Annotated in this window: 93 protein-coding genes and 1 riboswitch; of the genes, 41 read left to right on the forward strand and 52 right to left on the reverse strand. The window is 71.9% G+C overall.

Annotated elements, in window-relative coordinates:
• On the forward strand, positions 1–512 hold a 512-nt coding region (locus ACZ7HQ_RS35875), incomplete at its 5' end, for an acyl-CoA carboxylase biotin carboxyl carrier protein subunit (protein WP_470999191.1).
• A 192-nt stretch (positions 513–704) separates the two neighbouring features.
• Here ACZ7HQ_RS35875 and ACZ7HQ_RS35880 read toward each other — a convergent pair.
• Positions 705–1,598: a DeoR/GlpR family DNA-binding transcription regulator gene (locus tag ACZ7HQ_RS35880; RefSeq protein ID WP_470999193.1), complete on the reverse strand. Its 894-nt coding sequence runs from the start codon at positions 1,596–1,598 to the stop codon at positions 705–707.
• Between the two features lie 202 nt (positions 1,599–1,800).
• Entirely contained in the window at positions 1,801–3,249 is a 1,449-nt protein-coding gene (locus ACZ7HQ_RS35885; RefSeq protein ID WP_470999195.1) for an NAD(P)H-quinone dehydrogenase, read from the reverse strand.
• 96 nt (positions 3,250–3,345) lie between these two features.
• On the opposite strand from ACZ7HQ_RS35885, the gene ACZ7HQ_RS35890 reads away from it, so the two are divergent.
• From ACZ7HQ_RS35890 to ACZ7HQ_RS35900, 3 genes are all read left to right on the forward strand, one after another.
• Positions 3,346–3,783 carry a gamma-glutamylcyclotransferase family protein gene (locus ACZ7HQ_RS35890; protein ID WP_470999197.1) on the forward strand — a complete coding sequence of 146 codons (438 nt, stop codon included), beginning with the start codon at positions 3,346–3,348 and terminating at the stop codon, positions 3,781–3,783.
• 112 nt (positions 3,784–3,895) lie between these two features.
• Entirely contained in the window at positions 3,896–4,720 is an 825-nt protein-coding gene (locus ACZ7HQ_RS35895; protein ID WP_470999199.1) for a purine-nucleoside phosphorylase, read from the forward strand.
• 143 nt (positions 4,721–4,863) lie between these two features.
• Positions 4,864–6,495, forward strand: a complete 1,632-nt coding sequence (locus ACZ7HQ_RS35900) for a phospho-sugar mutase (protein WP_470999201.1) — start codon at positions 4,864–4,866, stop codon at positions 6,493–6,495.
• A 351-nt stretch (positions 6,496–6,846) separates the two neighbouring features.
• Here the strand turns inward: ACZ7HQ_RS35900 and ACZ7HQ_RS35905 are convergent, their stop codons facing one another.
• On the reverse strand, positions 6,847–7,536 hold the full coding sequence (locus ACZ7HQ_RS35905) for a PH domain-containing protein (RefSeq protein ID WP_470999203.1): 690 nt from the start codon (positions 7,534–7,536) through the stop codon (positions 6,847–6,849).
• Positions 7,537–7,673: 137 nt separating this feature from the next.
• Between ACZ7HQ_RS35905 and deoC the strand changes: the two genes are divergently transcribed.
• The 3 genes from deoC to ACZ7HQ_RS35920 are packed head-to-tail and all read left to right on the forward strand — an operon-like array spanning position 7,674 to position 10,952.
• Positions 7,674–8,633: a deoxyribose-phosphate aldolase gene (gene deoC, locus ACZ7HQ_RS35910; protein WP_470999413.1), complete on the forward strand. Its 960-nt coding sequence runs from the start codon at positions 7,674–7,676 to the stop codon at positions 8,631–8,633.
• 5 nt (positions 8,634–8,638) lie between these two features.
• Positions 8,639–10,075, forward strand: a complete 1,437-nt coding sequence (locus ACZ7HQ_RS35915; RefSeq protein ID WP_470999205.1) for an aldehyde dehydrogenase family protein — start codon at positions 8,639–8,641, stop codon at positions 10,073–10,075.
• Positions 10,068–10,952 carry an aldehyde dehydrogenase family protein gene (locus tag ACZ7HQ_RS35920; protein WP_470999207.1) on the forward strand — a complete coding sequence of 295 codons (885 nt, stop codon included), beginning with the start codon at positions 10,068–10,070 and terminating at the stop codon, positions 10,950–10,952. The genes ACZ7HQ_RS35915 and ACZ7HQ_RS35920 overlap by 8 nt, the downstream gene beginning before the upstream one ends.
• Positions 10,953–11,040: 88 nt before the next feature.
• Here the strand turns inward: ACZ7HQ_RS35920 and ACZ7HQ_RS35925 are convergent, their stop codons facing one another.
• On the reverse strand, positions 11,041–11,421 hold the full coding sequence (locus tag ACZ7HQ_RS35925) for a hypothetical protein (RefSeq protein ID WP_470999209.1): 381 nt from the start codon (positions 11,419–11,421) through the stop codon (positions 11,041–11,043).
• Positions 11,422–11,547: 126 nt separating this feature from the next.
• Between ACZ7HQ_RS35925 and ACZ7HQ_RS35930 the strand changes: the two genes are divergently transcribed.
• Positions 11,548–12,183, forward strand: coding sequence for a uridine kinase family protein (locus ACZ7HQ_RS35930; protein ID WP_470999211.1), 636 nt, complete (start codon positions 11,548–11,550; stop codon positions 12,181–12,183).
• Between the two features lie 178 nt (positions 12,184–12,361).
• On the opposite strand, the gene ACZ7HQ_RS35935 is transcribed toward ACZ7HQ_RS35930, so the two are convergent.
• Positions 12,362–13,102 (reverse strand): SigE family RNA polymerase sigma factor, encoded by a 741-nt coding sequence (locus ACZ7HQ_RS35935; RefSeq protein WP_470999213.1) that lies wholly within the window; start codon positions 13,100–13,102, stop codon positions 12,362–12,364.
• A gap of 240 nt (positions 13,103–13,342) precedes the next feature.
• Here ACZ7HQ_RS35935 and afsQ1 point away from each other — a divergent pair, with 240 nt between their 5' ends.
• From afsQ1 to ACZ7HQ_RS35960, 5 genes are all read left to right on the forward strand, one after another.
• The gene (afsQ1, locus tag ACZ7HQ_RS35940) at positions 13,343–14,020 is read left to right on the forward strand and encodes a two-component system response regulator AfsQ1 (protein ID WP_159050378.1); all 678 of its coding nucleotides are present in this window, start codon (positions 13,343–13,345) and stop codon (positions 14,018–14,020) included.
• Positions 14,017–15,609, forward strand: a complete 1,593-nt coding sequence (locus ACZ7HQ_RS35945) for an ATP-binding protein (protein ID WP_470999215.1) — start codon at positions 14,017–14,019, stop codon at positions 15,607–15,609. The genes afsQ1 and ACZ7HQ_RS35945 overlap by 4 nt, the downstream gene beginning before the upstream one ends.
• Positions 15,606–16,214: a hypothetical protein gene (locus ACZ7HQ_RS35950; protein WP_470999217.1), complete on the forward strand. Its 609-nt coding sequence runs from the start codon at positions 15,606–15,608 to the stop codon at positions 16,212–16,214. Before ACZ7HQ_RS35945 ends, ACZ7HQ_RS35950 begins: the two co-directional genes overlap by 4 nt.
• A gap of 141 nt (positions 16,215–16,355) precedes the next feature.
• Positions 16,356–16,916: a VanZ family protein gene (locus ACZ7HQ_RS35955; protein ID WP_470999219.1), complete on the forward strand. Its 561-nt coding sequence runs from the start codon at positions 16,356–16,358 to the stop codon at positions 16,914–16,916.
• 78 nt (positions 16,917–16,994) lie between these two features.
• Entirely contained in the window at positions 16,995–17,195 is a 201-nt protein-coding gene (locus tag ACZ7HQ_RS35960) for a PspC domain-containing protein (protein WP_470999221.1), read from the forward strand.
• A gap of 76 nt (positions 17,196–17,271) precedes the next feature.
• Here ACZ7HQ_RS35960 and ACZ7HQ_RS35965 read toward each other — a convergent pair whose 3' ends face one another.
• Together ACZ7HQ_RS35965 and ACZ7HQ_RS35970 are read right to left on the reverse strand one after the other, a co-directional pair.
• On the reverse strand, positions 17,272–17,625 hold the full coding sequence (locus ACZ7HQ_RS35965) for an ATP-binding protein (protein WP_470999223.1): 354 nt from the start codon (positions 17,623–17,625) through the stop codon (positions 17,272–17,274).
• A 148-nt stretch (positions 17,626–17,773) separates the two neighbouring features.
• Positions 17,774–18,937, reverse strand: coding sequence for an adenosine deaminase (locus ACZ7HQ_RS35970; protein WP_470999225.1), 1,164 nt, complete (start codon positions 18,935–18,937; stop codon positions 17,774–17,776).
• 123 nt (positions 18,938–19,060) lie between these two features.
• On the opposite strand from ACZ7HQ_RS35970, the gene ACZ7HQ_RS35975 reads away from it, so the two are divergent.
• Positions 19,061–19,822 (forward strand): alpha/beta hydrolase family protein, encoded by a 762-nt coding sequence (locus ACZ7HQ_RS35975; protein ID WP_470999227.1) that lies wholly within the window; start codon positions 19,061–19,063, stop codon positions 19,820–19,822.
• Positions 19,823–19,845: 23 nt separating this feature from the next.
• Here the strand turns inward: ACZ7HQ_RS35975 and ACZ7HQ_RS35980 are convergent, their stop codons facing one another.
• Positions 19,846–20,808, reverse strand: a complete 963-nt coding sequence (locus ACZ7HQ_RS35980; RefSeq protein WP_470999229.1) for a LysR family transcriptional regulator — start codon at positions 20,806–20,808, stop codon at positions 19,846–19,848.
• Between the two features lie 63 nt (positions 20,809–20,871).
• On the opposite strand from ACZ7HQ_RS35980, the gene ACZ7HQ_RS35985 reads away from it, so the two are divergent.
• Together ACZ7HQ_RS35985 and ACZ7HQ_RS35990 are read left to right on the forward strand one after the other, a co-directional pair.
• Entirely contained in the window at positions 20,872–22,155 is a 1,284-nt protein-coding gene (locus ACZ7HQ_RS35985) for an MFS transporter (RefSeq protein WP_470999231.1), read from the forward strand.
• A 139-nt stretch (positions 22,156–22,294) separates the two neighbouring features.
• On the forward strand, positions 22,295–23,308 hold the full coding sequence (locus tag ACZ7HQ_RS35990; RefSeq protein WP_470999233.1) for a sigma-70 family RNA polymerase sigma factor: 1,014 nt from the start codon (positions 22,295–22,297) through the stop codon (positions 23,306–23,308).
• On the opposite strand, the gene ACZ7HQ_RS35995 is transcribed toward ACZ7HQ_RS35990, so the two are convergent.
• Positions 23,192–23,578 carry an STAS domain-containing protein gene (locus tag ACZ7HQ_RS35995; RefSeq protein WP_470999235.1) on the reverse strand — a complete coding sequence of 129 codons (387 nt, stop codon included), beginning with the start codon at positions 23,576–23,578 and terminating at the stop codon, positions 23,192–23,194. The two genes, ACZ7HQ_RS35990 and ACZ7HQ_RS35995, sit on opposite strands and share 117 nt — an antisense overlap.
• Before the next feature lie 77 nt (positions 23,579–23,655).
• On the opposite strand from ACZ7HQ_RS35995, the gene ACZ7HQ_RS36000 reads away from it, so the two are divergent.
• A complete protein-coding gene (locus ACZ7HQ_RS36000) occupies positions 23,656–24,576 on the forward strand; it encodes an AEC family transporter (RefSeq protein WP_470999237.1) in 921 nt (306 codons plus the stop codon).
• Between the two features lie 7 nt (positions 24,577–24,583).
• Here ACZ7HQ_RS36000 and ACZ7HQ_RS36005 read toward each other — a convergent pair whose 3' ends face one another.
• The 8 genes from ACZ7HQ_RS36005 to ACZ7HQ_RS36040 all read right to left on the reverse strand — a co-directional run bounded on the left by ACZ7HQ_RS36005 (position 24,584) and on the right by ACZ7HQ_RS36040 (position 33,830).
• Positions 24,584–25,168 (reverse strand): Uma2 family endonuclease, encoded by a 585-nt coding sequence (locus ACZ7HQ_RS36005; RefSeq protein WP_470999239.1) that lies wholly within the window; start codon positions 25,166–25,168, stop codon positions 24,584–24,586.
• Between the two features lie 96 nt (positions 25,169–25,264).
• Positions 25,265–26,542 (reverse strand): thymidine phosphorylase, encoded by a 1,278-nt coding sequence (locus ACZ7HQ_RS36010; protein ID WP_470999415.1) that lies wholly within the window; start codon positions 26,540–26,542, stop codon positions 25,265–25,267.
• Positions 26,543–26,621: 79 nt separating this feature from the next.
• The gene (locus ACZ7HQ_RS36015; protein WP_470999241.1) at positions 26,622–27,026 is read right to left on the reverse strand and encodes a cytidine deaminase; all 405 of its coding nucleotides are present in this window, start codon (positions 27,024–27,026) and stop codon (positions 26,622–26,624) included.
• Positions 27,023–28,309 carry an ABC transporter permease gene (locus ACZ7HQ_RS36020; RefSeq protein WP_470999243.1) on the reverse strand — a complete coding sequence of 429 codons (1,287 nt, stop codon included), beginning with the start codon at positions 28,307–28,309 and terminating at the stop codon, positions 27,023–27,025. Before ACZ7HQ_RS36020 ends, ACZ7HQ_RS36015 begins: the two co-directional genes overlap by 4 nt.
• Positions 28,309–29,433, reverse strand: coding sequence for an ABC transporter permease (locus tag ACZ7HQ_RS36025; RefSeq protein WP_470999245.1), 1,125 nt, complete (start codon positions 29,431–29,433; stop codon positions 28,309–28,311). Before ACZ7HQ_RS36025 ends, ACZ7HQ_RS36020 begins: the two co-directional genes overlap by 1 nt.
• On the reverse strand, positions 29,430–30,956 hold the full coding sequence (locus ACZ7HQ_RS36030; RefSeq protein WP_470999417.1) for an ABC transporter ATP-binding protein: 1,527 nt from the start codon (positions 30,954–30,956) through the stop codon (positions 29,430–29,432). The genes ACZ7HQ_RS36025 and ACZ7HQ_RS36030 overlap by 4 nt, the downstream gene beginning before the upstream one ends.
• Before the next feature lie 228 nt (positions 30,957–31,184).
• On the reverse strand, positions 31,185–32,246 hold the full coding sequence (locus tag ACZ7HQ_RS36035) for a BMP family lipoprotein (RefSeq protein ID WP_470999247.1): 1,062 nt from the start codon (positions 32,244–32,246) through the stop codon (positions 31,185–31,187).
• Between the two features lie 348 nt (positions 32,247–32,594).
• On the reverse strand, positions 32,595–33,830 hold the full coding sequence (locus ACZ7HQ_RS36040) for a M20 family metallopeptidase (RefSeq protein WP_470999249.1): 1,236 nt from the start codon (positions 33,828–33,830) through the stop codon (positions 32,595–32,597).
• A gap of 495 nt (positions 33,831–34,325) precedes the next feature.
• Between ACZ7HQ_RS36040 and ACZ7HQ_RS36045 the strand changes: the two genes are divergently transcribed.
• The gene (locus tag ACZ7HQ_RS36045) at positions 34,326–34,778 is read left to right on the forward strand and encodes an iron chaperone (protein WP_470999251.1); all 453 of its coding nucleotides are present in this window, start codon (positions 34,326–34,328) and stop codon (positions 34,776–34,778) included.
• 15 nt (positions 34,779–34,793) lie between these two features.
• On the opposite strand, the gene ACZ7HQ_RS36050 is transcribed toward ACZ7HQ_RS36045, so the two are convergent.
• The 4 genes from ACZ7HQ_RS36050 to ACZ7HQ_RS36065 are packed head-to-tail and all read right to left on the reverse strand — an operon-like array spanning position 34,794 to position 39,646.
• Positions 34,794–35,963, reverse strand: a complete 1,170-nt coding sequence (locus ACZ7HQ_RS36050) for a polysialyltransferase family glycosyltransferase (RefSeq protein WP_470999253.1) — start codon at positions 35,961–35,963, stop codon at positions 34,794–34,796.
• A gap of 44 nt (positions 35,964–36,007) precedes the next feature.
• Positions 36,008–36,946 carry an N-acetylneuraminate synthase family protein gene (locus tag ACZ7HQ_RS36055; protein ID WP_470999255.1) on the reverse strand — a complete coding sequence of 313 codons (939 nt, stop codon included), beginning with the start codon at positions 36,944–36,946 and terminating at the stop codon, positions 36,008–36,010.
• 13 nt (positions 36,947–36,959) lie between these two features.
• Complete coding sequence (locus ACZ7HQ_RS36060) at positions 36,960–38,291, reverse strand: cytidylyltransferase domain-containing protein (protein WP_470999257.1); 1,332 nt, start codon at positions 38,289–38,291, stop codon at positions 36,960–36,962.
• A 41-nt stretch (positions 38,292–38,332) separates the two neighbouring features.
• Positions 38,333–39,646 (reverse strand): DUF6716 putative glycosyltransferase, encoded by a 1,314-nt coding sequence (locus ACZ7HQ_RS36065; protein WP_470999259.1) that lies wholly within the window; start codon positions 39,644–39,646, stop codon positions 38,333–38,335.
• A 198-nt stretch (positions 39,647–39,844) separates the two neighbouring features.
• Here ACZ7HQ_RS36065 and ACZ7HQ_RS36070 point away from each other — a divergent pair, with 198 nt between their 5' ends.
• The 3 genes from ACZ7HQ_RS36070 to ACZ7HQ_RS36080 all read left to right on the forward strand — a co-directional run bounded on the left by ACZ7HQ_RS36070 (position 39,845) and on the right by ACZ7HQ_RS36080 (position 43,370).
• Positions 39,845–40,822 carry a glycosyltransferase family 2 protein gene (locus tag ACZ7HQ_RS36070; RefSeq protein WP_470999419.1) on the forward strand — a complete coding sequence of 326 codons (978 nt, stop codon included), beginning with the start codon at positions 39,845–39,847 and terminating at the stop codon, positions 40,820–40,822.
• Positions 40,819–42,153, forward strand: a complete 1,335-nt coding sequence (locus ACZ7HQ_RS36075; RefSeq protein ID WP_470999261.1) for an alpha-2,8-polysialyltransferase family protein — start codon at positions 40,819–40,821, stop codon at positions 42,151–42,153. The genes ACZ7HQ_RS36070 and ACZ7HQ_RS36075 overlap by 4 nt, the downstream gene beginning before the upstream one ends.
• 80 nt (positions 42,154–42,233) lie before the next feature.
• Entirely contained in the window at positions 42,234–43,370 is a 1,137-nt protein-coding gene (locus ACZ7HQ_RS36080) for an acyltransferase family protein (protein ID WP_470999263.1), read from the forward strand.
• Here ACZ7HQ_RS36080 and ACZ7HQ_RS36085 read toward each other — a convergent pair.
• Positions 43,342–44,013 (reverse strand): TetR/AcrR family transcriptional regulator C-terminal domain-containing protein, encoded by a 672-nt coding sequence (locus ACZ7HQ_RS36085; protein WP_470999265.1) that lies wholly within the window; start codon positions 44,011–44,013, stop codon positions 43,342–43,344. The genes ACZ7HQ_RS36080 and ACZ7HQ_RS36085 overlap by 29 nt on opposite strands.
• A 64-nt stretch (positions 44,014–44,077) precedes the next feature.
• On the opposite strand from ACZ7HQ_RS36085, the gene ACZ7HQ_RS36090 reads away from it, so the two are divergent.
• Positions 44,078–45,454: an FAD-dependent monooxygenase gene (locus ACZ7HQ_RS36090; RefSeq protein WP_470999421.1), complete on the forward strand. Its 1,377-nt coding sequence runs from the start codon at positions 44,078–44,080 to the stop codon at positions 45,452–45,454.
• A 5-nt stretch (positions 45,455–45,459) separates the two neighbouring features.
• Here the strand turns inward: ACZ7HQ_RS36090 and leuE are convergent, their stop codons facing one another.
• Positions 45,460–46,110, reverse strand: a complete 651-nt coding sequence (gene leuE, locus ACZ7HQ_RS36095) for a leucine efflux protein LeuE (protein WP_470999267.1) — start codon at positions 46,108–46,110, stop codon at positions 45,460–45,462.
• Between the two features lie 44 nt (positions 46,111–46,154).
• The gene (locus ACZ7HQ_RS36100; protein WP_470999269.1) at positions 46,155–47,735 is read right to left on the reverse strand and encodes an acyl-CoA mutase large subunit family protein; all 1,581 of its coding nucleotides are present in this window, start codon (positions 47,733–47,735) and stop codon (positions 46,155–46,157) included.
• 80 nt (positions 47,736–47,815) lie between these two features.
• On the opposite strand from ACZ7HQ_RS36100, the gene ACZ7HQ_RS36105 reads away from it, so the two are divergent.
• Positions 47,816–48,721, forward strand: coding sequence for a L,D-transpeptidase family protein (locus ACZ7HQ_RS36105; RefSeq protein ID WP_470999271.1), 906 nt, complete (start codon positions 47,816–47,818; stop codon positions 48,719–48,721).
• Between the two features lie 234 nt (positions 48,722–48,955).
• On the opposite strand, the gene ACZ7HQ_RS36110 is transcribed toward ACZ7HQ_RS36105, so the two are convergent.
• The 8 genes from ACZ7HQ_RS36110 to ACZ7HQ_RS36145 form a co-directional block, all read right to left on the reverse strand.
• Positions 48,956–50,026: a serine/threonine-protein kinase gene (locus ACZ7HQ_RS36110; RefSeq protein ID WP_470999273.1), complete on the reverse strand. Its 1,071-nt coding sequence runs from the start codon at positions 50,024–50,026 to the stop codon at positions 48,956–48,958.
• Positions 50,026–50,688: an RNA polymerase sigma factor gene (locus ACZ7HQ_RS36115; RefSeq protein ID WP_470999275.1), complete on the reverse strand. Its 663-nt coding sequence runs from the start codon at positions 50,686–50,688 to the stop codon at positions 50,026–50,028. The genes ACZ7HQ_RS36110 and ACZ7HQ_RS36115 overlap by 1 nt, the downstream gene beginning before the upstream one ends.
• A gap of 307 nt (positions 50,689–50,995) precedes the next feature.
• Complete coding sequence (locus ACZ7HQ_RS36120; protein WP_470999277.1) at positions 50,996–51,787, reverse strand: hypothetical protein; 792 nt, start codon at positions 51,785–51,787, stop codon at positions 50,996–50,998.
• 111 nt (positions 51,788–51,898) lie between these two features.
• Positions 51,899–52,531, reverse strand: a complete 633-nt coding sequence (locus ACZ7HQ_RS36125; protein ID WP_470999423.1) for an RNA polymerase sigma factor — start codon at positions 52,529–52,531, stop codon at positions 51,899–51,901.
• A 22-nt stretch (positions 52,532–52,553) separates the two neighbouring features.
• Positions 52,554–53,828, reverse strand: coding sequence for a hypothetical protein (locus ACZ7HQ_RS36130; RefSeq protein ID WP_470999279.1), 1,275 nt, complete (start codon positions 53,826–53,828; stop codon positions 52,554–52,556).
• 45 nt (positions 53,829–53,873) lie between these two features.
• A complete protein-coding gene (locus ACZ7HQ_RS36135; protein WP_470999281.1) occupies positions 53,874–54,260 on the reverse strand; it encodes a hypothetical protein in 387 nt (128 codons plus the stop codon).
• Between the two features lie 136 nt (positions 54,261–54,396).
• Complete coding sequence (locus ACZ7HQ_RS36140; protein ID WP_470999283.1) at positions 54,397–54,954, reverse strand: hypothetical protein; 558 nt, start codon at positions 54,952–54,954, stop codon at positions 54,397–54,399.
• A 92-nt stretch (positions 54,955–55,046) separates the two neighbouring features.
• The gene (locus tag ACZ7HQ_RS36145; RefSeq protein WP_470999285.1) at positions 55,047–56,708 is read right to left on the reverse strand and encodes a beta-N-acetylhexosaminidase; all 1,662 of its coding nucleotides are present in this window, start codon (positions 56,706–56,708) and stop codon (positions 55,047–55,049) included.
• Positions 56,709–56,862: 154 nt separating this feature from the next.
• Between ACZ7HQ_RS36145 and ACZ7HQ_RS36150 the strand changes: the two genes are divergently transcribed.
• The 9 genes from ACZ7HQ_RS36150 to ACZ7HQ_RS36190 all read left to right on the forward strand — a co-directional run bounded on the left by ACZ7HQ_RS36150 (position 56,863) and on the right by ACZ7HQ_RS36190 (position 63,372).
• Positions 56,863–57,411: a 2-oxo-4-hydroxy-4-carboxy-5-ureidoimidazoline decarboxylase gene (locus ACZ7HQ_RS36150; RefSeq protein ID WP_470999287.1), complete on the forward strand. Its 549-nt coding sequence runs from the start codon at positions 56,863–56,865 to the stop codon at positions 57,409–57,411.
• A 192-nt stretch (positions 57,412–57,603) separates the two neighbouring features.
• Positions 57,604–57,984 carry a succinate dehydrogenase, cytochrome b556 subunit gene (gene sdhC, locus ACZ7HQ_RS36155; RefSeq protein WP_043195476.1) on the forward strand — a complete coding sequence of 127 codons (381 nt, stop codon included), beginning with the start codon at positions 57,604–57,606 and terminating at the stop codon, positions 57,982–57,984.
• Between the two features lie 5 nt (positions 57,985–57,989).
• Positions 57,990–58,469 (forward strand): succinate dehydrogenase hydrophobic membrane anchor subunit, encoded by a 480-nt coding sequence (locus ACZ7HQ_RS36160; protein ID WP_470999289.1) that lies wholly within the window; start codon positions 57,990–57,992, stop codon positions 58,467–58,469.
• A gap of 19 nt (positions 58,470–58,488) precedes the next feature.
• Entirely contained in the window at positions 58,489–60,243 is a 1,755-nt protein-coding gene (sdhA, locus tag ACZ7HQ_RS36165) for a succinate dehydrogenase flavoprotein subunit (RefSeq protein ID WP_470999291.1), read from the forward strand.
• Positions 60,243–61,022: a succinate dehydrogenase iron-sulfur subunit gene (locus ACZ7HQ_RS36170; protein WP_470999293.1), complete on the forward strand. Its 780-nt coding sequence runs from the start codon at positions 60,243–60,245 to the stop codon at positions 61,020–61,022. The genes sdhA and ACZ7HQ_RS36170 overlap by 1 nt, the downstream gene beginning before the upstream one ends.
• Positions 61,023–61,133: 111 nt before the next feature.
• Positions 61,134–61,544, forward strand: a complete 411-nt coding sequence (locus tag ACZ7HQ_RS36175; protein ID WP_470999295.1) for a VOC family protein — start codon at positions 61,134–61,136, stop codon at positions 61,542–61,544.
• Positions 61,545–61,649: 105 nt separating this feature from the next.
• The gene (locus ACZ7HQ_RS36180; protein ID WP_470999297.1) at positions 61,650–62,057 is read left to right on the forward strand and encodes a hypothetical protein; all 408 of its coding nucleotides are present in this window, start codon (positions 61,650–61,652) and stop codon (positions 62,055–62,057) included.
• Positions 62,054–62,599, forward strand: a complete 546-nt coding sequence (locus ACZ7HQ_RS36185; RefSeq protein WP_470999299.1) for a thiol-disulfide oxidoreductase DCC family protein — start codon at positions 62,054–62,056, stop codon at positions 62,597–62,599. Before ACZ7HQ_RS36180 ends, ACZ7HQ_RS36185 begins: the two co-directional genes overlap by 4 nt.
• Before the next feature lie 11 nt (positions 62,600–62,610).
• Complete coding sequence (locus tag ACZ7HQ_RS36190; RefSeq protein ID WP_470999301.1) at positions 62,611–63,372, forward strand: TetR/AcrR family transcriptional regulator; 762 nt, start codon at positions 62,611–62,613, stop codon at positions 63,370–63,372.
• Here ACZ7HQ_RS36190 and ACZ7HQ_RS36195 read toward each other — a convergent pair whose 3' ends face one another.
• Both ACZ7HQ_RS36195 and ACZ7HQ_RS36200 read right to left on the reverse strand, forming a co-directional pair.
• On the reverse strand, positions 63,373–64,932 hold the full coding sequence (locus ACZ7HQ_RS36195; RefSeq protein ID WP_470999303.1) for an ABC transporter substrate-binding protein: 1,560 nt from the start codon (positions 64,930–64,932) through the stop codon (positions 63,373–63,375).
• Positions 64,933–65,130: 198 nt separating this feature from the next.
• The gene (locus ACZ7HQ_RS36200; protein WP_470999305.1) at positions 65,131–65,370 is read right to left on the reverse strand and encodes an SCO4848 family membrane protein; all 240 of its coding nucleotides are present in this window, start codon (positions 65,368–65,370) and stop codon (positions 65,131–65,133) included.
• A 91-nt stretch (positions 65,371–65,461) separates the two neighbouring features.
• Here ACZ7HQ_RS36200 and ACZ7HQ_RS36205 point away from each other — a divergent pair, with 91 nt between their 5' ends.
• Complete coding sequence (locus ACZ7HQ_RS36205; RefSeq protein WP_470999307.1) at positions 65,462–66,691, forward strand: D-alanyl-D-alanine carboxypeptidase family protein; 1,230 nt, start codon at positions 65,462–65,464, stop codon at positions 66,689–66,691.
• Here the strand turns inward: ACZ7HQ_RS36205 and ACZ7HQ_RS36210 are convergent.
• Complete coding sequence (locus ACZ7HQ_RS36210) at positions 66,639–67,559, reverse strand: YihY/virulence factor BrkB family protein (protein ID WP_470999309.1); 921 nt, start codon at positions 67,557–67,559, stop codon at positions 66,639–66,641. The genes ACZ7HQ_RS36205 and ACZ7HQ_RS36210 overlap by 53 nt on opposite strands.
• Before the next feature lie 116 nt (positions 67,560–67,675).
• Between ACZ7HQ_RS36210 and ACZ7HQ_RS36215 the strand changes: the two genes are divergently transcribed.
• Both ACZ7HQ_RS36215 and ACZ7HQ_RS36220 read left to right on the forward strand, forming a co-directional pair.
• Positions 67,676–68,980 carry an FAD-binding oxidoreductase gene (locus tag ACZ7HQ_RS36215; protein WP_470999311.1) on the forward strand — a complete coding sequence of 435 codons (1,305 nt, stop codon included), beginning with the start codon at positions 67,676–67,678 and terminating at the stop codon, positions 68,978–68,980.
• A 16-nt stretch (positions 68,981–68,996) separates the two neighbouring features.
• Positions 68,997–69,731, forward strand: coding sequence for an SDR family NAD(P)-dependent oxidoreductase (locus ACZ7HQ_RS36220; RefSeq protein WP_470999313.1), 735 nt, complete (start codon positions 68,997–68,999; stop codon positions 69,729–69,731).
• 6 nt (positions 69,732–69,737) lie between these two features.
• Here ACZ7HQ_RS36220 and ACZ7HQ_RS36225 read toward each other — a convergent pair whose 3' ends face one another.
• The 3 genes from ACZ7HQ_RS36225 to ACZ7HQ_RS36235 form a co-directional block, all read right to left on the reverse strand.
• Complete coding sequence (locus ACZ7HQ_RS36225; RefSeq protein WP_470999315.1) at positions 69,738–70,319, reverse strand: 2'-5' RNA ligase family protein; 582 nt, start codon at positions 70,317–70,319, stop codon at positions 69,738–69,740.
• A 136-nt stretch (positions 70,320–70,455) separates the two neighbouring features.
• The gene (gene trpS, locus ACZ7HQ_RS36230) at positions 70,456–71,472 is read right to left on the reverse strand and encodes a tryptophan--tRNA ligase (protein WP_470999317.1); all 1,017 of its coding nucleotides are present in this window, start codon (positions 71,470–71,472) and stop codon (positions 70,456–70,458) included.
• A 124-nt stretch (positions 71,473–71,596) separates the two neighbouring features.
• Positions 71,597–73,048, reverse strand: a complete 1,452-nt coding sequence (locus tag ACZ7HQ_RS36235) for a glycine hydroxymethyltransferase (RefSeq protein ID WP_470999318.1) — start codon at positions 73,046–73,048, stop codon at positions 71,597–71,599.
• Positions 73,049–73,080: 32 nt separating this feature from the next.
• A riboswitch (ZMP/ZTP riboswitch) is annotated at positions 73,081–73,169 on the reverse strand.
• 114 nt (positions 73,170–73,283) lie between these two features.
• Here ACZ7HQ_RS36235 and rocD point away from each other — a divergent pair.
• On the forward strand, positions 73,284–74,510 hold the full coding sequence (rocD, locus tag ACZ7HQ_RS36240; RefSeq protein ID WP_470999320.1) for an ornithine--oxo-acid transaminase: 1,227 nt from the start codon (positions 73,284–73,286) through the stop codon (positions 74,508–74,510).
• Here rocD and ACZ7HQ_RS36245 read toward each other — a convergent pair.
• Together ACZ7HQ_RS36245 and ACZ7HQ_RS36250 are read right to left on the reverse strand one after the other, a co-directional pair.
• Positions 74,507–75,694, reverse strand: coding sequence for a glutathionylspermidine synthase family protein (locus ACZ7HQ_RS36245; protein WP_470999322.1), 1,188 nt, complete (start codon positions 75,692–75,694; stop codon positions 74,507–74,509). The genes rocD and ACZ7HQ_RS36245 overlap by 4 nt on opposite strands.
• Before the next feature lie 12 nt (positions 75,695–75,706).
• Complete coding sequence (locus ACZ7HQ_RS36250) at positions 75,707–76,048, reverse strand: hypothetical protein (RefSeq protein ID WP_470999324.1); 342 nt, start codon at positions 76,046–76,048, stop codon at positions 75,707–75,709.
• 123 nt (positions 76,049–76,171) lie between these two features.
• Here ACZ7HQ_RS36250 and ACZ7HQ_RS36255 point away from each other — a divergent pair, with 123 nt between their 5' ends.
• Positions 76,172–77,002, forward strand: a complete 831-nt coding sequence (locus ACZ7HQ_RS36255) for a DMT family transporter (protein ID WP_470999425.1) — start codon at positions 76,172–76,174, stop codon at positions 77,000–77,002.
• A gap of 33 nt (positions 77,003–77,035) precedes the next feature.
• On the opposite strand, the gene pdxR is transcribed toward ACZ7HQ_RS36255, so the two are convergent.
• On the reverse strand, positions 77,036–78,424 hold the full coding sequence (pdxR, locus tag ACZ7HQ_RS36260; protein ID WP_470999326.1) for a MocR-like pyridoxine biosynthesis transcription factor PdxR: 1,389 nt from the start codon (positions 78,422–78,424) through the stop codon (positions 77,036–77,038).
• Between the two features lie 46 nt (positions 78,425–78,470).
• Between pdxR and ACZ7HQ_RS36265 the strand changes: the two genes are divergently transcribed.
• From ACZ7HQ_RS36265 to ACZ7HQ_RS36275, 3 genes are read left to right on the forward strand one after another with little or no spacing between them, the layout of a single operon-like run.
• Positions 78,471–78,971 carry a carboxymuconolactone decarboxylase family protein gene (locus tag ACZ7HQ_RS36265; protein ID WP_470999328.1) on the forward strand — a complete coding sequence of 167 codons (501 nt, stop codon included), beginning with the start codon at positions 78,471–78,473 and terminating at the stop codon, positions 78,969–78,971.
• Entirely contained in the window at positions 78,968–79,420 is a 453-nt protein-coding gene (locus ACZ7HQ_RS36270; protein WP_470999330.1) for a carboxymuconolactone decarboxylase family protein, read from the forward strand. The genes ACZ7HQ_RS36265 and ACZ7HQ_RS36270 overlap by 4 nt, the downstream gene beginning before the upstream one ends.
• Positions 79,417–80,136 carry an isocitrate lyase/PEP mutase family protein gene (locus tag ACZ7HQ_RS36275; RefSeq protein WP_470999332.1) on the forward strand — a complete coding sequence of 240 codons (720 nt, stop codon included), beginning with the start codon at positions 79,417–79,419 and terminating at the stop codon, positions 80,134–80,136. The genes ACZ7HQ_RS36270 and ACZ7HQ_RS36275 overlap by 4 nt, the downstream gene beginning before the upstream one ends.
• Before the next feature lie 9 nt (positions 80,137–80,145).
• Here ACZ7HQ_RS36275 and ACZ7HQ_RS36280 read toward each other — a convergent pair whose 3' ends face one another.
• The 9 genes from ACZ7HQ_RS36280 to ACZ7HQ_RS36320 all read right to left on the reverse strand — a co-directional run bounded on the left by ACZ7HQ_RS36280 (position 80,146) and on the right by ACZ7HQ_RS36320 (position 91,781).
• Complete coding sequence (locus ACZ7HQ_RS36280) at positions 80,146–81,102, reverse strand: ABC transporter substrate-binding protein (protein ID WP_470999334.1); 957 nt, start codon at positions 81,100–81,102, stop codon at positions 80,146–80,148.
• A gap of 1 nt (position 81,103) precedes the next feature.
• Positions 81,104–83,041 carry an ABC transporter permease gene (locus tag ACZ7HQ_RS36285; protein ID WP_470999336.1) on the reverse strand — a complete coding sequence of 646 codons (1,938 nt, stop codon included), beginning with the start codon at positions 83,039–83,041 and terminating at the stop codon, positions 81,104–81,106.
• Positions 83,041–84,258, reverse strand: coding sequence for a quaternary amine ABC transporter ATP-binding protein (locus tag ACZ7HQ_RS36290; protein ID WP_470999338.1), 1,218 nt, complete (start codon positions 84,256–84,258; stop codon positions 83,041–83,043). Before ACZ7HQ_RS36290 ends, ACZ7HQ_RS36285 begins: the two co-directional genes overlap by 1 nt.
• Positions 84,258–85,787, reverse strand: coding sequence for a GMC family oxidoreductase (locus ACZ7HQ_RS36295; protein WP_470999340.1), 1,530 nt, complete (start codon positions 85,785–85,787; stop codon positions 84,258–84,260). Before ACZ7HQ_RS36295 ends, ACZ7HQ_RS36290 begins: the two co-directional genes overlap by 1 nt.
• Positions 85,788–85,829: 42 nt before the next feature.
• Positions 85,830–87,350, reverse strand: a complete 1,521-nt coding sequence (locus ACZ7HQ_RS36300; RefSeq protein WP_470999342.1) for an aldehyde dehydrogenase family protein — start codon at positions 87,348–87,350, stop codon at positions 85,830–85,832.
• A gap of 180 nt (positions 87,351–87,530) precedes the next feature.
• The gene (locus ACZ7HQ_RS36305) at positions 87,531–88,640 is read right to left on the reverse strand and encodes a hypothetical protein (RefSeq protein WP_470999343.1); all 1,110 of its coding nucleotides are present in this window, start codon (positions 88,638–88,640) and stop codon (positions 87,531–87,533) included.
• Positions 88,641–88,650: 10 nt separating this feature from the next.
• Positions 88,651–89,004 (reverse strand): hypothetical protein, encoded by a 354-nt coding sequence (locus ACZ7HQ_RS36310; RefSeq protein WP_470999344.1) that lies wholly within the window; start codon positions 89,002–89,004, stop codon positions 88,651–88,653.
• The gene (locus tag ACZ7HQ_RS36315; RefSeq protein ID WP_470999345.1) at positions 88,991–90,754 is read right to left on the reverse strand and encodes a hypothetical protein; all 1,764 of its coding nucleotides are present in this window, start codon (positions 90,752–90,754) and stop codon (positions 88,991–88,993) included. The genes ACZ7HQ_RS36310 and ACZ7HQ_RS36315 overlap by 14 nt, the downstream gene beginning before the upstream one ends.
• A gap of 100 nt (positions 90,755–90,854) precedes the next feature.
• Positions 90,855–91,781 carry a LysR family transcriptional regulator gene (locus tag ACZ7HQ_RS36320; protein ID WP_470999346.1) on the reverse strand — a complete coding sequence of 309 codons (927 nt, stop codon included), beginning with the start codon at positions 91,779–91,781 and terminating at the stop codon, positions 90,855–90,857.
• Between the two features lie 125 nt (positions 91,782–91,906).
• Here ACZ7HQ_RS36320 and ACZ7HQ_RS36325 point away from each other — a divergent pair, with 125 nt between their 5' ends.
• Entirely contained in the window at positions 91,907–93,325 is a 1,419-nt protein-coding gene (locus tag ACZ7HQ_RS36325) for an MFS transporter (protein WP_470999348.1), read from the forward strand.
• A gap of 12 nt (positions 93,326–93,337) precedes the next feature.
• Here ACZ7HQ_RS36325 and ACZ7HQ_RS36330 read toward each other — a convergent pair whose 3' ends face one another.
• Both ACZ7HQ_RS36330 and ACZ7HQ_RS36335 read right to left on the reverse strand, forming a co-directional pair.
• Positions 93,338–94,327, reverse strand: coding sequence for a malate dehydrogenase (locus ACZ7HQ_RS36330; RefSeq protein WP_470999350.1), 990 nt, complete (start codon positions 94,325–94,327; stop codon positions 93,338–93,340).
• 305 nt (positions 94,328–94,632) lie between these two features.
• On the reverse strand, positions 94,633–95,103 hold the full coding sequence (locus tag ACZ7HQ_RS36335) for a DUF2690 domain-containing protein (RefSeq protein WP_470999351.1): 471 nt from the start codon (positions 95,101–95,103) through the stop codon (positions 94,633–94,635).
• Positions 95,104–95,420 lie beyond the last annotated feature (317 nt).

Below are 95,420 nucleotides of genomic sequence, written 5' to 3' on the forward strand. Positions count from 1 at the left end.
CGGTCGTCAGGGACCCGGCGTTCGCCCCCGAACTCACCGACTCCACCGACCCCTTCACGGTCCACACCCGCTGGATCGAGACCGAGTTCACCAACGAGATCAAGCCCTTCGCCGCCCCGGCTGACACAGAGGCGGAGGAAGAGCTCGGCCGCGAGACGGTCGTCGTCGAGGTCGGCGGCAAGCGCCTCGAGGTCTCCCTGCCCTCGTCCCTGGGCATGTCCCTGGCCCGTACCGGCCTCGCGGCCGGTGCCAAGCCGAAGCGCCGCGCCGCCAAGAAGTCCGGCCCCGTGGCGTCCGGCGACACCCTCGCCTCCCCGATGCAGGGCACGATCGTCAAGGTCGCGGTCGAGGAGGGCCAGGAGGTCAAGGAGGGCGACCTGGTCGTCGTCCTGGAGGCCATGAAGATGGAACAGCCGCTGAACGCCCACAAGGCGGGCACCATCAAGGGCCTGACCGCCGAGGTCGGCGCCTCCCTCACGTCCGGTGCGGCGATCTGCGAGATCAAGGACTGACGACCGATTCACAGCGACGCCCGGTGGACCGACCGCTTCGGTCCACCGGGCGTCACTTTTCGAGGAGGCGAGGGGCAGCCGGCCCGGGGGCGCGGGAGACCGCGCGACGAGCCAGGGGGAACCCGCACCCGCCCGCCCCGCCATCCGAGGCCCCAGGGCGATCAGGCCCTGAAGGCAGACCGGGCCTGCCGGCTACCGCCGCCGCAAATCAGCAACACGCCCGCGCTCAGCCGGCGTCGGCTCCCCGAACCCCGCTCCCGACCGGAGCGCCATCCCCCTGCGCGGCCCCGGCAGTGGCGCACGCCGCGCCGGGGCCTGCTCACCCCCCGGAGGGGCTCCGTTCGCCCCGGCCACGGCGATCTGCACCCCCTGGTCGGCCAGGGCCTGCAACTCGGTGGCGGCGCGGTCGTCGTGGACGGGCGGCTCGTCGGTGACCAGGCGGGTGATGACGTCGGTCGGCACGGTCTGGAACATCGTGTCCGTGCCGAGCTTGGTGTGGTCGGCGAGCACCACCACCTCCGCGGCGGCCTGCACCAGCGCCCGGTCGACGGACGCCGAGAGCATGTTGGACGTGGACAGCCCGCGCTCGGCGGTGAGCCCACTCCCGGACAGGAAGGCCTTGGACACGCGCAGCCCCTGCAGGGACTGCTCCGCGCCGGAGCCGACGAGGGCGTAGTTGGAGCCGCGCAGGGTGCCACCGGTCATCACGACCTCCACCCGGTTGGCATGGGCCAACGCCTGGGCCACCAGCAGCGAGTTGGTGACGACGGTCAGCCCGGGCACCCGCGCGAGCCGGCGGGCCAGCTCCTGCGTGGTGGTACCCGCGCCGACCACGATGGCCTCGCCCTCTTCGACGAGGCCCGCCGCGAGGTCGGCGATGGCCGTCTTCTCGGCGGTCGCGAGATGGGACTTCTGCGGAAAGCCGGACTCTCGCGTGAACCCGCCCGGCAGTACCGCACCGCCGTGCCGGCGGTCGAGGAGTCCTTCTGCCTCCAGTGCGCGCACGTCCCGCCGTACGGTCACTTCGGAGGTCTGGACGACGCGGGCGAGCTCACGGAGCGACACGGCACCGTTCGCTCGCACCATTTCGAGGATCAATTGGCGACGTTCAGCAGCGAACACGAAACTGACAGTAACCCCAGCGACCGTCTGGTTTCAGCAGTTTGCGCCGAATAACAGAAGTTGTTCGTACGGCAGGGGCGGAAGTGGTATAGGACCTGGCCGCCCCGACTATGCCGTACGCACTCGCGGCAACTCCCCGTGACCAGCGGGAAGTCGGATCCGGCCGTCAGGCCTCCACGCCGGCCTTGCGGGTGTGGAGCTGTCGTGCCACCTCGGCGATCGACCCCGAAAGGGAGGGGTACACCGTGAACGCGTTCGCGATCTGTTCGACCGTCAGATTGTTGTCGACGGCGATCGAGATGGGGTGGATCAGTTCCGAGGCGCGGGGCGCGACGACCACACCGCCGACGACGATGCCCGTACCCGGCCGGCAGAAGATCTTCACGAAGCCGTCCCGGATGCCCTGCATCTTCGCGCGCGGGTTGCGCAGCAGGGGCAGCTTGACGACCCGGGCGTCGATCTTGCCCGCGTCCACGTCCGCCTGCGAGTAGCCGACGGTGGCGATCTCGGGGTCGGTGAAGACGTTCGAGGAGACGGTCTTGAGGTTCAGCGGGGCCACCGCGTCGCCGAGGAAGTGGTACATGGCGATACGTCCCTGCATGGCGGCGACGGACGCGAGGGCGAAGACACCCGTCACGTCACCGGCCGCATAGACACCAGGAGCGGTCGTCCTGGACACCTTGTCGGTCCAGATGTGCCCCGAGTCGCGCAGCTTGACGCCGGCCTCCTCCAGGCCGAGCCCCGCGCTGTTGGGGATGGCACCGACGGCCATCAGACAGTGCGAGCCGCTGATGACCCGGCCGTCGGCCAGGGTCACCTCGACCCGGTCGCCGACGCGCTTGGCGGACTGCGCGCGGGAGCGGGCCATGACGTTCATGCCGCGGCGCCGGAAGACGTCCTCCAGGACGGCGGCGGCGTCCGGGTCCTCGCCCGGCAGCACGCGGTCGCGGGACGACACGAGCGTGACCTTCGACCCCAGGGCCTGGTAGGCGCCGGCGAACTCGGCACCGGTCACACCGGAGCCGACCACGATCAGCTCTTCCGGCAGCTCGGTGAGGTCGTAGACCTGGGTCCAGTTCAGGATGCGCTCGCCGTCGGGCTGGGCGTCGGGCAGCTCGCGGGGGTGACCGCCGGTGGCGATGAGGACGGCGTCGGCGGTGAGGGTCTCCTCGGTGCCGTCGGCGGCGGTGACGACGACCTTGCGGGACCCGTCGAGGGACTGCATGCCGTCCAGCCGGCCGCGCCCGCGCATGACCCGGGCGCCCGCGCGCGTGACCGAGGCGGTGATGTCGTGGGACTGGGCGAGAGCCAGCCGCTTCACACGGCGGTTGACCTTACCGAGGTCCACCCCGACCACCCGGGCCGCCTGCTCCAGCGGCGGGGTGTCGTCGGCGACGATGATCCCCAGCTCTTCGTACGACGAATCGAAGGTGGTCATCACCTCGGCCGTAGCGATGAGCGTCTTCGACGGCACGCAGTCGGTCAGCACCGACGCCCCGCCCAGACCGTCGCAGTCGACGACGGTCACCTCCGCACCGAGCTGGGCGGCCACCAGGGCCGCCTCGTATCCGCCGGGTCCGCCACCGATGATCACGATCCGAGTCACGTACTCCATTGTCCCGCACCCTTCAAGGTGCTACTGCCCGGGGGCGCACAGAAGCTTCGGCTGGGGCAGAAGTGCCTCGCGTTCCCCCTGCCGTACCCTCTCTCCATGTCGCTCTATGCCGCGTACGCCGGCAACCTCGACGCGGGCCTGATGTCCTTCCGCGCCCCGCACTCCCCGCTGCGCGCCACGGGCTGGCTGAACGGCTGGCGGCTGACGTTCGGCGGCGAGCAGCTGGGCTGGGAGGGCGCGCTGGCGACGATCGTGGAGGACCCGCTCGCGCAGGTCTTCGTCGGCCTGTACGACATCGCCCCGATGGACGAGGAGTCCCTTGACCACTGGGAGGGCGTGGGGGACGACCTCTACCGCCGGATGCGGGTGCGCGTGCACACCCTCGACGGCGAGGAGACGGCGTGGACGTACGTCCTGAACGGCTACGAGGGCGGCCTGCCGTCGGCGCGCTACCTGGGTGAGATCGCCGACGCGGCGGAGTCCGCGGGCGCGCCGCACGACTATGTGATGGAACTCCGCAAGCGCCCCTGCTGACCCGGCGGTCCCGCGGTGCCGCGGCCTTCGTCGGAAACGACAAGACAACGATCGCGATCCCGTGACGTCTGTCATCTACGCGCGTAGGCGAAGAGCGGCTACCCTCGACCACGTGAACGCATCTCTTCTTCCGGACGACATCCAGGGCGACCCCTACGCCGCCGCCGACGCCGCCGCCGCGCGCCTGCGCGCCCTCACCGGCGCAGAGACCCACGACGTCGCCCTCGTGATGGGCTCCGGCTGGGCTCCGGCCGTCGACGCCCTGGGCGCGCCCGACGCCGAGTTCCAGGTCACCGAGCTGCCCGGCTTCCCGCCGCCGGCCGTCGAGGGGCACGGCGGCAGGGTCCGCTCGTACTCCTTCGGTGACAAGCGCGCGCTGGTCTTCCTGGGCCGCACGCACTACTACGAGGGCCGTGGCGTCGCCGCCGTGGCGCACGGCGTCCGCACCGCCGTGGCCGCCGGCTGCAAGACCATCGTCCTGACCAACGGCTGCGGCGGCCTGCGCGAGGGCATGCGCCCCGGCCAGCCGGTCCTCATCAGCGACCACATCAACCTCACCGCCACCTCCCCGATCGTCGGCGCCAACTTCGTCGACCTGACCGACCTGTACTCCCCCCGCCTGCGCGCGCTGTGCAAGGAGATCGACCCCTCCCTGGAGGAGGGCGTCTACGCGCAGTTCCCCGGCCCGCACTACGAGACCCCGGCCGAGATCCGCATGGCCCGCGTCATCGGCGCGGACCTGGTCGGCATGTCCACGGTCCTCGAGGCCATCGCCGCGCGCGAGGCGGGTGCCGAGGTGCTGGGCATCTCCCTGGTCACCAACCTGGCGGCCGGCATGACCGGCGAACCCCTCAACCACGAGGAGGTCCTCCAGGCCGGCCGCGACTCGGCGGCACGGATGGGGCAGCTGCTGACCCAGGTGCTGGGCAAGCTGTAAGCGGACGCAGGCGCTGAGGCGCCGGTGACGGGGCTCCCGTGCGCTCACCTCTCGGCCGGCCGTTCCCGGTCGGGGGTGGGGAACGGGGGTCTGGGGGCGAGGCCCCCGGTGGACCACGCAGATACGGAGAGGTTGATCCCAAGGTGCACGACGATCTGATGGCCAGGGCCCGCGCATGGCTCGCCGAGGACCCCGACCAGGAGACCCGTAACGAACTGGCCAAGCTGATCGACGCCGGTGACGCGGCGGAGCTGTCCGCCCGCTTCGGCGGCACGCTGCAGTTCGGCACCGCCGGCCTGCGAGGCGAGCTGGGCGCCGGCCCGATGCGCATGAACCGCTCGGTCGTCATCCGCGCCGCGGCCGGTCTCGCCGCGTACCTGAAGAAGAACGGCCAGAGCGGCGGACTCGTCGTCATCGGCTACGACGCCCGCCACAAGTCCGCCGACTTCGCCCGGGACACCGCCGCCGTGATGACCGGCGCCGGCCTGCGTGCCGCCGTGCTCCCCCGCCCGCTGCCCACCCCCGTCCTGGCCTTCGCCATAAGGCACCTCGGCGCGGTCGCGGGTGTCGAGGTCACCGCCAGCCACAACCCGCCCCGGGACAACGGCTACAAGGTCTACCTCGGCGACGGCTCCCAGATCGTGCCGCCCGCTGACGCGGAGATCGCCGCCGAGATCGACGCGATCGCCTCCCTGAACGACGTACCCCGCCCGGAGAGCGGCTGGGAGATCCTGGACGACTCGGTCCTGGACGCCTACCTGGCCCGTACGGACGCGGTCCTGGCCCCCGGCTCCCCCCGCACGGCCCGCACGGTCTACACGGCGATGCACGGCGTCGGCAAGGACGTCCTGCTGGCCGCCTTCGCCCGCGCCGGCTTCCCCGAGCCCGTCCTGGTCGCCGAACAGGCCGACCCGGACCCCGACTTCCCGACGGTGGCGTTCCCCAACCCGGAGGAGCCGGGCGCGATGGACCTCGCCTTCGCCCGGGCCCGCGCGACCGACCCGGACCTGATCATCGCCAACGACCCCGACGCCGACCGCTGCGCCGCGGCCGTCAGGGACGGGGACGACTGGCGCATGCTGCGCGGCGACGAGGTCGGCGCCCTGCTCGGCGCCCACCTGGTCCGGTCCGGCGCGCAGGGCACCTTCGCGGAGTCGATCGTCTCCTCGTCCCTCCTCGGCCGTATCGCCGAGAAGGCGGGCCTCCCCTACGAGGAGACCCTGACCGGCTTCAAGTGGATCGCCCGCGTCGACGGACTGCGCTACGGCTACGAGGAGGCCCTCGGCTACTGCGTGGACCCCGAGGGCGTCCGCGACAAGGACGGCATCACGGCGGCGCTGCTGATCACCGAACTGGCGTCGGTGCTCAAGGAGGAGGGCCGCACCCTCCTCGACCTGCTGGACGACCTGGCGGTGGAGCACGGCCTGCACGCCACCGACCAGCTCTCGGTCCGTGTCCAGGACCTCTCCCTCATCGCCGACGCGATGCGCCGCCTGCGCGAGCAGCCGCCGACCGAGCTGGCGGGCCTGGCCATCACCCGGGCCGAGGACCTCACCCGGGGCACGGACAGGCTGCCGCCGACCGACGGCCTGCGCTACACCCTCGACGGCGCCCGCGTGATCGTCCGCCCGAGCGGCACCGAGCCGAAGCTGAAGTGCTACCTGGAGGTCGTCGTACCGGTCGCGGACCACACCGCGCTGCCGGCCGCCCGAACCCGCGCGACCGACCTCCTGACCGCGATCAAGCGGGACCTGTCGACAGCGGCCGGCATCTGAGCCACCGCCCCGCCGGGCACCTCCGGCGACGTGCGGGCCGCCCGTTCACCCACTGGGGCGGGTGGCCCGCCGGCCCGGGACAGCGATGGGCAGGTTTGTGCCACCCCACAGCTCCCCCCACCCGCCCGGCCTCCCTCTTCGCCCCGCACCCCTGGCCCACATCTGCCAGTCACCGCTCCGACGGGACCAGGGGACCGCTGGGACAGTTGGGGGCGCCCCTCGCCTCTCCGTCGCGCTGGAGCGCCCTTGGCGCGGACCGTGGAAGCCCGGCACCGGCCGGGAGGCGAGCGGCCCGGCGGTCACTTCACGACGTCCGCCGGCGTCCGTACGCCCCGTCTCGCCCCCCGCCCCTCACCCCACAGCCAGCAGGATCGCCAGAACGACCGCCCCCGCCAGCGCCGGTCCGAGCACCTCGTAGGCCCAGCGGACGGTCGTCTCGCCGTGCGCCGTGTCCGGGCCCTCGTGCCGTTCCTGGAGGCCGCGCAGGTCGTCCATCCACTGGTCGGTCTCGGCCCGCGTCGGACCGGAGCCCCCCATACCGGACGCCCCTCGGCCGAAGCCGCCGAGCCGGGACAGCGTGGCGCCCCGGACGTCCTCCGGACCCGTGCCGGCCCCCGCCCGCGCCTTGCGTGCCGCCGCCTTCTTCCGGCCCCGTAGCGAGACCGGGATGGCCCACAGCTGGTACTTGGTGCCGGACTTCGCGACGACCTCGTTCGAGTAGCCGGAGCGCAGGGCGGCGACCTCGCCCCAGGGCAGGGTGATCACGCGGAAGGGGTTACGGATCCGCAGCCGGTCGTCGTTGGCGAACACGGCCGGGCGCAGGGTGAAGGCGATCACCAGCGGCACGACGAGGATCATCCCGGCGAGCGCGAGCCACGGGGTCCGGCCGTGGCCGCGGAACAGCGCGTCGAAGCCCAGCCAGCCGATCAGGCCGAGCAGCAGCACACCGCTCGGGATGGCCAGGGGCGAGCGGTAGATCCGGTCCTTGAACACGGGATCCGGAGGCTGTGCCGCGGGTGACTGGTGGTCCGGGGTCGTCATGGCCCCGATTCTGCACGACGCGGCTCCGGATGGCCGCCGCCTGCCCTGATACCGCCGCTCATCCGTGATCCACAAAGGAGAGATGAGCGCCGGGGCTGTACAGCTGCTACGCGCGTAGATATGCTCGTCTGGTGACCATGCCCACTACCGCACCCACAGCTCACGCTCTCTCGGACGTCACCGCGTCCGACAGCACGCTGCGCCGCTTCCTGCACGGGCTGCCCGGCGTCGACGCGGTCGGCCTGGAGGCGCGCGCCGCGTCTCTCGGCACCCGTTCCATCAAGACCACCGCGAAGGCGTACGCCATCGACCTCGCCATCTCGATGGTCGACCTGACGACGCTGGAAGGCGCGGACACCCCGGGCAAGGTCCGGGCGCTCGGCGCCAAGGCGGTCCACCCCGACCCCACGGACCGTACGGCCCCGGCCACGGCCGCGGTCTGCGTCTACCCCGACATGGTGGCCGTGGCCAAGGAAGCCGTGGCCGGCTCCGGCGTGAAGGTCGCCTCGGTCGCCACCGCCTTCCCGGCCGGCCGCGCCGCCCTCGACGTCAAGCTGGCCGACGTCCGTGACGCCGTCGCCGCGGGCGCCGACGAGATCGACATGGTCATCGACCGGGGCGCGTTCCTCGCGGGCAGGTACGTGAAGGTGTACGACGAGATCGTCGCCGTGAAGGAGGCCTGCGGCGACAGCGCCCGCCTGAAGGTCATCTTCGAGACCGGCGAGCTGTCGACGTACGACAACATCCGCCGCGCCTCCTGGCTCGGCATGCTCGCCGGCGCCGACTTCATCAAGACCTCGACCGGCAAGGTCGCGGTCAACGCCACCCCCGCCAACACGCTGCTCATGCTGGAGGCCGTACGGGACTTCCGTGCGCAGACCGGCATCCAGGTCGGCGTGAAGCCGGCCGGCGGCATCCGCACCTCCAAGGACGCCATCAAGTTCCTCGTCCTCGTCAACGAGACGGCCGGCGAGGACTGGCTGGACAACCACTGGTTCCGCTTCGGCGCCTCCTCGCTCCTGAACGACCTGCTGATGCAGCGTCAGAAGCTGGCCACCGGCCGCTACTCCGGCCCCGACTACGTGACGGTGGACTGATCCCCATGGCATCCGCATTCGAGTACGCACCCGCGCCCGAGTCCCGCTCGGTCGTCGACATCGCCCCCTCCTACGGCCTGTTCATCGACGGCGAGTTCACGGAGGCCGCCGACGGCAAGGTCTTCAAGACCGTCTCGCCGTCGACCGAGGAGGTCCTCTCCGAGGTCGCCCAGGCCGGTTCCGAGGACGTCGACCGCGCGGTCAGGGCCGCCCGCAAGGCGTTCGAGATGTGGTCGGCGCTGCCGGGCTCCGAGCGCGCCAAGTACCTGTTCCGCATCGCCCGGATCATCCAGGAGCGCAGCCGCGAGCTGGCGGTCCTGGAGACGCTGGACAACGGCAAGCCGATCAAGGAGACCCGCGACGCGGACCTCCCCCTGGTCGCGGCGCACTTCTTCTACTACGCGGGCTGGGCCGACAAGCTCGACCACGCCGGCTTCGGAGCGAACCCGCGGCCGCTGGGCGTGGCCGGCCAGGTCATCCCCTGGAACTTCCCGCTCCTCATGCTGGCGTGGAAGATCGCCCCGGCGCTCGCGACCGGCAACACGGTCGTCCTGAAGCCGGCGGAGACGACCCCGCTCTCCGCCCTGTTCTTCGCGGACATCTGCCGCCAGGCCGGCCTGCCCAAGGGTGTCGTCAACATCCTCCCGGGCTACGGCGACGCGGGCGCCGCGCTCGTCGCGCACCCGGACGTGAACAAGGTCGCCTTCACCGGCTCCACGGCCGTCGGCAAGGAGATCGCCCGGACCGTCGCGGGCACGAGGAAGAAGCTCACCCTCGAACTGGGCGGCAAGGGCGCCAACATCGTCTTCGACGACGCCCCGATCGACCAGGCCGTCGAGGGCATCGTGAGCGGCATCTTCTTCAACCAGGGCCAGGTCTGCTGCGCGGGCAGCCGCCTGCTGGTCCAGGAGTCGATCGCGGAGGAGCTGCTGGAGTCCCTGAAGCGCAGGCTCTCCACCCTGCGCCTCGGCGACCCGCTGGACAAGAACACCGACATCGGTGCGATCAACTCCGCCGAGCAGCTGGCCCGGATCACCGCGCTGGCCGAGCAGGGCGAGGCGGAGGGTGCCGAGCGCTGGTCCCCGGCCTGCGAACTGCCGGCCTCCGGCTACTGGTTCGCCCCGACGCTCTTCACGAACGTCACCCAGGCGCACACCATCGCCCGCGACGAGATCTTCGGCCCCGTGCTGTCGGTGCTCACCTTCCGCACCCCGGACGAGGCGGTCGCCAAGGCGAACAACACGCAGTACGGCCTGTCGGCGGGCATCTGGACCGAGAAGGGCTCGCGGATCCTGGCGGTGGCGAGCAAGCTCCGCGCGGGCGTGATCTGGTCCAACACGTTCAACAAGTTCGACCCGACCTCGCCGTTCGGCGGCTACAAGGAGTCGGGCTTCGGCCGCGAGGGCGGCCGCCACGGCCTGGAGGCGTACCTCGATGTCTGACCGTTTGAGCGTCCTGAAGACCTACAAGCTGTACGTCGGCGGGAAGTTCCCGCGTTCCGAGAGCGGCCGGGTGTACGAGGTGACGGACTCCAAGGGCAACTGGCTGGCCAACGCGCCCCTCTCCTCCCGCAAGGACGCCCGGGACGCGGTCGTGGCCGCGCGCAAGGCGTTCGGCGGCTGGTCCGGGGCGACGGCGTACAACCGCGGCCAGGTCCTCTACCGCGTCGCCGAGATGCTGGAGGGCCGCCGGGACCAGTTCGTGCGCGAGGTCGCGGACGCCGAGGGCCTGTCGAAGCCGAAGGCGGCCGCGGTCGTGGACGCGACGATCGACCGCTGGGTCTGGTACGCGGGCTGGACGGACAAGATCGCCCAGGTGGTCGGCGGCGCCAACCCGGTCGCGGGCCCGTTCTTCAACCTGTCCTCCCCGGAGCCGGCCGGCGTGGTCGCCGTGCTTGCCCCGCAGGAGTCGTCCTTCCTGGGCCTGGTCTCCGTGGTCGCCCCGGTGATCGCGACCGGCAACACCGCCGTCGTCGTGGCCTCCGAGAAGGCCCCGCTGCCGGCCCTCTCCCTGGCCGAGGTGCTGGCCACCTCCGACGTCCCCGGCGGCGTGGTGAACGTCCTGTCCGGGCGTACGGCCGAGATCGCGGCGCCGCTGGCCGCGCACCAGGACGTCAACGCGATCGACCTCGCGGGCGCCGACGAGACGCTGGCCAGGGAGCTGGAGATCGCGGCGGCGGACAACCTGAAGCGCACGCTGCGTCCACAGCCTGTGGACTACTTCGAGACGCCGGGCACCGACCGGATGACGGCGTTCCTGGAGACCAAGACGGTCTGGCACCCGACGGGTTCGCTGGGCGCCTCCGGCTCGTCGTACTGAGCGCGGCGCCCTGGCCCCGCACGACCGAGAGCCGCGTCCTCCCTCCGTCCGGGGAGGACGCGGCTCTCTCGTGCGGCACCGGACGGGCTCAGGCCCCGCCGCCGAGCAGGCCGCCCACGGTCCGCTCCACCGCCGGGACGACACCGACGGTGCCGGTCTCGACGAGCGGGCCGGTGTACCCGGAGACGTCACCGTCGTCCGACGGGGCGGCGGCGGTCCCGGCGACCGGGGTGTACCGCAGGGCCTGCACGGGGACGGTGGCGTACCGCAGCCCGCCGGTCGTGCCCTGCAGGGCGGCCTGCGGTGCCATCGTCCCGAAGGTGGTAGCGGGCCGCCAGGGCACCTCCGCGAGGCCGGCGGCGTCCGCGGACGCCGCCGCCGCGCCCACGCCCATCGCTGCCGAGGCGGTCGCGAGGACGATCAGGGCGCGCTTCGCGGTGTGGTTGAGGGGGAAAGCGTGTCGTGCCATCCAGGAGCCACCTTCTGATGCGGAGGGTAACGCGTTCGACACGAAGAGTAGTTGAGGTGGGAGTCACGCTCAAAAGCCGACCCGCGGGGTCGGCAGGCGGCTCCCCATGCCTCAAACTGGTGTTCCGTGAGCCTTCATCTCCCGTCCCCCGCCCGTGTCGTGCTGCTGTGCGGCCCCTCGGGCTCGGGCAAGTCCCTCGTCGCCGCCCGCTCCGGGCTTCCCGTGCTGCGTCTCGACGACTTCTACAAGGAGGGCGACGACCCGACCCTGCCGCTGGTGGAGGGCAGTTCGGACATCGACTGGGACCACCCGGAGTCGTGGGACGCGGACGTCGCCGTCGAAGCCATCGCCCGGCTGTGCGCCACGGGGACCACGCCGGTACCGGTGTACGACCTCGCGCGCAGTGCCCGTACGGGCGAGGAGACGCTGCACATCGGCCGTACCCCGCTGTTCATCGCGGAGGGCATCTTCGCCGCGGAGATCGTCGAGCGCTGCCGCGAACGGGGTGTGCTGGCGGACGCGCTGTGCCTGACCCGGGGATCCGTCACGACGTTCCGCCGCCGCTTCCTGCGCGACCTGAAGGAGGGCCGCAAGTCGGTGCCGTTCCTGCTGCGCCGCGGCTGGCGGCTGATGCGCGCGGAACGGTCGATCGTCAGCCGCCAGGTGTCCCTGGGCGCGCATCCCTGCGACCGGGACGAGGCCCTCGGCAGGCTCGCGGCGGCGGCCGCGGGACGGCAGGTGCGCCGGCAGGCGGTGGCGTGACCGGCGTACGGACGGCCCGCGCGGCGTACGCAACGCGAAACGGGACTGGTCGGACCCCCCGGCCCACCAGTCCCGCTCCCCTTGCTCCCCCGTTTTCCCTGCCCCCGTGTCCCTCCCCAGTGGTTCCCCCGTGTCCCCCGTGTCCCCCCTCGGGTCACCCCCCAGTGACCCCTGACCTTCAGGCGACGAGTTCGCCGAAGGCGTCCTCCTGGTCACGGCCGAAGCTGAGGACCTCGTCCTCGCGCAGCCGGCGCAGCGACCGCCAGATGCTGGACTTCACCGTGCCCACACTGATGTCGAGGATCTCCGCGATCTCCGGGTCCGTGCGGCCCTCGTAGTAGCGCAGGACGAGCATGGTGCGCTGGAGTTCGGGCAGCCGGGCCAGCGCCTGCCACAGGACCGCGCGCAGTTCTGTGCCGCGCATCGCGTCCGTGTCGGAGGGCGTCTCCGGCAGTTCCTCGGTCGGGTACTCGTTGAGCTTGCGGCGCCGCCAGGCGCTGATGTGCAGGTTGGTCATGGTGCGGCGGAGGTATCCGCCGACCGCCGCCTTGTCGCTGATCCGGTCCCACGCCTTGTACGTCGAGAACAGCGCGCTCTGCAGCAGGTCCTCGGCCTCGAAGCGGTCGCCGGTCAGGTGGTAGGCGGTGGCGTACAGGGAGGCGCGGCGCTCCTGGACGTAGGCGGTGAACTCCGCCTCCGACAGGGAACGGCGCTGCTCCCCCGAGTCCTCCCTGTATGCGGTTCCCCCGTGCGTTTCCCCCGTGTTCGCGTCAACCACCGTCATGAACGCGGTGTGCTGACGCCCGGTGCCGCGAGCGCACCCCCGCCCGCTCACGGCACCGGACTTCTCGTAACCCCGGTGCACGTCGTGCAGACGCGTGACTACGGCGCTGGTGCTGATGCTGTGCAGCGTGTTCATCTCGCGCTCCCCGTCGTGGACTTGCGGTGGTTCGGCCTTGCCGGGCCGGTTGTGGCTCCCCCGTCCGGCCCGTGTCCAAAAGACTGCCGGGGTGACTTCATGGCCGTGTCCGCCGACTGTCACAGACCTGTCACAGGGGTCAGGCCAGGTCCGTCACAGGGCGTGCACAGTGGGTGGCGGCAGGGAGAGCCTGGTGCGCGCAGGTCGTACGACACCCCGTCCATGGGCCAGAATGAGCCCGTGCCTTCCCTGTTGCTGATCGAGGACGACGACGCCATCCGTACGGCCCTGGAGCTCTCCCTGACGCGCCAGGGACACCGGGTGGCGACCGCTGCCAGCGGTGAGGACGGTCTGAAGCTGCTGCGCGAGCAGCGGCCCGACCTGATCGTGCTGGACGTGATGCTGCCCGGCATCGACGGCTTCGAGGTGTGCCGCCGTATCCGGCGCACCGACCAGCTGCCGATCATCCTGCTGACCGCGCGCAACGACGACATCGACGTCGTGGTCGGGCTGGAGTCCGGCGCCGACGACTACGTCGTCAAGCCGGTCCAGGGCCGGGTGCTGGACGCCCGGATCCGGGCCGTGCTGCGGCGCGGGGAGCGCGAGTCCAGCGACTCGGCGACCTTCGGCAGCCTCGTCATCGACCGGTCGGCGATGACCGTGACGAAGAACGGCGAGGACCTGCAGCTGACCCCGACCGAGCTCAGGCTGCTGCTGGAGCTGAGCCGGCGGCCCGGTCAGGCCCTGTCGCGGCAGCAGTTGCTGCGGCTGGTGTGGGAGCACGACTACCTGGGCGACTCCCGCCTGGTGGACGCGTGTGTGCAGCGGCTGCGCGCCAAGGTGGAGGACGTGCCGTCGTCCCCGACCCTGATCCGCACCGTCCGTGGTGTCGGCTACCGCCTGGACACTCCTCAGTGACCGACACGCAAGGGGGGCTGCGCGGCTGGGCCGCGGGGCGCAGGGGAAATCTGTCGCGGCTCAGGTTCACCAGCCTCAGGCTGCGCCTGGTGGTGGTCTTCGCGCTGGTCGCGCTCACCGCGGCGGTGTCGGCGTCCGGCATCGCCTACTGGCTGAACCGGGAGGCGGTGCTCACCCGTGCCCAGGACGCGGTGCTGCGCGACTTCCGGCAGGAGATGCAGAACCGGGCGGGCGCACTGCCGGAGCACCCCACGCAGGACCAACTCCAGCGCGTGGCGGGCCAGATGGCGGCGAGCAGCCAGCACTTCAGCGTGCTGCTGGTCGCCCAGGACACCGACGGCAAGACGGTGTACGGCAACTCGGGAGGCATCAACGGCTTCGCGCTGGAGGACGTACCGGGATCGCTGCGCGCCGCCGTGAACAAGCAGCAGAAGGTGACCGACTCCAACAAGGAGCCGTACCACCTGTACTGGCAGCGGGTCACGGAGCACGGCACGCCGTACCTGGTGGCCGGCACGCGGGTGATCGGCGGCGGTCCGACCGGCTACATGGCGAAGTCCCTGGAGCCGGAGGCCAAGGATCTCAACTCGCTCGCCTGGTCGCTGGGCATCGCCACCGGGCTCGCGCTGATCGGCGCCGCGCTGCTCGCACAGGCCGCCGCCACGACCGTGCTGAAGCCGGTGCACCGGCTCGGCGTGGCCGCCCGGCGGCTCGGCGAGGGCAAGCTGGACACGCGGCTGCGGGTGTCCGGGACCGATGAGCTCGCCGACCTCTCCCGGACGTTCAACAACGCGGCCGAGGCGCTGGAGCAGCGCGTCGCGGAGATGGCCGCGCGGGACGACGCCTCGCGGCGGTTCGTCGCCGACATGAGCCATGAGCTGCGGACGCCGCTGACCGCCATCACCGCCGTGACGGAGGTGCTGGAGGAGGAGCTGGAGTTCGAGTCGGGGAGCATCGACCCGATGATCGAGCCGGCGGTCCGGCTGGTGGTCAGCGAGACCCGCCGGCTGAACGACCTGGTCGAGAACCTGATGGAGGTCACCCGCTTCGACGCGGGCACCGCCCGACTGGTCCTGGACGACGTCGACGTCGCCGACCAGATCACCGCCTGCATCGACGCCCGGGCCTGGCTGGACGCGGTCGAGCTGGACGCCGAACGCGGCATCCACGCCCGCCTCGATCCGCGCCGGCTGGACGTGATCCTCGCCAACCTGGTCGGCAACGCGCTCAAGCACGGCGGATCGCCGGTGCGGGTGTCGGTGCGGGCGTCGGACGACTCGGTGCTGATCCAGGTCCGCGACCACGGCCCCGGCATCCCCGAGGACGTCCTGCCGCACGTCTTCGACCGCTTCTACAAGGCGAGCGCCTCCCGGCCCCGCTCCGAGGGCAGCGGCCTGGGCCTGTCCATCGCCATGGAGAACGCCCACATCCACGGCGGCGAGATCACCGCCGCCAACTCACCCGACGGCGGCGCGGTGTTCACCCTCACGCTGCCCCGGGACTCCTCCCGGCTCACGGAGGAGCCGGACGGCGGCGCACCAGACAACAAGCAGGATGCCGACGACAGTTCAGGAAAGGAGGGGTCATGACCACGCGGACCGTGAGACGACGCATACTGGCGGTGCCCCTTCTGGGTCTGCTGCTCACCGGCTGCGGCATCCGGGCCACCCAGGTGCCGACGGACTTCGGCGCGGCACCCTCGCGCGTGCCGTGCTCGCTGGCCGGGCCGAGCCCGGCCACGCAGTCCGCGCAGGGGGTGCCCGTGCAGGTCTTCCTGCTGTGCGGGGCCTCCCTGGTGACCGTGGACCGGACGGTACGCGTCCCCGAGGGCACCCCGGACGCGCGGCGCCGGGTGATCGTGGCGCAGGGGCTGCTGGACCAGCTCGCCGCGTCGCCCTCCGCCGCGGAGCGCTCCGCGGGCTACGCGACGTACGTGCCGGGCGCCCTCAGCGTGCGCGGTCCCGGCCCCAGGGAGCCCGAGGACACGCTCCACCTGAGCACGGCGCCCTCGCGTCTCACCTCCTACGCCCTGGCCCAGCTGGTGTGCACGCTGTCGGACTCGGCGGCGACGGAGGGCGACGGCTCGGTCGTCCTGGGCGGCCCGCGCCCCGCCGCACTGCGCCGCTACGAGTGCACGGGCGAGGTCCGCGACCGCCCGGGAAGCGTGCAGCCGCCCTCCAGCGAGGTCAGGTAGCCGGTTCGGCGGCCGGGCCACGACCGCCGGCGACGGCGTGTCCGCTCCGGCGAGCGGTCCCACGCCCGGCCGGGCACGGCCGCCCGCAACGGAAAGTTGCGGCGCGGAACCGTTCGTACCCGGTGCTGCGTCTTGGGTGGCGTGCAGCGTCAAGGCTCCATCGGCGGCAGCGCCGCGATCCGCATCCGGGTGACGGGGGGTGTCCTCCTCGTCGCCCACCTCGCCCTCGTGGCCTGGCTGATGCTGCGGCCGCTGGACGTGCCCTGGGTGACACCTCCCAACCTGCACCCGCTCGCCGGTGTCCGGGCCGATCTGGCCCTGGGCTGGCCGCGGGCCGCGAGACCCCTCGGTGAGGGGCTGGCGCTGCTCGCCCCGCTGGGCGTCCTGCTGCCGATGGCGCACGGCCGGGTCACCGTCTCGCCGCTCGCCTCCCTGGTCCGCACGGCCACCGCGGGCGCCCTGGTCTCCCTCGGCATCGCCCTGCTGCAGACCGGTGTCCCCGGCAGGGTCGTGGACGTCGACTCGCTGCTGCTGAACACCGCGGGTGTGATCCTCGCCCATCTGCTCGTCGTGCCCGCGGGCCGCGCCCGGCTGCGCAGGCGGGAGACCCGCGAGCAGGGCGGGACCGGGCCCGTCACCGTCCAGGAGGAGCTGTCTCAGGGGCGCACCCCGACGATTCCCAGGGTCGGAATGGCCCCGTAGAGTGACGCTTCGCCCGCTTCGTCTCCGTACGGTCGAAGACAGCTGACCACAGCGATCCGACGACACTCAGGAGCCGACATGACCGCCCTTGCCCGTCCCACCCACGGCCGCGTGATCGGCGGAGTGTGCGCAGCGCTGGCCCGGCGCTTCGGCACCTCCGCGACGACGATGCGCGTGATCTTCCTGCTCTCCTGCCTGCTGCCCGGCCCGCAGTTCCTGGTCTACATAGCGCTGTGGATCCTGCTGCCCTCGGAGGACAGGACGCGTACGGCCTGGTGACCGCCGTGGGCGAAACGCCGTCGGGGGGCTCCCGGCCTGACCGGGGCGCCCCGACGGCGTCGTACGGCGGTCGGCGTCAGCCGAGCGAGACGCCGTTGACCGGCAGGCCGTGGGTGGGCAGGCCCTGCACGGGCAGTCCGCCGAGGCGGCTGTTGACCGGCCCGGCCGCTCCCTGCTTCAGCGCGCTCTCGACGGCCGGCTGCGCGGCGGCCATCCCGGCACCCAGGGCGTCCTGCCCCCGGGTGAGGGCGTCGGTGGCACCCGGCTGCGCCGAGCCGACGTTCTCGGCCGGCAGCGTCCGGGTGACGGCGTCCAGCCCCGGGGCGGCGTCCGGCACGGCCGGGGCCGCGTGGGCCGCGCCCGCGCCGACGGCGGCGAAGGCGGCTCCGAGAGCGGCGACACCGAGGGTCCTGGCAGCAGAGTGCTTCATGGGAAATGCGTCCTTGCCATGAGGGGACGGAGAACAAAAACGATGAACGGTCCACGACCGTAAACACGCCCGATCGTCCGCCGCAAACACCGAAATGCGGACGGGTTGTGAACCCCTGTTCACAACCCGCGTCCCCAGCCGGCCGCCCTTATCCCGGCGAACCGGCAGAACCCCTGGTGGAGGCCGTTTGCTGAAACAGCCATTCGGATTTCAGTTCCGCATATCCGGGCTTGATGACGTCATTGATCATCGCCAGGCGTTCATCGAAAGGAATGAACGCCGATTTCATCGAATTGACCGAGAACCACTGCAGGTCGTCGAGGGTGTAACCGAACGCCTCGACGAGGCGCTCGAATTCCTGACTCATACTCGTGTGCGACATCAGCCGGTTGTCGGTGTTCACGGTGGCCCGGAAGTGCAGCCTGCGCAGCAGCCCGATCGGATGCTCGGCGTAGGAGGGCGCGGCACCGGTCTGCAGATTGGAGCTGGGGCACAGTTCCAGCGGGATCCGCTTGTCCCGGACGTACGACGCCAGCCGTCCGAGCCGCACCGAGCCGTCCTCGCGGACCTCGATGTCGTCGATGATCCGCACGCCGTGCCCGAGCCGGTCGGCGCCGCACCACTGCAGCGCCTGCCAGATGGAGGGCAGCCCGAAGGCCTCGCCGGCGTGGATGGTGAAGTGGTTGTTCTCGCGCTTGAGGTACTCGAACGCGTCGAGGTGCCGGGTGGGCGGATAGCCGGCCTCGGCACCGGCGATGTCGAAGCCGACCACGCCCGAGTCCCGGTAGCGGTTGGCGAGTTCGGCGATCTCCAGGGAGCGGGCCGCGTGCCGCATGGCGGTCAGCAGGGCTCCGACCCGAATGCGCCGGCCGCTCTCCCAGGCGATCCGCTCACCCTGCCGGAACCCCTCGTTGACGGCCTCGACGACCTCCTCCAGGGTCAGCCCGCCGTCCAGGTGCTGCTCGGGGGCGTACCGCACCTCGGCGTAGACGACCCCGTCCTCGGCGAGGTCCTCGGCGCACTCGCGGGCGACCCGGATGAGCGCCTCCCGGGTCTGCATCACGCCGACGGTGTGCCGGAAGGTCTCCAGATACCGTTCCAGCGAGCCGGAGTCGGCGGCTTCGTGGAACCAGAGGCCCAGCTTGTCCGGATCGGTCTCGGGAAGGTGCGCGTAGCCGGCCTCGTGGGCGAGTTCGACGACGGTGCCCGGGCGGAGCCCGCCGTCGAGATGATCGTGCAGCAGAACCTTGGGCGCCCGGCGGATCTGGTCCGGTGTCGGGAGGGTCCCGTTCGGTGCAGTCTGGCTCGTCATTTCCGCACTGTAACGCCTACGCGCGTAGAGCACCCGGGAGCGGCGACGTCACTTTTCCGTCGATACGCAACGGTGACCGCACGTACGGGTTTCGTCCATCGCCTCTTCTGACACTGTTCTGTCATGGGACAGCAAGCGACGCCGGTCCGAACGGCCGGGCTGGGAAAGGCAGTCGGCCCGGAGCCGACGGGGGTGAGCGGAGCGGTGCTGCTGCTCCCCGGCGGGGAGGAGGTCTCCGCCCGCCGGCCGTCCCCCGTCCGGGCGACGCTGGCGCTGCGTTCGCTCGGCCGGCGCATCGCGCGGGCGGGACGACCCGAGGGGCTGGCCGTGCACACCGTGCGCTATCGCTACCGGGGCTGGAACGGGAGCGAGGCCCACCTGGCGGCGGACGCCGAGTGGGCCGCCGACGAGGTCGTACGGCGGTACGGGGACGTTCCCGTGTGCCTGGTCGGAATGGACATGGGCGGGCGGGCGGCGCTGCGAGCCGGCGGGCACGAGGCCGTCAACTCCGTCGTCGCACTGGCCCCTTGGCTGCCCGAGGAGGATGTGGCCGCGCCCGCCGAGCCGGTGAAGCAGCTCGTGGGGCGGCGCGTGCTGATCGTGCACGGCACGAACGACGAACGCACCGACCCGGAGCTGTCGTTCCGGTACGCGACGCGGGCGAAGAAGGCGAACCGGGAGGTGTGCCGGTTCGAAGTGCACTCGGACGGGCACGGGTTGCACGGGCACCGGGACGAGGTTGCCCATCTGGCCGTCGACTTCACGCTGGGGGCGCTGTTCGGGCACCCGGTGTCACGCCCCGTCGAGGACGCGCTGGCCGCTCCGCCGCCCATCGGTCTGCGGATGCCGTTGGCCGCGGGGTTCGGCAGGTCCTTGAGCCGGTAGGGCCGGGGACTGGGTGGCGTCCGTCAGGCGGGCAGCAGGTTGCCCCTCCTCGACAGCAGGAACTTCTTGAACGCCGCGACCGGCGGGGTGTCGGGGCGGTCCGCCATCCATGCGACGCCGATCTCCCGTAGCGCTCTGGGAGCCGTCACCGTCAGTTCCACGACACCCGGCCTGGGCACCGTGGGCGGAGGCAGCAGAGCCACCCCCAGCCCGGCCGCCACCAGACCCCGCAGGGTTTCCGCCTCCTCGCCCTCGAAGGCGACTCTCGGGCGGAAGCCGGCCTCCTGGCACAGGGCGTCGAAGATGCGGCGCAGGCCGTAGCCGGGTTCCAGGGTGACGAACGTTTCCTCGGCGGCCTCGGCGAGCCGGATGCGGCGGCGAGCGGCGAGGCGGTGGTCGGCGGGGACGACCAGGCGGAGTTTCTGCTCGTCCAGGCGGCGGGCGACCAGGTCGGGGGCGTCGGGAACGGGTGAGGTGAGGCAGAGGTCCAGCTCGCCGGCGCGCAGGCGTTCCAGCATGGCCTCGCCGTAGTTCTGGACCAGGCTGAAGCGGACGCGCGGGTGGTCCTCGCGAAAGGCGTGGAGGAGGCCGGGCACGGTCTCTGCGCCCATGGTGTGCAGGAAGCCGAAGGCGACCTTGCCGGTGGCCGGGTCGGCGTCGGCGCGCACCTCTTCGGCGGCGCGCTCGACCTCGGCGAGGGCGCGTTCCACGGCGGTGAGGAAGGTCCGGCCGGCGGGGGTGAGGGAGACGGTTCGCCCGTGGCGGGCGAACAGGTCGACGCCCAGGTCCTGCTCCAGGCGGGCCATCGCGCGCGAGAGGGTGGACTGGGGAACGTTCATCTCGTGGGCGGCCCGGGTGACGTGCTCGGTGCGGGCCACACCGGCGAAGTACGCGAGGCGGGGCGCGAGCACCCGCGACATCTCAGACGTGTCTTCTGTGTCACTGTTGCGTGACAGGCGGACTTGTGAGCTCTGCTGATGCGCCATGGGAACGATTATGGCGATTCCATGCATTGGACGGATGAGATGGGCCGTCCTTACGGTCGAGGCATGTCTCCCGCCAGTACCGGGGCGTCCGCCACCGTGGACGCCACCACGCCCGCCCCCTCCGTCGACCCCACCGGTTCCGACTCCCGTATGACCCCGGGCGGCCCCGGCTACCGCCGGATGAGTCTCGCCCTCTTCCTCGCCGGAGTCGCGACCTTCGCCCTCCTCTACTCGACGCAGGCCCTGCTGCCGCTGATCTCCGGCGAGTTCGGGGTGGCGGCGGGCGAGGCGAGCTGGACGGTGGCGGCCGCGACCGGCGGACTGGCGCTGTTCGTGCTGCCCATGAGCGCCCTGTCGGAGCGCTTCGGACGGCGTACGGTGATGACGGCCTCGCTGGCCGTCGCGGTCACGGTCGGCATGCTGGTGCCGTTCGCGCCGTCGATCGGCGCGCTGGTGGTGCTGCGGGCGGTGCAGGGCGCCGCGCTGGCCGGTCTGCCGGCCTCCGCGCAGGCCTATCTCGCCGAGGAGGTCCGGCCGAAGGCGCTGGTCACGGCGATCGGCCTGTTCGTCGCGGGCAACAGCGTCGGCGGCATGAGCGGCCGGGTCATCACCGGCTGGGTGGCCCAGGAGTGGGGCTGGCGGGTCTCGGTCGGCGTGATCGGCGCGATCGCGGTGGCGTGCGCGGTGGCGTTCCGGCTGCTGTTGCCGGCGCCGAAGCACTTCAGGGCCGGCTCGCTGCGGCCCCGCGTCCTGTTCGGCACGGTCCGCGGCCATCTGTCGAACCCGCTGCTGCGGCGCCTGTACGCGATCGGCGCGCTGTTCATGACGGTGTTCGGCGGTGTCTACACGGTGATCGGCTACCGGCTCACCGAGGAGCCGTTCGGGCTGCCGCAGGGCATCGTCGGCTCGATCTTCCTGGTCTACCTGGTGGGTACGGTGTCGGCGTCCACGGCGGGCCGTCTGGTGGGCCGGCTCGGCCGCCGGGGCGCGCTGTACCTGGCGGGCGGTACGACGGCCGCGGGCCTGCTGCTCTCGGTGGCGCCGTCGCTGCCGCTGGTCCTGCTGGGCCTGGTGCTGATCACGGCGGGCTTCTTCGCGGGCCACGCGGTGGCCTCTTCCGCGGTCAGCAAGACGGCCACCCACGGCCGGGCCCAGGCTTCGGCCCTGTACCAGTCGGCGTACTACATCGGCTCCAGCGTCGGCAGCACGGTCGGCGCGCTGGCGTTCCACGCGGACGGCTGGTCCGGGACGGTGGGGGTCGGCCTGCTGGCGGTCGCCGGGGTCGTCACCATCACGGTGCTCGGCACGCGCGCGGCCCGGCGCTCGGTGGTGGCCGCCGCGCACTGAGGCAAGCCGTGAGGCGCGCCGGGAACTGCTCTGCGACCTGCGCCTTTTCCCACTCGGGGGGCCGTTGTCAGTCCCCTGCGGTAGCTTCCCAAGTGGCGCGAAGATGCGCCCCGGGAACGGCCACAGGGGTGGGTGGACGATGAGCAATGGCACGGCGACGACAGACCTCGACGTCGCACTGGAGAAACACCGGACCGAGCTGACCGGGTACTGCTACCGGATGCTCGGCTCCTCCTTCGAGGCCGAGGACGCGGTGCAGGACACCCTGGTGCGGGCCTGGCGGAGCTACGACAGGTTCGAGGGCCGCTCCTCGCTCCGCTCGTGGCTGTACCGGATCGCGACGAACGTGTGCCTGGACATGCTGACGGCGGGCAACAAGCGGGCGCGGCCGATGGACCTCACCGAGTCGACCCCGCTCGCCCAGGCGGCCCTGTCCCCACGGCCGGACCACACATGGCTGGAGCCGGTGCCGGACGCCCGGGTGCTGCCCACGGTGGACGACCCGGCGGAGGCCGCCGTCGCGAAGGAGTCGGTCCGGCTGGCCTTCATGGCGGCCCTGCAGCAACTGCCGCCCAAGCAGCGGGCGGTGCTGATCCTGCGCGAGGTGCTGGCCTGGCGGGCGAGCGAGGTCGCCGAGCTTTTGGACACCACGGTCGCCTCGGTCAACAGCGCGCTGCAGCGGGCGCGGGCCACCCTCGCCGAGCGCGCGGACGCGAGCCCCGAGGGCGCGGTCTCGGACCCCCTCGACGAGGAGCAGCAAAAGCTCCTGGAGCGCTATGTGAAGGCCTTCGAGGGGTACGACATGACGGCGCTGACGGCGCTGCTCCACGAGGACGCCGTCATGACGATGCCGCCGTTCGACCTGTGGCTGCGCGGGCCGGCCGACATCACCGGCTTCATGACCACCCTGGGCGCCTCCTGCGCGGGCTCTCGTCTGCTGCCGGTGCAGGTCAACGGCCTGCCCGGGTTCGCGCACTACAAACCGGACCCGGACGACGGCGGGTTCAGCCCGTGGGCGGTGCAGGTGCTGGAGCTGTCAGAGGGCCGGATCACCGGTTTCCACTGCTTCCTCGACACCAAGCGCTGGTTCCCGCTCTTCGACCTGCCCCTCCACCTGGAAGCGGAGTCCGACGAGGTCGAGCAGGGCGGGTAGCGCGGGATCGGGGTCCCGCAGCCGGATCCGCCCGCCGGCTCGGCGGGCGGCCAGCTCCAGCCGTGCCAGCAGGTCCACGACGGCCAGCCCCGGGGGTCCGAGACCGCCCACGTCGCACACGACGACGCGGGCCGCGCCGGCCGCCAGCAGCTCCTGCACCTGCGCGCACAGCCCCGCCGCCTCGGCCCGGGTGACGGGGCCGAGCAGCGTGAGCACGGCGGGTTCCTGGGCGTCCACGTGCGGTAGACCGGCGGTCGGGGCGGAACTCATCGGGCCCGGCGGACCCGGACCGGACCGGACGGAGATCACATTGACCGGTTGCTCCTCCCCGCCGGAGGGTTGGCCCTGTGGCGGGGGTGCTGAGCGGGTTCGCGGTGATCGCGGTTGTCATCGGGGTGGGTTATGTGCTCGGGCGGCGGGGGACGCTCGGCGCGCAGGGCGGTGAGGTGCTGACGAGGCTGGCCTTCACGGTGGCCGGCCCCGCGCTCCTCTTCACGACCCTCGCGCGCGCCGACCTCTCGGTCCTCTTCTCCGCCCGGCTGCTCGTGACGGCGCTCAGTACGGCCGCCGTCTGCGGGATCTTCGTGGCGGCCGGCGTGCTGCGACGCTGGAGCGTGGGCCGTACGACGATCGGTGCCCTGTGCTCCGGTTACGTCAACTCGGGCAACCTCGGCATCCCGATCGCGGCGTACGTCCTGGGCGACGCGTCCCTGGTGGCCCCGGTGCTGCTGTTCCAGGTCGTCCTGGTGACCCCCGTCGCGCTCACGGTCCTGGACCTCTCCGGCATGGGCGAGAAGGGCACGCTGTGGCGGCGCCTGCTGACGCCGTTGCGCAATCCGATAGCCGTGGGCTCGCTGTCCGGGGTGGTGGTGTCGGCGGCGGGCTGGCACGTCCCCGGCCCGCTGCTGAACCCCCTCACCTTGATCGGCAACATGTCCGTCCCTGCGGCGCTGCTGGCCTTCGGCATGTCACTGCACGGAAGTTCGGCTCCCGGCCGGGGACGGGACCGCCAACTGGTCCTGCTGTCGGTGGCGTTGAAGTCGCTGGGCCAGCCCGCCGTGGCGTGGGCCCTGGCGAGGTACGTCTTCGGCCTGCACGGCGCGCCCCTGCTGGACGTGGTGGTCACCTCGGCCCTTCCGGCCGCCCAGAACCTCTTCACCTACGCCAGCCGCTACCGCGTGGCCGAGGGCCTGGCCCGCGAGTCGATCCTGCTGTCGACGGTGGTGTCGGTGCCGGTTCTGGTGGGGGTGGCGGCGGTACTGGGCTGATACCTGGTCAGTCGACGGGGAATTCGCCGGTGTCGATCGTCAGGTCGAACGGCGCCGGGAGCTTGATGGGATCGCCGAATTTCACCGCGCTGAGGACCCGGTAGACGTCACCCTTCGGTTCGCCGTAGAGGGTCGCGGTCGGGCCTCCCGGCGCCCAGCGGTCGATGAGGAGGTAGAGCGGGATACCGGCGGTGGCGTAGGCGGCGGCCTTGCTGACGCGGTCGTGGCGGGCGTTGGCCCTGGAGGTCACCTCGACGACGAGTTCGGCGAGGGCGGCGGGGAGATAGGAGTCCGTCTCCGGGGGCCCTGGCACCGGTGCCACCAGCAGGTCCGGGATGAGCATGCCCAGCCGTGACGGTACGGCGATCGACTGGGTCTGGAAGACCTCCCAGTCCTCAGAGATCACGGAGTAGAGGCGACGCTGGATGCGGGCCGCGATCACGTTGTGGCGGAACGCGGGAGAAGGTGACACGGTGATGATCCCCTCGATGATCTCCACCTTGCTGCCCTCGGGCCATTCCATCTCCTCCCAGTACCGGACGAGGTCGTCCCAGTTCTGGTCAGGGTCCTGGCTCACGGTGAGTGCGCTCATGGCGGTCTCCTCTTCGGTGCGTCACCGATCCCAGCATGCCGAACGGGACCGGCGGCGGTCCACCGGTCCCGTTCACTCCAAAGAGAAATCCCCTGGTCAGGCGATACGTTCCAGCACCACCGGCGTCGCCGTGAAGTCCGTGCCCTGCGCCGCGATGTCGTAGGAACCCTCCACCGCCTGCAGCGCGTACTCGAAGCGCTCGGGGGTGTCGGTGTGCAGGGTCAGCAGCGGCTGGCCCTCGGTCACCGTGTCGCCCGGCTTGGCGTGCATCTCGACGCCGGCGCCCGCCTGCACCGGGTCCTCCTTGCGGGCGCGGCCGGCGCCCAGGCGCCAGGCGGCGACGCCGATGTCGTATGCGTCGAGGCGGGTCAGGACGCCCGACGACGGGGCCTTGATCACGTGCTGTTCCTTCGACGTGGGCAGCGCGGCGTCCGGGTCGCCGCCCTGCGCCGCGATCATCCGGCGCCAGACGTCCATCGCCGAGCCGTCGGCGAGGGCCTTCGCCGGGTCGGCGTCCTTGATGCCGGCGGCGTCGAGCATCTCGCGGGCCAGGGCGATCGTCAGCTCGACCACGTCCGCCGGGCCGCCGCCCGCCAGGACCTCGACCGACTCGCGGACCTCGAGCGCGTTGCCCGCCGTCAGGCCGAGCGGGGTCGACATGTCCGTCAGGAGCGCGACCGTCCTCACGCCGTGGTCGGTGCCGAGGCCCACCATCGTGGACGCCAGCTCACGCGCGTCCTCGATCGTCTTCATGAAGGCGCCCGTGCCCACCTTCACGTCCAGGACGAGCGAACCCGTGCCCTCCGCGATCTTCTTCGACATGATCGAGGACGCGATCAGCGGGATCGCCTCCACCGTGCCGGTGACGTCGCGCAGGGCGTACAGCTTCTTGTCCGCGGGGGCCAGCCCGTCGCCCGCCGCGCAGATCACCGCGCCCGTCGTGTCCAGGACGTGCAGCATCTCCTCGTTCGAGAGCAGGGCGCGCCAGCCGGGGATCGACTCCAGCTTGTCCAGGGTGCCGCCGGTGTGGCCGAGGCCCCGGCCGGAGAGCTGGGGAACCGCCGCGCCGCAGGCCGCGACGAGGGGGGCCAGGGGCAGGGTGATCTTGTCGCCGACGCCGCCCGTGGAGTGCTTGTCGGCCGTCGGGCGGGACAGGGCGGAGAAGTCCATGCGCTCGCCGGAGGCGATCATGGCCGCCGTCCAGCGGGCGATCTCACGGCGGTTCATGCCGTTGAGGAGGATCGCCATGGCGAGCGCGGACATCTGCTCGTCGGCGACCTCGCCGCGGGTGTAGGCGTCGATGACCCAGTCGATCTGTTCGTCGGTCAGCTCGCCGCGGTCCCGCTTGGTGCGGATGACGGAGATGGCGTCCATGGCCATGGCTGGTGGCTTCCTTCCGGGAGGTGCGAAGTGCACGGCCCCCCTGCGAGCGGGGCAGGGGGGCCGTACGGCGTTACTTGGTGAGATGGTCCGGGCCGAAGGCCTGGGGCAGCATCTCGGACAGCGTCAGGACGCCCGCGGGGGTGTCCAGGAGGAGCTCCGGGCCGCCGAACTCGTACAGCAGCTGGCGGCAGCGGCCACAGGGCACCAGCAGGGCGCCCTCGCCGTCCACGCAGGTGAAGTGGGTCAGCCGGCCGCCGCCGGTGCGCTGCAGGTCCGAGACCAGGCCGCACTCGGCGCACAGCCCGAGACCGTAGGAGGCGTTCTCCACGTTGCAGCCGGTGACCGTGCGGCCGTCGTCGGTCCGGGCCGCCGCGCCGACCGAGAAGCCGGAGTAGGGGGCGTACGCGTGGGTCATCGCCTCCCGCGCCACCTCCCGCAGCGCCTCCCAGTCGAACCCGGCGGCTTGCTCCGTCACTTGCCCTGGCCCTTCCGGTACCGCATGCCGTCCGCCTTCGGCATCCGCAGCCGCTGCGCCGACAGGGACAGCACCAGCAGGGTGACGACGTACGGGGTCGCGCCGACGAAGTCGCTCGGGACCGTGTCGGTGAGCAGGTACCAGACCAGCACCAGCGCGGCCACGAGGAGGCTGATCCCGCCCTGCCACAGCGAGGTGCGGTACAGCTTCCAGCCGGCCATGAGGACGAGCAGGACGACCAGCACCAGCAGCAGCGCGTGGACGGTCGTGCCGCCGTTGCGCAGCTGGAGCGCGTCGGAGTAGCCGAACAGTCCGGCGCCCATCGCCAGGCCGCCCGGGCGCCAGTTACCGAAGATCATCGCCGCGAGGCCGATGTAGCCGCGGCCACCGGTCTGGCCCTCCAGGTAGCTGTGCGAGGTGACCAGGGCCAGGAAGGCACCGCCGAGGCCGGCGAGGCCGCCGGAGACGGCGACGGCCGCGTACTTGTAGGTGTAGACGTTGACGCCGAGCGACTCGGCGGCGGTCGGGTTCTCACCGCAGGAGCGCAGCCGCAGACCGAACGGGGTGCGCCACAGGATCCACCAGCTGCCGACGAAGAGCACCGCGGCCAGGACCGTGATCACGGACAGGTGGGTGATCAGGCCGCCGAGGATGCCGGCGAGGTCGGAGACCAGGAACCAGTGGTGGTTCTCGATCGAGTGCAGGCCGTCGGAGAGGCCGGGCACGGTGACGTCGGGCAGCGGGTCCACCGGCGGGGACTGCTTGGGGTTGCCGCCCGCGTTCGCCGCGGCGCCGCCGGCGAAGAACAGCTTGGCGAGGTACTGGGTGGCGCCGAGCGCCAGCAGGTTGATCGCGACACCGGAGACGATGTGGTCGACACCGAAGGTGACGGTGGCGACGGCGTGCAGCAGGCCGCCGAGGACGCCGAAGCCGATGCCGGCCAGCAGGCCGAGCCAGGGGCTGGACTGCCAGCCGACCCAGCCGGCGCCGAAGGTGCCGAGGATCATCATGCCCTCGAGGCCGATGTTGACCACGCCGGCGCGCTCGGACCACAGGCCGGCGAGACCGGCGAGACCGATCGGCACGGCGAGGCCGAGGGCGGCACTGACCTGCCCGGCGGAGTCGAGGTCCTGCGAGCCGGTGATCATACGGATCGCGGCCAGGAGCAGCAGCGCACCCGCGACGAGCAGGAGAACCTGGCCCCAGGAGCGGCCCGAGCGCTGCGGCGCGCCCGCCGCCTTGGGCGCCGCGGGCGGCGGCGCGTCGGTCATCGTGGCAGTCATCACGCCACCTCCTGCTTCTTCGTCGTGGCGGCCTGGGCGGCGAGTTCGGCGCCGACCTTCTGCTGCTGGCGCTTGAGGCCGTAGCGGCGTACGACCTCGTAGGCGATGACGACGCACAGGACGATGACGCCCTGGATGACGCCGAGGATCTCCTTGTCGTAGCCCTGGAACTCCAGGTGGTTGGTGGTGCGCTCCAGGAAGCCCCACAGCAGGGCGCCGAGTGCGATGCCGACCGGGTTGTTGCGGCCGAGCAGCGCGATGGCGATGCCGGTGAAGCCGATGCCCGCCGGGAAGTCGCTGCTGAACTGGTAGCTGTCGTTGAGCAGGGTCGGCATACCGATCAGGCCGGCCACCGCACCCGAGATGATCATGCTGGTGACGACCATCTTCTTCACCGACACACCGCTCGCGGTGGCCGCGCTCTCGGACTGGCCGACCGTGCGCAGGTCGTAGCCGAACCGGGTGCGGCCGAGAACGAACCAGTACGCGATGCCGACGAACACGGCGATGAAGATGAAGCCCCACAGCACGCCGGCCGGGCCGGTGTCGATGGTGAAGAAGTGCGAGGCCGACGGCAGCGGCTTGGTGGCGACGACGGTGCCGCCCTGCTGGAGCTGGGCCAGCTTTCCGGGCTGCAGCAGGTAGGCGATGATCGCGGTGGCGATCGAGTTCAGCATGATCGTCGAGATGACCTCGCTGACGCCGCGGGTCACCTTGAGCACGCCGGCGATGGCCGCCCACAGGGCGCCGGTCGCCATCGCGCAGAGGAGGATCAGCAGGATGGAGAGCCAGCCGGGCAGGGTCAGCGCACCGCCGAGGACCGCGGCGAAGAACGCGGCGAGCCGGTACTGGCCGTCGACGCCGATGTTGAACAGGTTCATCCGGAAGCCGATGGCCACCGAGACGCCCGCGAGGTAGTACGTGGTCGCCTTGTTGAGGATGTAGACCTGGCTGTCGCTGGCGAAGCCGTAGGTCAGCATGTCGTTGAAGGCGGGACCGGGGTTCTTGCCGGTTCCGAGGATCACCAGGGCGGTGACGACGAGCGCGGCGACGACCGCCAGCACCGGCGCGGCGATGCCGAGGAAAAGCCGCTCCTTGTCGATCCGTGAGGTCAGCTTGTTCATCGCTCGTCGTCCTCTGTGTGCTCCAGGTGGCCGGTGGCCGCACCCGTCATGGCGGAGCCCAGCTCTTCGGGGGTGATGGTGGCGGGGTCGGCGTCGGCGACCAGGCGGCCGCGGTACATCACCCGCAGGGTGTCGGAGAGGCCGATCAGCTCGTCCAGGTCGGCGGAGATCAGCAGCACGGCCAGACCCTCGCGGCGGGCCTCACGGATGTAGTCCCAGATGGCCGCCTGCGCACCGACGTCCACACCGCGGGTGGGGTGGGCGGCGATGAGCAGCTTGGGGTTGTGGCTCATCTCGCGGCCGACGATCAGCTTCTGCTGGTTGCCGCCGGACAGCGAGGCCGCGGTCACGTCGATGCCGGGGGTGCGGACGTCGTAGGCCTGCACGATCCGCTCGGTGTCGGCGCGGGCGGCCTTGATGTCGATCAGTCCGCCGCGCGAGTTGGGCTTCTCGGTGACGTGGCCGAGGATGCGGTTCTCCCACAGCGGCGCCTCGAGGAGCAGGCCGTGGCGGTGGCGGTCCTCGGGGATGTAGCCGATACCGGCCTCGCGGCGGTCACGGGTGGGGGCGTGGGAGATGTCGGTGCCGTCGAGGGTGATCACGCCGACGTCGGGGTGGCGCATGCCCATGATCGCCTCGACCAGTTCGGACTGGCCGTTGCCCTCCACGCCGGCGATGCCGAGGACCTCGCCCTTGTGGATGGTGAGGGAGATCTGGTCCAGGATGATCCGCTCGATGCCCTCCAGGTCGGTCTGCGCGAGGTGCAGGCCTTCGACCTTCAGCATCGGGACGTCCGTGACGGTGGACTCCGAGGTCTCCGGGGTGGGCAGTTCGCTGCCGACCATCATCTCGGCGAGCTGCCTGGGGGTGGTGCGGGACGGCTCGGCGGTGCCGACCGTGGTGCCGCGCCGGATGACGGTGATCTCGTCGGCGACGGAGAGCACCTCGCCCAGCTTGTGGGAGATGAAGATGACGGTGAGGCCCTCGGACTTCAGCTCGCGCAGGTTGTCGAAGAGGGCGTCGACCTCCTGCGGCACGAGCACGGCGGTCGGCTCGTCCAGGATGAGGGTCTTGGCACCGCGGTAGAGGACCTTGAGGATCTCCACGCGCTGGCGGTCGGCGACGCCCAGCTCCTCCACGAGGACGTCGGGGCGGACGTTCAGGTGGTACGCGTCGGAGATCTCCTTGATCTTCGCGCGGGCCTTGCCGCCGATGCCGTGCAGCTTCTCCGCGCCGAGGACGACGTTCTCCAGCACGGTGAGGTTGTCGGCGAGCATGAAGTGCTGGTGCACCATGCCGATGCCGCGGGCGATGGCGTCGCCGGGGTTGTGGAAGACGACCTGCTCGCCGTTGACGGTGATCGTGCCCTCGTCCGGCTGCTGCATGCCGTAGAGGATCTTCATCAGGGTGGACTTGCCGGCGCCGTTCTCACCGCACAGGGCGTGGACGGTGCCCGTGTGGACCGTGATGTCGATGTCGCGGTTGGCGACGACGCCGGGGAAACGCTTGGTGATGCCGCGCAGTTCGACGGCAGCGGGAGGGCTGGACGCGTTGATGGCGCACTCTCCTCGGGGAAAGGGGCTGCATAGGGGAGGTGGCAGGCGTCGGCGACGCTAGCGCGGCAACTCCGCGCTACACGCGTAGAGTTGACACATTGTTATGGCTCGGCGAGGCGTCGCGGGGACGACGTTCCCTCGCCGAGCCGAGGTCCGACGGGCCGGCCGGTCCGTCAGGCGAACCGGCCGGATCCGTCAGGGTCGCGGGTTCGTCTTGACCTTGATCTTGCCGTCGACGATCTTCTTCTTCGCGGCGTCCAGCTTGGGCTGGATGTCCTTGATGAAGCCGCCGCTCGTGGCGAGCGAGACACCGCCCTTGGCGAGCGAGTAGACGTTGTTGCCGGTCAGCGGCTTGCCGTCCTTGACGGACTTGATGAAGTCGTACACACCGACGTCGACGTTCTTGACCATGGAGGTCAGGAACGAGCTCTTGTACTGGGCCAGACCCGGGATGTTGTACTGGTCCGAGTCCACGCCGATGCCCCAGGCGCCCTTGACGCCGTGCACGGCCTCGATCGCGCCGTTGCCGGAGGAGCCGGCCGCGGTGTAGATGACGTCGGCACCCTTGTCCAGCATGCCCTGCGCGGCCTGCTGACCCTTGTCCGGGCTGGAGAAGCCGGAGAAGTCCTGGCCGTGGGACAGGTACTGGACGTCGACCTTGACCTTGGGGTTGGTGTCGTGCACGCCCTGGACGTAGCCCGCCTCGAACTTCTGGATCAGCGGGTTGTCGACACCGCCGATGAAGCCGACGTGGTCCTTCTTGGTCTTCAGCGCGGCGGCGACACCGGCCAGGTAGGAGCCCTGCTCCTCGGTGAACGTGATGCTGTTGACGTTCTTGCCGTCCACGACCGAGTCGACGATGCCGAAGCTGGTCTTCGGGTACTTCGCGGCGATCTTGGTCACGGCGGGGGCGTAGGAGAAGCCGACGGCGACGATCGGGTTGTAGCCCGCGTCCGCCAGGTCCGACAGACGCTGCTCACGGTCGGCCTCGGTGTCCGAGGTCTTCGCGGTCAGCTCCTTGACGGAACCGTCGAAGTCCTTCACGGCCTTGTCGGCACCGCGCGCGGCGGAGTCGTTGAAGGAACGGTCACCACGGCCGCCGACGTCGTAGGCGAGACCGATCTTGACACCCTTGCCGCCGCCGGAGGGGGACGACCCGGTGGTGTTGTCGGAGGAGGTGCTGCCACAGGCTGTGGCAGTCAGGGCGAGAGCTGCGGTGGCGATACACGCAGCGGAAAGCTTGGCTACCCGGCGCACGGGAAGGCTCCTTCACCTGACCTGAGCGCCGTGTCGGCGCTTGATGTGAGCACCATGCCAGTGCTCGGGCCGGAACGCCCCGTCGGCGTCGGCTTCGCGGCATCGTAACGCGCGTAGATGTCGCAAAAAACCCCCTCTCGAAGCCGTTATCGATTCGAGGCAAACAGCATCTGAACTCGGGCTCTCAGCCCTCTCACGCCGTTGTTGCGCACCGTGCACGAATGGCTTACGAGCGTGTTGCGCCGGTCAGGGGAAGGGCCCCCGGGCCTCGGCGCACGCCCCCCGGGGGCCTGTTTTCAGCCCCGTGTCCCGCTCGGCTCGCTCAGCCGTGTGCCCCGTCCGGCCCGCTCAGCCCTGTACTCCGTTCGGCTCCAGGAAGGCGGCCGCCGTGAACATCTCCACGCCGACCGTGATCGCGGACTCGTCGGCGTCGAAGTCGCCCTGGTGCAGATCGCGCACCGTGCGCTCGCCGGGCCGGCGCACACCGAGGCGGGCCATGGCGCCGGGCACGTGTTCCAGGTACCAGGAGAAGTCCTCGCCGCCGAGGCTCTGCTCGGTGCTCTCCACGGCGTCCCGGCCGCGCCGCGCGACCATGGCCCGGCGCAGCAGCTCGGTGGACTCGCGGTCGTTGACGACCGGCGGCACCCCGCGTACGTAGGTGATCTCGGACTTGGCCCGGTGCAGGGTGGCGACCTCGTCGATGGCCGCGTGCACGATGTCCGGGGCCTCCCGCCAGGCCTCCAGGTCCAGGCAGCGCACGGTCCCGGACAGCTCGGCGTGCTGCGGGATCACGTTCGGCGCGTGGCCCGACTCGATGCGGCCCCAGGTGAGAGCCAGGCCCGCGCGGGTGTCGACGCGGCGGGCGATCAGCGCGGGCACGTCGACGGCGACCCGGGCGGCGGCGGTGACCAGGTCGGTGGTCAGATGCGGCCGCGCGGTGTGCCCACCGGGGCCGTCCAGGGCGATCTCCAGCCGGTCGCACGCACTGGTGATCGCGCCGTGCCGCAGCCCGATCTTCCCGGCGTCGACCCGGGGGTCGCAGTGCACGGCGAGGATCCGCCCGACCCCCTTCAGCACGCCCTCCTCGATGGCGTCCAGGGCCCCGCCGGGCAGCACCTCCTCGGCGGGCTGGAAGAGCAGCCGTACCGGCCGGGGCAGCAGCCCCTTGGCGTGCAGGTCGGCGAGGACCAGGCCGGTCCCGAGTACGACGGTCGTGTGCACGTCGTGACCACAGGCGTGCGCCCGGTCGGGCACGGTCGACCGGTACGGGCAGTCGGCCTTGGTGTCCGGGATGGGCAGGGCGTCGATGTCCGCGCGCAGCGCGAGCAGCGGGAGGGACGACCGCTCACCCTCCGCAAGCCCGATGTCACACACGAGTCCGGTCCCCTTGGCGAGCACCCGTGGGCGAAGCCCCGCCTGCTCCAGCCGCTCCTTGATCGCGGCGGTCGTACGGAACTCCTGATTGCCCAGCTCAGGGTGCATGTGCAAGTCGCGACGGAAGGCGACGAGTTCGGCGTGCAGGGCTTCGCTCAGCACGCCGGGGAGCACATCCCCCGCGAGGCCGGCCTCGGACTCTAGGGACATCAATTGCTTCACCCTCTGAAGGGTAGGACGCCCGGCTGGTCAACTACCCCTCGATCAACAAAAGTTCAGCCCGTTAGGGGAAGAAAATCTGACCGGCGGACGCATGGCGGCGGACTCTGGTGGGTAAAACCCTTCTTTCCTCCTTCCACGGATACCACGCCTCGGCACACTCACGCTCGCCGTGTCCACGAACCGGACCCCAGCGCGGCCCGCGCGCCGCTAGGGTCCGCTCCGGTGGCCGGGCACCCGCTGGACCGCGCCCTGATCACCGCCTTGGCCGAACTGATCACGCGGGCCGGCACGGCGCCCGTGGGCCTGTCCCCGCGATGGTGACCCCGGCCCGCGACCCGTACCCCCAACTCCGGTTCCACGCCACGCTGATGGCGACGGTACGGCGGGGTAGGCGGAGGGATCCGTTCCTCGTGCCGTTGTCGGTGCCCCCCGCTAGAGTCCCGTACCAAGATCCGTGGAGCGAGATCCGAGGGGGAATCTGCCATGGCCGGCGCCGACAGCAGCGCGTACGAGGGTTTCACGGCCGAGGAGCGGGCCGCGATGAAGGAGCACGCCCGGGAGCTGAAGACGGCGGCCCGGCGCAGCTCGCGTGCGGAGAAGGCGGCGCAGGCCGAGCAGGACGTGCTCGCGAAGATCGCCGAGATGCGGGACCCGGACCGGATCATGGCCGAGCGCGTCCACGCCGTGATCACGTCCACCGCCCCGGACCTCGCGGCGAAGCTCTGGTACGGCATGCCCGCCTACGCGCTGGACGGCAAGGTCGTCTGTTTCTTCCAGAGCGCGGAGAAGTTCAAGTCGCGCTACGCGACCCTCGGCTTCAGCGACCAGGCCAAGCTGGACGAGGGCACGATGTGGGCGGCCGGTTTCGCCCTCACCGAGGTGACCCCCGAGGCGGAGGAGCGGATCGCGGCCCTCGTGAAGCGGGCGGTGGGCTGAGCCCCCGGCCCGCGGCTAGGCCAGGCTCGAGACCGCCGCCAGCCGGTGCACGTCCCGGGCCGTGCCGGTGACCCCGGACAGGAATCCCTGCGCCCGCGGGGACGCGGTCTGGGTCAGCCAGGCCGGGTCGATGTCGCACACGGCCACCTTCACCCCCGTGCCCGCGAGGGCCAGCGGCAGGGTGTGGACGACCGTCGACGGGAAGCTGAGGATCGTACGGCCGATCGGGCCCCGGCGGGCGATCACCTCCAGGGGGAGGTCGGGTCGGACGATCTCCAGGCCCGTCTCCGCCGCCAGGCGGTGGAGTTTGTCCGTGCTCTCCCTCCGGTGCGCGAAGTAACGCGTCGCGCCGTGGGTCCTGGCCAGGTGGTGGACCGCCTCCAGATAGGCCCCGTCGTCCACGACACCCGTCTCCACCAGGGACGTGCCGACCATGTCCGCGCCCTTGGTGATGCGCGGCGGACCGAAGCGGGCCCGGGTCCAGGAGAAGTCGTTGGCCGTGACCGTCACCCCGTCCGGGGTCTCGGTCACCGGCATCGAGGAGAAGACCTCGACCCTGCGGCGCGCGCTCGGCGTCAGCCGGCGGCGGGCCGAGGAGGACACCGGGGCGAACAGCAGGTCCCTGACGCCCGGGCGGCCGCCCTTGCGGTGCCAGCGGACCAGCCGCTCGCCCCGGGCCAGCTGGGCGACGAACTCCATCGTCGCCGTGCCGTCGTCGACCACCACGAGGTCCTTCGCACGGGTGATCGTCAGCAGCAACTGCACGTACCGCGAGAACGGATCGCCCATGACGATCCGGTCGGCGCGCCGCAGGGCCCCCGCCAGGCCGCCGATCGTCTGGAACGGGGCCGCCGGGCCGCCCCGCGCCTCCTCCCAGCGCACCCGGTACCCCTCGTCCCGGGCCAGGTCCGCCATGCGGCGCAGCTGGCCCCGGGTCATGGGGTCGGTCGGGGACAGGACGACGACCGTGAGGTCCGCGCCGGCCGGTGGCGTGTCGCCGGTCACCGTCCGCCGTACCTGCGCGGGCACGGACGGAAGCGGGTCCGTGCCGGGCAGCGGGTCCGGCTCCGCACCGCGCAGGCCCTGCAGGTGCGCCCACTCCAGTACGTTCAGCAGCTGGACCGGGCTCTCCACGAAGGCGAGCGTGCGGGGAGGGTGGCCGGCGTGACCGGCGCGGGGGCTCATCGGCGTGCGACCGTCCCGTCGTAAGGGGCTCAAGGTGCCGGGGTTCAGACCGTGACGGGCTCGCCGGCCGCGGCCGCGATCTCCGCCTCGGCGACGACACCGGCGACGCGGCGCAGCTTCTTCATCGGGCCGAGCTCGGAGTCGTAGACCTTCTTGACGCCGTCGCCCAGGGAGGCCTCGATCGTGCGGGTGTCACGCACCAGGCGGGTGAGACCCTGCGGCTCCACCGAGGCGGCCTGGTCGGAGCCCCACATGGCGCGGTCGAGGGTGATGTGACGCTCGACGAAGGTCGCCCCGAGCGCGACCGCGGCGAGGGTGGTCTGCAGGCCGGTCTCGTGGCCTGAGTAGCCGATCGGGACGTTCGGGTACTCCTTCTCCAGCGTGTTGATCACGCGGAGGTTCAGCTCGTCGGCCTTCGCCGGGTAGGTCGAGGTGGCGTGGCACATGAGGATGTTGTCGGAGCCGAGGACCTCGACCGCGTGGCGGATCTGCTTCGGGGTCGACATGCCGGTGGAGAGGATGACCGAGCGACCCGTGGCGCGCAGCGCGCGCAGCAGCTCGTCGTCGGTCAGGGAGGCGCTGGCCACCTTGTGGGCGGGGACGTCGAACTTCTCCAAGAAGGCGACGGCCTCGGTGTCCCACGGGGAGGCGAACCAGTCGATCCCCTTCTCCTTGCAGTACTCGTCGATCTGGCGGTACTCGTCCTCGCCGAACTCCACGCGGTGGCGGTAGTCGATGTAGGTCATCCGGCCCCAGGGGGTGTCGCGCTCGATGTCCCACTGGTCGCGCGGGGTGCAGATCTCCGGGGTGCGCTTCTGGAACTTGACCGCGTCGCAGCCGGCCTCGGCGGCCACGTCGATCAGCTTGAAGGCGTTCTCCAGCTCACCGTTGTGGTTGATGCCGATCTCGCCGCAGATGTAGACGGGACGGCCGGGGCCGACCTCGCGCGAACCAAACGTACGCAGACGGGAGTTGGTGCTCATCAGGGGGATGTCCTTACTTGGGGAGGGAATCGAGAGAGGGGCCGAGGATCCAGCTGGCGATCTCTCGGATCGCGCCGTCACCGCCGGGGAGGGTGGTGACCGCGCGTGCGGCGCCGCGCACGACGTCGTGGGCGCTCGCGACCGCCACGGGCCAGCCCACGAGGGCGAAGCAGGGGAGGTCGTTGACGTCGTTGCCGACGTAGAGCACGCGCTCCGGCGCGATGCCCTGCTCCTCGCACCACTGCTTCAGCGCGAGGTCCTTGCGGTCGATGCCGTGCAGCACGGGAAGCTTCAGCTTCCGGGCGCGGGCGGCGACCACAGGGTTCTGTTCCGTGGACAGGATCAGCATCTTCAGGCCGCTCTTGCGCAGGGCCGCGATGCCGAGGCCGTCGCCGCGGTGCACGGAGACGAACTCCCGTCCTTCGGAGTCGATCAGCACCCGGTCGTCGGTCTGGGTGCCGTCGAAGTCCAGTACGACCGCGTCGATGTCGTCGGCGGTCGGCAGCGACCCGGGGCGGTCCGCGTCGAACAACGGGGCCAGCGCCCGTGCGCGCGCGAGGTCGTGCGGGTCGTCGATCTCCAGCACGCGCGCGGGGTCGGTACGCACGAGTTCCGTACGGCCGAAGAAGCGGTGCTGGTGCTTGCGGAAGCCGGCCGCGTCCATCGCGTAGGCGGCGCCGGTCTCCAGGAAGTCCTGGGGGCGGTCCTGGCGGCGCGGACGGTACGACTTGTCGTGGTTGACGCCGTAGCCTCCGGCGGTCGGCGCGGGACCGGCGGGGCCGCCGTCCGCCGCCGCGGCAACCGGGGCCGTGCCGGGTCCGGCCGGCGCGCCGGTGGCCGCGGGCTCGCTGTGCGCGGCGAGCTCGTCGACCGCGTCCCGCCAGACGAAGCCGTGGAACGGCGCGACCGTCAGCGCTGTGTCCGCGCCCTGCTCGATCACCGCCGACGCGACCCCGTCTATGTCCTCGCGGACGATGAACGGGCTGGTGCACTGCACGAGCAGGACCGCGTCGACCGCCGCGCCGTGCAGCGCCTCATGGGCGTCCATGGCGTGCAGGACCGCGGCCTCGGAGGTCGCCGTGTCCCCGGCGATGGCGGCGGGCCGCAGCACGACCTCGGCGCCGGCCTCCCGGGCGGCGGCGGCGATGGCCTGGTCGTCGGTGGAGACGACGACGTCGGTCACCAGCCGGCTCGCCCGGCACTCGCGCACCGCGCGGGCCACCAGCGGGACGCCGCCGACGGGCGCGAGGTTCTTCGCGGGCACGCCCTTGGAGCCGCCGCGGGCGGGGATCACCGCGAGCACGCGGCGCACCGAGGCGCCCTGGCCCGCTTCCGGGTTGGACATGGGAACTCCTTGGATGGTCCCTTGGAAGCCTTGGGGGGTCGTCACAGCTCTCCCATCCGCCGGATCACCGGGGCGACCCGCTGCACGCCGTGGCGGTAGGCGCCGCGTGCGGCGCGGCGCACGATCTGGCGGACCGGTCCTGGCTCCTTGTCGGCGGCGGGCGCGCCGGGCAGCGGGACGCCGTCGGGGCCGAGGTGGTGCCGGGCGAGGATGCCGGGCAGGTAGCCGGGCGCGGTCTCGGGGGTGTAGTAGGGGTTCAGGGGCGGCAGCCCCCCTGGGCGGCCCAGCAGCTCGGCGATGCGCTCGCGGGCGGCGTCGAAGGCCGTCTCGTACGTTCCGTCGGCGGCCACGCCCTGCCGGGCCACCCACTCCTCGTCCGGCACCGGCCGGTGTCCGGCGTCGAGCTGGTCCCAGGAGGCGAGGCACCCGGAGCCGGTGAAGTGGTGGTTGCCGAGCACCTCGCGCACGCCCAGGTCGGTCAGGATCACCGTGGGGACCCGGCGGTGCAGGGCCTCCAGGGCGGCCGTGGAGCTGACGGTGACCAGCAGGTCGGTGCGGTCCAGGACCTCGCCCATGTGGCCGTACACCAGGCGGAAGTTGGCGGGCAGCTCCTCGCCCTGCGCCAGCTTCTGGTACGGCAGCTCCTCGATGTGGGTGGTGTGTTCGCCGGGCTTGGAGCGCAGCTTCAGCAGCACCTCGCGCTCGGGGTGCCTGCGGGCGTGCTCGATGAGCCGGTTGAGGAGGTACGTACGGTCCTTGCGGCTGTCGGGCACGGACGGCTGGGCCGCGAACACCACGGTGTAACGGTCGTGTTCACCGGTGTACGGCGCCCCGCCGAGGAAGGGCAGCGCGACCTCGGTGACCGAGGAGGCGTCGGCGCCCACGCCCTCGTACACGGCGCGGAAACGGTCCGCGTCGTGGCGGGAGTTGGCGAGGACGAGGTCCGCGCCGTGCCGCAGCAGCAGCCCGTCGGCGAGCTTCTCGTAGACGACCCCGACGTAACCGGTGACGACGACGGGGCGCCTGCCGGCGCCCGCCCAGAGGGCGCGCAGCCCGTGCAGCATCGCCTGGACCCCGCCGCCGACCAGCGCCAGGACGAGGACGTCGTACGACGCGTCGTCCATGGCGCGCAGGAACTCGACGCCGGTGACCTCACGCAGGGAGTCCGCCTGGACGCCGACTTCCTTCAGCTGGCGGGCTGTCGGGGTGGCGCGTCCCCGCAGGAGGTAGCCGTCGAGCCGGATCTCGGCATCGGCGGGGGCGAGGCGCTGCGCGGTGAGCGCGCCCCACTTCCACCGGGTGTCGGAATCGGCGAGGACGGCGACCCGCAGGGACTTCGTAGCACTTGCTGGCACGCCGAAGACGCTAGGAAGCCATTCCGAGGTTCCGCCCAACCTGAATGCAACAAACGGTTAACAGCACATCGCCGAATGGCGAATCAGGCCGCGAGGGCACGCGAAAAAGGCCCGGTTCACAGCTTCGCCACGTGTCGTTCACCCAGTATCAAGCAGGCGGTCAAGACGAATGACGGGCTTCGTCCTAACGTTCAAGCCGTGGTCAAGCTCTCCGTCATCGTGCCGTTCTACAACGTGCAGCAATACGCGCCCGACACGCTCAGAAGCCTGAAGGCGAACGCGCGTGACGACTTCGAATTCATTCTCGTCGACGACTGTTCACGCGACGGGACACCAGAGATTCTCGCGCGCGCGGAGCGCGAGCTGCCCGGGGCCGTCCACGTCCGGCACGAGCAGAACGGAGGGCTGGCGACCGCCCGCAACACCGGTATCGACCGGGCGCGCGGCGAGTACCTGACCTTCCTGGACGGCGACGACTGGCTCGCCCCCGGCTACTTCCCGCAGCTGGTCTCCGCCATGGAGGACCTCGGCTGCGACTTCATCCGCACCGATCACGTGCAGTGCACCGCGCGGTCGCGCACGATCAACCGGGTGCCCGTCGGGCGGCGGAACGTGGTGCTGGACCCGCGGGAGGCGATCCTGCCCGCCGACCGGTCCACGTCCGTCGACTACGCGTACGCGTGGGCGGGCGTCTACCACCGCCGGCTGGTGGACAAGGGGCTGCTGCACTTCACCGACGGGCTGCGCACGGCCGAGGACCGGCCGTGGATCTGGAAGCTGCACCGGGAGGCGGAATCCTTCGCCGCGGTGAGTCTGCTCGGTGTGTTCTACCGGCGCGGAGTCGCCTCCTCGCTCACCCAGATCGGTGATGTCCGGCAGCTCGATTTCATTCGCGCGTTCGATCAGGTCATCGCGGAAACCGCCCAGGACCGGGATGCCGGCGAACTGCTGCCGAAGGCCGTCCGTACCTATTGCGCCATCATTTCCCATCATCTGGGATCCATCGAAAGGTTCGAGCCCGCGGTGGCGAAGAAACTGAAATCCATGAGTGCCGCGGCCCTGCGGCGCATGCCGCAGGACGTGCTGGACGACGCGCTGGACTCCATGGACCTCCAGCGCGCCACCAAGCTGCGCCGGCTGCGCCGCCGTCCCGCCCCCGCGGGGGCCGCCGCGTGACCACCCAGATCTTCCAGGCGTCGACGCTGTACGGCACGGCCACGCTCGCCGCCGCCCTGGACTCCGGCTGCTTCCGCCCGGCCGACCGGCGGATCCTGCTGGTCTGCAACAACGCGGCCACGCCCGAGACCACGCCCGCGCTGGACGAGGCGCCCGGCTTCGAGAAGCTGCGTGACCGCTTCGACGACGTGATCTCGTACAACGAGACCATCGTCCCGTTCCACCCGGGCGGCTGGGCGCCCCGCGGGGACGATCTGCCGCTCTGGGAGCGGTTCATGCGTCACGAGTGGCAACTGGGCACGGACGACGTGGAGTTGGCGGTCGAGTCGATCCAGGTCAATCCCTCCCTGGCACTCGCGCAGATCTTCACCGGCGCCCCGGTGACGGTCTACGCCGACGGCCTGATGTCCTACGGCCCCACCCGCAACAAGATCGATCCGCTGGTCGGCACCCGCGTGGACCGGGTGCTGCACCTGGACCTGGTGCCGGGTCTGAAGCCGTTGCTGCTCACCGAGTTCGACGTGCCGGGCGAGATCGTGCCGACGGCGGCCTTCACCAAGGTGCTCACCGAACTTGCGCCCCTCGGCGCCGAGTTGCCGGAGATCGAGGAGCCCGCGCTGCTGCTCGGCCAGTACCTGTCGGCGCTGGACATCCTCACCGCCGAGCAGGAGGAGAACCTGCATGTGCGGATGCTGAAGGGTGCGGCGGCGCTCGGCCACGCCAAGGTGGTGTTCAAGCCGCACCCGTCCGCCCCGGCCCGCTTCACCCGCTCGCTGGAGCAGGCGGCGGAGAAGCTGAAGGTCGAGCTGACGGTGCTCGACACGCCGGTCCTCGCCGAGGTGCTGTACCAGCGGATGCGTCCCGCGCTGGTCGTCGGCTGCTTCTCCACCGCCCTGCTCACGGCACAGGCGCTGTACGGCATCCCCGTCGCCCGGACCGGCACCGAAGGGCTGCTGGAGGGGCTGACGCCGTACGAGAACAGCAACCGGGTCCCGGTGACCATCGTGGACGCGCTGCTGCCCGACCTCGGCGACCGTGCCGCGGTCACCGAGCAGCGTCCCGGGATGGACGTCGAGGCGCTGGCCGCGCTGATCCGCGCGGTGGGCTTCGCGATGCAGCCGAAGATCTACCCGGGGCTGCGCACGGAGGCCGAGGGATGGCTCGCGAAGAACCTGAACGCCCACACCACGCGCTACTTCAAGCGCCGGCGGCTGACCTCGCTGGCGCTCCCCGGTGGGGTGCCGGCCCAGCTGGCGTTCATCCCGCGCAACGCGACGGTCCGCCGGGTGGCCCGCAAGGCGCGCAGTCTGCGCCGGGGTGTACGCGGTTAGCAGGGCCGGGCAGCGGGCCGCACCAGGCCGGTGAGCCATCAGCAGCCGGCCCCACAACCGATTCAGGAAGGAAAGCGCACATGGCTGCTGCACCCCCCGGCCTCACCGCCGCCCCCGGCCCGCTGATACCCCGGACGGCTGCCGCCCCGGTGTCCCCCCGCGGGCGCGGGAGCCGTCTGCTCGCCCTGGACGGTCTGCGGCTCGTCGCCGCGCTGATGGTCTGCCTCTACCACTACGCCGGTCGGGGCGGCCCGGTCTCCGCGTCCTGGCACGCGAGCCCGGCCCATCTCTTCCCGACGCTGTCCCGGGCTGCCGTCTACGGCAACTTCGGAGTCCAGTTCTTCTTCGTCATCAGCGGTTTCGTGATCTGCATGAGCAGTTGGGGCCGCAGCCTCGGTGACTTCTTCCGCTCCCGGGTCGCGCGCCTGTACCCGGCGTACTGGGTCGCGCTGGTCCTCGTCACCGCGGCGTCCCTCGCGCTGCCGGTCGTCGTCCGCGCGGTCCGCCTGGACGAGTTCCTGGTCAACCTGACGATGCTGCAGCAGCCGATGGGCGCGACCCGGGTGCTGGGCGTGTGCTGGACGCTCTGGGTCGAGGTCCGTTTCTACGCGCTGTTCGCGCTGCTCGTCGTCCTGCGCGGGGTGACCTACCGCCGGGTGGTGCTGTTCGCGTGCGTCTGGACCCTGGCGGCCGTCCTGTGCCACTCGTCCGGCAACGAACTGCTCCACCAGGTGGTCATGCCCGAGTACGCCCCCTTCTTCGTCGGCGGTCTGGCGCTGTACCTGATCCACCGCTTCGGCAGCGACCTGCTCGCGTGGGGCGTCGTCGCGATGTCCTGGCTGCTCGCCCAGAGCGAGGCCACCAGCGGGCTGTGGGGCCCGCACCCGCACCGCGACCCGTACGTCGTCGTCCTGATCGTCACCGTCGCCTACGGGGCCGTCGCCGCCGTGGCGCTGGGCTGGACGCGGCGGGCCTCCTGGCCCTGGCTGGTCACGGCCGGCGCGCTGACGTACCCGTTCTATCTGGTCCATGAGCACCTGGGCTGGTTCGTCATCCGGGTGCTGCGCCGGGGGCTCGGCCTGCCCGCGTGGCCGACGCTCGTCCTCACGGTGCTCGGCATGCTGGTGCTGGCGTGGCTGATCCACCGGTTCGTGGAGAGGCCGTTCGGCCCGCGGCTGAAGCGGGCGCTCAAGCCGGTGCGGATCCCGGCCGGCTGATCCCGTACCGCGCCCCGATCCCCGCGATCACGACCGCCAGTCCTTCCTCGAACTGGCGGTCGTAGTCGTCGAAGAGCAGCTCGCCGGCCGCCGCGGCGAGCGGGAAGTCCGCCAGCCGGCGGGCCCGCTCCGCTACGTCGTACCCCTCCCGGCGCTCACCCCGCAGGGGCCGCACGCCCTGTTCCTCGGTGACGAAGCCGATGGTGTAGGCGTGGGCCGTCCGCCCCGCGTCGACCGCCTGGGCGAGGGTGAACCCGGCGTCGGCCAGCAGCCGGAGGTTCGCCTCCAGGGCGGGGGCGTGCTCGGTGCCCGTGAAACGTGAGCCGCTGAAGACCTTGGCGCCGTCGCGGTAGCCGAGCAGGGCCGCCCGCAGTCCGCGGTTCGCCTTCAGCAGTCGCTCCTGCCAGCTGTCGTCCGGATCGAGCGGGTTCGCGGCGACCATCCGCCGGTACATCTCCGTCGCCATCTCGTCCAGCAGCGCCTGCTTGTCCTTGAAGTGCCAGTACAGCGCGGGTGCCTTGACGTCCAGCTCGCCGGCGATCGCACGCAGGGTCAGGCCGTCCAGACCGGCCTCGTTCAGCAGGCGCAGCGCGGTGCCGGCGACGCGTCGGCGGTCCAGGGGGGCGCGTTTCTCGGGGCTCACACTTGACAGCTTAACAGCGTTAAGGGCACGCTCACGGGCGCGGCACTTAACGACGTTAAGGGGAATCATGATGGATGTCCTGATCGTGGGGGCGGGTCCGACGGGTCTGGCCCTCGGCATCGACCTCGCCCGGCGCGGGGTGGACGCCCTCGTGGTGGAGCGGGCCGAGGGCCTGTTCCCCGGCTCGCGCGGCAAGGGGCTCCAGCCGCGCACCCAGGAGGTCTTCGAGGACCTGGGCGTCCTGGAGGCGATCCGGGCGGCCGGCGGTCCGTACCCGGCCCGGATGATCTGGAAGGACGGCGAGCGGGCCGGCGAGCAGCAGATCTTCGACGCGATCGAGGCGGACGAGGGCACGCCGTACACCGAGCCGCTGATGGTCGCTCAGTGGCGCACGCAGGAGGTGCTGTACGCCCGGCTGACCGAGCTGGGCGGAACCGTCTCCTTCGGGCGCGAGGTGACCGGCCTCGGGCAGGACGCGGAGGGCGTGACCGTGCGGTTCGCCGACGGCAGGACCGCCCGCGCCCGGTACGTCGCCGCCGCCGACGGGGGCCGGTCGGCCGTCCGGCGCGCCGTGGGCGTCGGCATGACCGGGGAGAGCGTCGACCCCGCGCCGTTCCTGGTGGCGGACGTACGGCTGACGGGCCTGGACCGCGGCCACTGGCACACGTTCATGAGGACCGACGGCACCGGCGTCGGCCTGTGCCCGCTCGCCGGGACGCCCGACTTCCAGCTGCAGGCGCGCCTCGCGGAGGGCACGGATCCCGACCTGTCCCTGGACGGCGTCCGCACGCTGGTGGCCGCGTACACGCACCTGGGCGCCGAGGACGTCACGGAGCTGCGCTGGGTCTCCGGCTTCCGGCCGCGCACCGGCCTCGCGGACCGGTTCCGGGCGGGCCGGGTCCTGCTCGCGGGCGACGCGGCGCACGTCCACTCCCCGGCCGGCGGCCAGGGCCTGAACACCGGCGTCCAGGACGCCTACAACCTGGGCTGGAAGCTGGACGCGGTGCTGCGCGGCGGGGCGCCGGACTCCCTCCTGGACACCTACGAGGAGGAGCGCCGGGCGAACGCGGCGGCCGTGCTGGACCTGTCGACGGGCGTGCACCGCGGTGAGGTGCGCCGCGGAGCGGCGACGGTGCAACTGGGGCTCGGCTACCGGGAGTCGTCCCTGAGCGTGGAGACCCGGCGGAACCCGGCCAGGGTCCGGGCGGGCGACCGCGCCCCGGACGGCACGGCGTCCGGCGTCCGCCTCTTCGACGCGTTCCGGGGACCGCACTGGACCCTGCTGGGCGCGGAGACCTCCGTCGCCGGCGTGCGGAGCCTGCCGGCGGCGCCGGAGTCATACGGCCCGGGCGTCTTCCTGATCCGCCCGGACGGCTGTGTGGGCTGGGCGGGCGACACGGCGGACGGGGTCGAGGCCTACCTGGCCGGGGTCGGCGCCTGACCCTCCTACGCGCTGGCCAGCGTCAGCTTCACCGCGAAGCCCAGGAACAGCGCGCCCGCCACGGAAGTGGCCGTCGCCGACAGGCGCTTGCGGCGGCGGAAGGCGGCGGCGAGGCGCGTGCCGCTGAATATCAGGGCACTGAGGTAGAGGAAGCTGGCCAGCTGGGCGAAGGCGCCGAGGACGACGAAGGACAGGGCCGGATAGGCATAGCCCGGGTCCACGAACTGAACGAAGAAGGCGACGAAGAACAGGATCGCCTTGGGGTTGAAGAGACTCACCACGAACGCCCGCCGGAAGGGCCACTCATATCCGGTGCCGGACGGGGCGTCCTCGGCCACGGCCTGCTCCCTGCGGGTCCGCCACATCTGCCAGGCGGCCCGCAGCATCCCGATCGCCAGCCAGGTCAGATATCCGGCACCGGCGTACTTCACGATCCCGAACAGCACGGCGTTGGCCTTGAGCAGGGAGGCGACTCCGGCGGCGGAGAGCGTCATGAGCACGGTGTCCCCGCACCACACACCGGCGGCCGCGGTGTAACCGGCCCGGACACCGCGCCGGGCGGCCACGGAGAGGACGTAGAGGGAGTTGGGGCCGGGCAGCAGGACGATCAGGACGAGTCCTGCCAGATAGGTGGGGAGGTCGATGACGCCGAACATGGAGAGGAGTGTCGCACGGGGGTACGACACTCCGGTTCCGGGAGTCAGAACACCTCCGACGGCTCGTACGCCCCCCAGACCCCGCGCAGGGCGTTGCACACCTCGCCCACCGTCGCCCGCGCCCGCAGCGCCTCCCGCATCGGGTACAGGACGTTGTCCTCCCCCTCCGCCGCCTTCCGCAGCGCGTCCAGTGCGGCGTCCACCGCCGCCCGGTCCCGCTCGGCCCGCAGCCCGGCCAGCCGCTCCGCCTGCCGGGCCTCGATGGCCGGGTCGACGCGGAGCGGCTCGTACGGCTCCTCCTCGTCCAGCCGGAAGCGGTTCACGCCGACGACCACCCGCTCCCCGGAGTCGGTCTCCTGGGCGATCCGGTAGGCGTTCCTCTCGATCTCGGCCTTCTGGAAACCCCGCTCGATCGCCGCGACCGCCCCGCCCAGGTCCTCGACCCTCCGCATCAGGCCGACGGCCGCCTCCTCGACCTCGTCCGTCATCCGCTCCACCGCGTAGGAGCCCGCGAAGGGGTCGACGGTCGCCGGGACGTCGGTCTCGTGGGCCAGCACCTGCTGGGTGCGCAGGGCCAGGCGGGCGGACTTGTCGGTCGGCAGCGCGATCGCCTCGTCGAAGGAGTTGGTGTGCAGGGACTGGGTGCCGCCGAGGACCGCGGCCAGGGCCTGGACGGCGACCCGGACCAGGTTCACCTCCGGCTGCTGGGCCGTCAGCTGGACGCCGGCCGTCTGGGTGTGGAAGCGGAGCATCAGGGACCTGGGGTTCCTCGCGCCGAACTCCTCCTTCATCACCCGCGCCCAGATCCTGCGCGCCGCGCGGAACTTGGCGACCTCCTCCAGCAGCGTCGTACGGGCCACGAAGAAGAAGGACAGGCGGGGCGCGAAGTCGTCCACGGACATCCCCGCCGCCACCGCCGTACGGGCGTACTCGATGCCGTCCGCCAGGGTGAACGCGATCTCCTGAACGGGCGACGCGCCCGCCTCCGCCATGTGGTAGCCGGAGATCGAGATCGTGTTCCACCTGGGGATCTCGGCGGCGCAGTACTTGAAGATGTCCGCCGTCAGGCGCAGGGAGGGCTTCGGCGGGAAGATGTACGTCCCGCGCGCGATGTACTCCTTCAGCACGTCGTTCTGGATCGTGCCCGTCAACTGGTCGGCGCGTACGCCCTGCTCCTCCGCCACCAGTTGGTACAGGAGCAGCAGGAGGGCGGCCGGGGCGTTGATCGTCATCGACGTGGAGACCTGGTCGAGCGGGATGCCGTCGAACAGCACCCGCATGTCCTCGACCGAGTCGATCGCCACGCCCACCTTGCCGACCTCGCCGTGCGCGAGGGGCGCGTCGGAGTCGTGGCCCATCTGGGTGGGCAGGTCGAAGGCGACCGAGAGGCCCGTGGTGCCGTGGGCGATCAGCTGCCGGTAGCGGGCGTTGGACTCGGCGGCCGTACCGAAGCCGGCGTACTGGCGCATGGTCCAGGGCCGTCCGGTGTACATGGTCGGGTAGACCCCACGGGTGAAGGGATACGCGCCCGGTTCGCCCAGTTTCCCGGCCGGGTCCCAGCCCTGGAGGGCCTCCGGCCCGTAGACCGGCTGGATCGGCAGGCCCGACTCCGACTCACGCGCCATGGATGCCTCCGCAGTACGTCCTGTCACCCCTCACCATGCCCCGTCGTTCACCGGCCCTCACGCGGGGAAGCATCCCCGGCATGAGGATCTCGCGAAGACCCGCCGCCGTACTCACCTCGGCCGCCTCCCTCGCCGCGCTCACCGCGCTGTGCGGCTGCACCGTGCAGCCCCTGGACACCGACGGCAAACCCAGGGCGCCGGTGCACGTGCTGCCCCCGGAACAGACCTCCGCGCACACGGCGCCCCCGTTCGGTCAGGCATCCGGGCAGGCACCTGGACAGGCCCCGGGAAACCTCCCGGCGAACCCCACCCGGACGGCCCAGCCGTCTACGGTCGTACCGGCCGCACCCCCGCCCCGCGTGCTGTGGTCGCGCGGCGACAGCGGGCCGGGCGTGCGGGAGCTGCAGGCGCGGCTGCGCCAGCTGGAGTGGCTGTTCGAGGGGCCGACGGGAACGTACGGCGCCCTGACCGAACGGGCCGTCAGCGGCTTCCAGGGCAAGCACGGTCTGCCGCAGACCGGGCGGACGGACTCCGTCACCTGGCAGCGGCTGGTGGGGATGACCCACGCACCCGGCACCTGGGAGCTGTATCTGATGGGCGGTCAGCCGGCCGGTCCGCCCGATCCGCGCTGTATGACCGGACGCGTCCTGTGCATCGACAAGACGACGCGGACGCTGCGCTGGATGGTCGGCGGCCGGACGCTGTCGACGACCGCGGTGCGGTTCGGAGCGCAGTACACGCCGACCAGGGAGGGTGTCTTCCACGTCTACTGGAAGTCACGGCACTGGGTGTCCACGCTCTACCACTCGCCGATGCCGTACGCGATGTTCTTCAGCGGCGGCGAGGCGGTGCACTACTCGTACGACTTCGCGGCGCGCGGCTACGCGGGCGCGTCGCACGGGTGCGTGAACGTCAGGGACGAGACCGCGATCGCCCAGTTGTTCGCGCAGGTACGGGTGGGCGACAAGGTCGTCATCTACTGGTGACGAGGGAGGTGAGGGACTGCGGGGCGGGGGGGGGGGGGGGGGGGGGGGGGGGGGGGGGGGGGGGGGTGGGGGCCCCCCCCCCCCCCCCCGCCATGTGCACGAGCCGTGGGTACGGGGGGAACCCCGGCTCAGTGCGACGGCCGATGACCAGTCGGCTCACTCAGTACTGCGTGCGGGGCTCCGAAAACGTCACACCTCGCGCGGAAAAATTTTCGCGGACCATGAAACCGCAGGTCAGCGCGGTGTGAGACCGGGGGCGAAGGCGCGGGGAGCGGGCGCGGCGTCGCCGTGGCGGACCTCGGCGTCGCCGAGGCCGGTGCCGGGGTGCCGGTGGCCGCGCTTGCCCGGGTGGCCGTGACCGCCCCGGCCGGGGTGGCCTTCGTCGTCGCCCGTGCCCGTGCCCTCGTCCTTGGTCTTCCCGCCCCCGTCCTTGCCGCCGTCGCCGCCCAGGCCGCCCTTGCCGGCACTCCCCGCGCCGCCGGCCAGGTCGGCGGCGGACAGCACGACCCTGCAGTACCGGCTCACGCGTGCGCTGCCGCCGGCCAGGTTCTCCAGCGCGCGCCGGCGGCCGGCCTCCAGTTCCCTGCCGTTCTGGATGGCCCGGCAGGCCGCGGCCGCGTCCTTCCACCGGCTGCCCAGGGTGCCGGACGGGTCACCGGCGCCCGGGGTGCGGCTCGCGCCGGTGCGGTCGCCGGGTCCGACGGCCTCGCCGGAGGCGCCGCCGGGGTGCGCGCCCGGACCGCTCGACGCGCCGGGATACGAAGGCGTGCCCGAGCCGCCCTGGGGCGAGCCCGAGACGAGTGGCGCCGCGGAGGTCTCGTCGGCGGAGACCGAGGCGGAGGGGCCGGGACGCTCGGGCCCGAACGGCGTGTGCAGCATGCCGCTCCCGGCGGCCATGGCGACCCCGCCGACCGTGCCCACGGTCACCACGGCGGCGAGCGCCAGCCGCACCGGGCGGGCCCAGCGCGGGCGGCGGGCCGGGGTTCCGGTACGGCCCGGGGCACCGATGCGGATCAGGCCCGCGTCGGCACCGGGCACGGACAGCCCGGAGGTGCCGCCGGCGCGGCCGGCGGCGGTCCGTTCGGCCTGCGCGGCCTCGCGGGCCTTGCGGAACGCGGCCAGGGCCGCCTGTTCGCCGGGGAGTTCACCGGCGGCGGGGGCGGAGCGAGCGGAGAGCGCACCGAGCGTCCGGGAGAGGCGTTCGGCCTGGTCACGGGCGGAGGCGTCGACGGCTTCGAGTGACTCACCGCGCAGCAGGCGTTCCGCCGTCTCACGGTTGAGCCACTTGTACTGCTCGTCGGCCATCACATGTCCTTCTGCGTCCGCGCACGCGTATCCGTCACAGTTGCGGACGACACCGCGCGACCCCGCGGTTCTCGCTGGGGTGGGAGCGCGTCGAGCACGCCCGCCGATTCCGGATCGTCGCCGAGCAACTCCGCGAGCCGTTTCAGACCGCGGTGCGCCGCGGTGCGCACGGCACCGGCGCGTTTGCCGAGGGTCTCGGCGGCGGTCTTGGCGTCGAGGCCGACCACGACCCGCAGGACGACCGCCTCGGCCTGGTCCTGCGGGAGCCGTGCGATGAGGGAGAGGGTGCCGTCGGTGGCCAGGGCCTCGATGGCCTCGCCGGCCGTGTCGGACTCGGCGGCCCGGCCGGTCAGCTCCGTCTCGTCGCCGCCGATGGCGGGACGGCGGCCGCGCATGCGTATGTGGTCCAGGGCGCGGTTGCGGGCGATCCGGGCGGCCCAGCCGCGGAAGCGGTCGGCGTCCCCGCTGAACCGGTCCAGGTCCCGGGCGATCTGCAGCCAGGCCTCGGACGCGACGTCCTCGGCGTCCGGGTCGCCGACCAGTGTCCGTACGTATCCGAGCAGCCGTGGGTGCACGGAGCGGTACACCGTACGGAACGCGGTCTCGTCTCCGTCCTGTGCCGCACGCACCGCGGCGGTCAGCTCCGCGTCGTCCCCCAGCACCGCACTCCCTTTACGCCTGTTTGCCGGTCGGCGCGAAAGGCACGTTACGGCGTGAAACCGCTGCGCGTCCATGTCCGTAGAAGATGCAACTAACTCGTGACCGGGTGCGGATGTGCGCAGGGTGAGGGCCGACGGGGTCGGGGTGTGACAGAAAACGCACTCACGGCGCTGTAGAAAGTACGGGCCGCGCGCGGCCCGTCCGCGCGACGGCCGGGGCCTCTCCTGTGGGGGGTGGCGGCCCCGGCCGTTCGCTTGCCGGGGGTCCGGCCGCTCTGCTGCCGCGGTGCCGACCGGGATACCGGGGCCGCTACTTCCTCTTCTCCTTCACGCCGCCCGAGTCCTTCTTCCCGTCGGCCGGCTTCCCGTCGGCCGGCTTCGGGCTCACGGCCGCACCACCCGAGTTATTACCCGAATTACCCCCATTGCCCCCATTGCCCTTCTTCTGCCCCGCGGTGCGCTCCACTTGGGCGCAGTAGCCCACGACGTTGTCCGCACCGCCCGCCGCGGTGACGAGCCGCTGCCAGGCCGTCGAGTCCAGGGCGCCGCCCCGGTCCCCGGCCCGCTCGTAGGCGAGGCAGTGGGCCAGGGTGTCCCGGGCTGTGGCCGGGTGGTCCGGGTGGCCGGACGAACCGGGGGATCCTGGACCGGTGGACCCGGCGGACGGGCCGGGGACGCCCGGCCGGGAGGACGTGCTCGTCGACGGGTGCGCCGGCCGCGCGGTGTGCGGCCGGGCGTCCGGGCGGGACCCGGCGGAGCCGATCGCCGCGACGGCGACACCGCCCAGCGTGAGGCCCGCGAGCACCACCGAGAGCGTGGCCCGCGCCGAGAGCCGGCCGCGGCGCGGCGCGGCGGCCCGCCAGTCGTCCCGGCGCCGGGTACGCGGGCGTGCCGCCCCCGCCGCACGAGCGGCACGGAAGGCGGCCACGGCCCGGCCCTCGGCCTCGGCGTCCGCGGCACCGGCGCGCAGAGCGGTCCCGAGCCGCTCCTCGAACCCGGAGTCGGCGGGGTCCTCCTCGTCGCGTGGCGGTGCGGAGAGGGTGCCGCCGGGGTGCGTGCGCCGACGACCGAAGGGACCGTCGCCGCTGTGCCGTTCACCCATGCCCGTTCCCGTCCTTGTCCGGCGCGCCGGAGCCCCGCGGCCTCCCGGGCGGCCTACGGGGCCCGGGACCGACGGCTCTCCTGTATCCATACGGCTCACGACCGGCGCCGTTCATGTCGACTCACCCAGCGTCCGGGGGCCGTCATCCGTCACACCGTCGTCCCCCGCGCCCGGGGCGCCCAGGTGCCGGGCGAGACGTTTCAGCCCGCGGTGCGCCGCCGTGCGGACGGCGCCGGGGCGCTTGCCGAGGACGCGCGCGGCGGCCGGGCCGTCCAGGCCGACGACCACCCGCAGCAGCACCGCCTCGGCCTGGTCGCGCGGCAGACCGCGCACCAGGTCCAGCGCCCGCTGCGTGGACAGCGACTCCAGGGCCTGGTCGTGGGTGCTGAGCCCGCCGGGCAGTTCCAGCGCGTCCTGCTCCAGGGGCGCCGCCCGGGGCCGTACCCGCCGGCGGCGCAGGTGGTCCAGGGCGCGGTGCCGGGCGATGGTCGCGGTCCAGCCGCGGAAACCGGCGCCGTCGCCCTTGAACCGGCCGAGGTCGCGGGCTATCTCCAGCCACGCGTCGGACGCCACGTCCTCCGCGTCGTCGCCGACGATGCCGCGCAGGTAGCCGAGCAGACCGGGCTGAACGATCCGGTAGGCCACCGCGAAGGCGGTCTCGTCGCCGTCCTGGGCGCGCGCGACGGCCGCGCCCAGCTCCCCGTCCCGCGGCTGCGGGCGACGGGGCTCCCCTGCCTGGCCCAAGGCGTCCTCGTTCGTGCCGAGTTCATGGCCACTGCGTGGCTCGTCCCTCACGGTCCGACACGCTCCGGCCGTGTCTCCGCCCTCCACGATGATCAGCGCCGCCCCGCACAGAAGTGTCACAGCTTCCTGCCCGTGTGGCGTGATCCGCCCCGGTACGAGGCGGCCTGCGCCACGCGTCGGCGAGACCGGCGACGACGATGCCCGTGACGAGGAAGGCGGCCGCCGCGGACAGGAGGGTGACTTCGTAGTACGACGCCGGGGTCGCCCGGGCGGCTGCGCAGGCGGCACCGGCGGCACAGACGAGCGCGAACGCGAGCCGCCCCGCGCCGACCGCCGCGTCCCGCCGGGCGAGGGCGAGGGCGGTCACAGCCACCAGCGCACCCGCCGCCTCGGCCAGCCGGGGCGTCCCGAACAGCACGCCGTACCGGATGGCGAGGGCGGGCGCGAAGAACAGGGCGAGCCAGCGGCGCAGAGCATGCCGCACGAAGACGAGGGTGGGGCCGGGGTCGGCCGTCTCCCGCAGGCGGGAGGCGGCACGGCGGAGGCCGGCGAGTGCGACGAGGGCCACGGCGGCCACCGGCAGACGCTCACCCAGCCTCCCGAGGTTGTAGAGCAGGGCGGTGTCGTAGACGACGAGGACGAGTGCGCCCAGGGCGCCCAGCGAGCCGATGAACACGAGCAGGCCCGGCACGGAGGCGGGGGTGCGCGAGCCCGCCGTGTCGCGGGCCGCGAGCCACCGGAGGAGACACGGGGTCAGGACGGCCGAGACGCCCCGCACGACGATGTCGTCGGCCGTGTACGGGTTGCGCAGATCCCACTCCACCAGGCAGAAGACGACGGTGTACGACACGGAGGCCAGCGGCAGCAGCGCCGACCGGGCGATCGCCCGGTACAGCCCCGCGTCGAGCCATCGCACGACGCCCGCCAACACCAGGAGGACGAAGGGGAGCTCGAGAAAGGCCTGGACGCGCAGGACCGAGGGAGCGAGGAGCCCGGGCGCGGGGAAGCCGTCGGCGAGCCACCGCAGCACCGGGCTTGTGGAGGCGAGTTCGAACCACCCCGTCGGCAGATACCGCGCGACGAAGGAGGGGTCGCCGCCGTGTACGCGCAGCACGTACACGGTGAACAGCACCTGGTTGACGTAGACCAGTGCGGTCACCCCCGCCAGCACGGCGAGCGGCGACAGCGAGCGGCCCGTGGGCGGCCCGGCCGGCACGCACCGGACGGCGGAGGACACGCGGGGGGCGAGCGCCGACGCCAGTACGACGGACACGGCCACCACGACGTCGACGAACACGGGCACCACCGTAGGCCAGGGGCCGGTGACGTTCGCCCCGGCCGGTCAGCGGGAGCCGGTCGCGTCCCGGCACAGCAGACGCAGCGAGCCGCTGCCGCCGTAGACGCGCCGCGCCTCCTCGACGGGGTCCCAGAGCCGGCCGTCGGGCGTGCGCACCCAGTGGTCGCCGCCGGTCGACCACCACTCGCCGCCCGTCTGACGGACGATCACCTCGCCGGCGTAGGCCCCGAAGCCGCGCAGCACGCCGTCGACGGCGGCGTACGGCGGCCCCTCGCGCCGAATCTCCTCGATCATCCGGTCGACCCGCCACAGGCTCTGCGCCGAGTAGTCGAGCCGCACCCGGGCGCCCTCGCGCATCGCCGCCACCGTGTCCGCGGCCCACCGTACGGGCTTCGCCGCGGCGTGCGGCCTGGTCTCCTGCTGAGCTGTCACGTACTGGGCTGTCACACAGGGAAGAGCGAACGGCCCGGCGTCGGCGTCACGCCGTTTCGGCGCGTTCCGCCAATCGTCGCAGGACCGGTCCAGCTCCACCGCAGGACAGGCACAGGACTCGCCCACATCGGGGGGTTTAGGACCCGGCGCGCTCCCGGCGGGACACCACCGCGCGCAGCACCCGCCGGCCCTCGATCGACAGGTCGAGAGCCCGGCGCAGACCGTGGGAGCCGTGCCCGGCCAGCAGCTCCAGCACCGCCGTCTGCCGGCGCAGCTCCGCCGCGACCAACGGAGGCAGGCCCGCCGTGTCGCCCGCGCGCCCGGCGTCCAGCCCGTCCCCCGCCGCCGTGGCGTCCGCCGCCGGATCGAGCAGCCGGTGCACCCGCAGCGAGGCGACCGAGCAGGCGTCTGCCCAGGGCCGTACCGCGTCCGGGGTGCGCTCGGCCGGGGCGGCCTGGAGCATGCGGCGGGTCAGCCGCGCGGCCTCGTCGTCACCGGGCTCGTCCGCGCCGAGCGCGCCCCGGGCCTTCTCCAGGCCCGCCGCCCAGTCGGAGCCGTCGGCGAGGCTCGCCCACAGGGGCCGCAGCAGTTCGTCGTCGGCGCCCAGCAGAGGCAGGCAACGGTCCAAACAAGCCAACCCGCTGGCCGCCAGTCCGCGTGCGTCGGCCTGTGCGACCAGTTCCACCAGGCTCATGAAATGTCTCCCTCGCCGGGGCACCGCCCCATACGGAGCCCGCACTTCCCCTTACTGCGTGCAACGGCGCGGGAGTGTCACAGTAGCTGTTTTCAGCCAAGCCGGTTCGCGAGATTCCGGAAGTCGGTCCAGGACAACGCGGGCGTGCCCGGGTCCCACAGCTTCTGCACGGTGGCCCGCAGCGGCATCCGGATCCCCGCGGCGACCTGCGCCTCCGTCTGCGCGTTCGGGAAGTCGGACCACACCGCGAACGAGCCGCCGAGGATCTGCCCGTCGTAGCTCGCCGGTACGGCGGCGGTGCCGCGCAGCACGCGCGGGTCCCACTGCTCGTAGATCCGCTGCCCGGTCGGGTAGACGAAGGTCTGCGGCTGGCCGAGGACGTAGTAGAGGAACTCGTCGTTGTAGTTGATGACCTTGCGGCCCGTGCTCAGATAGTCCACCGGCTGCCGGGCGCCGATCTCCTTGCCGGTCCAGTAGGCGACCTGCAGGTCCCGCGCGGCCTGCACGGAGGTTCCGCGGTAGAAGCCGTCGTTCCAGGCCCGCATGGTCCTGCCGTGGGCGCGGACGGTGGCGGCGCGGTCGTTCAGCCAGCCGGTGGTGAGGTCGGCGACGGTGCCGCCGGAGCCGTACTTCTGCCGGGCGGCGGCCGCGAGCTGCGGATAGGAGGCCTGCGGGTCCTTCACGGTCAGCGCCTGGTACTCGTCGCCGCCGAGGTGCCACTGGTTGCCGGTGAACAGCCCCGCGTACTCGTTGAGCAGATCGTCGACGATCTTCGCGGAGGCGGGATCGGAGATGTCGATCGCGCCCTTGGTGGCGATCCCGCTCGCGTTGTGCAGCTGCAGGTCGGGGTGGGCGGCGAGGACGGCGCCCAGATGTCCGGGCGAGTCGATCTCCGGGACGACGGTGATGTGCCGGCTGTTCGCCAGGTCCACGATCCGCTTGACCTGCGCCTTGGTCAGGTGGTCCGCGGAGACGATCTCGGGGTGGGTGCTGGACTCGATCCGGAAGGCCTGGTCGTCGGAGAAGTGCAGCCCCAGCTCGTTGAACTTGAGGTCCCCCAGCTCCCGTATCCGGTCCTCTATCCAGGACTCCGAGTACGGCTTGCGCGCGATGTCCAGATTGAAGCCGCGCACCGGCTTGGCGGGCGCGTCCCGCACGACCCCCTCCGGCGCCGTACCGCCGCCGTGGACCTCCTGCTTCAGCGTGCGGGTGCCGTAGAAGACACCGGCCTCGCCGGGGCCGCTGATGTCCACCCGCCCGTCGCGGACGGTCATGGTGTACGACTCCTGGTTCCCGCCCCCGCCGCCGAGCGCGAGCCGGACGTCCCCGGCCCGTACATCGTCCTTCTGGCCCGCGTAGCCGATCCCCAGCTCCCCGGCTATCAGCCGCCCCTCGTCGGCCAGCTCCCCGTCGCTGATCACCACCCGGTCCGCCTTCTGCGGCTTCCAGCCCGGCCCGCGGGCCGGAGTGTGGGAGCGCACCGCGGGTATCGTGCGCGGCGCCTGGGAGAGCGGGTAGGACCGGCTGGGCCGGGGACTCGCCGAGGGCGTGGCCGCCCCGCCGGAGTCGGTGCCGGCCACCCGGCCGGACGACGACTGCTGCCGGGCGCCCCCCTCCGGCTGCCCGCCGCCGCCCGACGAGGCCCACACGCCGACGCCCGTGCCGAGCGCGACGGTCCCGACGAACGCGGCGGCCACCACCGCCCGCTTACGTATCACCTGCTGCGCCGTATCCCGGCGCTTGTGCTGGGTCACTCTGCCAACGTACGACCGATCCGCCATTCGTTCGTCACCCAGCCGTTCTGAAACTCTCCCGTCCGGGTGAATTTCGGGCATCACGCGGACACACAGTGACCACTCTCGATAACCTGACGACACACCTTTCACAGCATCCCCTGCCACGCCACATGTGACGCGAGGACCCACGCTGCCCGCCCACCACCTCCCGTATCTCCCCAAGCCCCTCGACGCCTTCAACACCGCCCCCGGGGACGAGGCCCGTGCCCTTCTGCTGCACTGCCTGAACAGCGTGCGCTGGTCCCGGCGGATCGCGGACCACCGCCCCTACCCCGACCTGGAGTCACTCCTGGCCGCGGCGGACGAGGCGGCGTACGACCTGTCGCCGGGCGACCTGTCGGAGGCCCTGGCGGGAGAGTCGCTGCTCGAACTGCCCGAGGACACCTACTCCGCCGCCTCCATGGCCCTGAGCGCCGCGCACGCCGCCTACGAAGCCCGGTTCGGGCACGCATTCGTCATCTACCTGGGCGACATTCCCCCGGACGAGGCTCTCGATCACACCCTCGAAGCCATCCGATCACGATTGACGAACGATCCCGAGGAGGAACGGGTCCTGGCGGCGGACGAGCTGCGGCGCCTCGCGGGAGGGCGGCTACTGGCCCGGCTGAGGGGCGCGGGGAACTGCGCGACCAGCCACAACGCACCGGCAGTCGGCAAATAACAGGACACACCACCCCCGAAGCCGTAAGCCCCCTAACCCATCCGGTGCCACTTTGATCACACCGGTAGGCCCCCCGTCAGGCACGGCGCAGCGCATCGCTACGATGCTGGGGGCCGGTGGACCGTACCCGGCCGGGCCCGACCGACAGTGAAGCCGGCGCGGCCCTAGTCCCCGCTCCCGGAGGGTTCTTCCGTGCCGGCTGGAACGCTGTACCGCGGCCGGGAAGGAATGTGGTCCTGGGTGGCTCACCGAGTCACCGGCGTCCTCATCTTCTTCTTCCTGTTCGTTCACGTGCTGGACACCGCTCTCGTGCGTGTCTCCCCCGAGGACTACGACAAGGTCGTAGCCACGTACAAGACGCCGATCGTCGCGCTGCTGGAGTACGGCCTCGTCGCCGCCATCCTCTTCCACGCGCTCAACGGCCTGCGTGTCATCGCCGTCGACTTCTGGTCGAAGGGCCCGCGCTACCAGAAGCAGATGTTCTGGACCGTGATGGGTGTCTGGATCGTGCTGATGCTCGGGGCGATCTACCCGGTCCTCGGTCACGCTTACCGTGTTCTCTTTGGGAGCTGACGCCGATGTCCACGACTGAAACCCCCGCGTCCGGCGTCGGCCCCGTCGAGGGCGCCGCCTACGACGTCGACAACCCGGCCCCGCTGATCGAGGCGCCGCGCAAGCGCACCAAGAAGACCCCGAAGTCGACCCGGGGCAACTTCGAGCTGGCAGCCTGGCTGTTCATGCGCCTGTCCGGCGTCGTGCTGGTCGTCCTGGTCCTCGGCCACCTGCTGATCCAGCTCGTGCTGGACGGCGGTGTCTCCAAGATCGGCTTCGCCTTCGTGGCCGGCCGCTGGGCGTCCCCGTGGTGGCAGGTCTGGGACCTGCTGATGCTGTGGCTCGCGATGCTGCACGGCGCCAACGGCCTGCGCACGGTCATCAACGACTACGCGGAGCGCGCGAGCTCCCGCATGTGGCTGAAGGCCCTGCTGTACACCGCCACGGTGTGGACCATCCTGCTGGGCACGCTGGTGATCTTCACCTTCGACCCGAACATCCGCTAGGCACGGGGCTGCGAGAATCATGAAGATCCACAAGTACGACACCGTCATCGTCGGCGCCGGTGGCGCGGGCATGCGTGCCGCCATCGAGGCGACGAAGCGCAGCCGCACCGCCGTGCTGACCAAGCTCTACCCCACCCGCTCCCACACGGGCGCCGCGCAGGGCGGTATGGCCGCCGCGCTCGCCAACGTGGAGGAGGACAACTGGGAGTGGCACACCTTCGACACGGTCAAGGGCGGTGACTACCTGGTCGACCAGGACGCCGCCGAGATCCTGGCGAAGGAGGCCATCGACGCCGTCCTCGACCTGGAGAAGATGGGCCTGCCGTTCAACCGCACCAAGGACGGCACCATCGACCAGCGCCGCTTCGGCGGTCACAGCCGCAACCACGGCGAGGCCCCGGTCCGCCGGTCCTGCTACGCCGCGGACCGCACCGGCCACATGATCCTCCAGACGCTGTACCAGAACTGCGTCAAGGAGGGTGTGGAGTTCTTCAACGAGTTCTACGTCCTGGACCAGCTGATCACCGAGGTCGACGGGGTCAAGCGCTCCGCCGGTGTGGTCGCCTACGAGCTGGCCACCGGCGAGATCCACATCTTCCAGGCGAAGGCCGTCATCTACGCCTCCGGCGGCTGCGGCAAGTTCTTCAAGGTGACCTCCAACGCCCACACGCTGACGGGTGACGGCCAGGCGGCCGTCTACCGCCGGGGTCTGCCGCTGGAGGACATGGAGTTCTTCCAGTTCCACCCGACCGGCATCTGGCGCATGGGCATCCTGCTCACCGAGGGCGCCCGCGGTGAGGGCGGCATCCTGCGCAACAAGGACGGCGAGCGCTTCATGGAGAAGTACGCTCCCGTCATGAAGGACCTGGCGTCCCGTGACGTCGTGTCCCGCTCCATCTACACCGAGATCCGCGAGGGTCGCGGCTGCGGTCCCGAGGGCGACCACGTCTACCTGGACCTCACCCACCTGCCGCCGGAGCAGCTGGACGCCAAGCTCCCGGACATCACCGAGTTCGCGCGCACCTACCTCGGTATCGAGCCGTACACGGACCCGATCCCGATCCAGCCGACCGCGCACTACGCGATGGGCGGCATCCCGACGAACGTCGAGGGTGAGGTCCTCGCGGACAACACCACCGTCGTCCCGGGCCTGTACGCGGCCGGCGAGGTCGCCTGTGTCTCCGTGCACGGCGCCAACCGCCTCGGCACCAACTCGCTGCTGGACATCAACGTCTTCGGCCGCCGCGCGGGCATCGCCGCCGCGGAGTACTCGGCGAAGGCCGACTTCGTCGAGCTGCCGGAGAACCCGGAGTCCCTGGTCGTCGAGCAGATCGAGCGGCTGCGCAACTCCACCGGCAACGAGCGGGTGGCCACCCTGCGCCGCGAGCTGCAGGAGACCATGGACGCCAACGTCATGGTGTTCCGCACCGAGCAGACGATCAAGACGGCCGTCGAGAAGATCGCCGAGCTGCGCGAGCGCTACAAGAACGTGGCGATCCAGGACAAGGGCAAGCGGTTCAACACCGACCTGCTGGAGGCCATCGAGCTGGGCAACCTGCTGGACCTGGCCGAGGTCATGGCCGTCTCGGCGCTGGCCCGCAAGGAGTCCCGCGGCGGTCACTACCGCGAGGACTACCCGAACCGCGACGACGTCAACTTCATGCGCCACACCATGGCGTACCGCGAGGTCGGCGCCGACGGCTCGGAAACCGTCCGTCTCGACTACAAGCCGGTCGTCCAGACCCGCTACCAGCCGATGGAGCGTAAGTACTGATGGCTACCCCTGTTCTGGACAAGGCGGACGCGGCCGGCCGGCCCGAGCCCGGCTTCGCCGACTCCCCCTACATCACCGTCACCTTCCGGGTCCGCCGGTTCAACCCGGAGGTCTCAGCGGAGGCGGTCTGGGAAGACTTCCAGCTGGAGATCGACCCGAAGGAGCGTGTCCTCGACGGCCTCCACAAGATCAAGTGGGACGTCGACGGCACCCTCACCTTCCGCCGTTCGTGCGCGCACGGCATCTGCGGCTCGGACGCGATGCGGATCAACGGCAGGAACCGCCTTGCCTGCAAGACGCTGATCAAGGACATCAACCCCGAGAAGCCGATCACGATCGAGCCCATCAAGGGCCTGACGGTCCTGAAGGACCTGGTCGTGGACATGGAGCCGTTCTTCCAGGCGTACCGGGACGTCATGCCGTTCCTGGTCACCAAGGACACGAACGAGCCGACCCGTGAGCGGCTGCAGTCGGCCGAGGACCGTGAGCGCTTCGACGACACCACCAAGTGCATCCTGTGCGCCGCGTGCACGTCGTCCTGCCCGGTGTTCTGGAACGACGGCCAGTACTTCGGTCCGGCCGCGATCGTGAACGCCCACCGCTTCATCTTCGACAGCCGTGACGAGGCGGGCGAGCAGCGCCTGGAGATCCTCAACGACCGTGACGGCGTGTGGCGTTGCCGTACGACCTTCAACTGCACGGACGCCTGCCCGCGTGGTATCGAGGTCACCAAGGCGATCCAGGAAGTGAAGCGCGCGCTCATCACGCGCCGCTACTGATCTTCCCGGTCATCCTCATCCGGCCCGAGGGCCCCGCTTCCGATCCTCCGGAAGCGGGGCCCTCGGGCGTTTTTGTCGGGTTTCACCGGCCTTCGGCTCTAATCTGACGACATGTCAGACGAAGAGTCGTACGAACTGCTCGGTTTCGACAACGTGCTGCTCCCCGTCGGCGACCTCGGTGAGGCCGTCGGCTTCTACGAGCGGGCCGGGTTTGCCGTGGGGTTCCGGTTCGACGAGGCCGGGATCGCCCTGATGAGGGTCGGCGGGGAGATGCCCGGGATCCTGCTGCGCGCCGAGGAGGCGCTGGTGCACCGGACGCCGCCGTGGCCCTCCCCGCGGATCTGGCTGGAGGTGCCGGACGCGCGGGCGGCGGCGCGGAGGCTGGCCGCGGCCGGCATCGCACCGCTGGACGAGGTGTTCCGGGTGGCCACCGGCTGGACCGTGGAGATCGCCGACCCGTGGGGCAACGTCCTCGGGTTCACGGACTACTCCAAGCGCCCGGAACTGGGCCGCCGCTGCTGAGCCGCCATCCCGGGGACTCCCCCCACCCTTGACTTGAACACGTTCAAAAACAGGTCTACAGTCATCCCTGTCAGCGTTTTGAACGCGTTCAAGAAGGGGTGGGGCATGGACCGCACCGTCATCGCCTACGTCATCTACCTGGTCGTCAGCGTCGCACTGACCATCTGGGTGGCCCGTACGCTCAGCCACAACGGCCGGGTCTTCCTCGCTGACGTGCTGCACGGCAACGAGAAGCTGGCGGACGCCGTCAACCACCTCCTGGTCGTCGGCTTCTACCTGGTCAACCTCGGCTTCGTGGCGCTCTACCTGAGCGGGGACGACACGATCGAGGACACCCGCGGCATCTTCGAGGCCCTGTCGACCAAGCTGGGCGTGGTGCTGCTGGTGCTCGGCGTGATGCACCTGGGCAACGTGTACGTGCTCAACCGGATCCGCCGGCGCGGGATCATGGAACGCGAGCAGCAGCCCCCGGTCGCCCCGCAGGAGTGGATCACCCCGACGGCCCGGGCGTGACCACCGTGACCGACAGGACCACCGCGAAGGACCGGGGCGTCACGGGGGGCGTCCCGGTCCGCGGGCTGACCGTGCTGTACGACGCCGGCTGCGGCCTGTGCACCCATCTGCGGAACTGGCTCGTCCGGCAGTCGCAGCTGGTCCCGCTGGAGCTGCTGCCGGCGGGCTCGGACCGGGCCCGGGCCCGCTTCCCCGGGCTCGACCACCCGGCCACCCTGGACGAGGTCACCGTCGTCGGCGACTCCGGTCAGGTCTACCGCGGCGCCCGCGCCTGGATCGTCGTCCTGTGGGCCCTGCGCGAGCACCGGCCCCTCGCCCACCGGCTGAGCACCCCGGCCGGCGCCCGGCTCGCCCGCGGCGCGGTGCTCGCGGCGGCGAAGTGGCGCGGATCCCAGTGGGGCGGATCGCCGGGGGGCGGGCACCGCACGTACCGGAGGGCGGACGGGTGGGCGTACCACCCGGGCACCGGCTGGAGCTACGGTCCGCCGTCCTGCTCCGACGGGTCCTGCGCCCCTGGCCGGCTCGGCCACCGCACTCGTTAGGCTCTTCTACCGTGCCCGCGAAGAACGACGGCCCCGAGACGGCCGGCTCCCCCAGCAGCAAGTCCGAGCAGACCCGCGCGCTGATCCTGGAGACCGCGATGCGGTTGTTCCAGGAGCGCGGGTACGACAAGACCACCATGCGGGCCATCGCCAAGGAGGCCGGGGTCTCCGTCGGCAACGCCTACTACTACTTCGAGGGCAAGGAACACCTGATCCAGGGCTTCTACGACCGGCTCGCCGCCGAGCACCGGGCGGCGGTCCGCGAGGTCCTGGACCGGGAGACCGACCTGGAGGCGCGGCTGGCCGGCGTGCTGACCGTGTGGCTCGACATCGCCCGGCCGTACCACGAGTTCGCCGTGCAGTTCTTCAAGAACGCCGCCGACCCCGACAGCCCGCTCAGCCCCTTCTCGCCGGAGAGCGAGCACGCCCGTGAGCAGGCCATCGGCGTCCACCGGGAGGTGCTGGCCGGCTCCAGGTCCAAGGTCGCCCCCGAACTGCGGGACATCCTGCCGGAGTTGATGTGGCTCGCCCAGATGGGCCTGGTCCTGTACTGGATCTTCGACCGCACCGAGGGCCGCGAGCGCAGCTACCGGCTGGCCCGCCGCGGCGCCCGGCTGACCGCCCGCGGAGTGGCGCTCGCCCGCTTCCGTGTGCTGCGCCCGCTGGTCCTGGAGGTCCATGAACTGTTCACGGACTTCCTGCCCGGCATGACGCGGGCACTGCCGGACCCGCGGGCCGCACGGACCGGGAAGGACGAGGACGAGGGCCGCTGATCAGATCCAGTTCAGACGCCACAGGCGGAAGACGCCCGTGCCGTCGTCCAGGTACTGGCCGCCGCCCACGTCCTCGGTGCTGACCACGTACTCCTTGCGCTGCCACAGCGGGATCAGCGGGACGTCCTGGGCGACGTCCGCCTGGATGTCCTTGAAGTCGTGCGCGGCCCGGCTGCGGTCGGGGTACTGCTGGCTCTCCAGGATGAGATGGTCGACCAGCTTGTTGCTGTATCCGGTGCTCATCGTGGAGCCGGTGCCGACCAGGGCGGCGCCGAAGGTGTCCGGGTCGGGATAGTCGGCCACCCAGCCGACCGCCCACGCGTCCATCTTCCCGGTGGCCCAGCGCTTCTGGAAGTCGGTCCACTCGTACCCCTGGACGTCCACCTTGAACAGGCCGCCCGCCTCCAGCTGCTTCTTCAGCGCCGCGGCCTCCTGCTCACCGGCGCCCCGGTTCTTGCCGTAGCCGAAGGTGAAGCGTACCGGCAGGCTCACCCCGGCCTGGGTGAGCAGCTCACGCGCCTTCGCGACGCTCCGCGCCGGGTAGTCGTCGAAGTAGGAGGTGGTGTGGCCGGTGATGCCGGTCGGGATCAGCGAGTACAACGGGTCCACCGTGCCCTCGTAGACCGTCGCGGCCAGTTCCTCGCGGTCGACCAGCCACGCCATCGCGCGGCGCACCCGCACGTCGTGCAGCGGGGAGTTCGCCCGGGTGTTGAGGTACAGGTTGCGGGTCTCGGCGCTGTCGGACTCGGTGACGCGCTTGTTGGGGTCGCTCGGGTTCAGCTGCGAGAGCACGTCCGGCGAAAGCGTCCGGGTGGCGACGTCGATCCGGCCGCCCTTCCACGCACTGTCGAGCTTCGCGGAGTCGGCGTAGTAGCGCAGCTCGATCGGGCGGCCGGTGCCGCCGAGGTAGCCCTTGTAGTGCCGGTTCGGGGCGAGCTCGGCCTGCTCGTTCCTGGTGTACGACGTCAGCGTGTACGGGCCGGTGCCGTCGACGGCGGTACCGGGGCGCAGGGAGCCGGCCGGGTACCTGTCCTTGTCCACGATCGACCCGGCGCCCGTGGCGACCTTCAGCGGGAAGGTGGCGTCCGGGGACGACAGGTGGAAGGTGACGGTCGTCGCACTGTCGGCGGTGACCGACGCGAGCGTGGAGAACAGCGACGCCGGGCCCACATCGGAGTTGATCTTCTTGACCCGGTCGAAGGAGTACTTCACGTCCTCGGCCGTCATCGCGCGCCCGCTCGGGAAGGTGATCCCGGAGCGCAGGGTGCACTGGTACGTCCGCAGGCCGCTGCCCTGGAAGGCACAGCTCTTCGCCGCGTCCGGGACCGGCTCCACGCCGCCCGGCTCGAACGTCAGCAGCGACTGGAAGACGTTGCTGAACAAGGCCCAGGAACCGGCGTCGTAGGCACCGGCCGGATCGAGGTCCGTCACGGCGTCCGACGTGCCGACCGCGATGGCCTTGTTCTTGTCCTGTTGCGACGGCAGCAGCTGCCAGCCGCCGATCCCCACGACCGCGAGCACGAGCAGTGTCACGAGAACGCGCATGCGAACAGATCGCATGGTGGTGCCCTCCCCAGGCCCTTCAAAGGCCCTACCCCTGGCCAGCACGATTTCGCCACTCCCCTAGTGGCGCGGCTCACCTAATCACACCTGTTTCAGCCGGGGGAAGGGCTTTCTGACCAGATGTGCAAGAACTTACCGAGGCGTTGTTTCCCCCGGGTTTCACAGGGCCTTCACAGGGATGGGAGCGGTTCCCCGCTATGACGTCCGGCGCAGCGCCCGCAGTCCGCGCAACCCGATGACCCCGATGACCGTCCCCAATACGAAGGAAACGACCGCCAGCAGCAGGTGCACCCAGAAGTACGCGGTCGGGTGGCCGCCGTCGAAGGCGAGCCCGCTGCTGTCCTTGATCAGGTTCTTGACGAAAGTGACCCAGATGACCCAGGACCACACCCCGAAAACGAGCAGGAACCAGGAGACCGGGCGGCTGAGCTTCATGGCACCAGTATCACCGTCGACCGTCCGGTTCCGTGCCGGGGGTGAGATGGGTCATGCGCCTTCATGGCCGACAAAAGGTACGTTCTCGACCGTGCTCGCTCTGAAGAAGACCGGCCCGCGCTCCCTGCTGGTCGCCTCCACCGCCCTGCTGTCCCTGTCCGTCACCACGCCCGCCGCCCTCGCCGCCCCGGCCCCGCCGACGACTCCGACGGCGACGCCCCCGGCCCACATGTCCACCGTGGGCGGGGAGCGGCTCGGGCAGCCCGGCACGCAGGTGAACCTCGCCCCGGGCGTCCCCGTCCTGCCGAAGGACGTCACCGCCCGCTCCTGGATCGTCTCCGACGCGGAGTCGGGCGAGGTGCTCGCCGCGCACAACGCGCACTGGCGACTGCCCCCGGCCAGCACGCTGAAGATGCTCTTCGCGGACACCCTGCTGCCCAGGTTCCCGAGGACCATGGAGCACAAGGTGGTGCCGGACGACCTCGCGGGCATGGGTGTCGGCTCCAGCGTGGTCGGGATAAAGGAGGGCCACACCTACACCGTCCGCGACCTGTGGCTCGGCGTCTTCCTGCGCTCGGGCAACGACGCCGTGCACGTGCTGTCCGCGATGAACGACGGCGTCGCGCGGACCGTCAGGGACATGCAGAACCACGCCGACGAACTCCAGGCCCGGGACACCCACGTGGTCTCCCCGGACGGCTACGACGAGCCGGGACAGGTGTCGTCGGCGTACGACCTGAGTCTGTTCGCCCGGTCCGGGCTGCAGAAGAAGGACTTCCGTGACTACTGCTCGACGGTCAGCGCCACCTTCGAGTCCGGTGAGATCCGCAACACCAACCGGCTGCTGAGCGGCGACACCGACGTGCCCGTCTACCAGGGCATCGCCGGCGTGAAGAACGGCAACACCACCAACGCGGGCGCCACCTTCACCGGCGTCGCCGAGCGAGGCGGCAAGGTGCTGCTGGTCACGGTGATGAACCCGCAGAAGCACGAGCACAACGAGGTCTACAAGGAGGCCGCGAAGCTGCTCGACTGGGGCTTCCAGGCGGCCGGCAAGGTCCGTCCGGTGGGCGCACTGGTGCCGCCGAGGAGTGCCGTGCCGGGCCCCGCGCAGTCCGGGTCCGGCGCGTCCGCCGGACACTCCGCGGGGACCGGCGCGTCCGGTGCCAGGCCGGTGGCCGGTTCGACCACGGGCTCTGGCGGCGTCGGCACCGCGGCGGCCGTCGCGGGCGGGGTGCTGGCACTGCTCGCGGGGGCGGCGTTCCTGATCAATCGCCGGTGGCCGCTGCCGGACCTGATGCGCCGCCGGTCGCGTCCGTGACCTCGGCCCCTTCGGCCTCCTTGCTCGGCGTCGCCGTCCAGGAGGCGCAGAACAGGACGAGTTTCGCGGTGAAGTTGATCCACAGCAGCAGCGCCACGGGCACGCCGAACGCCCCGTACATGCTCTTCGCGGCCACCCCCTGGATATAGCCGCTGAGCAGCAGCTTCAGCAGTTCGAATCCGACCGCGCCGAGCAGGGCCGCCACCAGCAGACGGCGGCGCGGCGGCTCGACCCCGGGCAGCAGGGTCAGGACGTAGAGAAGGACCAGGAAGTCGGCGAACACGGCGACGGCGAACGCGGCGACCCGCAGCAGCGCGCTGCCCCAGCCCTGCTCGGCCAGTCCGAGGTGACGCGAGAGCAGGCCGACGGCGGCCGAGGCGAGGGTGGACGCGGCGAGCGTGACGAGCAGGGCGCCGCCGAGGCCGATGAGGATGCCGGCATCCTTGCCCTTGGCCACCAACGGGTTCTGCTGCTGGTCCGGCAGCTCCCACACCGCCCGCAGACAGTCCCGCACCTGCCCGACCCAGCCGATGCCGGTGAACAGCAGCGCGGCGCCCGCGATGACACCGACGGTGCCCGCGTTGTCCACGAGCGAGGTGAGGTCCAGCCGGCTGGAGACGACGCCGGGGAACTGCTCGGCGATCTTGTGCTGGACGGTCTGCTGGCGGGCCGGGCTGAGCGTTGCGGCGCTGATCGCGGCGGCCACGGTCAGCAGCGGGAACAGCGCGACGAAGCTGACGAACGTCATGGCGGCGGCCAGCCGCGTCCACTTCACCCGGTCCAGCCGTTCGTAGCAGCGCCACGCGTGCGTGGCCGTCAGGCGCGTGACGATCGGCCCGATGCCGGGGAGTCTCTTCAGCCAGTCCATGATCCGTCCCTGCCCCTGCCGGCGCGCTCGTATGACATCCCACTAATCCCCCATTGTGTGGAGCGGGCGAATGTTCCGTAACTAACTACCCGTACAAGGGCGATACGGTCACCGACATGCCTGGAGACACGGTTTCCGTCATCCGTCCGCGGACGTACGAGGAGGCCGCGGCCGCCGTCCGCGCCTGCGGGCCGCGCGGCGTCGTCGCCCGGGGCGGCCCGGGACGGGCGCACGGGGACGCGGCGCGGAACGCCGGCGGCGCCGTCCTCGACACGAGCGGCCTCGACCGCGTGCACGTCGTCGACGCCGACGAGGGCATCGTCCTGTGCGGCGCCGGCGTCCCCCTGCACCGGCTGGCCGAACTCCTGCTCCCCCTCGGCTGGTTCGTGCCGGTCGCCCCCGCCGGCGGCCCGGTGACCGTCGGCGGGGCCATCGGCGCCGACCTGCACGGCGGCAGCCACCTCGTCTCCGGTTCCTTCTCGCGCCATGTCCTGTCCCTGGAACTGCTCACCGCCGACGGCGAGGTCCAGGCGGTCACACCGGGCACCGAGCTGTTCGAGGCGACCGCCGGCGGCATGGGCCTGACCGGTGTGATCCTCACGGCCACCGTCCGGCTGCTGCCGGTGCAGACGGCGTACCTGACGGTCGCCACCGAACGCGCCACCGACCTGGACGACCTGATGGCCCGGCTGACCGCCGGCTGCCACCGCCCGCGCTACCGCGCCGCCCGGATCGACCTGGCGGCCCGGGGCACGGCCACCGGACGCGCCGTCCTCACCCGTGCCGACCACACCCCGCTCGACGGCCTCCGCGCGGGCACGCGCGCGTGGCGGCACCCGCTGGCCCACCGCCCCCGCCGCCTCCCCGCCGCCGTCGCCCTCGCCGCCGCCCTGGTCCCCGGCGGTCTCCTCGGCCGTGCCGCCGGGGTCCTGCCGGCCGGGATCCGGCACCTCGCGGTGCCACGCGCGCGTACCGGCCAACTCCGGGCCCTGTCCGCCGCCTTCGGCGCCGCGGACAACCACGCCGGCTGTCTGCGGTACGAGTTCGCCGTCGGCCGCGGCCAGGAGGAGACCCTGCACCGGATCGTGCGGCGTCTCACCGCACACCGCTGCCCGTCCCTGCACGCCACCCTCCACCCCCTCGGTGACGCCGGCCCCGGCTGGCTCTCCTTCCCCCTGCCCGGCTGGGCCCTCGCCGTGGACGTCCCGGCCGCGCTGCCCGGACTCACCGGCCTCCTCGGCGGGCTCGACGAAGAGGTCGCCGCGGCGGGCGGCCGCGTCCGCCTCGCCGGGGACACGCGACTGCGCCCCGGCCTGCTCACCGCCATGTACCCGCGCGTGGCCGACTTCCGTGCCCTGCGCACCCGGCTGGACCCGCGCGGGGTGTTCGTCTCCGACCTTGCCCGCCGGCTCGGCCTCTAGACCCCCAGGAGCTGATGTGCAGGAAGCCCCCGGCCTCCCCAAGTCCCTGCTCGTCCTCGGCGGCACGTCCGGGATCGCGCTGGCCACCACCCGCCGGCTGATCGCCCGCCGCGCCCGCACGGTGTGGCTGGCGGGCCGCCCCTCACCCGCCCTGGAACAGGCCGCCGAGGGCCTGCGCGCGCTCGGCGCGGAGGTGCGCACCGTCGCCTTCGACGCCCTCGACCCCGAGTCCCACGAGACCGCCCTCGGCAAGGTCTTCGCGGAGGGCGACATCGACCTGGTGCTGCTCGCCTTCGGCATCCTGGGCGACCAGGCCCTCGACGAACGCGATCCGGTACGCGCCGTCCAGGTCGCCCAGACCAACTACACCGGAGCCGTCTGCGCGGGCCTGGTCGCCGCCCGCGGCCTGCAGGACCAGGGCCACGGCTCCCTCGTGGTCCTGTCCTCGGCCGCCGGCGAGCGGCCGCGCCGCGCCGACTTCATCCACGGCTCCAGCAAGGCCGGCCTCGACACCTTCACCCAGGGCCTCGCCGACGCCCTGTACGGCACGGGCGTGCACGTGATGGTCGTACGACCCGGGTACGTCCGGGCAAAGGGGCCGTTCACGACCACCCCGGAGGCGGTGGCCACGGCGATCGAACTGGGCCTGCGCAGACGGTCGGAGGTGGTGTGGGTGCCGGGCGTCCTGCGGCTCGTGATGTCGGCGCTGCGGCACACGCCGAGGGCCCTGGTCAGACGACTTCCGTTGTAGCGCGCGCTACGACACCGCGCTGCGGCCCGCCCCACGCACCGCACCGGCCTGCGGTGGCACGACCGCTCCCCCGAACGCGTACTCCCGCAGCTTGCGCCAGACCCCGTCCGCGCCCTGCTCGTACAGCGCGAACCCCGTGCAGGGCCACTGCGCGTCGAACCCGGCCAGCTCCTCGAACGCGCGGTCCATCGCCGCCTCGTCGATGCCGTGCGCGACGGTGACATGCGGGTGGTACGGGAACTGCAGCTCGCGCGCGACCGGCCCGGACGTGTCCCGTACCCGCTGCTGCAGCCAGGTGCAGTCCTCGGCGCCCTGGACGACGCGGATGTAGACCACCGGGGACAGGGGGCGGAAGGTGCCGGTGCCGGAGAGCCGCATCGGGAACGGCCGGCCGGCCGCGGCGATCCCGGTGAGGTGCGCCTCGACGGCCGGCAGCTCGGACTCGTCGACCTCCGTCGGCGGCAGCAGCGTGATGTGCGTGGGGATGCCGTGAGCCGCGGCGTCGCCGAAGCCCGCGCGCCGCTCCTGGAGCAGGCTGCCGTAGGGCTCCGGGACCGCGATCGACACGCCGATCGTTACGGTCCCCACGTCGTCTCCTGTCGTCGCGCCTGTTGTGTTCTCAGTCGTCCGGCTATCGACTGTACGGCCACGGCTGTCCTGTGGGCAGGCGCAGCAGAAGTGATGTGCAGCGCTCTGTCCACGGACGTGTGTGCGGTCGTACGCCTCAGTGCTTCGCCGGCAGGAAACCCACCCGCTCGTAGGCCTGCGCGAGCGTCTCCGCGGCGACCGCGCGCGCCTTCTCCGCGCCCTTGGCGAGGATCGAGTCGAGCGTCTCGGAGTCGTCCAGGTACTGCTGGGTGCGCTCGCGGAACGGCGTCACGAACTCGACCATGATCTCGGCGAGATCGGTCTTGAGGGCGCCGTACATCTTGCCCTCGTAGTCGCGCTCCAGCTCGGCGATCGACGTGCCGGTGAGGGTCGAGTAGATGGTGAGCAGGTTGCTGACGCCCGGCTTGTCCTGCGCGTCGTAGCGGATCACGGTGTCGGTGTCGGTGACGGCGCTCTTGACCTTCTTGGCCGTGGCCTTCGGCTCGTCGAGCAGGTTGATCAGGCCCTTCGGCGTGGACGCCGACTTGCTCATCTTGATCGACGGGTCCTGCAGGTCGTAGATCTTCGCCGTCTCCTTCAGAATGTACGGCGACGGGATCACGAAGGTCTCGCCGAAGCGGCCGTTGAAGCGCTCGGCCAGGTCACGGGTCAGCTCGATGTGCTGGCGCTGGTCCTCGCCGACCGGCACCTCGTTCGCCTGGTACAGCAGGATGTCGGCGACCTGGAGGACCGGGTACGTGAACAGGCCGACGGAGGCGCGGTCGGCGCCCTGCTTGGCGGACTTGTCCTTGAACTGGGTCATGCGGCTGGCCTCGCCGAAGCCGGTCAGGCAGTTCATGATCCAGGCGAGCTGGGCGTGCTCGGGGACGTGGCTCTGGACGAAGAGGGTGCAGCGGTCCGGGTCCAGACCGGCCGCGAGCAGCTGCGCCGCGGCCAGGCGGGTGTTGGCGCGCAGCTCCTTCGGGTCCTGCGGGACCGTGATCGCGTGCAGGTCGACGACCATGTAGAACGCGTCGTGGGACTCCTGCAGGGCCACCCACTGGCGGACGGCGCCGAGGTAGTTGCCGAGGTGGAACGAGCCGGCGGTGGGCTGGATACCGGAGAGCACGCGGGGTCGGTCAGCAGTGGCCATGTCGCCCATTCTCTCATCGGCCTGGGGTGTCATTGGCCGAGAGGCGGGGGTGGTTCCGGGGCGCGGGGGGCTGCGGGCAGGGTGTGGTTGCCCGCGCAGGTCCCCGCGCCCCTTACGGGGTCCTTCAGCCCAGGTCGATCTCCGGGTACAGCGGGAATCCCGCCACCAGGTCCGTGGCCCGCTGGGCGATCTCCTGCGCGACCTTCTCGTCCAGGACGTGCGCCGCCTTGGAGGGGGCGCCGGACTTGGTGGTGCCCGGCTCGGTGGTGGTCAGGACGCGGTCGATCAGGCCCGCCACCTCGTCCATCTCCGCCGTCCCGAGGCCGCGGGTCGTGAGCGCGGGGGTGCCGATGCGGATGCCGGAGGTGTACCAGGCACCGTTGGGGTCGGCCGGGATGGCGTTGCGGTTGGTGACGATGCCCGAGTCCAGGAGGGCCGCTTCCGCCTGGCGGCCGGTGAGGCCGTAGGAGGTGGCGACGTCGATCAGGTTGAGGTGGTTGTCGGTGCCGCCGGTGACCAGGGTGGCGCCGCGCCGCATCAGGCCCTCGGCCAGGGCGCGGGAGTTGTCGACGATGCGCTGGGCGTAGTCCTGGAAGGCGGGCTGCCGGGCCTCGGCGAGGGCGACGGCCTTGGCGGCCATGACGTGCGGCAGCGGGCCGCCGAGGACCATCGGGCAGCCGCGGTCGACCTGGTCCCTGAGCGAGTCGTCGCACAGGACCATGCCGCCGCGCGGGCCGCGCAGGGACTTGTGGGTGGTGGTCGTCACGATCTGGGCGTGCGGGACCGGGTCGAAGTCACCGGTCAGGACCTTGCCCGCCACCAGGCCGGCGAAGTGCGCCATGTCGACCATGAGGGTCGCGCCGACCTCGTCGGCGATCTCGCGCATGATCCGGAAGTTCACCAGACGGGGGTACGCCGAGTAGCCCGCCACGATGATCAGCGGCTTGAAGTCGCGGGCCTGGGCGCGCAGGGCGTCGTAGTCGATAAGGCCCGTCGCCGGGTCGGTGCCGTAGGAGCGCTGCGCGAACATCTTGCCGCTGATGTTGGGGCGGAAGCCGTGGGTGAGGTGGCCGCCGGCGTCCAGGGACATGCCGAGCATCCGCTGGTTGCCGAAGGCCTGGCGCAACTCGGCCCAGTCGGCCTCGGTGAGGTCGTTGACCTGGCGGACGCCGGTCTTCTCCAGGAACGGGGCCTCGACCCGGTCGGCGAGTACGGCCCAGAAGGCGACGAGGTTGGCGTCGATGCCGGAGTGCGGCTGGACGTAGGCGTGACGGGCGCCGAAGAGCTCGCGGGCGTGCTCGGCGGCGAGCGCCTCCACCGTGTCGACGTTGCGGCAGCCGGCGTAGAAGCGGCGGCCGACGGTGCCCTCCGCGTACTTGTCGCTGAACCAGTTGCCCATCGCCAGCAGGGTGGCCGGGGAAGCGTAGTTCTCGGAGGCGATCAGCTTGAGCATCTCGCGCTGGTCGTGGACCTCCTGGCCGATGGCGTCGGCGACCCGCGGTTCGACGGCACGGATGACGTCGAGGGCGGCACGGAAGGCGGTGGACTCGGTGGAGAGGGGGTGCTGCTCTGGCATGAGGACCTCCGGACGGCGTGCGTACAGCGTTCACGTTCGGCCCAGGCGCACGGCACACATCACACTCGGGCCGCTCCCCGATGGTCCGTCCCATCCCAGCGCGCCAGTCACGGCCCGCTGGTCAGCCTACCGGGCGCGCCGGACGGCGCGGATGCCGCGTCCATCATGCGAGCGACGGTAGGAAGGAGGTCACTGTCGTGTCACCGTCGTGTTGTCGTCGTCTCCGGGAGAGGCCATGACCGCTGCAGAAGACCTCATCGTCGCCGCCGAAGCGCACTGTGCGCCCACCTACCGCCCCCTGCCGGTCGTCGTGGCCACGGCGGACGGGGCGTGGATGACGGACGTGGAGGGGCGGCGGTATCTGGATCTGCTGGCCGGCTACTCGGCGCTGAACTTCGGGCACGGCAACCGGCGGCTGATCGAGGCGGCGAAGGCACAGCTGGACCGGGTGACGCTGACGTCCCGCGCCTTCCTGCACGACCGGTTCGCCGCGTTCTGCACGGAGCTGGCCGAGCTGTGCGGGATGGAGATGGTGCTGCCGGTGAACACCGGCGTGGAGGCGGTGGAGAGCGCGGTGAAGACCGCCCGCAAGTGGGGGTACCGGGTGAAGGGGGTGCCCGCGGAGATGGCGAAGATCGTGGTCGCGGGCGGCAACTTCCACGGGCGTACGACGACGGTCATCAGCTTCTCCACCGACCCGGAGGCCCGGGCGGACTTCGGGCCGTACACGCCGGGGTTCCAGATCGTGCCGTACGGCGATCTGACGGCGATGCGTGAGGCGCTGACCGAGAACACCGTCGCGGTGCTGCTGGAGCCGATCCAGGGCGAGAACGGGGTGATCGTGCCGCCGGCCGGCTATCTGGCGGCGGTGCGGGAGCTGACCCGCGAGCGGAACGTCCTCTTCGTCGCCGACGAGATCCAGTCGGGTCTCGGCCGGACCGGGCGGACCTTCGCGTGCGAGCACGAGGGGGTGGTGCCGGACATGTACGTGCTGGGCAAGGCGCTGGGCGGCGGGATCGTGCCGGTGTCGGCGGTGGTGTCGAGCGCGGAGGTGCTCGGAGTGTTCCGGCCGGGCGAGCACGGGTCGACGTTCGGCGGGAATCCGCTGGCCTGCGCGGTGGCGCTGGAGGTGATCGCGATGCTGCGGACGGGCGAGTTCCAGGCACGGGCGGCCCGGCTGGGCGAGCGGATGCACCGGGCGCTGGCCGCGCTGCCGGCCACGGGCACGGTGACGGCGGTGCGCGGGCGCGGGCTGTGGGCGGGTGTGGACGTCGCGCCCGGGGTCGGTACGGGCCGTCAGGTGTCGGAGCGGCTGATGGACCGCAGGGTGCTGGTGAAGGACACCCACGGCCACACGGTCCGGATCGCTCCGCCGCTGGTGATCAGCGAGGAGGACCTCGACTGGGGGCTGGAGCAGTTCAGTGCGGTGCTGGGCGTCCGAGGTCCGGCAGGGCGGCCCTAGAGGATCACGTGGGGCAGGAAGCGGGCGTACGCGTCGGTGACCAGGCCGGAGGACTCGCGGATGCCGAGGCCGGCCGGCTCGCTGCGGACGACCCAGGCGCCGAGGACGACGTGGTTGCCGTCGAAGGCGGGGAGCGGGGCGAGCTGCTGGTAGCAGCAGGGCTCGTCGCGGGGTACGGCCGGGGCGCCGCCGGGCCGGTGCACGGTGACGCCCTCGCCCTCACGGCCGAGCAGCGGCTTGGCGACGTAGCCGGGCGCGGAGGCCAGCTCGCGGGGGCCGTCGAGGTAGGCCGGGAGGAGGTTGGGGTGGCCGGGATACAGCTCCCACAGGACGGCCAGCAGCGCCTTGTTGCTGAGCAGCATCTTCCAGGCGGGTTCGATCCACAGGGTGCTGCCCGTGCCGCCGCCGTTGTCGAGGGTGGCGAGGACGTGCCCGGCGAAGGCGTCGGTGGTGAGCCATTCCCAGGGGTAGAGCTTGAAGATGCCGCGGATGAACCGGAGCTGGTTGTCGACGAAGCGGCCGGAGAGGGTGTCCCAGCCGATCTCCTCCATGGACAGCCAGTCGGTGTCGAGGCCGGCCTGTTCCGCGGTCTCCTTCAGATAGGCGACCGTCATCAGGTCCTCGCCGAGTTCGTCGGCCGAGGAGTGCGCGAAGTGCAGGGGGCTGCCGGGAGGCAGCAGCGCGGCCTGTGCGCGCCAGGCCTCGACGAGGCGTTCGTGCAGGGAGTTCCACTGGTCGGCGCCGGGGAAGCGGTCCTCCATCCAGAACCACTGGGGCGAGGCGGCCTCCACCAGTGAGGTCGGGGTGTCGGCGTTGTACTCCAGCAGCTTGGCCGGGCCGGTGCCGTCGTAGCGGAGGTCGAACCGGCCGTAGACGGAGGGGAGTTCGGCGCGGCGGTGCCAGGCCTCGGTGACGGCGGCGGCCACGGCCGGGTCGGTGATGCCGAGGTCGGCGAGCCGGTCCTTCGCCACGATGTGCTCGGCGGCCGCGAGGCACATGCGGTGCAGTTCCCCGACGGTCTCCTCCAGCGCCTCGATCTCGTCCAGGGTGAAGACGTAATAGGCGCTCTCGTCCCAGTAGGGCCGCAGCGAGCCGTCGGGGTGGCGGGTGAGGGGGTAGACGAGCCCCTGCGCCTCGACGGTCTGCTGCCAGCCGGGGCGGGGGGTGGTGGTACGGCGTTCCACGGCCCGGTGCCGTCAGCCGCCGGAGCTGTGGTGGCCGCCGCCGAAGCCGCCGCGGTGGACTCCGTGGCCGCCGGAGGATCCGCCGGAGCCCTTGCGGGGCTTGGTGAAGGAGCCGCCGCTCACCCAGGAGCCCTTCTTCCTGCCGCCGTAGTACCAGGCGCCGTTCACGGAGGACTTGACGGACGTGCAGTTCTTGTCGGAGACGACCTTGTAGCCCTTGGCGAGGGTGTAGCTGTCGCGGTCGACGCAGCGCTTGTCCGGGTCGGAGGAGCAGGCGGTGAGGGCGGCGGCCAGCAGGCCCATGCCGCCGAGTACGACCGTGCCGGAGCGCAGCCGCCGCCGGGTGTCAGCCATGTTCGTGTCTCCCCCGTGTGGTGTGGCCCGAGTGTCGGCCGTCAGCCTAGAGAACGGTAAGAGCGCAGGCCACAGTGGGTGGTGGGATCAGCCGTCTCCTAGAGTCCCTTTGTGGTCTTTGGAATGGTGTGCGCCCTTGGCGCGGCGGTCTGCTTCGGCACCGCGACGGTGTTGCAGGCGGTGGCCGCGCGGGCGGCGGGCACGGACGGGGGCGGCGGCGAGGCGGCCCTGCTGCTGCGGGCGCTCAGGCAGTGGCGGTATCTGGCCGGTCTGGCGCTGGACGGGCTCGGCTTCCTGTTCCAGATCGCGGCGCTGCGGTCCCTGCCGATCTACGCGGTCGGCGCCGCCCTGGCGTCGAGCCTGGCGGTGACCGCGGTGGTCGCGGCGCGCCTGCTGCGGGTGCGGCTGAGCGGCACGGAGTGGGGCGCGGTGGGCGTGGTGTGCGCGGGCCTCGCGATGCTGGGGCTGGCGTCCGGGCCGGAGGGGAGCCAGGACGGTTCGGAGATGTTGCGGTACGTGATGCTCGCGGTCGCGGTCTGCATGCTGCTGCTCGCGTTCGCGGGCGGCCGGCTGTCCGGCACGAGCCGGGCGCTCGTGCTCGGGCTGGGCGCCGGCTTCGGGTTCGGGGTGGTGGAGGTGTCGGTCCGGCTGATCGACAGCCTGGCGCCGGCGGCTCTCCTGACCAACCCGGCGGCCTATGCGCTGCTGATCGGAGGCGGCGCGGCGTTCATGCTGCTGACGTCGGCCCTCCAGCGGGGCTCCGTGACGACCGCGACCGCCGGCTTGGTGATCGGCGAGACCATCGGTCCGGCGGCCGTGGGCGTGGTGTGGCTGGGCGACCGCACGAGGGAGGGACTGGCCTGGCTGGCGGTGCTGGGGTTCCTGGTGGCCGTGGTCGGGGCGTTGGCGCTGGCGCGGTTCGGGGAGGCGCCGGTGGTGGCCGAGGAAGCCTGAGACCGCCTCCCCCGGACGGCACGCATCGGTGTCCTACGGCAACACCCTGCACAGCGCCTCCAGCGCCCCCGCCCACGCGCTGTCCGGTGGTGTCGCGTACCCCACGACCAGGGCGTCCAGCGGTTCGGTGACGGCCTCCTCGTGGCGGTGGAGGGCGAGGCCGTGCAGGGCCAGGCCCTGCCAGGTCGCGGCCTGCACCACCGACTGTTCGGTGCCCGCCGGCAACCGCAGCACCGCGTGCAGGCCGGCGGCGATTCCGGTGACCGTCACCTCCGGCGCGCGGGCGGTCACGGCGGCGGCGAGGGCGTCGCGGCGGCGCCGGTAGCGCAGGCGGGAGGAGCGGACGTGGCGGTCGTAGGCGCCGCAGGTGAGGAACTCGGCGAGGGTGAGCTGCTCGAGCGCCCCCACGGTGTCGATGCGGCCCTTGGCCGAGACCGCCTCCTCCGCCAGGGACGGTGGCAGCACCATCCAGCCCAGGCGCAGTCCGGGGGCCAGTGACTTGCTGGCGGTGCCGAGGTAGATCACCCGGTCGGGGTCGAGACCCTGCAGCGCGCCGACGGGCTGGCGGTCGTAGCGGAACTCGCCGTCGTAGTCGTCCTCCAGGATCAGCCCGCCGGTGCGCCGCGCCCAGTCCACGACGGCGGCGCGCCGGTCGGGGTGCAGGGGCATGCCCATGGGGAACTGGTGGGCGGGGGTCAGCAGGACCGCACCGGCGTCCGCCAGCGGGCCGGTGTCGGTGCCCAGTTGGTCGTACGGGAGGGCGGGGGTGGTCAGGCCCGCGGCGCGCAGCAGGCTCCGGTGCACGTCCAGGCCGTACGACTCGACCGCCACCGTGCGCACCCCGCGCGCCCGCAGCACCGTGCCGAGCAGCCGCAGGGCGTGCGAGAAGCCCGCGGTGACGAGGACGGAGTCGGGGTGGGCGCGGACGCCCCGGGCGCGGGCCAGATAGCCGGCGAGGGCTTGCCGCAGTTCGGGGCGGCCGCGCGGGTCGCCGTAGCCGAGGGCCTGGTAGGGGGCCGTGGTCAGGGCGCGGCGGGCGGCCTTGAGCCATTCCGTGCGGGGGAAGGCGGCCAGGTCCGGGGTGCCGGGGATGAGGTTGTAGGTGGGGCGGCCGGGTTCCCGGCGCCGGGGTGCCGAGTGGGCCGGTGGGACGACGGCCCGGTCCGCCACCCGTGTCCCCGAGCCCTGCCGGGCGGTGAGCCAGCCCTCCGCCACGAGGTCCGCGTAGGCCTCGGCGACGGTGTTGCGGGCGATGCCGAGGTCGGCGGCGAGGGCGCGGGAGGAGGGCAGCCGGGTGCCGGGAGCCAGCCGGCCGGTGCGGACGGCCTCGCGCAGGGCGTCGGTCAGACCCCGGCGCAGACCGCCCGGGCCGGCCGGTTCGAGGTGCAGGTCGACGCCCAGAGTGGCCCAAGGTTTCGCCATGGAAATGGACCATACTCCTGGGCTGCCTCGCTCCTAGGGTCGACGCATGAGCACCACACAGGAAAACGTCGAGTACGCCGGCGAGCAGGCCCCCCGGCTGGCCTGGGCCGAGCACGCCCCCGAGGTCTACAAGGCGATGATCCGCCTGGACACCGCCGCCAAGCGGGGCCTGGACCCCAAGCTGTACGAGCTGGTGAAGATCCGCGCCTCGCAGCTCAACCACTGCGCCTTCTGCCTCGACATGCACACCAAGGACGCGCTCGCGGCCGGTGAGAGCGTGGAGCGGATCGTGCAGCTCAGCGCGTGGGAGGAGTCGCGGCACTTCTACACCGGGAAGGAGCTGGCGGCGATCGAGCTCACCGAGGCGATCACGGTCCTGACGGACGGCTTCGTGCCGGACGAGGTGTACGCGAGGGCCGCCGAGCAGTTCGAGGAGGCCGAGCTCGCGCAGCTGATCGCCGCGATCGCGGTGATCAACACCTGGAACCGGTTCGGAGTGACCACCCGGATGACCCCGGGCCACTACCAGCCGGGGCAGCACCGGTGAGCGGTACCAGCCGTACCCAGCTGCTGGATCCGGAGGTCGGCCGGGCGATGTCCGCGCTCTCCGCCGCCGCGAAGCAGGGGCTCGGTGATCCGGCCCTCGCCGAACTGGTGATGATCCGCGCCTCGCAGCTCAACCACTGCGCCTTCTGCCTCGACATGCACCTGCGGGTGGCCCGGAAGAACGGGGAGTCCGAGGACCGCGTCCAGTTGCTGAACGCCTGGGAGGAGGCCGAGGGCCTCTACAGCGAGCGGGAGCGGGCCGCGCTGGCGCTGACCGAGGCGGTCACCGTGCTGACCGAGGGCTTCGTGCCCGACGAGGTCTACGAGCGTGCCGCCGAGCACTTCGACGAGTCCGGGCTCGCCCATCTGATCGCTCTGATCACCGTCATCAACGGCTGGAACCGCATCATGGTCGGCCGACGCACTCCGCCAGGGGGTTACCAGCCGTGAGCAAGGTGAACACGTTCCGCGCCCTGCACCTCAACCGCCCGCAGGGCGACCCGCTGACCCTGCCGGGGCCGTGGGACGCGGCCAGCGCGCGGGCGTTCGTCGCGGCCGGGTTCCCCGCTCTGGCCACACCGAGCGCGGGAGTGGCCGCCTCGCTCGGGTACGAGGACGGGCGGACCCCGGCCGACGGGATGTTCGCCGCGGTCGCCCGGATCTCGCGGGCCGTGGACGTGCCGGTGTCGGCGGACGTCGAGAGCGGGTACGGGCTCGCGCCCGGGGAACTGGTGGAGCGGCTGCTGGAGGCGGGCGCCGTCGGCTGCAACCTCGAGGACTCCGTGGACGGTGTCCTCAAGGACCCGCACGAGCAGGCGGAGTTCCTCGCCGGGGTGCGCTCGGCCGCCGGGGACCAGCTGTTCGTCAACGCCCGCGTCGACACCTTCGTCCACGGGGACAAGGATCCCGAACGGGTCATCGAGCGGGCCGCGTTGTACGGGGCGGCGGGCGCGGACTGCGTCTATCCGATCCTTGCCCCCGTGGCCGTACTGCCGCTGCTGCGGGCCGGGATCCAGGGCCCGCTGAACGCGCTGGCCGGCCTGGACGCGGGCGGCCCCTCGCCCGCCGAACTCGGCGAACTCGGGGCCACCCGCGTCACGTTCGGGCCGGTCCTCCAGCGGAGGGCCACCGCGGCGGTCCAGGACATCGCGGGCGCCCTGCGGTGACGAGGGCGGTCAGGAGGGCAGCCACTGCTTCCACACGTCGGGGTGGCTGTCCACCCACTTCTTCGCCGCGTCCTGGGGCGACAGCTTCTGGTCGGCGATCAACAGGGCGACCTCGTTCTGGTCCTCGGTCGTCCACCTGAACTTCTTCAGGAAGGCCGCCGCCTTGCCGCCGGACCTGGCGAAGTCCGCGTTGAGGTACTTCTGCAGCGGGGTGTGCGGGTAGGCGCAGGCGACCTTCGCCGCGTCCGCGTCGCAGCCGTCCTTGTACGGCGGCAGCTTCACCTCCGTCAGGGGGACCTTCTTGAACAGCCACTGGGGGGCGTACCAGTAGGTCAGGAAGGGCTTCTTCTCCTTGGCGAACTGTTTCATCTGGGTGATCTGGGCGGCCTCGGAGCCGGCGAAGACGACCTGGTAGTCCAGCTTCAGGTTCTTCACCAGGGCCTTGTCGTTGGTGACGTACGACGGGGAGCCGTCCATCAGCTGGCCCTTGCCGCCGCTCTCCGCGGTGCGGAAGAGGGAGGCGTACTTGTTGAGGTTCTTCCAGTTCGTGATGTCCGGGTGCTGCTTGACCAGATAGGTCGGGACGTACCAGCCGATGTGGCCGGTCACTCCGAGGTCGCCGCCGCGGGCGATGGTCTTCTTGTCCTCGACGTACCGCTTCTCCTGGTCCGGGTGGCCCCAGTCCTCCATGATGGCGTCGACCCGGCCCTGGCTGAGCGCGTCCCAGGCGGGCACCTCGTCGACCTGGACGGTGTCCACGCGGTAGCCGAGCTTGTGTTCCAGCAGGTACTGGGCGACGGCCACGTTGGACTGGGCACCCACCCAGGACTGCACGGACAGGGTCACGGACTTCGCGCCCCGGGCGTTCGCGAAGGGCGAGGCCTGCTTGGTCATGTCGGCGGCGCCGCAGCCGGTCACCGACAGCAACAGCAGCGAGCCCACCGCGAGTGTCGTACGTACGCGCATGTCAGGCTCCCTTCGTCGCGCGTCGCTCGGTCGGCTGCGTCACCCGGTCCAGCATCAGGCCCAGGCAGACGATCGCGGCACCGGCCACCAGACCGGTCGCGAGGTCGCCCTGGGCGAGACCGAAGGCCACGTTGTAGCCGAGGGCGCCGCCGCCGACCAGGCCGCCGATGATGACGACGGCGAGGACCAGGACCACGCCCTGGTTGAGGGCGAGCAGCAGCGACCGCCTGGCGAGCGGGAGCTGGATCTGCCACAGCTGCTGGCGGCCGGTCGCGCCGAGCGAGCGCGCCGACTCCAGCGCGGCCGGGTCGACCTGGCGCAGGCCCTGCGCGGTGATCCGGACGACGGCCGGGAGCGCGTAGACGACGGCGGCGGCGACAGCGGGGGCACGGCCGACGCCGAACAGGGCGACGACCGGGATCAGGTACACGAACTGCGGCATGGTCTGGAAGACGTCCAGGACCGGTCGCAGGGCGCGGTCGACGCGGTCGCTGCGGGCGGCGGCGACACCGGTCGCGAACCCTAGGACCAGGGTGACGGCGACGGCCGCGAGCACCTGGGAGAGCGTGTCGAGGGCCGGCCCCCACACCCCGAGCACACCGATCGCGGCCATCGCGAGCACGGCGGTCAGGGCGGTGCGCCAGGTGCCGATCGACCAGGCCAGGGCGGCGACGATCAGCAGCACCGACCACCAGGGCAGCCACTGCAGGCCGCCGCGGACGGGGTCCAGGATCCAGGTGGTGAAGTGGCCCGCCCAGTCGGCCGTACCGCCGACGACCGGGACGCCGGAGTAGAGGTGGTTGGTCATCCAGTCGACGGCGTGGTCGACCGGTTCGGCGATGTTCAGGGTCCAGCCGGTGGGCCAGTCGAGGCTGCCGAGGAGACGGGTGGCCAGGGCGACGGCCACGGTGACGGCGAGGGCGTACGCCCAGCCGATGGTCTTCGGGCGCGTGGTGCCGTCGCCCGCCGCCGCGGTCACCCGGTCCAGCACGATCGCCAGCAGCACGATCGGGATACCGGCGGCGAGGGCCTGGCCCACGTCGACCGAGGCGAGCGCCTGGTAGACGCGGTCGCCGAGGCCGCCCGCGCCGATGACCGCGGCGATGACGGCCATGGACAGCGCCATCATGATCGTCTGGTTGAGGCCGAGCAGCAGTTCCCCGCGGGCCAGCGGGATCCGGGCGGTCAGCAGCCGCTGGCGGCGGGTCGCGCCGAGCGACTCCACGGCCTCCAGGACCTCGGGGTCGGCGCCGCGCAGGCCGAGCGCGGTGAGGCGGGCCATCGGCGGGGCCGCGTACACGACGGTGGCGAGGACGGCCGCGGGGACGCCGATGCCGAAGACCAGGACGACGGGGAGGAGGTAGGCGAAGGCCGGGAGCACCTGCATGGTGTCCAGGACCGGGCGCAGGGCGCGGTCGAGCCGGTCGGAGAGACCCGCGGCGAGGCCGAGCAGCGCGCCGACGATCACCGAGGCGAGGACCGCCACGACCATCAGCGCGAGCGTCTGCATGGTCGGGACCCACATGCCGAGGGCGCCGCAGGCGAGGAAGGCGATGGCCGTACCGGCCGCCAGGCGGACGCCGGCGACGCGCCAGGCGACCAGGGCGCCGAGGACGGTGACGCCGGTCCAGCCCGCGGCGAGCAGGGCGAGGTAGACGGCTCGTACGGAGAGTACGACCGCGTTGCTGATGTAGCCGAAGAAGTACAGGAACAGGGGGTGGCTGTCCCGGTTGTCGATGACCCAGTTGCTGGCCGTCGCGAGGGGTTTGTCGAGGCTGACGGTCAGTTCGCGGGGCCAGCCGGCGCCGGGCCAGTGGGTGGCGGCCCAGGGGGCGAGGACCGCGGCGAAGAGGGCGAGCAGGAGGAGTTTGCCCGCGGCTCGGCTCTTCAGGATGCGGGGTTTGCCGGTACGGGAGGCCGGGACGGTGAGCGTGGCCATCAGACGGCCTCCGGGGTGGTGCGGGGGCCGTCCGGGCTGGTGCGCGGGGCGGGCGGGGCCGCCTGCCCGTGCTCGCCGGGTGCCGCTGCCTGCGGGACGGGTGCCGCACCGGCGGCACGAGCGCCCTCGGCCACGGCGGTGTCGCCGGCGGCCAGGGTGGTGACGCCGGCCACCACGTCCAGGAGCTGCTCATGGTCCACGATGCCCAGGCACTTGCCCTCATCCATGACCCGGGCCGGTTCGCCTGCCCGCGCCACGGCCTCGATCGCCTCGGCGACCGTGGCCTCCGGGCGGACCGCCGGGCCGTTCGCCGTGTCCTCGGCGGACGCGGGGCGCATGGCCGTGCGGCAGGTCATCACCTGCTCGCGCGGGACGTCCCGGACGAACTCGCGGACGTAGTCGTCGGCCGGGGAGCCGACGATCTCCTCGGGGGTGCCGAGCTGGACCACCCGGCCGTCGCGCATCAGGGCGATGCGGTCGCCGAGCTTCAGGGCCTCGGTGAGGTCGTGGGTGATGAAGACCATCGTGCGGCCCTCCTCGCGGTGCAGGCGGGCCACCTCGTCCTGCATGTCGCGCCGGATGAGCGGGTCGAGGGCGCTGAACGGTTCGTCGAAGAGCAGGACCTCGGGGTCCACGGCCAGGGCACGGGCCAGACCCACCCGCTGGCGCTGGCCGCCGGACAGCTGGCCGGGGCGGCGCTGTTCCATGCCTTCGAGGCCGACCTTGGCGACGACCTCGGCGGCCCGCTCGCGCCGCTCGGACCTGCCGACGCCCTGGATCTCCAATCCGTAGGCCACGTTGTCGAGGACCGTGCGGTGCGGGAGCAGTCCGAAGTGCTGGAAGACCATGGCGGCCCGGTGCCGGCGCAGTTCACGCAGGCGCGACTTGTCCATCGCGCGGACGTCCTCGCCGTCGATGGCGATGGTGCCGGCGGTGGGTTCGATGAGCCGGGTCAGGCAGCGGACGAGAGTGGACTTGCCGGAGCCGGACAGGCCCATGACCACGAAGACCTCGCCCTTGCGGACGTCGAAGGAGACGTCCCGGACGGCCGCCGTACAGCCCGTGCGGGCGCGCAGGTCGGCCGGGTCGAGCGTGCTGAGCTCCGGGTCGGCGGGGATCCGCTCCGGCTTGGGGCCGAAGACCTTCCACAGGCCGGACACGGAGAAGACGGGCTCGGTCGTGGTGGGCGGCTTGCGGGTGGGAACAGTGAGCGCCATCAGGCGTCACCTCCGATCAGGTCGACGGCCTTCTCCCCGACCATGAGCACCCCGATCATCGGGTTCACGGCGGGCATGGTCGGGAACACGGACGCGTCGGCGATGCGGATGCCGTCGAGACCGCGGATCTTCAACTCGGGGTCGACCACGGCGAGTTCGTCGTCCGTGGCGCCCATCTTGCAGGTGCCGGCCGGGTGGTAGACGGTGTGCGCGGCCTTGCGGGCGTACTCGCTCAGCTCGGCGTCGCCGAGGATCTCGGGGCCGGGGCACACCTCGCGCTTGAGCCAGCTCGCGAGCGGCTCGGCCTTGGCGATCTCACGCGCGATACGGATGCCGTCGACGAGGGTCTGCCCGTCGTAGTCGTCCTCGTCGGTGAAGTACCGGAAGTCCAGGGCGGGCTTCACGGACGGGTCGGCGCTGGTCAGGTACAGCCGGCCGCGGCTCTTCGGCTTGGGGATGTTCGGGGTCATGGACACCCCGAACTCCGGCCGCTCGTAGCCCAGTCGCTCCGGGTTGTCCGTGAACGGGATCTGGTAGAAGTGGAACATCAGGTCCGGGCCCGGGTTCTCGGGGTCGCGGCGCACGAACAGGCCCGCGTCGGAGTCCATCGCGGAGTTCTCCGGGATCGGGCCGTTCGTCTCCCAGACGATGACCGACTCGGGGTGGTCGAGCAGGTTCTCGCCGACGCCGGGCAGGTCGTGCACGACGGGGATGCCGAGGGCCTCCAGGTCCTCGCGCGGGCCGATGCCCGAGTGCAGCAGCAGGCGCGGGGAGTCGACGGCGCCCGCGCACAGCACGACCTCGCCGCGGGCGCGGATCAGCAGTTCCTCGCCGTCCTTGGTGCGCACGTGGACGCCCTCGGCGCGGGTGCCGTTCAGCTCCAGCCTGTGCGCCCAGGTCTCCAGCAGGATCGTCAGGTTGGGCCGTTCGTCCATCACCGGGTGCAGGTACGCCACCGACGCCGAGGACCGCTTGTTGTTCTCGGGGTGGTAGGCGAGGTCGAAGAAGCCCACGCCCTCGGTGAACGGCTTGCGGTTGAAGCCCTCGACGCGGGGTACCCCGAGTGCCGACTGGGCGGCGTCGACGAAGTCGCGGGCGATGGCGTTCCGGTCCTTCTCGTCGACGGAGACGATGTTGTTCTTCAGGCGGGCGAAGTAGGCCTCCATGGGCACGGCGCCCCAGCCCTTGGCGCCGGCCTCCTCCCACTCGTCCCAGTCGGAGGGCAGCGGCTTGAAGGAGATGAGGGTGTTGTGCGAGGAGCAGCCGCCGAGGACGCGGGCGCGGCTGTGCCGGATGTGGGAGTTGCCGCGCGGCTGCTCCACCGTCGGGTAGTCGTAGTCGAGTTCGCCGCCGAGCAGGCCCATCCAGCGGCGCAGGGTGAGGACGTCGTCGCGGCCGACGTCGCTCGGACCGCCCTCGATGACGGCGACGGTGACGTCGGGGTTCTCGGTGAGGCGGGAGGCGATGACGGAGCCCGCGGTGCCGCCGCCGATGACGACGTAGTCGTAGACGTGGGGGGTGTGGGGCATGGGGGTACTACTCCAGGGGTGTTTCCGGGACGGAGGTGGGGCTCAGCCGGCGAACCAGCGCACCGGCTTGGGCGCGAGGTTCTGGTAGACGTGCTTGGTCTCGCGGTACTCGGCGAGTCCCGCGGGCCCCAGCTCGCGGCCGGTGCCGCTCTTGCCGAAGCCGCCCCACTCCGCCTGCGGCAGGTAGGGGTGGAAGTCGTTGATCCAGACGGTGCCGTGGCGCAGCCGTCCGGCGACGCGGCGGGCCCGGCCCGCGTCCGCGGTCCACACGGCGCCGGCGAGGCCGTACTCGGTGTCGTTGGCGAGGAGGACCGCCTCCTCCTCCGTGCGGAAGGTCTCGACGGTGAGGACCGGGCCGAACACCTCCTCGCGTACGACGGTCATCTCGCGGTGGCAGGCGTCGAGGACGGTCGGCTCGTAGAAGTAGCCGGTCCCGGGGCGATCCGGTGACGGCTCGGGCCGCTTGCCGCCGCAGCGCAGTACGGCGCCCTCCTCCAGCGCGCCGGCGACGTACGCCTCGACCTTGGCGCGGTGCTGCTCGGAGACGAGCGGGCCGCACTCGACGCCGTCCGCCGTGCCGCGCCCGAGCCTGATCCTCTGGGCCCGGCGGGCGAGTTCGGCGACGAAGCGCTCGCGGACCGACTCCTCGACGATGAGGCGGGCGCCGGCCGAGCAGACCTGGCCGCTGTGGATGAAGGCGGCGTTGAGGGCCTGGTCGACGGCGGTGTCGAAGCCCTCCTCGGTGGCGCAGGCGTCGGCGAAGACGACGTTGGGGTTCTTGCCGCCGAGTTCGAGGGCGACCTTCTTCACGGCCGGGGCGGCGGCCTGGGCCACCTTGGTGCCGCTGACCAGGCCACCGGTGAAGGAGACCAGGTCGACGTCGGGGTGTTCGGCGAGCCGCGCGCCGACGGTGTGGCCGGGTCCGGTGACGATGTTGGCGACCCCGGCGGGCAGGCCGGCCTCGGCCAGCAGCCCGATCAGCGCGATGGTGGTCATCGGGGTGATCTCGCTGGGCTTGATGACAAAGGTGTTGCCGGCGGCGAGCGCGGGGGCGATCTTCCAGCTGGCCTGGAGGAGCGGGTAGTTCCAGGGGGTGATCAGCGCGCAGACGCCGACCGGCTCGTGGACGACGACGCTGTGGATGTCGGGCGAGCCGGCGTCGACCACCCGGCCGGGGGCCTCGGCGGCGACCAGGTCGGCGAAGTAGCGGAAGGCGTCGGCGACACAGTCGATGTCGACGCGGCCCTCCTCGACGGTCTTGCCCGCGTCCCGGCTCTCCAGCAGGCCGAGGTCCTCGCGGTCGCGCACGAGGAGGTCGGCGACGCGGCGCAGCAGCGCGGCGCGTTCGGCGACGGGGGTGCCGGGCCAGGGGCCGTGGTCGAAGGCCTGCCGCGCGGCGGCCACCGCACGCTCGGCGTCCTTCTCGTCACCCTCGGCGACCACGGCGAACGGCCGGGCGTCCGCGGGGTCGAGGATCTCGCGCGTCGCGCCGGAGACCGCTGGCAGCCACTCGCCTCCCGCACGGATGGTCGCCTGGGCCTGTCGTTCGGTTCTGTCCGCCATGATCGGTGTTGCCTTCCGTTCCTGTTCCGTGCCCCCGCGTCACGCACATGGCACGCTCAGGGACCGTGGCCGCCTGCCCACGGCCCCTGGCTCGCATGCGGAATCAGTGGCCGATAGTGCGCGGCGTCACTGAAAAGACGGTCGAAAACGGACAGAAACGGTTTATCTGGGACGCTGCGCTCAGTTCATCGGGGCGTCACAGCCCGTGTCGGGCGGGCAGAACCCGCTCAGCGCGGTCTCGAGCAGCCGCAGGTCGGCGTCGGCGCCGTCCCGGTCGGGGCCGTACGCGGCGACGGCGTAGATCCTCCCGTCCGCGGCGGTGAAGCGCTCGTCGTAGACGTGCCAGGTGCCGACGTCCGGTTCGCCCTTGATGGTGTCGGCCAGGTACTCCAGACGGGAGCCGACGAAGTCGCCCTGGTCGAGATTGACCAGGGAGAGCTTCTGGAAACCCGCCGGCTTGCGGGTCTGGTCGGACAGGAACAGCTCGAACGACGCCTCCGGGGACGCCTCCGCCACCTGGTAGATCTGCAGCCGGTGCGCCTTGTCCGGGCTGCGGTAGTTGACGACCTTGATGCCGTACGAGGACGGGACCGAGGACCGCGACCAGCCCGTGGGGCGCGCGATCCGGAAGCCCTCCTCGTCGTCGTACGACTCCCAGCCCGCGGGGAGCGGGCTCGCCGAGGCGGAGGGGGAGGCGGTGTCGTCCGTGGGGGACGGGGAGCCGGAGATGTCGCCGGTCGGCGCCGGGGAGGCCGAGACCACGGAGGGGCTCGGCGAGCCGCTCGCCGATGACGGCCGGTCGTGGTGCCCCGGCTTGATCACGAGGGTCAGGACGAGGCTCACGGCGACGCCGACCACGGCCGCGCCCACGACCACCGTCCAGACCGTTCTGCGGCTGAGCCCGCCCGCGGGCACGGGCACCGGCTCGGGCTGCACGGGCCACTCCGGCGCGGACCAGCCCGCACCCGCCGTGCTGCCCGTGTCCGGGCCGCCGGTCGTGCTGTCGGCGGCGCCCGTCCTGGGCCCGTGCCAGCCGCCGGCCGAGTCCGGCCAGGGCACGGGCGGCGCGGGCGGCGCCGAGTCCGGCGCGGGCGGCACCGGCGGCGCCGACTCGGGCGCGGCAGGGCCGGGTGCGCCCTCATCGGCCGTCGGCGGTCCGGCCGGGGGCCACTCGGGCGCCCGGTCCGGCATGGCCGGCGGCGGTGGTGTCACCGGTGTGCCGGCCTGCGGTCCCGCGCTGTCCTCCCAGCGCTGGGTCTCCTCGTTCCAGTACCGCGCTCCCCCGCTCATCGTGTTCCTCTCACAGCCCCACCAGGCCGGCCAGCGTGCCCGCCGAGGCGAGGACGCTGATCAGCGCCTGGGAGTCGTCGAGGAGGCGGCGCAGGCGCTCGCGGCGGGAGGGGGCGGCCTGGCCGGTGCGGGTGATCTCGTCCTCCGTCTCGGCGAGGGCCGCGTCGAGTTGCACCGTCCGGTCGTCCGCCCGCACCCGGGCCAGGTCGGCGCGCAGTTCCCGCACGGCCAGCAGCAGTTGCTCGGCCGCCTCGTCGCGCGGCGCGGCCGTGCCGTGGTGGCTCTCGGCGTGCGCGTGGTCGCCGATGGCGAAGGTGCTGTGCGAAACGTCGCCGATGCTGACTCCCCGCTCATCCGTTGCCATGACCGTCGGCTCCCTTCTGCGGCGTGCTGCCGCCGTTCGTGGAGGAGGCGGAGGAGTTGTCACCGACGGCGAAGGTGCTGCCCTCGACGCGGCCGATGTGCACGCCCCCGTTGCTGATGTTGTTGATCTGCTGGACGAACTCGCCGGTCTGGTAGCCGGCTTCGGCGAGCGCGGCCCGTACCCCGTTCGCGACCCGGTCCTGGATGCTCTTGAGGTAGCGGGAGACGTCCATCTCCTGGAACTGCGAACCGGCATCCGCCGAGCCCAGCTCCCGCACGGACAGCGCGGGACCGTCCGGCAACGCGTTCGCGTAGCCGCCCGTCAGCAGCCGCCAGCCGTAGACCACGGACTTGCCGAGGACCACCAGGGAGCCGGCCAGTGAGCCCGGTACCCGGGTGACGGCCCAGACCGCCTTGCCGAGCACGTTGTTGTGGCGGAACCGGTGGGCCGTTCGGTCGGCGTCCTTGAAGTCCTGGCGCACCGGCAGCAGCACGTGCGGGGCGATCTCCAGCATGAGCATGCGGCCCTGGGTGTGGATGCGCACGAAGACCGTGACGACGAGCTCCTCCTCCCAGCCGCCGACGCGGATGCGCAGGAAGTGCCGGCGCTTCTCGGCACCCTCCTCGACCGCGTGCGACCGGTGCTCCTCGAAGGCCTGCGGGTGGTACGGCGCGTCCTCGCGGCGCAGCAGCCCCTCGGCGGGGAGGAACACGCACTCGTCGATCTCCAGCCAGCGCAGCCGGTCGCGCACTCCCGGCCCCGCGTACTCGGCGGGCAGCCGGAGGCGTTCCACCAGCGGCCGGACCTTCTCCAGCACCAGCCGGTTGCTGATCGGCTGCTGCTTCTTCAGCGCGTCGGGCTTCAGTTCGACGGCCAGCACCCAGTCCCGGTAGGCCACACCGGCCCCGCAGAACGGACGCGCCTCGTGATACATGATCAACGGCGCGTGCTGCTCGGTCCGGATGCGCTGCTTGAGCCACTGGAACCGCCGGCTCGCGCCCTGCTCGGCGGGGTCGCCGGCGGCGTCCGGGAAGCGCTGCGGGGACAGTTCGGCCGCGAGGACGCGCGCGAACTGGCCGCGCTGACCGGCCAGGCACAGCACGACGAGCGCGAAGATGACCAGCGTGGCCCAGGCCTGCCAGGGCTTGAACTGCCGCGCCAGTTCCTTGAAGCCCAGCAGGAAGATGTCGCTCAGGCTCAGCGAGCTGGACCCCGAGTCCAGGCCGTACGGGTCGCCGTAGGAGTCGTACGACGGCTCGTCGCTCGTGCCGCCGAACGCGGCGGTCAGTGTGACCACGAACAGCAACGTGAACTGGATGCGGCCGGCCCAGCGGAAGAAGAAGGCGGGTACGACGCGGAACAGGGACGCCCCCGGATCGCGGCCCCTGATCCAGCGGCCGATCGCGAGATACAGGCTGGGCAGCAGGAAGAGGCCCAGCAGCCCCTGGGTCAGCGCCACTCCCACCAGCCACAGGCCGAGGATGGCCCCCGCCCACTGGAGTTCCTGGCGGCGGGCGCGCAGGGCGTGGGCGAGGACGCGGGCGGCGTCGAGGCCGAGGGAGGGCGCCACGAACCGCTGTCCGTTGAGGTGCAGTTCGTCGATCACCCGGTCCCGGTAACCGGAATCCAGGTACGTGCCCGCGCACAGCAGCCGGCTGGCCTCGCTCGCGTGCGGTGGGGTGGACGGTGGTGCGGATGGTGCCGCCGCAGGCGTCGGCTGCGGTTGCGGCGGCACGTGTGCGGTGCTCACGCGGATCCCCCGAGGCGTGGAAAGTCACTTGTTGAACAGCTGAGTTGACAATCCATCAGCATAGAGTGACGGACGGTACAGGGAAAGCGGAATCCGCAGGCTACTGACCGGTCCGGTGCGCCATCAGCTCCCGTACGCAGTCGCGCAGCCAGGCATGGGCGGGGTCGGCGTCGTGGCGCGGGTGCCAGGCGAAGCCGACGGCGACCGCCGGGAGCGGCAGCGGGATCTCGAAGGTGACCAGGCCGAGGAGGGCGGCCAGCGGGCGGCCCCAGTGGCTGATCAGTCCGACCAGGTCGGACTCGCGCACCACGAACAGCGAGGCGGGATAGGTGCCGACGCTGCCCACCACCCGGCGCCTCAGGCCCAGTTCGGCCAGCGCCTCGTCGATCGGTCCGTGCTGCCTGCCGCGCCGCGAGACGATCAGATGGCCGGCCTCGCCGGCGAACCGCTCGGGGGTCAGCTCCCCGGTGAGCAGCGGGTGTCCGGCCCGCACGACACCCAGCATGCGCTCCTCGTACACCGTCTCCACGTGCACCTCGGGCGCGGCCGTGTCGATCACGCCGACCTCCAGGTCGGCGGTGCCCTGGCGCAGGAACGGCGCGTCCACGTGGCTCTCGGACAGAAAGCGCAGGCGGATGCCGGGGGCCTCGCGGGCGGCGCGGGCGAAGAGGGCGGCGCCGTGGGTGGCGGCGACCGAGTCGTGGCCGAGGATCGTGAACGTGCGGGTCACCGTGCGCAGATCGGTGTCCCGGCCCGATGTGAACAGGGCGCGGGCCCGCTCCACGACCGCACCGACCTCGGCCCGCACCGCCAGCGCGCGCGGAGTGGGCACCATCCGGCGTCCGGCGCGCACCAGGACCGGGTCGCCGAGCGCCTTGCGGATCCTGCCGAGGGTGCGGCTCATGGCGGGCTCGGACAGATGCAGCCGGTGCGCGGCACCCTGCACGCTCTGCTCCTCCAGCAGCACGTCCAGCGCGACCAGCAGGTTCAGGTCCAGCCTCGGATCCGGGCCAGTGGATTGCGTCATGTGCAGGTGTCCCTTGCAAAGGTTGCACTGGAAGGCAGGTCACCGGCGAGCCTACGGTGAGAGCGCGTCACCGCGTAGGACGAGGGCGCATCCCACACCCCACCGCCCACCTCCCGGGAGGAGCCGTGCCCGCGCACGCCCTGAAACGCCCCACCCTGCTCGCGCTGTGCGCCTGTGTCCTGGTCGCCCAGAGCATGGTCGCCGCCATCAACCTCCTCATCCCGCAGCTGACTTCCTCGTCCCTGCACCCCTCGCACACCGAGATCCTCTGGACGGTCGACGCCTACGTCATCGTCTTCGCGGGACTGCTCATCCCGGCCGGCGCGCTCGGCGACCGGTACGGCCGCAAGGGCGCCCTGCTCGCCGGGCTCGCGCTGTTCGCGGCGGGCGCCGCCACCAGCGCGCTCGCGACCGGCCCTGCCGTCCTGATAGCCGGGCGGGGCGTGTCCGGCGCCGGAGCCGCGCTGATCACCCCGGCCACCCTCTCGATCCTGATGCAGCTGTCCGCGCCCGAGCACCGGGCCCGCTCGATGGGTGCCTGGACGCTGTCGATCGGCCTGGGCGGCGCGGCGGGCAACCTGGGCGGCGGTCTGGCCGGCCAGTTCCTCACCTGGCGCGCCCTGTTCGCGGTCATGGTGCCGCTCGCCGCCGTGCTCGCCGTGGCGGTCTCCGCCACCGTCCCGCGCACCGCACGTTCCGCCCGCAGCAACCCCGACCCGCTCGGCACGCTGCTCCTGACGGCGGGCCTGGTCGCGATCCTGTTCGGCATCATCGAGGGCCCGGCCTACGGCTGGACGTCCGCCCGTATCCTCGGCGCCTTCACGGCGGGCGCGCTGCTCGTCGCCGCCTTCACCGGGCACGCCCTGCGTTCCCCCGCCCCGCTGTTCGACCCGCGGATCTTCGGCTCGCCCCGCCTGCGCGCGGCCTCCCTCGGCACCGCCACCGGCTTCTTCGGCCTGTTCTCCCTGTTCTTCGTCAACTCGCAGTACCTGCAGGGCGTGAAGGGCTTCGGCGCCGCCGTCACCGGCGTGGCGATCCTGCCGCTGGTGTTCGGGATGGCCGCCACCCAGAAGCTGGCGGCCCGCTGGGCCGGCCGCCCCCGCGTGGTCGTCGGTGCCGGTCTCGCCCTGATCGGCCTCGGCCTGCTCGGCGCGTCCACGGCCGGCGCGGGCACACCCTACGCCGTGTTCGTCTGCTGGCTGCTGGTCATCTCCGCCGGCGCGGGACTGTCCATGCCGGCCCTGACCCTCGGCGTGGTCACCTCGCTCCCGGCCCACCAGACGGGCCTAGGCTCCGGCCTCGGCACGACGGCCCGGGAGACCGGCGCGGCACTGGGCGTGGCCGTCACCGGCACCGTCCTGTCCTCGCACACCGACCTGCTGCACGGCATGGGACCGGCCCTGCGGACGGTGGGGGTGGTGGTGCTGGCGGCCACGGCGCTGGTGATCTCCGGGTACGGAAGACCGGAGCGCGCGACCCGTCACACGCCCGCAGACGGCGAACGCCCGGCACCCCTGCGGCGGGATGCCGGGCGTTTGCCGTAGCTCCGGTACTTCTCAGATGAGGCCGAGGCCGCGAACCGCCTCGCGCTCCTCCTCGAGCTCCTTGACGGACGCGTCGATGCGCGCACGGGAGAACTCGTTGATGTCCAGGCCCTGGACGATCTCGTACGTGCCGTCCTTGGTGGTGACCGGGAACGAGGAGATCAAGCCCTCCGGGACGCCGTAGGAGCCGTCCGACGGGATGCCCATGGAGGTCCAGTCGCCCTCGGCGGTGCCGTTGACCCAGGTGTACACGTGGTCGATCGCGGCGTTGGCGGCGGAGGCGGCCGACGAGGCACCGCGGGCCTCGATGATCGCGGCACCGCGCTTGGCGACGGTCGGGATGAAGTCCTCGGCCAGCCAGTTCTCGTCGTTCACGAGCTCGGCGGCGTTCTTGCCGGCGACCGTGGCGTGGAAGATGTCCGGGTACTGGGTGGCGGAGTGGTTGCCCCAGATGGTCAGCCGCTTGATGTCGGCGACCGTCGACCCCGTCTTCTTCGCGAGCTGGGTCAGCGCGCGGTTGTGGTCCAGGCGGGTCATCGCGGTGAAGCGCTCGGCCGGGACGTCCGGCGCGGCGGCCTGGGCGATGAGCGCGTTGGTGTTGGCCGGGTTGCCGACGACGAGGACCTTGATGTCGTCCGCGGCGTGGTCGTTGATGGCCTTGCCCTGCGGCTTGAAGATGCCGCCGTTGGCCTCCAGCAGGTCACCGCGCTCCATGCCCTTGGTGCGGGGGCGGGCGCCCACCAGCAGGGCTACGTTGGCGCCGTCGAAGGCGACGTTCGGGTCGTCGGTGATGTCGATGCCCTGCAGCAGCGGGAAGGCGCAGTCGTCGAGCTCCATGGCCGTGCCCTCGGCGGCCTTGAGCGCCGGGGTGATCTCCAGAAGGCGCAGCTTGACCGGCACGTCCGCGCCGAGCAGCTGGCCGGAGGCGATGCGGAAGAGCAGGGCGTAACCGATCTGGCCGGCCGCGCCGGTGACGGTGACGTTCACGGGAGTGCGGGTCATGGCGTTCTCCGTATGACAGCTGGCGGTGGGGCGTCCCTGCCCCGGGCGGATGATCGATCTCTTGGCATCAAGAGAGATCCACCGGTCAGGCTATCGCGCATCCGGCATGCGAGACGTCCGGGGCCGTGTGGCTCAGCCCACAAGCCGGACACGTCGAACGAAATGGCGGCCGCCCCGTCCGGGAGAGGGGGAGAGGACGAGGCGGCCGCCAGGTGGGGGGACCGGATTGCCGGACTCCCGTGGGGGTACTCCTCGCGTGCCCAGGATCCGCCGCGCCATGCGCCCGCCCCCGGAATTTCACCCGGCTACTTCGTGCACCCCGTCCGGCCCGAGGCCAGCGTCGCGCAGGCGTGGACCTGAGCCGCGTTCTTCACGGCGACCATCGGGGTGTAGGCGATGGTGTCGCCGGCGGTGCTGGTCCGGCCGGTCTGCTGCACCTTGCCGGCGGTGATCCGGACCGTGTCGCCCTGGGCGGCGCCGGTGATCCGGCCCCAGGCGGTGCCGCACGCCTTGCTGTAGCGGACCTCCAGGGTGGCGGTGCCGACGGTGGCCGTCCGGACGGTGCTGACCAGGTCGCCGCTGCACCCCATGACCTCGGCGTCCTTGCCGTCACAGGCGGAGCCGGCGCACTTGACCCCCGGCGGCGGGCTCGCGTGCGCGGTGGCGCTCGCGGACGACCGCCTGCCGGCGTCCTCGTGCTTCGCGCCGCCCGGGTCGGTGAGGTAGAAGACGGCGGCGATGACGACGAGCACGCCGCCGAGCCCCGCGAGGAACATGATCACCCGCTGCCGCCCGGCGCTCCCCCGGCCCGGGCTCCCGCCGGGACGGGGGGCCGGATCCTGCGGCTGCCCGTCGTACGGGTTCGGCGTGTCCGGTGTCCGGCCGGGGCCGGACGGCGTGGCGGCGGGCCGGGGCCCGTTCGCGGCCCCGGCACCCGCGCGTCCCCCGGTGCCGGCCCGGGGGGGGAGCCGGGGGGGGGGGTGGGGGTCGAAAAGAGGGGACGCGGGGGCCCAACCCCTCTGCCCGGAGGGCCTCGGCCAGCAGTTCCGTGTCGTCCTGAGGGGCGTACACGCCCGGGAGCACCACAGCGATC

The organism is Streptomyces sp. NPDC037290, assembly GCF_055603245.1.

Bases quoted from the DNA above. Each gene is read 5' to 3' on its own strand.
- ACZ7HQ_RS35885 (WP_470999195.1), bottom strand. From the start codon at position 3,249: ATGGAGTACGTGACTCGGATCGTGATCATCGGTGGCGGACCCGGCGGA.
- ACZ7HQ_RS36100 (WP_470999269.1), bottom strand. From the start codon at position 47,735: ATGGCGCGTGAGTCGGAGTCGGGCCTGCCGATCCAGCCGGTCTACGGG.
- ACZ7HQ_RS35960 (WP_470999221.1), top strand. From the start codon at position 16,995: ATGACCGCCCTTGCCCGTCCCACCCACGGCCGCGTGATCGGCGGAGTG.
- ACZ7HQ_RS36040 (WP_470999249.1), bottom strand. From the start codon at position 33,830: ATGTCCCTAGAGTCCGAGGCCGGCCTCGCGGGGGATGTGCTCCCCGGC.
- ACZ7HQ_RS35890 (WP_470999197.1), top strand. From the start codon at position 3,346: ATGTCGCTCTATGCCGCGTACGCCGGCAACCTCGACGCGGGCCTGATG.
- ACZ7HQ_RS36020 (WP_470999243.1), bottom strand. From the start codon at position 28,309: ATGACTGCCACGATGACCGACGCGCCGCCGCCCGCGGCGCCCAAGGCG.
- ACZ7HQ_RS35915 (WP_470999205.1), top strand. From the start codon at position 8,639: ATGGCATCCGCATTCGAGTACGCACCCGCGCCCGAGTCCCGCTCGGTC.
- ACZ7HQ_RS35925 (WP_470999209.1), bottom strand. From the start codon at position 11,421: ATGGCACGACACGCTTTCCCCCTCAACCACACCGCGAAGCGCGCCCTG.
- ACZ7HQ_RS35880 (WP_470999193.1), bottom strand. From the start codon at position 1,598: ATGGTGCGAGCGAACGGTGCCGTGTCGCTCCGTGAGCTCGCCCGCGTC.
- ACZ7HQ_RS36060 (WP_470999257.1), bottom strand. From the start codon at position 38,291: ATGTCCAACCCGGAAGCGGGCCAGGGCGCCTCGGTGCGCCGCGTGCTC.
- ACZ7HQ_RS36295 (WP_470999340.1), bottom strand. From the start codon at position 85,787: ATGCCCCACACCCCCCACGTCTACGACTACGTCGTCATCGGCGGCGGC.
- rocD (WP_470999320.1), top strand. From the start codon at position 73,284: ATGACCGCTGCAGAAGACCTCATCGTCGCCGCCGAAGCGCACTGTGCG.
- pdxR (WP_470999326.1), bottom strand. From the start codon at position 78,424: ATGGCGAAACCTTGGGCCACTCTGGGCGTCGACCTGCACCTCGAACCG.
- deoC (WP_470999413.1), top strand. From the start codon at position 7,674: ATGCCCACTACCGCACCCACAGCTCACGCTCTCTCGGACGTCACCGCG.
- ACZ7HQ_RS36305 (WP_470999343.1), bottom strand. From the start codon at position 88,640: ATGAGCGGGGGAGCGCGGTACTGGAACGAGGAGACCCAGCGCTGGGAG.
- ACZ7HQ_RS36320 (WP_470999346.1), bottom strand. From the start codon at position 91,781: ATGACGCAATCCACTGGCCCGGATCCGAGGCTGGACCTGAACCTGCTG.
- ACZ7HQ_RS36045 (WP_470999251.1), top strand. From the start codon at position 34,326: ATGGCCGGCGCCGACAGCAGCGCGTACGAGGGTTTCACGGCCGAGGAG.
- ACZ7HQ_RS35995 (WP_470999235.1), bottom strand. From the start codon at position 23,578: ATGAGTTCCGCCCCGACCGCCGGTCTACCGCACGTGGACGCCCAGGAA.
- ACZ7HQ_RS36255 (WP_470999425.1), top strand. From the start codon at position 76,172: ATGGTGTGCGCCCTTGGCGCGGCGGTCTGCTTCGGCACCGCGACGGTG.
- ACZ7HQ_RS36170 (WP_470999293.1), top strand. From the start codon at position 60,243: ATGGCTACCCCTGTTCTGGACAAGGCGGACGCGGCCGGCCGGCCCGAG.
- ACZ7HQ_RS36290 (WP_470999338.1), bottom strand. From the start codon at position 84,258: ATGGCGCTCACTGTTCCCACCCGCAAGCCGCCCACCACGACCGAGCCC.
- sdhA (WP_470999291.1), top strand. From the start codon at position 58,489: ATGAAGATCCACAAGTACGACACCGTCATCGTCGGCGCCGGTGGCGCG.
- ACZ7HQ_RS35950 (WP_470999217.1), top strand. From the start codon at position 15,606: ATGACCACGCGGACCGTGAGACGACGCATACTGGCGGTGCCCCTTCTG.
- ACZ7HQ_RS36105 (WP_470999271.1), top strand. From the start codon at position 47,816: ATGAGGATCTCGCGAAGACCCGCCGCCGTACTCACCTCGGCCGCCTCC.
- trpS (WP_470999317.1), bottom strand. From the start codon at position 71,472: ATGGCCACTGCTGACCGACCCCGCGTGCTCTCCGGTATCCAGCCCACC.
- ACZ7HQ_RS36005 (WP_470999239.1), bottom strand. From the start codon at position 25,168: ATGAGCGCACTCACCGTGAGCCAGGACCCTGACCAGAACTGGGACGAC.
- ACZ7HQ_RS36335 (WP_470999351.1), bottom strand. From the start codon at position 95,103: ATGTTCCTCGCGGGGCTCGGCGGCGTGCTCGTCGTCATCGCCGCCGTC.
- ACZ7HQ_RS36280 (WP_470999334.1), bottom strand. From the start codon at position 81,102: ATGCGCGTACGTACGACACTCGCGGTGGGCTCGCTGCTGTTGCTGTCG.
- ACZ7HQ_RS36025 (WP_470999245.1), bottom strand. From the start codon at position 29,433: ATGAACAAGCTGACCTCACGGATCGACAAGGAGCGGCTTTTCCTCGGC.
- ACZ7HQ_RS36300 (WP_470999342.1), bottom strand. From the start codon at position 87,350: ATGGCGGACAGAACCGAACGACAGGCCCAGGCGACCATCCGTGCGGGA.
- ACZ7HQ_RS36080 (WP_470999263.1), top strand. From the start codon at position 42,234: ATGGCTGCTGCACCCCCCGGCCTCACCGCCGCCCCCGGCCCGCTGATA.
- ACZ7HQ_RS35970 (WP_470999225.1), bottom strand. From the start codon at position 18,937: ATGACGAGCCAGACTGCACCGAACGGGACCCTCCCGACACCGGACCAG.
- ACZ7HQ_RS35980 (WP_470999229.1), bottom strand. From the start codon at position 20,808: ATGGCGCATCAGCAGAGCTCACAAGTCCGCCTGTCACGCAACAGTGAC.
- ACZ7HQ_RS36195 (WP_470999303.1), bottom strand. From the start codon at position 64,932: ATGCGATCTGTTCGCATGCGCGTTCTCGTGACACTGCTCGTGCTCGCG.
- ACZ7HQ_RS36140 (WP_470999283.1), bottom strand. From the start codon at position 54,954: ATGAGCCTGGTGGAACTGGTCGCACAGGCCGACGCACGCGGACTGGCG.
- ACZ7HQ_RS35985 (WP_470999231.1), top strand. From the start codon at position 20,872: ATGTCTCCCGCCAGTACCGGGGCGTCCGCCACCGTGGACGCCACCACG.
- ACZ7HQ_RS36235 (WP_470999318.1), bottom strand. From the start codon at position 73,048: ATGCCAGAGCAGCACCCCCTCTCCACCGAGTCCACCGCCTTCCGTGCC.
- ACZ7HQ_RS36120 (WP_470999277.1), bottom strand. From the start codon at position 51,787: ATGGGTGAACGGCACAGCGGCGACGGTCCCTTCGGTCGTCGGCGCACG.
- ACZ7HQ_RS36055 (WP_470999255.1), bottom strand. From the start codon at position 36,946: ATGAGCACCAACTCCCGTCTGCGTACGTTTGGTTCGCGCGAGGTCGGC.
- ACZ7HQ_RS35920 (WP_470999207.1), top strand. From the start codon at position 10,068: ATGTCTGACCGTTTGAGCGTCCTGAAGACCTACAAGCTGTACGTCGGC.
- ACZ7HQ_RS36110 (WP_470999273.1), bottom strand. From the start codon at position 50,026: ATGGCCGACGAGCAGTACAAGTGGCTCAACCGTGAGACGGCGGAACGC.
- ACZ7HQ_RS36265 (WP_470999328.1), top strand. From the start codon at position 78,471: ATGAGCACCACACAGGAAAACGTCGAGTACGCCGGCGAGCAGGCCCCC.
- ACZ7HQ_RS35975 (WP_470999227.1), top strand. From the start codon at position 19,061: ATGGGACAGCAAGCGACGCCGGTCCGAACGGCCGGGCTGGGAAAGGCA.
- ACZ7HQ_RS36180 (WP_470999297.1), top strand. From the start codon at position 61,650: ATGGACCGCACCGTCATCGCCTACGTCATCTACCTGGTCGTCAGCGTC.
- leuE (WP_470999267.1), bottom strand. From the start codon at position 46,110: ATGTTCGGCGTCATCGACCTCCCCACCTATCTGGCAGGACTCGTCCTG.
- ACZ7HQ_RS36210 (WP_470999309.1), bottom strand. From the start codon at position 67,559: ATGGACTGGCTGAAGAGACTCCCCGGCATCGGGCCGATCGTCACGCGC.
- ACZ7HQ_RS36285 (WP_470999336.1), bottom strand. From the start codon at position 83,041: ATGGCCACGCTCACCGTCCCGGCCTCCCGTACCGGCAAACCCCGCATC.
- ACZ7HQ_RS35990 (WP_470999233.1), top strand. From the start codon at position 22,295: ATGAGCAATGGCACGGCGACGACAGACCTCGACGTCGCACTGGAGAAA.
- ACZ7HQ_RS36175 (WP_470999295.1), top strand. From the start codon at position 61,134: ATGTCAGACGAAGAGTCGTACGAACTGCTCGGTTTCGACAACGTGCTG.
- ACZ7HQ_RS36010 (WP_470999415.1), bottom strand. From the start codon at position 26,542: ATGGACGCCATCTCCGTCATCCGCACCAAGCGGGACCGCGGCGAGCTG.
- ACZ7HQ_RS36200 (WP_470999305.1), bottom strand. From the start codon at position 65,370: ATGAAGCTCAGCCGCCCGGTCTCCTGGTTCCTGCTCGTTTTCGGGGTG.
- ACZ7HQ_RS36310 (WP_470999344.1), bottom strand. From the start codon at position 89,004: ATGGCAACGGATGAGCGGGGAGTCAGCATCGGCGACGTTTCGCACAGC.
- ACZ7HQ_RS36215 (WP_470999311.1), top strand. From the start codon at position 67,676: ATGCCTGGAGACACGGTTTCCGTCATCCGTCCGCGGACGTACGAGGAG.
- ACZ7HQ_RS36160 (WP_470999289.1), top strand. From the start codon at position 57,990: ATGTCCACGACTGAAACCCCCGCGTCCGGCGTCGGCCCCGTCGAGGGC.
- ACZ7HQ_RS36330 (WP_470999350.1), bottom strand. From the start codon at position 94,327: ATGACCCGCACTCCCGTGAACGTCACCGTCACCGGCGCGGCCGGCCAG.
- ACZ7HQ_RS35935 (WP_470999213.1), bottom strand. From the start codon at position 13,102: ATGAACACGCTGCACAGCATCAGCACCAGCGCCGTAGTCACGCGTCTG.
- ACZ7HQ_RS35965 (WP_470999223.1), bottom strand. From the start codon at position 17,625: ATGAAGCACTCTGCTGCCAGGACCCTCGGTGTCGCCGCTCTCGGAGCC.
- ACZ7HQ_RS36250 (WP_470999324.1), bottom strand. From the start codon at position 76,048: ATGGCTGACACCCGGCGGCGGCTGCGCTCCGGCACGGTCGTACTCGGC.
- ACZ7HQ_RS36050 (WP_470999253.1), bottom strand. From the start codon at position 35,963: ATGAGCCCCCGCGCCGGTCACGCCGGCCACCCTCCCCGCACGCTCGCC.
- ACZ7HQ_RS35905 (WP_470999203.1), bottom strand. From the start codon at position 7,536: ATGACGACCCCGGACCACCAGTCACCCGCGGCACAGCCTCCGGATCCC.